General features: G+C 67.7%; 101 protein-coding genes, 2 tRNA genes, 1 other RNA gene and 3 pseudogenes (2 of these 107 running past the window's edge). 61 read left to right on the top strand and 46 right to left on the bottom strand.

Annotated features, from left to right (window positions below):
- The 3 genes in view from ABDW31_RS10370 to ABDW31_RS10360 are tightly spaced (each overlapping or abutting the next) and all read left to right on the top strand, a layout consistent with a single transcriptional unit that may run on beyond the window.
- Positions 1–707: the end of a nitrite/sulfite reductase gene (locus ABDW31_RS10370; protein WP_343698649.1), read on the top strand. Its footprint begins 952 nt before the window's first position; the window shows 707 of its 1,659 coding nt (coding positions 953–1,659); its start codon lies off the left edge, out of view; its stop codon occupies positions 705–707.
- Entirely contained in the window at positions 691–1,197 is a 507-nt protein-coding gene (locus ABDW31_RS10365; RefSeq protein ID WP_343698648.1) for a DUF934 domain-containing protein, read from the top strand. The genes ABDW31_RS10370 and ABDW31_RS10365 overlap by 17 nt, the downstream gene beginning before the upstream one ends.
- Positions 1,197–1,931, top strand: a complete 735-nt coding sequence (locus tag ABDW31_RS10360; RefSeq protein WP_343698647.1) for a phosphoadenylyl-sulfate reductase — start codon at positions 1,197–1,199, stop codon at positions 1,929–1,931. Before ABDW31_RS10365 ends, ABDW31_RS10360 begins: the two co-directional genes overlap by 1 nt.
- Before the next feature lie 126 nt (positions 1,932–2,057).
- Here the strand turns inward: ABDW31_RS10360 and ABDW31_RS10355 are convergent, their stop codons facing one another.
- A complete protein-coding gene (locus ABDW31_RS10355; RefSeq protein ID WP_343698646.1) occupies positions 2,058–4,214 on the bottom strand; it encodes a penicillin acylase family protein in 2,157 nt (718 codons plus the stop codon).
- Positions 4,215–4,324: 110 nt separating this feature from the next.
- A complete protein-coding gene (locus ABDW31_RS10350; RefSeq protein WP_184721276.1) occupies positions 4,325–4,831 on the bottom strand; it encodes a 3D domain-containing protein in 507 nt (168 codons plus the stop codon).
- Between the two features lie 202 nt (positions 4,832–5,033).
- On the opposite strand from ABDW31_RS10350, the gene ABDW31_RS10345 reads away from it, so the two are divergent.
- The 4 genes from ABDW31_RS10345 to ABDW31_RS10330 all read left to right on the top strand — a co-directional run bounded on the left by ABDW31_RS10345 (position 5,034) and on the right by ABDW31_RS10330 (position 7,581).
- The gene (locus tag ABDW31_RS10345) at positions 5,034–5,621 is read left to right on the top strand and encodes a glutathione S-transferase family protein (protein ID WP_343698645.1); all 588 of its coding nucleotides are present in this window, start codon (positions 5,034–5,036) and stop codon (positions 5,619–5,621) included.
- Between the two features lie 17 nt (positions 5,622–5,638).
- Positions 5,639–6,667: a S1/P1 Nuclease gene (locus ABDW31_RS10340; protein ID WP_343698644.1), complete on the top strand. Its 1,029-nt coding sequence runs from the start codon at positions 5,639–5,641 to the stop codon at positions 6,665–6,667.
- A 7-nt stretch (positions 6,668–6,674) separates the two neighbouring features.
- Positions 6,675–7,121, top strand: a complete 447-nt coding sequence (locus ABDW31_RS10335; protein WP_343698643.1) for an NUDIX domain-containing protein — start codon at positions 6,675–6,677, stop codon at positions 7,119–7,121.
- A 148-nt stretch (positions 7,122–7,269) separates the two neighbouring features.
- Positions 7,270–7,581, top strand: coding sequence for a hypothetical protein (locus tag ABDW31_RS10330; protein ID WP_184721271.1), 312 nt, complete (start codon positions 7,270–7,272; stop codon positions 7,579–7,581).
- Here ABDW31_RS10330 and ABDW31_RS10325 read toward each other — a convergent pair.
- From ABDW31_RS10325 to pepN, 4 genes are all read right to left on the bottom strand, one after another.
- Complete coding sequence (locus ABDW31_RS10325) at positions 7,578–9,206, bottom strand: GMC family oxidoreductase (RefSeq protein ID WP_343698642.1); 1,629 nt, start codon at positions 9,204–9,206, stop codon at positions 7,578–7,580. The genes ABDW31_RS10330 and ABDW31_RS10325 overlap by 4 nt on opposite strands.
- 12 nt (positions 9,207–9,218) lie before the next feature.
- Positions 9,219–9,899, bottom strand: coding sequence for a hypothetical protein (locus ABDW31_RS10320; RefSeq protein ID WP_343698641.1), 681 nt, complete (start codon positions 9,897–9,899; stop codon positions 9,219–9,221).
- Between the two features lie 126 nt (positions 9,900–10,025).
- Positions 10,026–12,554 carry an ATP-binding protein gene (locus ABDW31_RS10315; protein ID WP_343698640.1) on the bottom strand — a complete coding sequence of 843 codons (2,529 nt, stop codon included), beginning with the start codon at positions 12,552–12,554 and terminating at the stop codon, positions 10,026–10,028.
- A 168-nt stretch (positions 12,555–12,722) separates the two neighbouring features.
- Positions 12,723–15,314: an aminopeptidase N gene (gene pepN / locus ABDW31_RS10310; protein WP_343698639.1), complete on the bottom strand. Its 2,592-nt coding sequence runs from the start codon at positions 15,312–15,314 to the stop codon at positions 12,723–12,725.
- Positions 15,315–15,418: 104 nt separating this feature from the next.
- On the opposite strand from pepN, the gene ABDW31_RS10305 reads away from it, so the two are divergent.
- A complete protein-coding gene (locus ABDW31_RS10305) occupies positions 15,419–16,306 on the top strand; it encodes a CPBP family intramembrane glutamic endopeptidase (RefSeq protein ID WP_343698638.1) in 888 nt (295 codons plus the stop codon).
- Positions 16,307–16,308: 2 nt separating this feature from the next.
- Here the strand turns inward: ABDW31_RS10305 and ABDW31_RS10300 are convergent, their stop codons facing one another.
- Positions 16,309–16,857 carry a hypothetical protein gene (locus tag ABDW31_RS10300; RefSeq protein ID WP_343698637.1) on the bottom strand — a complete coding sequence of 183 codons (549 nt, stop codon included), beginning with the start codon at positions 16,855–16,857 and terminating at the stop codon, positions 16,309–16,311.
- Positions 16,858–17,087: 230 nt separating this feature from the next.
- Between ABDW31_RS10300 and ABDW31_RS10295 the strand changes: the two genes are divergently transcribed.
- From ABDW31_RS10295 to ABDW31_RS10270, 6 genes are all read left to right on the top strand, one after another.
- A complete protein-coding gene (locus tag ABDW31_RS10295; RefSeq protein WP_343698636.1) occupies positions 17,088–18,203 on the top strand; it encodes an acyl-CoA dehydrogenase family protein in 1,116 nt (371 codons plus the stop codon).
- A 15-nt stretch (positions 18,204–18,218) separates the two neighbouring features.
- On the top strand, positions 18,219–19,442 hold the full coding sequence (locus tag ABDW31_RS10290) for an acyl-CoA dehydrogenase family protein (protein WP_343698635.1): 1,224 nt from the start codon (positions 18,219–18,221) through the stop codon (positions 19,440–19,442).
- Positions 19,443–19,717: 275 nt separating this feature from the next.
- Positions 19,718–21,220 (top strand): tetratricopeptide repeat protein, encoded by a 1,503-nt coding sequence (locus ABDW31_RS10285; RefSeq protein ID WP_343698634.1) that lies wholly within the window; start codon positions 19,718–19,720, stop codon positions 21,218–21,220.
- Positions 21,220–22,677: a hypothetical protein gene (locus ABDW31_RS10280; RefSeq protein WP_343698633.1), complete on the top strand. Its 1,458-nt coding sequence runs from the start codon at positions 21,220–21,222 to the stop codon at positions 22,675–22,677. The genes ABDW31_RS10285 and ABDW31_RS10280 overlap by 1 nt, the downstream gene beginning before the upstream one ends.
- Positions 22,674–23,255: a hypothetical protein gene (locus ABDW31_RS10275; protein ID WP_343698632.1), complete on the top strand. Its 582-nt coding sequence runs from the start codon at positions 22,674–22,676 to the stop codon at positions 23,253–23,255. Before ABDW31_RS10280 ends, ABDW31_RS10275 begins: the two co-directional genes overlap by 4 nt.
- A complete protein-coding gene (locus ABDW31_RS10270; RefSeq protein WP_343698631.1) occupies positions 23,249–23,425 on the top strand; it encodes a hypothetical protein in 177 nt (58 codons plus the stop codon). The genes ABDW31_RS10275 and ABDW31_RS10270 overlap by 7 nt, the downstream gene beginning before the upstream one ends.
- A gap of 14 nt (positions 23,426–23,439) precedes the next feature.
- On the opposite strand, the pseudogene ABDW31_RS10265 reads toward ABDW31_RS10270, so the two are convergent.
- The 7 genes and pseudogenes from ABDW31_RS10265 to ABDW31_RS10235 all read right to left on the bottom strand — a co-directional run.
- Positions 23,440–23,523, bottom strand: a pseudogene (locus ABDW31_RS10265) (hypothetical protein); the annotation flags it as partial.
- 50 nt (positions 23,524–23,573) lie between these two features.
- A complete protein-coding gene (locus ABDW31_RS10260; protein WP_343698630.1) occupies positions 23,574–25,067 on the bottom strand; it encodes an amidase in 1,494 nt (497 codons plus the stop codon).
- 62 nt (positions 25,068–25,129) lie between these two features.
- A complete protein-coding gene (locus ABDW31_RS10255; RefSeq protein ID WP_343698629.1) occupies positions 25,130–25,918 on the bottom strand; it encodes a thioesterase family protein in 789 nt (262 codons plus the stop codon).
- A 51-nt stretch (positions 25,919–25,969) separates the two neighbouring features.
- Positions 25,970–27,994 (bottom strand): S9 family peptidase, encoded by a 2,025-nt coding sequence (locus ABDW31_RS10250; RefSeq protein WP_343698628.1) that lies wholly within the window; start codon positions 27,992–27,994, stop codon positions 25,970–25,972.
- 102 nt (positions 27,995–28,096) lie between these two features.
- The gene (locus ABDW31_RS10245; protein WP_343698627.1) at positions 28,097–30,310 is read right to left on the bottom strand and encodes a S9 family peptidase; all 2,214 of its coding nucleotides are present in this window, start codon (positions 30,308–30,310) and stop codon (positions 28,097–28,099) included.
- Between the two features lie 53 nt (positions 30,311–30,363).
- A complete protein-coding gene (locus ABDW31_RS10240) occupies positions 30,364–30,636 on the bottom strand; it encodes a type II toxin-antitoxin system RelE/ParE family toxin (RefSeq protein WP_343698626.1) in 273 nt (90 codons plus the stop codon).
- Positions 30,637–30,688: 52 nt separating this feature from the next.
- The gene (locus ABDW31_RS10235; RefSeq protein WP_184721238.1) at positions 30,689–30,847 is read right to left on the bottom strand and encodes a hypothetical protein; all 159 of its coding nucleotides are present in this window, start codon (positions 30,845–30,847) and stop codon (positions 30,689–30,691) included.
- A gap of 359 nt (positions 30,848–31,206) precedes the next feature.
- On the opposite strand from ABDW31_RS10235, the gene ABDW31_RS10230 reads away from it, so the two are divergent.
- The 3 genes from ABDW31_RS10230 (at position 31,207) to ABDW31_RS10220 (ending at position 32,674) form a co-directional block, all read left to right on the top strand.
- Positions 31,207–32,463, top strand: coding sequence for a hypothetical protein (locus tag ABDW31_RS10230; protein WP_343698625.1), 1,257 nt, complete (start codon positions 31,207–31,209; stop codon positions 32,461–32,463).
- A 33-nt stretch (positions 32,464–32,496) separates the two neighbouring features.
- Positions 32,497–32,568: transfer RNA gene (locus tag ABDW31_RS10225), tRNA-Thr, on the top strand.
- Positions 32,569–32,601: 33 nt separating this feature from the next.
- Positions 32,602–32,674, top strand: a tRNA-Gln gene (locus ABDW31_RS10220).
- 32 nt (positions 32,675–32,706) lie between these two features.
- Here ABDW31_RS10220 and ABDW31_RS10215 read toward each other — a convergent pair.
- Both ABDW31_RS10215 and ABDW31_RS10210 read right to left on the bottom strand, forming a co-directional pair.
- The gene (locus ABDW31_RS10215) at positions 32,707–34,671 is read right to left on the bottom strand and encodes an EAL domain-containing protein (protein WP_343698624.1); all 1,965 of its coding nucleotides are present in this window, start codon (positions 34,669–34,671) and stop codon (positions 32,707–32,709) included.
- Between the two features lie 224 nt (positions 34,672–34,895).
- Positions 34,896–37,199: a TonB-dependent receptor gene (locus ABDW31_RS10210; protein WP_343698623.1), complete on the bottom strand. Its 2,304-nt coding sequence runs from the start codon at positions 37,197–37,199 to the stop codon at positions 34,896–34,898.
- A 237-nt stretch (positions 37,200–37,436) separates the two neighbouring features.
- Between ABDW31_RS10210 and ettA the strand changes: the two genes are divergently transcribed.
- The gene (ettA, locus tag ABDW31_RS10205) at positions 37,437–39,104 is read left to right on the top strand and encodes an energy-dependent translational throttle protein EttA (RefSeq protein WP_184721230.1); all 1,668 of its coding nucleotides are present in this window, start codon (positions 37,437–37,439) and stop codon (positions 39,102–39,104) included.
- A gap of 181 nt (positions 39,105–39,285) precedes the next feature.
- The gene (locus tag ABDW31_RS10200) at positions 39,286–43,713 is read left to right on the top strand and encodes a hypothetical protein (protein WP_343698622.1); all 4,428 of its coding nucleotides are present in this window, start codon (positions 39,286–39,288) and stop codon (positions 43,711–43,713) included.
- Positions 43,714–43,717: 4 nt separating this feature from the next.
- Here ABDW31_RS10200 and ABDW31_RS10195 read toward each other — a convergent pair whose 3' ends face one another.
- Positions 43,718–44,128: a hypothetical protein gene (locus ABDW31_RS10195; RefSeq protein WP_343698621.1), complete on the bottom strand. Its 411-nt coding sequence runs from the start codon at positions 44,126–44,128 to the stop codon at positions 43,718–43,720.
- Between the two features lie 149 nt (positions 44,129–44,277).
- Here ABDW31_RS10195 and ABDW31_RS10190 point away from each other — a divergent pair, with 149 nt between their 5' ends.
- On the top strand, positions 44,278–44,829 hold the full coding sequence (locus ABDW31_RS10190; RefSeq protein ID WP_343698620.1) for a type 1 glutamine amidotransferase domain-containing protein: 552 nt from the start codon (positions 44,278–44,280) through the stop codon (positions 44,827–44,829).
- 133 nt (positions 44,830–44,962) lie between these two features.
- A complete protein-coding gene (locus tag ABDW31_RS10185; RefSeq protein WP_343698619.1) occupies positions 44,963–45,925 on the top strand; it encodes a 2-hydroxyacid dehydrogenase in 963 nt (320 codons plus the stop codon).
- A gap of 166 nt (positions 45,926–46,091) precedes the next feature.
- Here the strand turns inward: ABDW31_RS10185 and ABDW31_RS10180 are convergent, their stop codons facing one another.
- Together ABDW31_RS10180 and ABDW31_RS10175 are read right to left on the bottom strand one after the other, a co-directional pair.
- Positions 46,092–46,712, bottom strand: a complete 621-nt coding sequence (locus tag ABDW31_RS10180; protein ID WP_343698618.1) for a hypothetical protein — start codon at positions 46,710–46,712, stop codon at positions 46,092–46,094.
- Positions 46,713–47,193: 481 nt separating this feature from the next.
- The gene (locus tag ABDW31_RS10175; RefSeq protein WP_343698617.1) at positions 47,194–47,826 is read right to left on the bottom strand and encodes a TetR/AcrR family transcriptional regulator; all 633 of its coding nucleotides are present in this window, start codon (positions 47,824–47,826) and stop codon (positions 47,194–47,196) included.
- Positions 47,827–47,906: 80 nt separating this feature from the next.
- On the opposite strand from ABDW31_RS10175, the gene ABDW31_RS10170 reads away from it, so the two are divergent.
- From ABDW31_RS10170 to ABDW31_RS10115, 12 genes are all read left to right on the top strand, one after another.
- Positions 47,907–48,647 (top strand): 3-oxoacyl-ACP reductase family protein, encoded by a 741-nt coding sequence (locus ABDW31_RS10170; RefSeq protein WP_343698616.1) that lies wholly within the window; start codon positions 47,907–47,909, stop codon positions 48,645–48,647.
- 66 nt (positions 48,648–48,713) lie between these two features.
- Positions 48,714–49,088, top strand: coding sequence for a VOC family protein (locus ABDW31_RS10165; RefSeq protein WP_343698615.1), 375 nt, complete (start codon positions 48,714–48,716; stop codon positions 49,086–49,088).
- Between the two features lie 43 nt (positions 49,089–49,131).
- Complete coding sequence (locus ABDW31_RS10160) at positions 49,132–50,103, top strand: metalloregulator ArsR/SmtB family transcription factor (RefSeq protein WP_184721207.1); 972 nt, start codon at positions 49,132–49,134, stop codon at positions 50,101–50,103.
- Entirely contained in the window at positions 50,100–51,044 is a 945-nt protein-coding gene (metF, locus tag ABDW31_RS10155) for a methylenetetrahydrofolate reductase [NAD(P)H] (RefSeq protein ID WP_184721206.1), read from the top strand. The genes ABDW31_RS10160 and metF overlap by 4 nt, the downstream gene beginning before the upstream one ends.
- Positions 51,041–51,931 carry a subclass B3 metallo-beta-lactamase gene (gene bla / locus ABDW31_RS10150; protein WP_343698614.1) on the top strand — a complete coding sequence of 297 codons (891 nt, stop codon included), beginning with the start codon at positions 51,041–51,043 and terminating at the stop codon, positions 51,929–51,931. Before metF ends, bla begins: the two co-directional genes overlap by 4 nt.
- Entirely contained in the window at positions 51,928–53,004 is a 1,077-nt protein-coding gene (locus ABDW31_RS10145; protein WP_343698613.1) for a homocysteine S-methyltransferase family protein, read from the top strand. Before bla ends, ABDW31_RS10145 begins: the two co-directional genes overlap by 4 nt.
- Before the next feature lie 12 nt (positions 53,005–53,016).
- Positions 53,017–54,021, top strand: a complete 1,005-nt coding sequence (locus tag ABDW31_RS10140; RefSeq protein WP_343698612.1) for a D-alanine--D-alanine ligase — start codon at positions 53,017–53,019, stop codon at positions 54,019–54,021.
- Positions 54,021–56,690, top strand: a complete 2,670-nt coding sequence (metH, locus tag ABDW31_RS10135; RefSeq protein WP_343698611.1) for a methionine synthase — start codon at positions 54,021–54,023, stop codon at positions 56,688–56,690. Before ABDW31_RS10140 ends, metH begins: the two co-directional genes overlap by 1 nt.
- A gap of 346 nt (positions 56,691–57,036) precedes the next feature.
- The gene (locus ABDW31_RS10130) at positions 57,037–58,122 is read left to right on the top strand and encodes a DUF898 family protein (protein WP_343698610.1); all 1,086 of its coding nucleotides are present in this window, start codon (positions 57,037–57,039) and stop codon (positions 58,120–58,122) included.
- Between the two features lies 1 nt (position 58,123).
- Entirely contained in the window at positions 58,124–59,224 is a 1,101-nt protein-coding gene (locus ABDW31_RS10125) for a M48 family metallopeptidase (protein ID WP_343698609.1), read from the top strand.
- 73 nt (positions 59,225–59,297) lie between these two features.
- The gene (locus ABDW31_RS10120; RefSeq protein ID WP_343698608.1) at positions 59,298–61,457 is read left to right on the top strand and encodes an EAL domain-containing protein; all 2,160 of its coding nucleotides are present in this window, start codon (positions 59,298–59,300) and stop codon (positions 61,455–61,457) included.
- A gap of 78 nt (positions 61,458–61,535) precedes the next feature.
- Positions 61,536–62,981: a GH1 family beta-glucosidase gene (locus ABDW31_RS10115; RefSeq protein ID WP_343698607.1), complete on the top strand. Its 1,446-nt coding sequence runs from the start codon at positions 61,536–61,538 to the stop codon at positions 62,979–62,981.
- A gap of 131 nt (positions 62,982–63,112) precedes the next feature.
- On the opposite strand, the gene ABDW31_RS10110 is transcribed toward ABDW31_RS10115, so the two are convergent.
- Entirely contained in the window at positions 63,113–63,919 is an 807-nt protein-coding gene (locus ABDW31_RS10110; RefSeq protein WP_343698606.1) for a hypothetical protein, read from the bottom strand.
- 283 nt (positions 63,920–64,202) lie between these two features.
- On the opposite strand from ABDW31_RS10110, the gene ABDW31_RS10105 reads away from it, so the two are divergent.
- The 6 genes from ABDW31_RS10105 to ABDW31_RS10080 all read left to right on the top strand — a co-directional run bounded on the left by ABDW31_RS10105 (position 64,203) and on the right by ABDW31_RS10080 (position 68,433).
- The gene (locus tag ABDW31_RS10105; RefSeq protein WP_184721196.1) at positions 64,203–64,898 is read left to right on the top strand and encodes a DnaJ family molecular chaperone; all 696 of its coding nucleotides are present in this window, start codon (positions 64,203–64,205) and stop codon (positions 64,896–64,898) included.
- Positions 64,899–65,001: 103 nt separating this feature from the next.
- Positions 65,002–65,316: a hypothetical protein gene (locus ABDW31_RS10100; protein ID WP_184721194.1), complete on the top strand. Its 315-nt coding sequence runs from the start codon at positions 65,002–65,004 to the stop codon at positions 65,314–65,316.
- Between the two features lie 269 nt (positions 65,317–65,585).
- A complete protein-coding gene (locus tag ABDW31_RS10095; RefSeq protein WP_343698605.1) occupies positions 65,586–65,876 on the top strand; it encodes a putative quinol monooxygenase in 291 nt (96 codons plus the stop codon).
- Between the two features lie 6 nt (positions 65,877–65,882).
- On the top strand, positions 65,883–67,094 hold the full coding sequence (locus ABDW31_RS10090) for an acyl-CoA dehydrogenase family protein (protein ID WP_343698604.1): 1,212 nt from the start codon (positions 65,883–65,885) through the stop codon (positions 67,092–67,094).
- An 81-nt stretch (positions 67,095–67,175) separates the two neighbouring features.
- Positions 67,176–68,267, top strand: a complete 1,092-nt coding sequence (locus tag ABDW31_RS10085) for an NADH:flavin oxidoreductase (RefSeq protein WP_184721188.1) — start codon at positions 67,176–67,178, stop codon at positions 68,265–68,267.
- Positions 68,268–68,295: 28 nt separating this feature from the next.
- Complete coding sequence (locus ABDW31_RS10080) at positions 68,296–68,433, top strand: hypothetical protein (RefSeq protein ID WP_343698603.1); 138 nt, start codon at positions 68,296–68,298, stop codon at positions 68,431–68,433.
- A 7-nt stretch (positions 68,434–68,440) separates the two neighbouring features.
- Here ABDW31_RS10080 and ABDW31_RS10075 read toward each other — a convergent pair whose 3' ends face one another.
- Complete coding sequence (locus ABDW31_RS10075) at positions 68,441–69,220, bottom strand: SDR family oxidoreductase (RefSeq protein ID WP_184721184.1); 780 nt, start codon at positions 69,218–69,220, stop codon at positions 68,441–68,443.
- A 98-nt stretch (positions 69,221–69,318) separates the two neighbouring features.
- Entirely contained in the window at positions 69,319–70,230 is a 912-nt protein-coding gene (locus ABDW31_RS10070; protein WP_343698602.1) for an SMP-30/gluconolactonase/LRE family protein, read from the bottom strand.
- 344 nt (positions 70,231–70,574) lie between these two features.
- Here ABDW31_RS10070 and ABDW31_RS10065 point away from each other — a divergent pair, with 344 nt between their 5' ends.
- Together ABDW31_RS10065 and ABDW31_RS10060 are read left to right on the top strand one after the other, a co-directional pair.
- Positions 70,575–71,594: a hypothetical protein gene (locus ABDW31_RS10065; protein WP_343698601.1), complete on the top strand. Its 1,020-nt coding sequence runs from the start codon at positions 70,575–70,577 to the stop codon at positions 71,592–71,594.
- Positions 71,595–71,658: 64 nt separating this feature from the next.
- The gene (locus tag ABDW31_RS10060; protein WP_343698600.1) at positions 71,659–72,078 is read left to right on the top strand and encodes a hypothetical protein; all 420 of its coding nucleotides are present in this window, start codon (positions 71,659–71,661) and stop codon (positions 72,076–72,078) included.
- Here the strand turns inward: ABDW31_RS10060 and ABDW31_RS10055 are convergent.
- The 5 genes and pseudogenes from ABDW31_RS10055 to ABDW31_RS10035 form a co-directional block, all read right to left on the bottom strand.
- Positions 72,075–72,464, bottom strand: a pseudogene (locus tag ABDW31_RS10055) (dihydrofolate reductase); the annotation flags it as partial. The gene ABDW31_RS10060 and the pseudogene ABDW31_RS10055 sit on opposite strands and share 4 nt — an antisense overlap.
- Before the next feature lie 65 nt (positions 72,465–72,529).
- Positions 72,530–73,054, bottom strand: a complete 525-nt coding sequence (locus ABDW31_RS10050) for a dihydrofolate reductase (protein WP_343698599.1) — start codon at positions 73,052–73,054, stop codon at positions 72,530–72,532.
- Positions 73,055–73,309: 255 nt separating this feature from the next.
- The gene (locus ABDW31_RS10045; protein WP_343698598.1) at positions 73,310–74,149 is read right to left on the bottom strand and encodes a thymidylate synthase; all 840 of its coding nucleotides are present in this window, start codon (positions 74,147–74,149) and stop codon (positions 73,310–73,312) included.
- Positions 74,150–74,248: 99 nt separating this feature from the next.
- Positions 74,249–75,199, bottom strand: coding sequence for an SH3 domain-containing protein (locus ABDW31_RS10040; RefSeq protein ID WP_184721170.1), 951 nt, complete (start codon positions 75,197–75,199; stop codon positions 74,249–74,251).
- A 93-nt stretch (positions 75,200–75,292) separates the two neighbouring features.
- Positions 75,293–75,853, bottom strand: coding sequence for a DUF924 family protein (locus ABDW31_RS10035; protein WP_184721168.1), 561 nt, complete (start codon positions 75,851–75,853; stop codon positions 75,293–75,295).
- Between the two features lie 112 nt (positions 75,854–75,965).
- On the opposite strand from ABDW31_RS10035, the gene ABDW31_RS10030 reads away from it, so the two are divergent.
- The 3 genes from ABDW31_RS10030 to ABDW31_RS10020 all read left to right on the top strand — a co-directional run bounded on the left by ABDW31_RS10030 (position 75,966) and on the right by ABDW31_RS10020 (position 78,765).
- Complete coding sequence (locus ABDW31_RS10030) at positions 75,966–76,793, top strand: RcnB family protein (protein WP_343698597.1); 828 nt, start codon at positions 75,966–75,968, stop codon at positions 76,791–76,793.
- 200 nt (positions 76,794–76,993) lie between these two features.
- The gene (gene ilvC / locus ABDW31_RS10025; protein ID WP_343698596.1) at positions 76,994–78,055 is read left to right on the top strand and encodes a ketol-acid reductoisomerase; all 1,062 of its coding nucleotides are present in this window, start codon (positions 76,994–76,996) and stop codon (positions 78,053–78,055) included.
- A gap of 131 nt (positions 78,056–78,186) precedes the next feature.
- On the top strand, positions 78,187–78,765 hold the full coding sequence (locus tag ABDW31_RS10020; protein ID WP_343698595.1) for a YceI family protein: 579 nt from the start codon (positions 78,187–78,189) through the stop codon (positions 78,763–78,765).
- Positions 78,766–78,772: 7 nt separating this feature from the next.
- On the opposite strand, the gene ABDW31_RS10015 is transcribed toward ABDW31_RS10020, so the two are convergent.
- Positions 78,773–79,570, bottom strand: a complete 798-nt coding sequence (locus ABDW31_RS10015; RefSeq protein WP_343698594.1) for a CAP domain-containing protein — start codon at positions 79,568–79,570, stop codon at positions 78,773–78,775.
- Between the two features lie 54 nt (positions 79,571–79,624).
- On the opposite strand from ABDW31_RS10015, the gene ABDW31_RS10010 reads away from it, so the two are divergent.
- Positions 79,625–80,185, top strand: coding sequence for a nucleoside 2-deoxyribosyltransferase (locus ABDW31_RS10010; protein WP_184721158.1), 561 nt, complete (start codon positions 79,625–79,627; stop codon positions 80,183–80,185).
- Between the two features lie 306 nt (positions 80,186–80,491).
- A complete protein-coding gene (locus ABDW31_RS10005) occupies positions 80,492–83,284 on the top strand; it encodes a TonB-dependent receptor (RefSeq protein ID WP_343698593.1) in 2,793 nt (930 codons plus the stop codon).
- Positions 83,285–83,451: 167 nt separating this feature from the next.
- Here the strand turns inward: ABDW31_RS10005 and ABDW31_RS10000 are convergent, their stop codons facing one another.
- Entirely contained in the window at positions 83,452–83,763 is a 312-nt protein-coding gene (locus ABDW31_RS10000) for a hypothetical protein (RefSeq protein ID WP_184721154.1), read from the bottom strand.
- 240 nt (positions 83,764–84,003) lie between these two features.
- The gene (locus tag ABDW31_RS09995; protein ID WP_343698592.1) at positions 84,004–84,747 is read right to left on the bottom strand and encodes a methyltransferase; all 744 of its coding nucleotides are present in this window, start codon (positions 84,745–84,747) and stop codon (positions 84,004–84,006) included.
- 99 nt (positions 84,748–84,846) lie between these two features.
- Here ABDW31_RS09995 and ABDW31_RS09990 point away from each other — a divergent pair, with 99 nt between their 5' ends.
- The 3 genes from ABDW31_RS09990 to ABDW31_RS09980 are packed head-to-tail and all read left to right on the top strand — an operon-like array spanning position 84,847 to position 86,848.
- Positions 84,847–85,857: a polyprenyl synthetase family protein gene (locus ABDW31_RS09990; RefSeq protein ID WP_184724072.1), complete on the top strand. Its 1,011-nt coding sequence runs from the start codon at positions 84,847–84,849 to the stop codon at positions 85,855–85,857.
- Entirely contained in the window at positions 85,857–86,447 is a 591-nt protein-coding gene (locus tag ABDW31_RS09985) for a hypothetical protein (protein ID WP_343698591.1), read from the top strand. Before ABDW31_RS09990 ends, ABDW31_RS09985 begins: the two co-directional genes overlap by 1 nt.
- A gap of 14 nt (positions 86,448–86,461) precedes the next feature.
- Positions 86,462–86,848: a YccF domain-containing protein gene (locus ABDW31_RS09980; protein ID WP_184721148.1), complete on the top strand. Its 387-nt coding sequence runs from the start codon at positions 86,462–86,464 to the stop codon at positions 86,846–86,848.
- 66 nt (positions 86,849–86,914) lie between these two features.
- Here the strand turns inward: ABDW31_RS09980 and fumC are convergent, their stop codons facing one another.
- A complete protein-coding gene (gene fumC, locus ABDW31_RS09975) occupies positions 86,915–88,306 on the bottom strand; it encodes a class II fumarate hydratase (RefSeq protein WP_184721146.1) in 1,392 nt (463 codons plus the stop codon).
- An 87-nt stretch (positions 88,307–88,393) separates the two neighbouring features.
- Here fumC and ABDW31_RS09970 point away from each other — a divergent pair, with 87 nt between their 5' ends.
- The 3 genes from ABDW31_RS09970 to ABDW31_RS09960 are packed head-to-tail and all read left to right on the top strand — an operon-like array spanning position 88,394 to position 90,454.
- Positions 88,394–88,933 (top strand): DUF1697 domain-containing protein, encoded by a 540-nt coding sequence (locus ABDW31_RS09970; RefSeq protein ID WP_343698590.1) that lies wholly within the window; start codon positions 88,394–88,396, stop codon positions 88,931–88,933.
- Between the two features lie 14 nt (positions 88,934–88,947).
- Positions 88,948–90,060, top strand: a complete 1,113-nt coding sequence (locus ABDW31_RS09965; RefSeq protein ID WP_343698589.1) for a heparan-alpha-glucosaminide N-acetyltransferase domain-containing protein — start codon at positions 88,948–88,950, stop codon at positions 90,058–90,060.
- A gap of 7 nt (positions 90,061–90,067) precedes the next feature.
- On the top strand, positions 90,068–90,454 hold the full coding sequence (locus tag ABDW31_RS09960) for a RusA family crossover junction endodeoxyribonuclease (protein WP_343698814.1): 387 nt from the start codon (positions 90,068–90,070) through the stop codon (positions 90,452–90,454).
- On the opposite strand, the gene ABDW31_RS09955 is transcribed toward ABDW31_RS09960, so the two are convergent.
- From ABDW31_RS09955 to ABDW31_RS09925, 7 genes are all read right to left on the bottom strand, one after another.
- A complete protein-coding gene (locus ABDW31_RS09955; RefSeq protein ID WP_343698588.1) occupies positions 90,422–90,811 on the bottom strand; it encodes a hypothetical protein in 390 nt (129 codons plus the stop codon). The genes ABDW31_RS09960 and ABDW31_RS09955 overlap by 33 nt on opposite strands.
- A gap of 77 nt (positions 90,812–90,888) precedes the next feature.
- On the bottom strand, positions 90,889–93,024 hold the full coding sequence (locus ABDW31_RS09950) for a serine hydrolase domain-containing protein (protein WP_343698587.1): 2,136 nt from the start codon (positions 93,022–93,024) through the stop codon (positions 90,889–90,891).
- A gap of 91 nt (positions 93,025–93,115) precedes the next feature.
- Positions 93,116–93,886 carry a C13 family peptidase gene (locus tag ABDW31_RS09945; RefSeq protein ID WP_343698586.1) on the bottom strand — a complete coding sequence of 257 codons (771 nt, stop codon included), beginning with the start codon at positions 93,884–93,886 and terminating at the stop codon, positions 93,116–93,118.
- Positions 93,887–93,890: 4 nt separating this feature from the next.
- On the bottom strand, positions 93,891–94,364 hold the full coding sequence (locus tag ABDW31_RS09940) for a PaaI family thioesterase (RefSeq protein WP_343698585.1): 474 nt from the start codon (positions 94,362–94,364) through the stop codon (positions 93,891–93,893).
- Positions 94,361–94,840 (bottom strand): ClpXP protease specificity-enhancing factor SspB, encoded by a 480-nt coding sequence (locus tag ABDW31_RS09935; RefSeq protein WP_343698584.1) that lies wholly within the window; start codon positions 94,838–94,840, stop codon positions 94,361–94,363. The genes ABDW31_RS09940 and ABDW31_RS09935 overlap by 4 nt, the downstream gene beginning before the upstream one ends.
- Positions 94,841–95,088: 248 nt before the next feature.
- Positions 95,089–95,453: a transfer-messenger RNA gene (ssrA, locus tag ABDW31_RS09930) on the bottom strand.
- 5 nt (positions 95,454–95,458) lie between these two features.
- Entirely contained in the window at positions 95,459–95,698 is a 240-nt protein-coding gene (locus tag ABDW31_RS09925; protein ID WP_343698583.1) for an Atu4866 domain-containing protein, read from the bottom strand.
- A 260-nt stretch (positions 95,699–95,958) separates the two neighbouring features.
- Between ABDW31_RS09925 and ABDW31_RS09920 the strand changes: the two genes are divergently transcribed.
- On the top strand, positions 95,959–96,870 hold the full coding sequence (locus ABDW31_RS09920; RefSeq protein WP_184721128.1) for an AraC family transcriptional regulator: 912 nt from the start codon (positions 95,959–95,961) through the stop codon (positions 96,868–96,870).
- Here ABDW31_RS09920 and ABDW31_RS09915 read toward each other — a convergent pair.
- The 4 genes from ABDW31_RS09915 to ABDW31_RS09900 all read right to left on the bottom strand — a co-directional run bounded on the left by ABDW31_RS09915 (position 96,818) and on the right by ABDW31_RS09900 (position 100,252).
- Positions 96,818–97,675 (bottom strand): hypothetical protein, encoded by an 858-nt coding sequence (locus ABDW31_RS09915; protein ID WP_343698582.1) that lies wholly within the window; start codon positions 97,673–97,675, stop codon positions 96,818–96,820. The two genes, ABDW31_RS09920 and ABDW31_RS09915, sit on opposite strands and share 53 nt — an antisense overlap.
- Before the next feature lie 12 nt (positions 97,676–97,687).
- Positions 97,688–98,245 carry an acetolactate synthase small subunit gene (gene ilvN / locus ABDW31_RS09910; protein WP_184721124.1) on the bottom strand — a complete coding sequence of 186 codons (558 nt, stop codon included), beginning with the start codon at positions 98,243–98,245 and terminating at the stop codon, positions 97,688–97,690.
- Between the two features lie 53 nt (positions 98,246–98,298).
- Entirely contained in the window at positions 98,299–100,104 is a 1,806-nt protein-coding gene (locus tag ABDW31_RS09905) for an acetolactate synthase 3 large subunit (protein WP_343698581.1), read from the bottom strand.
- Positions 100,105–100,204: 100 nt separating this feature from the next.
- Positions 100,205–100,252 (bottom strand): hypothetical protein, encoded by a 48-nt coding sequence (locus ABDW31_RS09900; RefSeq protein ID WP_184724067.1) that lies wholly within the window; start codon positions 100,250–100,252, stop codon positions 100,205–100,207.
- 174 nt (positions 100,253–100,426) lie between these two features.
- Between ABDW31_RS09900 and ABDW31_RS09895 the strand changes: the two genes are divergently transcribed.
- On the top strand, positions 100,427–101,494 hold the full coding sequence (locus ABDW31_RS09895) for a serine hydrolase domain-containing protein (protein WP_343698580.1): 1,068 nt from the start codon (positions 100,427–100,429) through the stop codon (positions 101,492–101,494).
- On the opposite strand, the gene ABDW31_RS09890 is transcribed toward ABDW31_RS09895, so the two are convergent.
- Positions 101,491–101,982 (bottom strand): CinA family protein, encoded by a 492-nt coding sequence (locus ABDW31_RS09890; protein ID WP_343698579.1) that lies wholly within the window; start codon positions 101,980–101,982, stop codon positions 101,491–101,493. The genes ABDW31_RS09895 and ABDW31_RS09890 overlap by 4 nt on opposite strands.
- A 121-nt stretch (positions 101,983–102,103) precedes the next feature.
- On the opposite strand from ABDW31_RS09890, the gene ABDW31_RS09885 reads away from it, so the two are divergent.
- On the top strand, positions 102,104–102,619 hold the full coding sequence (locus tag ABDW31_RS09885) for a hypothetical protein (RefSeq protein ID WP_343698578.1): 516 nt from the start codon (positions 102,104–102,106) through the stop codon (positions 102,617–102,619).
- Here the strand turns inward: ABDW31_RS09885 and miaA are convergent.
- Positions 102,606–103,526 (bottom strand): tRNA (adenosine(37)-N6)-dimethylallyltransferase MiaA, encoded by a 921-nt coding sequence (gene miaA / locus ABDW31_RS09880; RefSeq protein WP_343698577.1) that lies wholly within the window; start codon positions 103,524–103,526, stop codon positions 102,606–102,608. The two genes, ABDW31_RS09885 and miaA, sit on opposite strands and share 14 nt — an antisense overlap.
- Here miaA and ABDW31_RS09875 point away from each other — a divergent pair.
- The 3 genes and pseudogenes from ABDW31_RS09875 (at position 103,525) to ABDW31_RS09865 (ending at position 105,554) form a co-directional block, all read left to right on the top strand.
- Positions 103,525–103,995, top strand: a complete 471-nt coding sequence (locus ABDW31_RS09875; protein ID WP_184721106.1) for a hypothetical protein — start codon at positions 103,525–103,527, stop codon at positions 103,993–103,995. The two genes, miaA and ABDW31_RS09875, sit on opposite strands and share 2 nt — an antisense overlap.
- A 210-nt stretch (positions 103,996–104,205) precedes the next feature.
- Positions 104,206–104,892: pseudogene (gene serB, locus ABDW31_RS09870) on the top strand (phosphoserine phosphatase SerB); the annotation flags it as partial.
- The gene (locus tag ABDW31_RS09865; protein ID WP_343698576.1) at positions 104,889–105,554 is read left to right on the top strand and encodes an HAD family phosphatase; all 666 of its coding nucleotides are present in this window, start codon (positions 104,889–104,891) and stop codon (positions 105,552–105,554) included. The pseudogene serB and the gene ABDW31_RS09865, both read left to right, overlap by 4 nt.
- Positions 105,555–105,564: 10 nt before the next feature.
- Here ABDW31_RS09865 and ABDW31_RS09860 read toward each other — a convergent pair whose 3' ends face one another.
- The gene (locus tag ABDW31_RS09860; protein ID WP_343698575.1) at positions 105,565–107,901 is read right to left on the bottom strand and encodes an EAL domain-containing protein; all 2,337 of its coding nucleotides are present in this window, start codon (positions 107,899–107,901) and stop codon (positions 105,565–105,567) included.
- Complete coding sequence (locus tag ABDW31_RS09855; RefSeq protein ID WP_343698574.1) at positions 107,901–108,518, bottom strand: methylamine utilization protein; 618 nt, start codon at positions 108,516–108,518, stop codon at positions 107,901–107,903. Before ABDW31_RS09855 ends, ABDW31_RS09860 begins: the two co-directional genes overlap by 1 nt.
- A gap of 197 nt (positions 108,519–108,715) precedes the next feature.
- Between ABDW31_RS09855 and ABDW31_RS09850 the strand changes: the two genes are divergently transcribed.
- The 3 genes from ABDW31_RS09850 to ABDW31_RS09840 all read left to right on the top strand — a co-directional run.
- Positions 108,716–109,597: a DUF3034 family protein gene (locus ABDW31_RS09850; protein ID WP_343698573.1), complete on the top strand. Its 882-nt coding sequence runs from the start codon at positions 108,716–108,718 to the stop codon at positions 109,595–109,597.
- 12 nt (positions 109,598–109,609) lie between these two features.
- Positions 109,610–110,110, top strand: a complete 501-nt coding sequence (locus ABDW31_RS09845) for a group 1 truncated hemoglobin (RefSeq protein ID WP_221444712.1) — start codon at positions 109,610–109,612, stop codon at positions 110,108–110,110.
- Positions 110,111–110,189: 79 nt separating this feature from the next.
- On the top strand, positions 110,190–110,804 hold the 5' portion of the coding sequence (locus tag ABDW31_RS09840) for an Mrp/NBP35 family ATP-binding protein (protein WP_343698572.1). It continues 486 nt past the right edge of the window; only the first 615 of its 1,101 coding nucleotides appear in the window; the start codon lies at positions 110,190–110,192; its stop codon lies beyond the right edge, outside the window.

Here is a 110,804-nt window from a genome sequence, read left to right as displayed (position 1 = left end):
TCGCCCGTTTCGTGCGCAACAATGTCCGCGCCCACAAGCAGCCGGGCTACGCCATCGTCGAGATCTCGCTGAAGGCCCAGGAGCAGACCCCGGGCGACGCCACCGGCGACCAGCTGGACGTCGTGGCCGATCTGGCCGAGCGTTACAGCTTCAGCGACCTGCGCGTCACCCACGCCCAGAACCTCGTCTTGCCGCACGTGAAGCTGGACGACCTGCCGACCGTGTTCGCGGCCCTGCAGGCCCACGGCCTGGCGACGCCGAACATCGACCTGGTCAGCGACATCATCGCCTGCCCGGGCCTGGACTACTGCGCCCTGGCCAACGCCCGCGCCATTCCGATCGCCCAGGACATCGCCCGCCAGTTCGCGGACCTCGATCGCGCCGAGCGGGTGGGGGAGCTGAAGATCAAGATCAGCGGCTGCATCAATGCCTGCGGCCACCACCACGTGGCCCACATCGGCATCCTGGGCGTCGATAAGAAGGGCGAGGAATTCTACCAGCTGTCGCTGGGCGGGTCGGGCGCGGAAGACGCCTCGATCGGCAAGATCCTGGGCCCGGCGCTGTCGGCCGACCGGGTCGCCGGCGCTGTCGACCAACTGGTTGAGGCCTATCTGAGCGTCCGCGCCGACGGCGAGCGCTTCCTCGACACCTATCGCCGCGTCGGCCTCGAGCCCTTCAAGGAGGCGGTCTATGCCCAAGCTGATTAAGCTGGTCGACGGCCAGGCCGCCTGGGCCGACGACGCCTTCGTTCACGTCGCCGACGAGGACGCCATCCCGGACGCGGGCGACGTGATCCTGTCCTTGGCCCGCTTCGAGGCCGAGGGCGACGCGCTGCTGTCCTCGAACAGCCGCCGCGTCGGCGTGCGCATCGAGTCCGACCAGGAGGTTGAGGTGCTGGCCTACGACCTGCCGCGCATCGACGTGGTGGCCCTGGCCTTCCCGAAGTACCGCGACGGCCGCGCCTATACCTCGGCCCGCCTGCTCCGCGAGCGGTTCAAGTATGAGGGCCAGGTCCGGGCCGTGGGCGACGTTCTGCAGGAGCAGGCCGGGTTCATGGTCCGCTGCGGCTTCGACGCCTTCGAGCCGGCTGACGGCGCGACACCTGACGCCTGGACCAAGGCCGCCAGCCGCTTCCGTCACGTCTATCAGCGCGCCGCCGATGACCGTGAAGTCGCGTTCGAGGAAAGAGGCAACTGATGGCCTTCGACCAGACCACAGCCACCGCGCCGGGCCTCGCCGCTCGGCTGGACGCCGAGCTACGTGACGCCCATCCGGCGACCGTGCTGCGCGCGGCCTATGCCGAGTTCGGCGAGCGCCTGGCCCTGGTCTCGTCGTTCGGCGCGGAGTCGGCGGTGCTGCTGCACCTGACCTCGCAGATCTCGCCGAACATTCCGGTGCTGTTCCTCGACACCGGCATGCTGTTTGGCCAGACCCTGGACTACCGCAAGAACCTGGCCGCGCAGTTTGGCCTGACCGACGTGCGCGACCTGCGCCCGGCCTTCGCGGACCTGGCCACCCAGGACCCCAAGTCGGACCTGTGGCGCACCAGCGTCGATGGCTGCTGCAACATCCGCAAGGTGCTGCCGCTGGACCGCGCCATCGGCGGCTTCGACGCCTGGATCACCGGCCGCAAGCGCTTCCACGGCGGCGATCGCCTGAGCCTGCCGGTGGTCGAGGAGGCCGAGGGCAAGATCAAGTTCAACCCGCTGGCCAACTGGGCCAAGGCCGAACTCGAAGCCTATGTCGAAGAGCACCGCCTGCCGGCCCACCCGCTGGTGGCCCAGGGCTATGCCTCGATCGGCTGCTGGCCGTGCACCAAGCCGTCGGAAGATGGCCGTGCAGGGCGCTGGCAGGGGCAGGAGAAGACGGAGTGCGGGATTCATGTCGCACGCGCGCCGGGCGTGGAGCCGAACGTGGGCGGGGATATTTAGCCCTAACCGTCATCCCGCGCTTTATGCGCGGGACCCATCTATCCGCCGCAAGTGAGGTGGGGACTTAAGTTCTCACGTGGAAGCTGACCCATGGGTCCCGCGCATAAAGCGCGGGATGACGGTGGGTTATTGTCCGGGAGCGTACGTCCGCACCGCGTGCGCCTTCACGTCCTCGGGATAGAAGTACACGTCGCGCAGATTGCCGATCACATACCGCCCCGCCTGGTCGTTGAAGTGCGGGGAGGCGGGATCGCCGCTTTCGCCGCCGGCCGAGATGGCGCGGGCGCGGACCTTGTCGCCGAACTCCACGACCGCCACGAAGCTGTTGCCCAGGGTCCCGTAGTACTTCTTGGTCCCCGGATACCGCTTGGCTCCGAACGAGGCCAGCGAGCCCCACTGGGCCGAGGTGAAGGCCACCGGCAGGCTGGGCTTGCTGTCGTCGAACTTTTGGACGATCGCGCCGTCGTTGCGTTGGAAGCGGTTGATCTCGCCCCACGGCGTCTTCCACGAGCCGAAGTCGGTCGTCAGGCGATCCGAGGCCTCGGCCAGGGCCGCCAGCTTCTCGGCCGGCGTCAGCTTGTCGGCCATGTAGTCGTAGGTGTTGAGCCCCTGCGCCTTGGCGGCCGGCGCGGCCTTGGCCCACATCGCCTCGCCCCAGAACACGGCCAGCGAGGTCTCGGTCGAGCGCAGCGACCACGTTTTGTCCCAGGCGGCCAGGGCCGCGACCTGCTCGGCCAGCTTGGGATCGGGGGCTGCGGCATAGGCGGCCTCCAGCGTCGGGACCAGCCGCGCGAAGGCGGTCAGGTACGGGTCGTAGGCCTTCTCGATCAGGCCGCCCAGGGTCAGGTTCTTGACGTCCTTCAGCACCAACTCGGCATGGAGGCCGCGCGGGTTCTCGCCGGCCTGGTCCATATATTTGGGGAAGTCGGCCTTCTTCGGGCTGGTCGGGCCGGCGGCGGTGTAGGGCCAGTTGTTGGTGTTGAAGGCCCAGCCGATCGGCGGGTTGATCGCCTGCGGGGCCTTGGCCAGCGGGGTCAGGCCCTTCCAGTCGGTGGCGGGGTCCGAACCGTCGACCGGCTTGGTATAGTCGAAGCGGTCGTCGCGCACCGGGATGAACTGCGGATGCAGATAGGCGATCTGGCCCTTGCTGTCGGCGAACAGGGTGTTGTTCGACGAATTGGCCTTCAGCTCGGCCACCTTCATGAAGCTCTGCAGGTCGGTGGCCTTGGTGCGCAGGAACGACTGCTGCAGGGCCGCGACCGGCTTGTTCATCAGGGCGATACTGATCCACTTGCCGTCGGCCTCGCGCACGATCGGGCCGTGGTGGGTCTTGAAGACGGTGAACTTGCGCTCGGCCAGCGTCCCGTCGGCGGCGCGGTAGGGGACGGTGATCACCTCGCTCTTCAGCGGCCGCAGTTCGCTGCCGTACTTGTAGAAGCGCTGGCCGTCCTTCTCGACGATGGTTTCGGCGAACTCATCGATCACGTCGACGCCGCTGGAGGTGTGCATCCAGCCCGCCTTGGCGTTGAAGCCCTGATAGATGAAGAACTGGCCCCAGGTCGTCGCGCCATAGGCGTTCAGCCCCTGGTCGGACGAGACCTGCATCTCCGAGCGGAAGAAGAAGCTGGTGTGTGGGTTGATCAGCAGCAGGGCGTGGCCCTCAAGCGTGTTCTTCGGGGCGATCGCGAAGCCGTTCGAGCCCTTGGGTTCCTTGAACAGCAGGCCCTTCTCGTCGGCCGTCATGGCGACCTGACGCTGGCCGTAGAAGGCCTCCAGCTGGGTCAGGGCCACCTTCTCGATGTCGCCGCCAATGCTGCCTTCCGAGAAGCTCAGCGCCATCCACGGCTCGAACTTGCCGATGACCCGCGGCTTCACGTCCGGATGGGTGGCCAGATAGAAGTTCAGGCCGTCGGCCCAGCCGTTCATCAGGGCCTTCAACCACGCCGGGCTCTTGGCGTAGTCGGCCTTCAGCACGGCCGGGTTGATGAACAGCTTTTGGCGCAGGTCGGCCCAGATCGCCTTCTCGCCCTCCGCCTCGGCCGTGCGGCCCAGGGCGGTCATGAAGTTGGCCTCGACGCGGTTGAAGTCGTCCTCGGCCTGGGCGTAGGCCATGCCGAACACCGCGTCGGCGTCGGTCTTGCCGTGGATGTGGGCGATGCCCCAGTCGTCGCGGATGATCTGAACGGCGCCCGCGCGGGTCTTCAGGCGGGAGGCTTCGTCGGCTTGAGCGGGGGCGACGGCGAGGAGGGCGGCCAGGGCCACACCCGAAAACAGAATACGCATATCCACCCCCAATACCGCTCATCCCCGCGAAAGCGGGGATCCAAGCCGAGTTTGGGAATGAATTCCAGTCCGTCCCTACGCCTTTGCGGAGGAGGGCGGAGGATCGCCGCCTATTGCGGCGGGCAGCCCTTGAATTCGCCGACCTTGCTGACCGACAGGTTGGTCAGGTCGATGCCGCGCAGGGTCTTCATGGAGGCCGCGCCGACGCCGCTGAACAGGTCCAGCTTCAGGCCCTTGATCGCGCCGCCGATGTCGGAGGCGTACCAGTAGCCGTCGTGCGTATCGCCGTCGGGCATGGGCAGGCCGACGGTTTCCTTGATGAAGATGATCGTGCGGCGCGGGATCACCTTGGGGTCCACCGCGACGGTCCGCATGGCGGCGACCTTGCAGCCCAGCGAGTCCAGGGCGCGGATGCCCTTGGCGCCGGCGTGATACATGGTGGCCCGCATCTTGTACTCGACCGTGCCGGGCAGACCGCCGCCCAGAGCCGAGCTGATCAGCTCGCCCAACGGGTCGGGACGCGCAGCTTGGGCGGGGGCGGCATCGGCGGCGAGGGCGGGAAAGGCGAACGCGGAGATGACCGCGGTGGCCAAAATTCCGGCGAGTTGGCGTCGCATCGAGGGGGACCTCTTATCGGCGTTGTCTGTCGGGCGGCGGCCTGGATAGTCCGATCACGGAGGCGTGACAACCCTTGCCGCCGCTATGCCGCACCGCACACTCGCGCTTCGAGCGAAAAAGCGGCATGGAGTCAGCGACTTGAAACTTGGCCTTAAAGACTCACTTTTTTTGATTTCGACAGCTTCACAGAGGGAACCCGGCATGACGATGCGGATCTACGGCGACTCGATTTCGGGCAATTGCCTGAAGGTGAAGTGGACCGCCGAGCGCCTCCACCTGCCGTTCGACTGGATCGAGGTCGACATCCTGAAGGGCGAGTCGCGCACGCCCGAGTTCCTGGCCCAGAACCCGGCCGGCCAGGTGCCGATGGTCATTCTCAGCGACGGTCGGGCGCTGTCGCAGTCCAACGCTATCCTGCTGCACCTGGCCGAGGGCTCGCCCCTGATCCCGGCCGATCCGTTCGACCGCGCCAAGATGTGGGAGTGGATGTTCTGGGAGCAGTACAGCCACGAGCCCTATGTCGCCGTGGTCCGCTTCCAGATGGCCTATCTGGGCAAGAGCCGTGACGCGGTCGAGGCGCGGCTGGTCGAACGGGCGGAACAGGCCTTGGCCCGCCTGGAAACACAGCTGCAACAGACCCCGTATCTGGTGGGCGAGCGGCTGACCCTGGCGGACATCGCCTTGGTGGCTTACACCCGCGTGGCGCACGAGGGCGGGTTCGACCTTTCGCAGTATCCGGCCGTGAAGGGCTGGGTGGGGCGGATGGAGACCGCGCTCGGCATTATCTGATCTTCGGAGTGGGTCTCTTGCGTCTCTCGAGCAGCCTCAAAGTCCTCGTCCTGGCCGCGGCCCTGTCCGCGCCGGCGGCTTCCGCCTTCGCCTGGGGCGCGGCGGGCCACCGCACGGTCGGCGTCGTCGGCGCCGCCAGCTTCCCGGCTGACGTGCCGGCCTTCCTGCGCACGCCGCAAGGCATCGCCGCGATCGGCGAGTACGCCCGCGAGCCGGACCGCTGGAAGGGCTCGGGCAAGATCCACGACCACGACCGCGACGCCGCCCACTTCCTGGACGTCGACGACGAAGGCCGCATGTACGGCGGTCCGATGTTCACGGTGGCGACCCTGCCGCCTACCCGCGCCGACTACGAGACGGCCCTGCGCGCCGTCGGCCAGGACAGCTGGAAGGCCGGCTACCTGCCGTATGCGATCATCGACGGCTATCAGCAGCTGGTGAAGGACTTCACCTATTGGCGCGTGCTGACCGCCGCGGTGAAGCTGGAAAAGGACAAGACCAGGCTGGCCTACTACAAGGCCGATCTGGTCCGTCGCGAGGCGCTGCTGCTGCGCGACCTGGGCGTCTGGGCCCACTATGTCGGCGACGCCAGTCAGCCTCTGCACCTGTCGGTGCACTACAATGGCTGGGGCGACTATCCCAACCCCAACGGCTACACCAACTCGCGCGACACCCACTTCAAGTTCGAGGGGCCGCTGACCAAGGCCCTGGGCGACGAGGCCTCGATCAAGGCGCAGATGCCGGCCTACAAGGCCTGCGACTGCTCGATCGAGACCCGGGTGGTGGGCTATCTGACCGACACCTGGAAGCAGACCGAGCCGCTGTACGCGTTGGAAAAGGCCGGCGGCATGGTCGAGACCGATCCGCGCGCCAAGGCCTTCGTGCAGGCGCGTCTGGTGGCCGGGGCCGCGGCCCTGCGCGACCTGGTGACGGACGCCTGGACCGCCAGCGCCACCGGCAAGATCGGCTATCGTCCGGAGATCACCGTGCAGGACGTCGAGACCGGCAAGGCCGATCCGTGGGCCGATCTGTACGGCAAGGACTGAGCCCAGGATGCTGTCGTTCGGCAAGGCTGTCGCGGGTCTGACCTACAAGGACCGCCGCGCGGCCTTCGGCATCGCCGAGAATGACCAGGGCCTGATCGCCCTGGCCGAAGTGACCAAGCCCGGCAAGGCGCCGTATTTCGACCTGCCGGGCGGGGCGGTGGACGGCGAAGAGACCGAAGAAGAGGCGGTGGTCCGCGAGTTCGGCGAGGAGACCGGCCTGGTCGTCGAGGCCGGCGCCCTGGTCGAGCCGGTCTCGCAGCACTTCCTCAAGTCCGACGGCCAGCCGGTGCGCAATCACGGCGGCATCTACGTCGTGAAGGTCACCGGCGAAGACGTCGGCCTGAAGATCGAGGACGACCACAAGCTGGTCTGGCTGGACCCCCAGGACGCGGTCGTCGCCCTGCGCCACGACGCCCACGCCTGGGCCGTGGCGGCCTGGCTGCGGCGCGGGTAGGCGGAAGTTATCCACAGGGACTCCCTCTCCCATAGGGAGAGGGTTTGCGCTCTTACTTTTCGAAATATTGCCTTTACAAATCAGCGCTCTAAACGAAAACGCACGTTTCTTATCCCCGCTGTCCAGACCGGCCTCATGCTCTAACCTCATGAGCCAGACCCAAACCCCCGCCAGCGCCTGGTGCGCGAAGATGCAACGCAAGCTGATGGACGCCCTCGACGCGGCCTGGGCGCTGGTCGAGCGCACCGACGACCCGGCGCTGATCGCCAAGGCCCGGGAGAAGTCCCGCCTGTGCGGCCAGATGGCCGCCGCCGTCCGCAAGGTCGCCACCCTGATCCCGCCGCCCAAGGATAAGCCGGGCCTGCTTCCGACCGTCGAGGTGGCCGCCCCAACCGCCAAAGCCCCCGCCGCCCAGGCTGTCGCCATGCGCGCGGCGCTGGACCGGATGGGCCGGCGCTAAGCCCGCGCCCCAATTATCCGCGACGACGCCAGCGCGTCGGCGACCTTGTCGCTGGTCCGCAGCGCCAGGGCCGCGATGGTCAGGGTGGGGTTGGCCCAGCCCGAGGTCGGGAAGACCGAGCTGCCCAGCACATACAGGTTGTCGACGCCGTGCACGCGGCCGTCGGCGTCGACGACGCCCTGCTTGGGATCGTCCGACATCCGGGTCGTGCCCATGTGGTGATAGCCGCCGATCGGGTGGACGCTGACCAGCGGGTCGGTGCGCCAACCGCCGTTGGGGTCCGAGAGCCAGTCGGCGGCCTCGACCTTGCCCATCTTCAGGCGGCGCAGCTCGCGGTCCAGGGCCGCGACCAGGCGATCGACGCTGCGCACGTCCAGGGCGTTGGTGCGCCAGTCCAGGGCCGCGCGCGGCAGGCCCAGAGCGTCGGTCTGGTCGGTCAGGCGGATGCGGCTGTCGGGATTGGGCGACTGCTCGGCGCGGATAACCAGGGCCAGGTCGCGCAGGCCGGCCTTGTACAGCAGCCAGGGACGCAGGGGATCGACCTTGCGCTGGGCCCAGGTGGCGGCCTTCTTGGTGGCCATCCACATCGTGCGGCCCGCCTTGGTCGGCTCCAGCCCGTGCTTGGCCTTGGAATAGGCGCGCACGACCGCGAAGGCCTTGCCGTCAGCCGGCGGGCGTGCGGCGATGGTCAGGGAGGTATTGAGCACGCCCTCGCGTTCCTGCAAGGCCTCGCTGGGGGCCAGCAGGGCGGCCAGGGACTGGCCATCGACAGCGTGCGATCGGCCGAAGGCCTTCAAGAGCGCCCAGGCCCCGCGACCGACCACGCGGCCGCCGCGAGCGTGCGGGTGCTCCATGAAATAGCGGCCGACCTGGTCGTGGGCGTTGCCCACGCCCATCGGCATCACGCCGCGCGAGGCCAGCAGCAGGCGCGGGTTCTCCATGCCGCCGGCGGCCAGCATGAAGGCCTGAGCGCGCAGGGTCAGGCGGCGGCCGTTCAGGCTGGCGGCGGTGATCTCGCGCACCGTGCCGCCCGACGAGGCCAGGGCGATGTCGGTGGTGGTGGCGTGGGTGATGATGGTGCAGCGCGGATGGGCGACCAGGTCTGCGCAGGCCTTGAAGGTGAAGCGGTCGAACTTGCGGTCGAAGATCCACAGGCGCGTGGCCAGTTCGTCCTCGTCGAAGACCGGGCGGGGCAGGGCGTCCTGGCCGATGGTCTCGAGATCCGGCGCGGCGGCGGGCAGTTCGAACTGCGGGCGGGCCTTGGCATAGTAGTCCGACAGCTCGTCCCAGCCGATCGGCCAGCCGCTGTGGGGCACCCACGAACGGGCCTTCAGGTCGATGGGATCCAGTTCGGCGACGCGGCCGCCCCAGATGGCGGTGGTGCCGCCGAAAAAGCGCAGGCGGGCGTCCTGCAGGTCGTAATAGTCCTCGCCAACGTTCTGGCCGGCGTTCAGCTTGGCAGTCTCGGCTTCGTAGTCCAGGCCGCCGCTTTCCAGCAGGGTGACCTCGTGGCCGGCGGCCAGCAGGTGGCGGGCGGCGATGATCCCGGCCGCGCCCGCGCCGATGATGCAGACCTCCGTGTTGCGCTGAATGTCGGTTTCGGCGGCGTGGAGGTCCAGATGCATACGCTTAACTCGTCAGGTGGGCGCTCCCACCAGCAAGGCGGCGTCGCGCTTCAAGGTTTCAAGGCTTCGCGCTCCCAGGAGCGCGTATCCGAAGGGGCCGCGTTCCCAATAGATGACGTCGGCGCCGTCGGAGCGGGTCAGTTCAGGTCGGGCGGAGGCGCTGGTGCGAGCGCGAACCGCAAACAGGGTGAGGCGCTCGTCCTGGGGCGTATTGATCAGAACGTGCATGCTGGGGCCGTCGTCCGACGGATAGAGCTGCACATCCATGATCCGCCATCCGATCGGAAGCGCGGGAATCTCAAGTTTGGCCTTGGTTCGCATCTCCATGGCGTTGAACGTCGGCGTTTCCTCCTGCGAGGACATGTCGGCGCGAAGCAGTGTCGTTCGGTGCGAGACCACGGCGTCCTCGACAAAGTCGGGAACCAGGAACGGCAGGTCGCGCCGGAAATGCCCGCCCAGCAGCACGGCGCTCGTGACGAGCAGCCCGCAACCTAGAGCGAGTGCGGTCCGGACATAGGTGCGGCGACGCGCCGGGGAAGGGGGCGCGGCGACATTTCCATGACGGTGTAGCTCTCCCATCACACGGGCGGCCAGATCGGGATTGGCGGCCAGATAGCCCTCGATCTGGCGGCGGCCGTCCGGCGGCAGGCGACCCTCGACATAGGCGGCCAACCGGCCGGCGTCGGCCAGCATCGGCGCGTGGGGCATATCGTCGTTGGCGGGTCTACTCATGTCTCTCTCCCCCGAGAGGTCGCACTCTGCGGCTGCCCCAAGCCACGCCCTATGCTCGACCAATCCTGGCGGTGTTCGTCAAGCCTCTTAAGCGGCCACGAAGTCACGGGCCGGCTTGTGCTCGCCCTGGCGCACCGGCAGCGTGAAGCTGACCGTGGTGCCTTCGCCGGGCTGGGAATTCATCTCCAGCACGCCGTCGTGCATGGTGATCAGCGACTTGGTCAGGGCCAGGCCCAGACCCGTGCCCTGCGTGGTCTTGGAGAACTGGCTCTCGACCTGCTCGAACGGCCTGGCCAGGCGGGCCAGGTCTTCCTTCGCGATGCCGATGCCGGTGTCGATCACAGAGACCCGAACCTTGTCGCCGAACGGATCGCGGCGGACCTCGGCCTTGACCGTGACGCTGCCGGCGCGCGGCGTGAACTTGATGGCGTTGGACAGCAGGTTCAGCAGCACCTGCTTGACCGCGCGATAGTCGGCCTCGACCTCGGGCAGGTGCGGGAACTGGACGTTCAGGGTCAGGCCGGCGGCCTCGGCGCGGTTGCGGATCAGGCGGACGGCGTCCTCGGCCACGTCCTCCAGGTGCATCGGCTCGAATTTCAGGTTCATCTTGCCGGCCTCGATCTTCGACATGTCGAGGATGTCGTTGATCAGCGCCAGCAGGTGCTGGCCGGAATTGTGGATGTCGAGGCTGTAGCCCTTGTAGCGCTGGTCGCCGAGGGGGCCGAACATCTCGTTCATCATGATCTCGGAGAAGCCGTTGATGGCGTTCAGCGGCGTGCGCAGCTCGTGAGACATGTTGGCCAGGAACTCGCTCTTGGCCTTGTTGGCGCTCTCGGCCTTGACCTTTTCGGTCTCGTACTTGCGGGCCAGCTCGGCCAGCTGCTCCTGGCTGCGCTCCAGGCCGGCGATGGCGTTCTGCAGCTGCTCCTCGTTGAGGCGGCGAGCTTCTTCCTGGGTCTTGATGGCCGTGATGTCGGCGGCGGTCATCACCAGGCCGCCTTCGGCCGTGCGGCGCTCGCTGATCTGGATCCAGCGGCCGTCCATCAGCTCGGCTTCGCGCACGCCCTTGGCGCCGTCGGGGGCCGGGTGGTCCTGCTTGATGGCCAGGGCGGCGAAGCGGTTGACCTCAGCGCGGGCGGCGCCGGGCTTGAGGATCTTGGGCTCCAGCGAGAAGACGCTGCGATAGTTGCGGTTGCACATCAGCAGCCGGCCCTGGCGGTCCCACAGGACGAAGGCTTCCGACACGCTCTCGATGGCGTCGCGCAGGCGGTTCTCGGCGGCCTGGGCGCGGGCCTGGGCGATGCGCTCCTCGGTGACGTCCAAAGCGACGCCGATGATGCGGACATAGCCGTCGCCGCCGGGCTTGCCGAAGCCCTGGCCGCGGGCGTCGATCCACAGCGAGCGGCCGCCGTGCTCGGTGGCCGGCACGCGGAACGAGACGTCGAAGGCGCCGTACATGGCCGCGTTGGTCAGGGCCTGACGGACCCGTTCGCGGTGGTCCAGCGAGATGCGTTCCAGCAGGTCCTGGCCCGAGACGACGCCGCCGCCGCCCCAGCCGAACATCGCGCCGGTGACGTCGGACAGGAACACCTGGTCGGCGTTCAGGTCCCATTCCCAGATGCCGCAGCGGGCGGCCTCGACGGCGAGGCGGAAGCGCTGCTCGCTGTCGATGAATTCGCGGTGGGCGCGCTCGGCCTTGCGGCTCTGGATCATCAGCAGCAGCGCCAGGGCGATGCCGACGGCCAGCGGAGCCAGCAGGTTGAAGGCGCCTTCCATGACCTTGTGGTCCAGGTTGGCGATCGAGCGGGTCGGGGTGGCGGCCACGGCCAGCAGGGCGCCCTCGGCCAGCGGCCGCACGGCCACGTCCAGGACGCCGCCGTTCAGGCCCTGGCCGTGCAGGGCGGCCGGCTTGCCGCCGATGTCCTCGGTCGACACGGCGAAGGCTTCGCGCAGGGTGGTGGCGGCCTGGAGGTCGCGACCCTTGGCGGTAATCAGCGCGCCGGAGGTCAAGGCCAGGGCGGCGCTGTCGTCCTTGTCGGCGACCTCGACCAGGCGCGAGGCGTCGCCGCTGGCGATCACGAAGGCGCGGGCCCCGTCGATGGAGGCGGCGGTGGCGACATAGAGACGGCCAGTCTCGCCGATGGATCCGGTCCAGGTGGTGCGACCCGACGCGCCAGCGGCCTGGGCCGCGCCCTTCCAGTCGGCGCCCTCGTCGCGGCCGGCGATGGCGATCGGACCGCCGGGACCCACGACCGCGACGGCCGCGGCCTCGCCGCCGGCGGCGCGCAGGGCTGTCTCGGCGGCGTCCATGGTGGCCGCGGGATCACGCTTGAGCAGGTCGGCGGCGGCCGAGAGGCCGGCGCGTTGGGCGGCCAGATTGGCTTCGACGCGGCTGGCGATCAGGCTGGCCTGGGCCGCCAGCGGCGCGCCCCCGGGCTGGGCCGTAGCCTCGGCCTGCAGGCGCTTGACGCCGAACGCGGTGTAGACCGCCAGCAGCAGCAGGGCCGCCAGAATGGTGATGCGGATGAACACCTGCGACGAGCCAGGCGCGGACTTGGCCCGCACGGCCGAAGGCCCGGCCGGCCCGGCTGCAGCCGGCCCTCCGTGTCTCGCCATGCCCCTGTCCAAACCGCCCGGCTCCCGTAGATCCCACGGCGAGTCACTTCGCCAACATGGTAAATCTACTGACCGGCGGCGACGGCGTCACTGTGGAACAAGCCGATTCCGCGCGTGTGAGCCTATTGGTCGCAACGTAAGGGGCGCCCGAGAGCGCCCCTCGGGCCGTCAGTCGAGGGCCTTGGTCGCCAGTTCCAGCACGTTCTTGGACAGGTCGGGATGGTTGGCGATGCGCTGCAATTGCTCGCGCATCAGGGTCCCCAGTTCGGGCTTGTAGCGCCGCCAGGCGCCCAGGGGCTCGATCATCCGCGCCGCCGTCATCGGGTTGAACGCGTCGATCCGCAGAACCTGGTCGGCCAGGAAGCGATAGCCCGCACCGCTGGGATCGTGGAACCGGGCCGGATTGTAGCCGGCGAAGACCGAGATCAGCGAGCGCAGGCGATTGGGATTGGTCGGCTCGAAGTCTGGGTGCTCCAGCAGGGCGATCACATTGCCCAGGGCGTCCGGATTGGGGTCGCGTCCCTGGGCGGCGAACCACTTGTCCAGCACCAGCGGCTCGTTGCGCCAGGCGTAGTGGAAGGTCCCCAGGGCCTTCTGGCGGGCCTCGCCGCCGATCGCCACCAGCGGGGTCAGGCCGCCCATCATGTCGGTCATGTTGCGCGAGGCTTCGTAGTGGCCGGTGATCCGCATCAAGTTCTCGTCGTGCGGATCGGCGGCCAGGGCGTCGGCGCAGGCGTTGCGCAGGGCGCGGCGACCGGCGGCCTCGGCGCTGTCGGAGAACGCGCCGGCCTCCTGCATCTCGCCGTGCAGCAGGCGCAGCAACTCGCCCAGATGGACCGCGATGCGCAGGCGCAGGTGGTCGCGGGCGGCATGCAGGGCGGCCGGATCGGCGGGCTCGGACATCCGCGCCAGGTCCGGCTCGGAGGGCAGGGCCAGCAGCAGCGCCTTGAAGGCCGGCTCCGACACGGTGTCGCCCAGCGCCCGGCCCAGACCCTCGGCGTAGCGCTCTTCACCCACCTCGTCGGGGGCGCCGGCGGCGCGGGCCAGGATCAGGTCGCGGGCCAGGGTCTGGCCGGCTTCCCAGCGGTTGAAGAGATCGGGGTCAGCCCCGAACAGCACATAGCGGTCCGACGGCCGCGCATCGGTGATCAGGTTCACCGGCGCCGAGAAGCCGCGCAGGGCCGACAGCACGGGGCGTTCGGCGACGCCCTCCCAGCGCACGGTCAGGCTTTCCTGGTCCAGCAGCACCACTTCGGTGTCGCGCAAGCTGGCGCCGCTCTCAGACAGCAGGCCGATGGCCACCGGGATCGGCAGCGGCTTCTTGGTTGGCTGGCCCGGCGTCGGAGCGGTTTCCTGGCTCAGCGTCAGGGTCAGAACCTTGGCGGCGGCGTCATAGTCGGTGTCGATGGTCACGGTCGGCGTGCCGGCCTGCTCGTACCAGCCGAAGAAGTCGGTCAGGTCGCGGCCCGAGGCCTCGGCGAAGCAGGCGATGAAGGCCTCGACCGTCGAGGCCTGGCCGTCATGGCGCGTGAAGTAGAGGTCGCAGCCCTTGCGGAAGGCCTGGTCGCCCAGGATGGTCTTCAGCATCCGGATGATCTCCGCGCCCTTCTCGTAGATGGTCGCGGTGTAGAAGTTGTCGATCTTCATGTAGCTGGACGGGCGCACGGGGTGGGCCAGCGGGCCGGCGTCCTCGGCGAACTGGCGCGCGCGCAACTGCCAGACGTCCTTGATCCGGTGGACGGCCCGGCCGCGCATGTCGGCGCTGAAGCTCTGGTCGCGGAAGACCGTGAAGCCCTCCTTCAGGCACAGCTGGAACCAGTCGCGGCAGGTGATGCGATTGCCGGTCCAGTTGTGGAAGTACTCGTGGGCCACCACGGCCTCGATCCGCTCGTAGTCCAGGTCGGTGGCGGTCTGCGGGTCGGCCAGCAGCAGCGAGCTGTTGAAGATGTTCAGCCCCTTGTTCTCCATGGCCCCGAAATTGAAGTCGCGGACGGCCACGATCATGAACAGGTCCAGGTCGTACTCGCGGCCGAAGGCCTCCTCGTCCCATTTCATCGCCCGCTTCAGGCTGTCCAGGGCGTAGGCCGCGCGCGAGGCCTGGCCGGGGTCGACGAAGACCCGCAGCGCCACTTCGCGGCCGCTCATGGTGATGAACTTGTCGGCCAGCACGTCCAGGTCACCGGCCACCAGGGCGAACAGGTAGCAGGGCTTGGGGAAGGGGTCGGTCCACTCCAGGAAGTGGCGCCCGTCGCCGACGCTGCCCGAGGCGCCCGGATTGCCGTTGCTCAGCAGGTGCGGGAACTTGCGGTCGGCCTCGACGCGCACGGTGTAGCGGCTCAGCACGTCCGGGCGGTCGGGGAAGTAGGTGATGGTGCGGAAGCCCTCGGCCTCACACTGGGTGCAATAGCGGCCGCCGGACATGTAGAGGCCCATCAGCGCCTTGTTGGCCGACGGATTGATCTCGACCTCAGTGGTCAGCACGAACTGGTCGGGGACGTCGGGGATCGTCAGGTGCTCGGCGTCGAGCGTGTACTGGTTGGCGCTCAGCGCCTGGCCGTCGATGGCCGCCGACAGCAGCTTCAGCCGCTCGCCGTTCAGCACCAGGGGCTCGCCCTTGTCTCCGATCCGGCGGATCGTCAGCTCGGCCCTGACCTTGGTCTGCGTCGGGTGCAGGTCGAAGACCAGACGGGTCGTCTCGATATCGAACGGGAAGGGGCGGTAATCCGCCAGGCGAACGGCTTGGGGCGTGTCGGTGCGCATCCGTCCAACTTAGTCCCCCGGGGCCGGCTTCGCGAGGGGACCTTGACGTCGCCGGCCGAATTAATGGCGAGCTTCAAGCTCTTTGCGAGCGGGGGATGCAGGCGATGAGCGGGGATCAGGTCGGGCTGGAAGTCGGACGCAAGCGGTTCTTGCACCCGGGGCCGCTGCGCTGGCTGCGGGCCAGCGCCTGGATGGTCGTGCTCTTCGTGTTGGTCAGCCTGGTCTATGCCGCCGTGCAGCTGCGGGGCGATCCGCTGACCCAGAGCGGCGGGGCGCTGGGTGTGCTGACGGTCGCGGCCATCTGCCTGTTCGGCGTCATCCTTTACGCGGCGATCGTGCGCGCGACCGAGGACCGTTGGCCCGAGGAGTTGGCCCTGCGTCCGGCGCTGGCCGAGCTGGCCATCGGCCTGGCGATCGGGACAGCCCTGCTGAGCGCCGCGGTGGGCGGGCTCTATCTGCTGGGCGTCTATGAGATCAGCGGTCCGCGCCCTGCCTCGGCCTGGGGCGCGGTGTCGATGGCGATCCAGTCGGGGGTGATGGAGGAGCTGATGTTCCGCGCCGTCCTCATGCGCCTGCTGATGCGCGCCTTCGGGGTCTGGCCGTCGCTGGTGATCCAGGCGGCGCTGTTCGGCGTCGTCCACCTGGCCAATCCCAACGCGACGCCGGTGGCCGCCGCGGCCATCGCCATCGAGGCGGGGCTGATGCTGGCCGGCTTCTATCTGGTGACCGGGCGCCTGTGGGTGTCGATCGGCGTCCACGCCGCCTGGAACTTCACCCAGGGCTGGATCTGGGGCGCTTCGGTCTCAGGCATTCCGGTGGTCGAAAGCTGGCTGGTCAGCAATCCCAAGCCCGGCGCGCCGGAGTTCCTGAGCGGCGGCGCCTTCGGGCCGGAGGCCTCGCTGCCGGCCATGGTGGTCGGGACCCTGACGGCGGTCGTGACCCTGTGGTGGGCCTGGAAGAAGGGCAACCTCAAGCCGCGGGCGGACGTCTAGACCTAACCCTCGGTCGCCCCAGTCGGCGCTTCCTGCAGGTAGCGCTCGATCACGGTGATCTTCTGGGCCAGGGCGGCCAGCGCGGGCGGGGCGTCCTCGGGATTGTCGGCCACCAGGGTCAGGAGCTCGCGGGCGATGGCGTGCAGGCGCGGGGCGCTGGCGATCAGACGGGCCTGGTACTCCATCTTGTGCGGGTCGCGGTCGTATTCCGCGCCCGGCGTACGCCAGCCGCCCCAATCCTGGGCGTCGGTGACCACGACCGGATAGGTGCCCGGATACGGATGGTGGGTGCAGTCGCCCTCCTGCTGCCACTTGTTACGGGCGCGCAGGATCCGCCAGTGGGCGCCGTCGTCGCCGGCCAGCGTGTCGGTCTTGTCCTCGGCCTTCAGCTCGGCAGCCTGGAACTCGCGGCCCAGGCCCACGTCGTAGGTCACCCGCACAGGCTCGTCGAAGCCCTTGGCCCAGATGGGCACGATCTTGTCGACCGTCGCCCAGCAGCCGACGCTCTCGACCCATACCCTCTGGTTCTTCTGGAAGACGGTCTTGGCCATGCCGGGAGGTAACGTCCGTGGAGAGCTCGCCAGGGTTAGGTGTAAGCGGCTAACCCGCCCGGGCGTGCTCTAAGAGAAAGAATGAGAGCCTGCCAGAGGCAGGCTCTCGGTGAGAAGAGACGCATAAGAAGCGGAAATTCTTGACGCCGGGTCAATCTTTCCCTTCGCGTGAACGTCGTTCAGTGTGCGTCCCGAGACCAGCCGACAGAGTTGCGTCCAGGGAGGTTGCAGTGGATTTCGACTATTCCGACGACCAGAAGTTCCTGAAGGACGAGGCGCGCAAGTTCCTCGCCGCCCATTGCGACGTGGGCGTCGTGCGGGGCGTGCTGGATGACGCCGGGCGCTCGTTCGACGAGGCGCTGTGGAAGGGCGTGGCCGAGCAGGGCTGGCTGGGGGCCTGCATCCCCGAGGAGTACAATGGCTTAGGTTTGGGGCGCGTCGAGCTGTGCGCCATCGCCGAGGAGCTGGGCCGCGCCGTCGCGCCGATCCCGTTCGCCTCCACCGTCTATGTGCTGGCCGAGGCGATCCTGGCCCATGGCAGCGACGCCCAGAAGGCCGCGATCCTGCCGCGCATCGCCGCCGGTGAGCTGATCGGCTGCCTGGCGACCTCGGAAGGTCCCGGCGTCGTCGGTCCGGCGACCCTGACCAGCAAGGTCGAGGGCGGCAAGCTGTCCGGTACCAAGATCCCGGTCACCGACGGCGACGTGGCCGACGTGGCCCTGGTGCTGGCCGGGGAGGGCGGTCGTCCGGGCCTCTACCTCGTCGACCTGAAGGGCGCAGGCGTGACCCGCGAGACGCTCAAGAGCCTGGATCCCACGCGCGGCGTGGCCCGGATCGTCTTCGATGGCGCGGCCGCCGAGCGGGTGGGCGAGGCCGGGGCGGGCTTCGACATCGTCCAGGCGATCCTGGACCGGGCCGCCGTGCTGCTGGCCTTCGAACAGCTGGGCGGCGCCGATCGCTGCCTGGAGATGGCCAAGGAATACGCCATGGGCCGCTACGCCTTTGGCCGCGTGATCGCTGGCTATCAGGCCATCAAGCACAAGCTGGCCGACATGTACGTCAAGAACGAGGTCGCCCGCTCCAACGCCTATTACGGCGCCTGGGCGCTGAACGACGACGCGCCCGAGCTGCCGATCGCGGCCTCGGCGGCGCGGATCGCGGCCTCGGACGCCTTCTGGTTCGCCAGCAAGGAGAACATCCAGGTGCATGGCGGCATGGGCTTCACCTGGGACGTCGACTGCCACCTGTTCTACCGCCGCTCGCGGCAGCTCAGCCTGGTCGCCGGCGCGCCCAAGGTCTGGAAGGAACGGCTGGTCAGCCAGCTCGAACAGAAGAACGCGGCGTAAGGGAGAAGCAGGACCATGGATTTCAACGACTCCCCCGAAGAAGCCGCCTACCGCGAGAAGGCTCGCGCCTGGCTGGCCGACAACGCCGCCGCCCACCGCGCCAAGTTCGGTGAACTGAAGCCCAACACGCCCGAGCACATGGCCGCCGCCAAGGACTGGCAGGCCACCAAGGCCGCCGGCGGCTATGCCTGCATCACCTGGCCCGCGGCCATCGGCGGGGGCGGCGGCACGCCGATCCAGTCGGTGATCTTCGGCCAGGAAGAGGGCAAGGCCGGCCTGGGCTACGGCTACTTCACCATCGGTCTGGGCATGTGCGTGCCCACGGTCATGGCCTTTGCCGACAGCGACACCAAACAACGTTTCGTCTCGCCCGCCGTGAAAGGCGAGGAGATCTGGTGCCAGCTGTTCTCCGAACCGGCCGGCGGCTCGGACGTGGCGGCCCTGCGCACGCGGGCGGTCAAGGACGGCGACGAGTGGGTGATCAACGGCCAGAAGGTCTGGACCACCGGCGCCCACTATTGCGACTACGGCATCCTGCTCACGCGGACGGACCCGGATGTGCCCAAGCACAAGGGCCTGACCATGTTCTGGATCGACATGCGCGACGCCGCCGTCGAGTGCCGGCCGATCCACCAGATGTCGGGCGGCCGCGAGTTCAACGAGGTCTATTTCACCGACCTGCGGGTCAAGGACAGCCAGCGGCTGGGCGAGGTCGGCGACGGCTGGAAGGTGGCCCTGGTCACCCTGATGAACGAGCGCCTGGCGGTTGGCGGTTCCAGCGGTCCCAACTATCGCGAGATCCTGAAACTGGCCCAGGAGCTGACCGGCGTCACTGGCCCGGCCCTGAAGAACGACGCCTTCCGCGAGAAGCTGGCCGACTGGTACGTGCAGTCCGAAGGGCTGAAGTTCACCCGCTTCAGGACCATGACCGCCCTGTCGCGCGGCCAGACGCCGGGGCCGGAAAGCTCGATCGGCAAGATCATCGCCGCCAACCAGATGCAGGAGCTGGCCAACACCGCTGTGGAGATGGAGGACCAGTACGGTATCCTCGTCGATCCCGACACGGCCCCAGCCGAGGCGGCGTTCCAGCAGAGCCTGATGTGGGCGCCGGGTCTGCGCATCGCCGGCGGCACCGACGAGATCCTCAAGAACATCATCGCCGAACGCGTGCTGGGCCTGCCCGGCGACGTGCGCGTCGACAAGGACGTGGCCTTCAAGGACATGCCGACGGGTCGCTGATCTCGTCGAATCTTCACCCCTTGAATTTGGGGGATTGAGCCGGCAGCTAACCAGCTTAGCTGCCGGCTTTTCGACTCTTGGCCAAGAGCTTGGCCGCTTTCCCGATCCTGCCTAAGCGACGAAAAATTCGGGAAATTCGCCCGTCACGCGAACCGTGACAGTCGTGACAAAGACTTCATACCCGGATGGGCTGAGCTGACCTTGACAGTATCAGAGAGCCGGGCGCATGAGAGATCATTGGTTTATGGTTAACGGCAGCGGCTGAAGGGGGAGTCATGCGCGAGGCCGGCGACGCGATTGCGCGCCTGTTACGTCTCCGCGAAGCGGCTGGCCGCGTGATCGGTGATCACGCCGCGCTGCTGCGCCGTGCGCCGGTCGGGGCTCTGGTGGCCGCCGTGGTGATTCCGCTGGTCGGCTGCGACACGGGTCCCAGCTTCTGGTTCCACAAGCGGGCCAGCGCCTGCCCGCGGCCCCAGGCCGCGCAGGGCGTTTCGGGCCAGTTCAACCAGCAGCAGCAAGAGATCCGGGCCCTGCGCCAGGGCGGCTTCCGCGGCGATTTCTTCGCCCAGCTGGAACTGGCCCGCCGCTACGAGGGCCAGCGCGCGTCGGACAAGAACCTGGAAGATCCGGTCGAGGCCGCCGTCTGGTACGGCATGGCCCTGGCCAATTCCGGCGGCTACGCTCCGATCGCGGCCTATGAGCGTCGCGGCAAGGAGCCCCGCGCCGTCTCCCGCTTCGACGACTGCCGCGCCTTCGAGCGCCGCAGCGCCTATGGCGCGCTCGACCGCCTGCTGTCGCGCATGTCGACGGAAGAGCGCGAGAAGGTCCGCAACCGCGTGATCTACGTGCTGTCTTCGCAAGGCGCGGACGGCTTCCGCACCCTGGCGCGCATCCATGATGGCTATTTCGGCCCCTATGGCGAGCCGTCCGACAACCTCCAGGCCATCGAGGCCTACGGCAAGCCCAGCCGCCCCGGCGCGCCGGCAGCCCTGGACCTGTTCCGTCGCAACGACGTCGACGCCTATCTCTACAACTACTTGGCGGTGCAGACGGGCGACGTGTCGGCCTATGTCATGCTCAAGGACTTCGAGCGGTCCTCGCCGCAACGGGCGTCCTACGGCTCGTTCGTCGAGACCAAGGCCAAGCGCTGGATCCCGACCTACGAGTTCTATCCGCCGGAATCGCCCGACTCGGGCGTGCCGCACTCCGACGAGTCGGACCTGTCGGGCGAGGCCCGCGAGGGCGCGCTGTCGCGGATCAACGAACTGCCCTTCGTCCATGTCGGCGAGGCCCTGGCCTATCTGCGCGTCATCCCCAGCCCGGTGCTGGACGAGAAGCTGCTCAGCCTGAACGACGCCCAGTCGGTGCAGGCCATGCTGGGCCGCCCGACCACCGGCCGCCTGTCGCCGATCGAGAAGGTGCGAGCCATCCAGTATGCGGCGGTCAACGGCTCGTCCAAGGCCCAACTGGTGCTGGCGGTGATGTACTCCGAAGGCGTGGGCGTGCCGCGCGACTACGCCCGCGCCTATCACTGGTACGAGGAAGCCGAACGCCAGGGCTCGGCCGAGGCCAAGTACGCCATGTCGACCTTCTTCTCCCTGGGCGTCCAGGGCGTGGCCGACCAGGACCGCGCCAAGGCGGTGGTCTACCAGATCGACAGCGCGCTCTCGGGCTTCAAGCCGTCGGCGCACCGCCTGCAGCAACTGCTGGCCCAGGTCTCGCGTCCGCCCCGGCAGATGGCCGATCGCGGCCGTCCTTACAGCGAAAGGGACTACTGATGCGCCGCCTTGGCCGCCTGATGGCGCTTTGGGCCGTCCTGATCCTGGGCGCGGCGACCACCGTGGCGCCCGAGACCGCCTTTGCCTCACCTGATGCGCGGATCGACCAGCAGATCCGCCCGTGCTTTGGCCTCCTGCTGCAGCCCAACCTGCGCGACGGCTGCAAGGTCCGCTACAGCAAGCCCAAGCCCTGCGCGCGCGGCTACTACCGCTCGCACGGCAAGTGCGTGGCCTATCGCGGCGGCGGCTATGGTCCCGGCTACGGCGGCGGCTACGGCCAGCGCGAGATCAACTGCGACTACGCCTATCCGGGCCAGGTCTCGGACGCCCTGGCGCGGCTCTATGACGGCGACACCCTGACCCTGACCTCGACCCATGGCGGGGCCTGCGTCGAGTCGCTGAACATCACCCAGTCGGTGACCATCGTGGTGCGCAACTACGCCCCGCAGCTGAACCGCCCGATCCTGGTGGCCCCGGCCGACCAGCCCTGCATCAAGATCGCGCCGGGCGTGCAGTACGTGGTGCTGGAAGGTCTGGGCATCGAGGCCCGCCGCGCCGGCTCGGCCTCGTGCATCGTCGGCCGCGCCACCGAGATCGCCCTGAAGGACGTCTCCATCCGCTATGACGGCGACGGCTCGGCCTTCGACGTCGGCGACAGCCGTATCGAGCTGGAAAACGCCGTCTTCATCGGCCGGACCCGCACCGCGGTGGTCAAGGCGACCGGCACGATCATGGCCTCGAACGTCCAGATCGCCGCTACCGCGATCGGCGGGGTGTTCGAGACCTCGGGCGACAGCCGCCTGCGCGACATCCGCATCACCCGACTGGGCGACTGGACCGGCTCGTCGCGCACCCGCAACTCGGCTGGCTTCGTGATCAGCGGCATGAACCGCCAGCAGCTGGTGACGATCGACGGCCTGTATGTCGATGGCTTCTCGCGCGGCGTCTATATCGGCGGCGGCGACGAGACGACCCTGCTGCGTCCGGTGGTCCGCGACAGCGACTGGGCCGTGACGGTCGAGGGCGCCAACCTGCGCATGAGCCAGGGCGAGCTGGAGGCCGTCGACGTCGGCATCTATGTCGCCTCGGGCATTGCCTATGCCAGCAACAACAAGATCGTCGGCGTCATGCGGTCGGGGCTCTATGCCGATCGCGGCGGCCAGATACGCGCCGTCGACAACCGCATCTATGCCCGCCCCGAAGGCTGCAAGGCCCTGGTCAGCGGCTTCTTCGACGGCGAGTTGACCTGCCGTCCGTGGTTCGAGGCGCCGGAGCTGTACCGCACGCCGCGCGACCATGCCCGCCTCAGCTACGACAGCTACTGGCCCGCCAGCACCGTCGGCCCCGCGCCGCTGGCCGCGGGTTCGATCCCGTCCGAGCTGTCCCCCGATCCGCGTGATGACGCCGCCGCCACCGGCCTGGCCGGTGGTCCTCCGCCTGCAGGAGCGCCCCGATGAGCAAGTTCCGCGTCGCCGTCCTCGCCGCCGTCTCGACCCTGATGGCGACCCAGGCCCTGGCCCAGCAGTACGGCCAGCCGCAGTACGCTCAGCCGCAGTATGGGCAGCAGCCCCAGAGCTACGCGCCGGGCTATGGCGCGCCGCCGCAGGCCGCGCCCTATCCGTCCAAGCGCCGCGACGTTTGCGGCTCGCCGATCACCGGCAAGACGCCCGACGTCATGACCTATGACAGCTCGACCGGCACCCAGGTGTTCGTCGGCGGCGGGCGTGACGGCGGCACGGATGTAGCGGCCTACAATGTCCAGACCGGATCGGTCGCGGGCCTGTCGGGCGACCTGTCCCGCCCGGGCCTGGTGTCGTCCTGCTCGGTCGATGGCCTGACCCGCGAATCGTACGGCGTCAGCTCCGACCGTCCGGGCCATGTCGCCCTGACCGGTCGCGACGACCGTGGCGAGCGCTACCAGTTCACCCGCGCCGATGGCCGGGTCGAGAGCTGGGATCCGCGCTACGACAACCAGTGCTTTCGCTCGGGCAGCGGCCTGTTCGGTCCGCCCAGTCCCGGTGATCGCCGATGCTGAGGGCGGCGCTCGCGCTGGGCTTGCTGGCGCTCGCGCTCACGGCCTGCGCGCAATCCTACTATCCGCCGTACTACCCGCCGTCCGGTCCGCCGCCGCCGACCGGCCCGCACCCGGCCAACGTGACGCCACCGCCACCGCCGATCGACGCGGTGCGCCCGCAGATTCCCTGAGCCAAACCTTACCCGTCATCCCGCGCTTTATGCGCGGGACCCATTTGTCCGCCGCAAGTGAAGTGCGGGCTCACGCTCTCACGGATCAGCTGAACCATGGGTCCCGCGCATAAAGCGCGGGATGACGATTAGTGATTGGTATCCAGCGCTAAGGCGCCACCGTCTTCAGGAACCCCGGCGCCTTGCGATGCCGCGTGGCCTGCTCGTAGGCGTAGCCCAGGTTCAGCAGCAGCTTCTCGCTCCAGGCCGGACCGATGAACGACAGACCCACCGGCAGGCCCGTGACGTCGCCCATCGGCACGGTCAGGTGCGGATAGCCGGCCACGGCGGGCAGGGTGGTCGACGAGCCGCCGTAGTTGTCGCCGTTCAGCGGGTCGATGGTCCAGGCCGGGCCGGTGGTCGGGGCAATCATGGCCGCCGCGCCGGTCTCCTTCAGGATCCGATCGATCCCCTCGGGACCGGCCATGCGCTTGGCGTCGGCCAGGGCCTTCAGATAGTCGGGATCGGCCAGGCCCTTGGTCAGTTCGGCCTTCTCGAAGGTCTCCTGGCCGAACCACTCCAGCTCCTTCGGCGTCGCCTTGTTGAACGCGATCAGGTCGGCCAGCGTGCGGGACGGGACCTTCCTGGGATCGGTCGAGCCCAGATAGGCGGCCAGGTCCGCCTTCAGCTCAGTATAGAGCACCACGCCCTCGGCCCTGCCGATCGGGCCCTCGTCGAAGGTCTTCACCTCGACCAGGATCGCGCCCTGGGCCTGCAGGTCCTTCAGCGCCGCCTCGAACACCGCGTCGGTCTTGGGGGAATAGCCGGTGTAGAACCGCGCCACCGCCAGCTTGACCCCCTTCAGGGCGTCCTTGGCGAGGCCGGCGGCGTAGTCGGTCTTGCGGGCGTCGGCGTCTTTCGTGGCCGGGTCGGCGGGGTCGCTGCCGGCGATGACGGTCAGCACCTTGGCCGCGTCCTCGACCGTGGTCGTCATCGGGCCGGCGGTGTCCTGGCTGTGGCTGATCGGCACGATGTGAGTGCGCGACACCAGGCCGACCGTGGGCTTGAGGCCGACCAAGCCGTTGATCGCCGCCGGGCAGGTGATCGAGCCGTCGGTCTCGGTGCCGATCGCCAGCGGCGCCAGCCCGGCCGCCACCGCCGCGCCCGAACCGCTGGACGAGCCGCAGGCGCTGCGATCCAGGACGTAGGGGTTACGCACCGTGCCGCCGATGGCGCTCCAGCCGCTGATCGACTTGCTGGAGCGGATATTGGCCCATTCCGACAGGTTGGCCTTGCCCAGCATGACCAGACCCGCCTCGCGCAGGCGCTTGGCGATGGGGGCGTCGCGGCCGGTGAGGTTGTCCTTCAGCGCCAGCGAGCCGGCGGTGGTGGGCAGCGGATCGGCGCTCTCGATATTGTCCTTCAAGAGGATCGGCACGCCGTGCAGGGCGGAACGGACCTTGCCCGCCTTGCGTTCGGCGTCGAGGGCGCGGGCGTCGGCCAGGGCGTTGGGGTTGGTGGCGATCACCGCGTGCAGGACGGGGTTCTTGTCCTGGATGGCGGCGAGGGCGTCCTTGGTCGCCTGTTCTGCCGTCTGGGCGCCGGCGCTGCCGGCCAGCAGGGCGATGGCGGCCGCGCCGGCCAGGCAGGCGAACTTGGTCATGGCGAGGATCCCCCGAAGATTGAACGGGAGGATGGGCCTAAAAACACGGCTCCGCCAAGCGGTTAGACGAACACCGCCACGTTCTGCCGCGCCAGGATCAGCGGGCGGCCCTTGGCGTCCCACAGGTGCATTTCCTGGGTCGAATAGCCGTCGTCGATCGTCTCCGCCCGCGAGCGCAGCAGGCGCCAGCCGTCGTCGTCTTCAGCCGGCAGGCCCACGACGTCCAGCGACCAGGTCATGGTCGAGATCGGGCCGAACTTGGGGAACAGCGCCATGGCGGGCGGCGGCGGGGTGTCGGCCAGGGCGATCAGGGCCGACAGCGAGGTCGCGGCCGCATCGCGGTGCCGGATCCACAGCAGGTACTCGGGCGCCTCGCCGGTCAGCGGTCGCGTGCCGCCGGCCAGCTTGACCTCGAACTGCTGCGAGAAGTGCGGCGCGCGGTTCGGGTCCGAGGGGAAGAACGGCTCGCAGTCTTCCGGCCGGGCGACAGCCGGGCAGGGGGCATCGCTGTAGGACACGGCCGACGCCCGCGCCGCGCCGAAGGTCAGGACGCCGTGGGTCGCGACCTCGGTCTCGCCCAGCAGGTCGACGGCCACGAACAGGGTCGACTTGCCCTGGCGCAGCACCTTGACCTGGATGGCCAGCTCGCCGGCCGCAGGGCCCACGAACGCGAACTGGGCCGAGCGCAGGGGCGGGGCTTCGGGGAAGGCCCGCTGGGCGGCCTCGACGCACAGCGCCGCGCTGAGGCCGCCATAGGTGGTCCGACCCTGTTTCCAGTCGTCGGTGACGTGGGCGGTGAAGCCATCTTCGCGGGGCGTGATCTGAGCGACAAGGTCGGAATAGGCGGTCATGCCGCCAAGTTCGTTTTCTTTCGCTACGGAAGTCAACGCCCCGCGGAGCCCTTATTTCGCCGCCAGCGCCTCCGGCAGCCCCGGCGTGAACTCCGCGCCGGCCTTGATCTGCGCCGTCGAGGGTTTCAGCGCGCCGCCGATCGGCTCCGAGCGGCCGCCCAGGCAGCCCTTCAGGAACTGTTCGGTCACCGCATTGAAGGCGATGTTGTTGGCCGGGCGGGCGAAGCCGTGACCCTCGTCGGGGAACAGCACGTAGGTGACCGGGATCTTCTTGGCTTCCATGGCGGCCACGATCTGGTCGGACTCGGCCTGGTTGACGCGCGGATCGTTGGCGCCCTGGCCGATCAGCAGCGGCTTGGTGATGGCGCTGGCGCGATAGACCGGCGAGCGATCCTTCAGCAGGGCCAGGCCCTCCGGCGTCGTGGGATCACCCATGCGCTTGTAGAACTGCTGCTTGCCGGCCTCCCAATAGGGCGGGATGGTCTTGAGCAGGGTCTCCAGGTTCGACGGACCGACGATGTCCACCCCGCAGGCGAAGGCGTCGGGGGTGTAGGTCAGGCCCACCAGGGTAGCGTAGCCGCCGTACGAGCCGCCCATGATCGCCGTCTGTTTCTGGGTGGTGACGCCGGCCTTCACGGCCCAGCCGACCGCGTCGATCAGGTCGTCATGCATCTTGCCGGCCCATTCCAGATTGCCGGCGTTGGTGAAGCCCTTCCCGAAGCCGGTCGAGGCCCGGTAGTTGACCGACAGCACCGCATAGCCGCGGTTGGCCAGCCACTGGTGATAGCCGTTGTAGCCATAGGCGTCGCGCGCCCAGGGGCCGCCGTGGACCAGCAGCACCATCGGCACGGGCTTGTCGGCCTTGCCGTCCTTGTTGGCGTCGGCGCCCGGCGGCAGGGTCAGGTAGGAGACCAGGGTCAGGCCGTCGCGGGCCTTGATCTCGACCGGGGTCATCGGCTGCAGCGGCGCGCCGTCTAGCTCGGGGCGGGCGACGAACAGCTTGTCGAGTTTCTTGGCCTTGCGATCGTAGAGATAGGTGGCGGCCGACGAGACCACCGGATCGACGGTGACGGTCCACAGGTCGTCGGCGTCGGTGCGCGAAGTGACGTAGACGTCGCCCTTCAACTGCTGACCCAAGAAGTCCAGGTCGCCCTTCACGGCCGGGTCGATCACGGTCCAGGTGTCGCGCAGATAGTTGGCGGCATAGGCCTGGACCTTGCCGGTCTTCGGGTCGGCCAGGATCTGGCCGATGTCGGCCTTGGGATCCTGGGCGATGATCTTGCTCTCACCCGTCGCCACGTCCTGGGCGACCAGGGCGGCGGTGTCGCGGCCGCGCGAGTCGATCCAGTAGAGGGTCTTGCCGTCGCGGGTGAAGCCCAGGGCCGCGGTGGTCAGCGAGTCGTCCAGGCCGAAGCTCACGACCGGCTTGTCCTCGACCTTGCCGTCGACGATGCGGAAATAGTCCTGGCCGCCGTCGGGGCGCGCCTGGGCGGCGAAGCGCGGGACCAGGTTCTCGTCCGAGACGAAGCCGGCGTACTTCTCGTTCTTGAACAGCAGCTTCAGGTCGCCGGACTTGAGGTCCAGGCTGTAGACGTCATGCCAGCGCGGATCGCGGTTGTTGACGCCCACCAGGATGCGGTCCCGCACGTCGCGGCTGACGCCCAGGATCTGGACGCGGGTCTTCTCGAACGGGGTCAGGGTGCGTTGCGCGCCGGTGGCGATGTCGGCGCTGTAGAGCAGGAAGTTCTCGTCGCCGCCCTTGTCGTTGACGAACAGCAGCGAAGCGGAGTCCGGCGACCAGAAATAGCTGCGGATCGGCCGGGTCTTCTCGTCGGTCAGCGCCTTGGCCTTGGAAAGGTCGCCGCGCGGGGCGACCCACAGGTTCATGACCCCGTCGCGCGGCGCGATCCAGGCCAGGTGCTTGCCGTCGGGGCTGACCAGGCCGCGGGCCCGGCTTGGATTGCCGAACAGCTTGGCGCGCTCGATCAGCGGCGCGGTCGTCGCCGCGGTCTGGGCGTGAGCGGTCGCAGGCAGGATCGCGAGCGCCGCGACGGCGGCGAGCAGGATGGTGCGCATGAAGGGTTCCCCTGTGGAGGCTCAACCTTCGGTGAGCGAACGGGGATGCGCAAGGCCTTGTCACCACCCACCCCCGCTTTCGCGGGGATGGGCGGCAGAGGCTTACTGGCCCTTCAGCTTGCGGTCGAAGAAGTCCAGGTGGGTCTTCATCACGCTGAGGCCTTTGGCCTTGCTGCTGGGGGCGCTGTGGCGCTCGCCGGGATAGAGGGCCATCTCGAACGGGATCGCCTTCTTCTGCAACTCGGCCATCACCCGGGTGCTGTTCTCCAGGATGACGTTGTCGTCGGCCATGCCGTGCAGCAGCAGCAGGGCGCCGGGCTTGAGGCGGTCCAGGCGGGTGTTGAAGTCCGAATAGGCGTAGCCGGCCTTGTTCTCTTCCGGCGTGCCCATGTAGCGCTCGGTATAGGCGGTGTCGTAGAGGCTCCACTCCGTCGGCGGGGCGCCGGCGGCGGCGGCCTTGAACGGGGTGTTCTCGGCCGTGATCAGCATCAGGGCCATGAAGCCGCCGTACGACCAGCCCATCACGCCCAGCTTGTCGGCGTCGACATAAGGCAGGGTCTGGACGAACTTGGCGCCCTGCAGCTGGTCGTCGACCTCCACCGTGCCCAGCTTGCGGTCCAGGCTGCGCTGGAACTTGGCCGAGCGGGCGCCGCTGCCGCGGTTGTCCAGCTTGAAGATCACATAGCCGGCCTCGAGATAGGCGCGCTCATTGGGGCTATGCCAGTTCTTGGCGACGCGCTGGGCGTGCGGGCCGCCATAGACCGAGACGATGGCCGGATACTTCTTGGCCGCGTCGAAGCCTGGCGGCTTGAGGATCTCGTAGTGCAGGGTCTCGCCGTCGACGGCCTTCAGCGTGCCGAACTCGGGCGTCGGCAGGGTGGAGGCGTAGGGCCAATAGGGATGACCCTCGGCCAGCTTGTTCTCCTCGATCCAGCGCACGCGCTTGCCTTCCGGCGTGTAGAGCGCGGTCTGCGGCGGGGTCTTGGGATCGCTGTAGGCGCCGGCGAAGGCGCCGTTGCTGGCGACCTTGGCCATCCACCAGCCGCCGCCTGGGGTGAGGGCCTTCAGCTTGCCGGGCTTGGAATAGCTCACCTCATAGACGCGACGCTCGATCGGGGTGTCGACCGAGGCGACGAAGATCGCCACCTGACGCTTCTGGTCGACGCCTTCCAGCGCATAGACCGGCCAGTCGCCCTTGGTCAGCTGGGCAATCTGCTTGCCGTCGGCGGCGTGGCGATAGAGGTGCTTGTTGCCGTCCTTCTCGGATGTCCACAGGAAGGTGCCGTCGGCGAGCGGAGTAAAGTCGTCCCAGGCCTCGACCCAGTGGGCGTCGGTCTCGGTCAGGATGGTCTTGCCCTTGCCGGTGGCGGGATCGAAGGCGATCAGGTCCAGGGTCTTCTGGTCGCGGGTCAGGCGCTGGACGTAGACGGTCTTGCCGTCGGCCGACCAGTCGACGCGGGCGACATAGATGTCCTTGTTGGCGCCCAGGTCCAGCTGCACGACCTTGCCCGAGGCCAGGTCGCGGACCAGCACCTCGACCACGGCGTTGGGGCGGCCGGCGCGCGGATAGCGCTGCTCGACGATGGTCGCGCCCGAGGGGCCGATGTCGGCGCGGGGCACGATGTCGACGCCGCTCTCGTCGACGCGGGTATAGGCGATGGCCTTCTCGGTCGGGCTCCACCAGTAGCCGGTGAAGCGGTCCAGCTCTTCCTGGGCGATGAACTCGGCTACGCCGAACGACACCGCGTCCTTGCCCTCGGTGGTTAGGGCCGTCTCGGCGCCGCCGGCCACGGCCTTGATGTAGAGGTTCTGGTCGCGGACGTACGAGACATAGGCGCCCTTGGGCGAGACCTTGGCGTCGACCTCGTCGCCCTGGGTCTCGGTCAGGCGCGTGACCTTCCCGTCGGCGACATTGTCCAGATAGAGGTCGCCGTCCAGCGGCACCAGGATGAAGCGACCCTGCTTGTCCCAGCTATATTCGACGATGCCGCGGGCCTGGACGCGGGCGCGTTCGCGGCGGGCCTTCTCGGCTTCCGACAGTTCCTTGGCGCCCGACGACAGGGCCGCCGAGTCGATCAGGCGATAGGGCTCGCCGCCGGCGACGTCGGCCGCCCACAGGTCCTGGACGTTGGCGGCCTCGGGCTTGGCCTTCAGATAGGTGACGCGCTTGCCGTCGGGCGACAGGGCCACGCCCTTGGCCGCGGGGCCCGAGAGGCCCGGATCCGCGAAAACCCGCTCCGGGGTCAGTTTTTCCGCGAGGGCAGGGGTGGTGAGGGCGAGGACGGCCGCGAGGGCGGTAAGCGAGGGCTTGATCATGGCGCGCGACGCTATTCGCGAGCGTCGCCGTTGTCAGCAGCGAAGTTGGACGTCTAGAGGCGAGCGCTGCGCTTGATCCGCAGAATCTCGACCCGTGATGAGGCCACGCGGTAGCGAATGAGGTAGGGCCGTATCACCACGAGTTCCCGCACCGCGCCGTTGACGGCCCGGCCGCGATCAGGGTGTGTGGCGAGGCTTTCGACCGTGTCAATCAGGGCGGCGGCCAGGCGCCCAGCCGCCATGGGGGCGTGCTGAGCGATGTAGGCATGAATGGCTTCAAGGTCGCGGCGAGAGCGGGGTGACCAGGCGATAAGGTACGAGCTCATTCGTGGTCGCCGCGCTTAACTTGGCCCGGGTGAGGCGGGATCGGTTCAATCGCTACTCGGCTTGGTCGGCGTCTTGGCCCCAGGTCAGCAGCCACGCCTTCATGTTTTCGTGCGGTATGCCCTGTCCGACTTCCATCTCCGCGATGGCCTCGGCGTCGGCCGCGATGTCGGCGGCTTCATCTTCGTCAAAGATTGGCTGCGGCTTGCCCATGGCCCTATCCTACCGCACGGCTCGGCGAAACGCTATCGGACGGCGGATGCCGCTCCTGATCCACCGGGATGCCTCCGAGATCCTTAAGGTGCGGCAGGGCGACGCGTCTGTAACAAATGTCTTGCCACCGGTTACCTGATAGCGCTAACACCAATCCGTGAAGCGCGACGCGCTTCTGCCCTTCCTGGGCGTTTCCTCCCTAAAAACTTCTAGCCCGGTCGTTTGGCCGGGCTTTTCTTTTGCGCGTTTGTCAGCAGCGACGTCGCTATCGTACGCTGCGACAGATGACCGACGCTCACCTAATCGCTGAACTGCACGCCACGCTTCGGCGGCGGGAGACGCCGGAGACCGTCGCCAAGTTGGTCCGCCGGGCCTTGCCCACGCCGGGCGCGGCGTTGGCGCATCTCTCCGAGGTCATCGGAGGTTCAATCCAGCGTTTCTTTGGCCTCTCCTCGATGCCGACGACCTTCCATGAGCCGCCTACGGCGGAGAAGCAGGTCGCGAAGGCGCGCGAGCTGGCCCAGCTGTTCCTGGAGGGCGATCTGCCCCAGGCCGACGACCCCGACGCGCTGGACGACTTCATCGACGCGTTCGACGCGCTGATCGGCAAGGCGCGGGGGCAATCGAATTTCAAGGCTGATCGCCTGGACCGCGCAGAACGTGGCGACCTTGGCCTTTCGCGGCGTCGCTACGCCAAGCTGTTTCGCCTCGCGGGCCGGCTGGAGCGCAAAGCCGCCAAGCTGCGCGACGAGCAGGCCAAGCTGGACCTGGTGCTGATCGGCAAGGCGGCCTTGGCGTCGCGCCTGAGCCTGGAGGACCTAGGCGGAGATCCGGCCACGGCCAGTTTCGTCGCCTACTACGCCGCCCGCATGAAGCTGCGCAGCGAATTTACCGTCGACGGTCAGCAGAGGCCATTCGACGCGCTCAGCGCCGACCTGCTGAAAATCTGCGAGGAGAATCCCGATACCCGGTGGTGGGCGATCGCCCACGTCTTTCCCCGCGCGGATGTCCTGGCGCGACTGTCCGAGGCGGAGCGAGGCCGGCTTCTGGGGATCTGGTTCGACATCCTGCAGGTGCTGGCCGATCGGCTGGACACGGTGCGGGCGCGAACGGCGATCGACACGGAGACCATGATCGTCAAGCGCGGCAACGATTCCACGACCTGGAACGTGCTGGCGGGGGCCTGGAACCGGGCCCGGGATCATTGGATCGCGCTGGTGGAGGCGATGGGCGCCGACGGCTTGCTCGACACCGTGATGCCCGGCAAGGTGATGCGGCTAATGGCGGCGGATGTCGCGGCCTGGCATCGATCGATCGGTCAGGACATCCACCCCGACACCATCGTCTGGCGGTCCTTGCCCGCACCGTGGCTGGTTCTGAAAGGCGAGGCCTCGTGCACGCGGGCGGACATCGAACAAGCCTGCGCGCGCGCCGGGATCGATCCGGTCAAGAGCGGCTGGGCGGCGGCGCGGCCGCGCACGGCGGTCGCCGCCTTCCGTCCGACACCGGAACTGGTGCACGGCGTCGCGGTCAGCAATCCCTATCTGGCGTCGTATCTTCGCCGCGTCGGCGCGTTCAGCGGCAAGGCCTACAAGCCGATTGCCGAACTGGATTGACCAAGACCGGTCTTCGCGCCGATCCTGGCGCGTCACTCGGTAGCTCAGGGGTAGAGCGGTCGGCTCGTCTCCGACTGGACGCCGGTTCGAGCCCGGTCCGAGTTGACACCCTTCCGTTCGATCCTAAGCTCCCGGCGCTGCCCGGTAGCTCAGTGGAAGAGCGGTCGGCTCTGGTACCGACTGGACGCTGGTTCGAGCCCAGTTCGGGCAGCACTCTCAAGCCTGAATAGAGCCCGCCTTACGCTACCCCGCCGCGCGCATCGTGTCCGCGAACGCGGTTCCTGTGGCGGTGGCCGTCCGCTCGGCGAGCAGATAGTCGTCGACCGCCTGGGCGTTCATCGGGCGCGCGAACAGGTAGCCTTGCACGACCTCGCAGCCGAGGGGCAGCAGCAGGGCCAGCTCGGCGCCGGTCTCGACGCCTTCCACCACGCAGTCCAGTTCCAGGTTGCGGCACATGTCCAGGATCGTCTTGACGATCGCGCGGCGTTTGCCGGCGTCGGTCAGGCCGCGCATGAAGCTGCCGTCGATCTTCAGCTTGTCGATCGGCAACTGGTCGACGTGGCTGAGGCTGGAATAGCCGACCCCGAAGTCGTCGAGGGCGATGTGCGCGCCCAGGGCTCTCAGCGTGGACAGGGCGCGCTCGGCCTGGGCCAGGTCGTGCATCACGGCGGTCTCGGTGACCTCCAGGTCCAGTCGCTTGGGATTTAGACCGCTGGCCTGGATGATGTCGACGATGCGCTCGATCTGCTGCGGGGAGACCACGTCGCGGGCCGAGAGATTGAACGACAGCCGCACATCGTCGGGCCAGGTCGCCGCCGCCTGGAGGGCCTTGGCCAGCAGGGCCAGGGACAGCGGGGCGATCAGGCCCGAACGCTCGGCGACGGTGACGAAGACGGCCGGCGAGACCGGACCCAGGCTGGGGCTCTTCCAGCGGGCCAGGGCCTCGAAGCCGGCGGTCCTGTGGCGGCGGACATCGACCAGCGGCTGGAAGACCAGCTCGAATTCCTTGTCGAGATCGGCGTGGCGCAGGGCCTGTTCGATCACGCCGGTCTCGCGAATCGCGGTCTCGTGTTCGCATGAGAAAACGACCGGCGCGCCGCGCTGGTTCTGCTTGGCGTGATAGAGGGCGTAGTCGGCGCGCTCGTAGAGCAGTTCCGGCGAGACGCCGGCCTGGGGGTAGACGGCGAAGCCGACCGAGCCCGAGACCTGGGCCGTGACGCCGGGCAGGCAGTAGGGCTCGCCCAAGGCGTCGCACAGCGACACGCCCAGCCGCCGCAGCGCGTCGTGATCGAGGTCCGCATCGACGATCAGGCCGAACTCATCGCCGCCCAGGCGCGCGACGAACAGCGGCGCGCCATGGTCCCGCGTTAGCCGGGCGCTGGCCTCGATCAGGACCTTGTCGCCGACAGAATGACCATAGGCGTCGTTGACCGGCTTGAAGCCGTCCAGGTCGATGACGCCGACGGCGAAGGCGCCTGTCTCGCTGGCCGACTGGATCGCCGCCTCGATGCGTTCGAAGAACTGGCGGCGATTGGCCAGCCCGGTCAGGCCGTCCGTGTTGGCCAGGCGCTGGTAGCCGTTGCTCAGTTGCTGGATTTCGGCCTGGCGCTGTTCCAGGTCGCGGCGGGATTCCACGAGGTTGGCGAAGTCACGATAGGCGATCCGCAGGATAACCAGCATGGTCACCGAGACCAGCACCAGGTTCAGGCCGATGGCGCTCATCACCGGGTTTTGGCGCGAGATCAGGAACACGGCGACCGGGCCGACGATGAACGTGGTCAGCAAGGTCGCGGCCGCGCGCATGTGCATCAGGCAGCAGACCGACCCGATCGAGGTGACGGCCATGTAGAACATCACATGCGCCTGGGAGAACGCATCGCCATACGGGAAGAGGCTGAAGGTCCAGGCGCTGAACGCACAGCCCATCAGGCCGGCGAACACCAGGGTCTGGCGCAGCATCATGCGGGCGTGGGCGTCGTCCACCACCTTGTTGCGGGCGCGCCACCAGATCACCAGCCGCACCACGCTGATCAGCGCCAGCAGGCCGGGGAAGGCCAGGGTCAGGCTGCGCGGCGCGATGTTCCAGTGGGTCCAGGCCAGGGCGGTCGTATTGACCAGCACCAGCGCGTACATCAGCGGCACCTGGCGCGAGAAGGCCTGGACCTGGGCGCGGAGCAGCTCGGCGGTGGGGGGCGGCGACTTGGACAAGGGGCGGGCCTTTGCGCGATCAGGCCCTTATTTTGCTTGGGCAGGCTTAATGCTCTTTCACATTCAGCCTGCGGCCGCTTGTCGCATGACCTGCGACAACATTCTTCCATCGGAGGTGTTCAAGTTTCGCGAAGTAAAAGCGGTCCCGATCACCTACCTTTAGCTGCATCGGTCATTGGATCGGTCAGGGACGCCCGCCGCGGCGAGCGCCCCCTCCGAAGGGGCTAGAACGCCTTCTTGACCGAGATGTAGTACTGGCGCGGCGGGGCCGGCAGCACGGTCATGGCCGTGCCGTTCGGGTCGCTGTTAACGAAGCCGCCCGAACCGATGGTCGAGATGTAGTCCTTGTTGGTCAGGTTGGTGATGTTGGCCTGGATCTCCAGGCCCTTGCCCCAGGTGTCCTCGTCGAAGCGATAGCCCAGCGTCAGGTCGGCGATCGTGGTCGAAGGGGCCAGGCCGCCGATGTTCTCGTAGGTGTAGTAGCGCTCGTCGGTATAGGCGACGCCCAGCTTGGCGAAGAAGCCGGCTTGGTCGAACGCGATCTCGCCCTTGAAGATGTTCTTGGGCGTGTTGACCACGGTCTTGCCCTTGGTGCGGGCCTGGACCGTGCCGTTCGCCGAGACGACGTCGTCCTGGTACTTGGAGTCGTTGTAGGTGTAGGCGCCGTAGAGGCTCCAGCTGTCGGTCAGGCGGAAGGTGCCCGCCAGTTCGATACCCTTGGTCTCGACCGAGCCGACGTTCGACAGCACCGGCGCGTTGCCCTGGATCGACGAGCCCTGCTGGACCGCCAGGATGCGGTTGTCGAAGGTCACGTGATAGACCGCCGCCACGCCCTGGAAGCGCTGGGTGCGATAGCGGCCGCCCAGTTCGAAGGTCTTCGAGGCCTCCGGCTCCAGGTTTTGCGAGACGTAGTTGACGTTGTCCTGGTTCAGCGAGCTGAACGGACCCGAGGTGGCGGCCGAGACATAGGCGCCCATGTTCTCGGTGTAGCCGCCGAACACCTCGAAGTCGGGCGTCAGCTTATAGACGAGGCCGACCTGGGGCAGGAACGTGTCCTTGCTCTCGATCTCGCCCGCCAGCGGGTTGCCGACCACGGTCTTGACCTTGTTGGTCACCTTGATCGCCTTGAAGCCGAAATTGACCTTGAAGGCGTCGGTGATCGTCCATTCGTCCTCGAGGTGGCCGGTCAGGGTTTTGGTGTCGAACGCGTACTGCCACTGGGTGGCGAACGGGTTTTCCTGGAAGTCCAGCGGGTTGCGCGACGGTGCGGCGGCCGTCTCGGCGTAGAAGCGGCGGGCCTGGTTGAAGTGGTTGATCTCGTGCCAGAAGCCGCCGCTGATGCGGTGCGCGCCCAGTTCGATGGCCAGGTCAGCGGTCAGGCCGCCGCGGTCGATGTCGTACTCGGTGGTGCGGATCGACAGCGGGGCGGCGGTCGAGCCGGCCGTGCCGAAGCCCGGGCTGGCCAGGTACGGCGTGTACCACAGGCCCTGGCCCTTGTTCTTGTGCTGGTAGGCCGTGGCGTTCAGCGTGACGTTGTCGGTGACGTCCAGGTCCAGCTTGGCGCCGTAGAGGTCGTCGTCACGCACGCCGGCGCCGGCGAAATAGGCGTCGTCCACCGTGGTGAACGGCGCGGGCAGGGCGCCGCCGGTCTGGTAGGCGCGGGCCGCGGCCACGGCCAGATTCCAGTTGGGCAGGGTGTTGTCCCAGTTGCGGCCCAGGCGCTTGATCATGTCGAACGACAGGTCCTGGTAGTCCTGCTCGCGGCGTTCCGAGCGGTGGTAGAAGCCGGCCAGCTCGCCGCGGTCGCCCAGCGGCATGACCAGCTTGGCGTCGTACTGGCGCTGCTTCTGCTCGCCGTCGCCCTTCCACTTGTCGGACTTCTGGTCGGCGACCGAGACGTAGCCGCGCAGGCCGCCCAGCTGTTCGATCGCGCCGGTCTCGAAGCGGCCGAACACCCGGTGCATGGCCTTGGAGCCGGCCGTGGCGTCCAGCTGGCCGCCCATCGCCTGCGAGGGATCGCGCGAGAAGAACTGCAGCGTGCCGCCCAGGTTCGAGGTCGAGGCCGTGCCCAGGGCGCCGGCGCCTTGGGCCAGCTCGACGCGGCCGATGTTTTCCGAGGCGATGGCGCGGCTGATGTGCAGGCCGTTGTGGTTGCCGTAGGTCATGTCGCCCAGCGGCACGCCGTCCAGGGTGAAGCCCAGCTGGTTCTGGTTGAAGCCGCGGATCGAGATGCGGGCCGACCACTCGTAGGCGCCGAACGCGTCGGCCGACTGGAAGGTGACGCCCGGCAGCTTGTCGATCGCCTTCAGCGGGCTAGTCCCGGAGGCTTCCAGGCCGATGGCGTCGTTCTTCAGCGTCTGGACCTGGCGGCTCTGGCCCTGGCCGATGACGATGACGGCGTCGACTTCCGAGACCTCGGCGGGCGCTGTGGCGACCGGCGCGGCGTCAAGGGTGTCGGCGAAGGCCGCGCCGCCCGAGACCAGCAGAATCGCGCCGGCCGCGGCGCTCAGCATGAGATGGTTTTTCATTGTGCAGTTCCCCTCGCCGACGCGGGGAGGCGTCGGGACAGGGTTCGGCTAACAGTGGCCGACGACGGTGGGGCGAAGGTTTTATGTCGACTGTCCGACGCTTCGGCGACTAAACCATGACGCGAACGCGGGCGGTCGCGGACGGGCCCGCGGGCCGCCGCGATTGCGCGAAGCCGCCTGGACCGCTATTTCAGCGGCCAATCCCCGAAACTCCGTTCCAGCGAGCACGCGCGCCCTATGGCTCAGCAATATATTTTCCAGATGCAGGGCCTGACCAAGGCCTATCCCGGCGGCAAGAAGGTCTTCGAGAACATCTGGCTGTCGTTCTATTCCGACGCCAAGATCGGCGTCGTGGGCGTCAACGGCTCGGGTAAGTCGACCCTGCTGAAGGTCATGGCCGGCCTCGACAAGGAATTCTCCGGCGAGGCCAAGGCCGCCGACGGCATCAAGCGCGGCTACCTCCCGCAGGAGCCGGTGCTGGATCCGACCCTGGACGTCTGGGGCAATGTCATCGCCGACTGCGAGGACAAGCAGACCTTCGACCGCTACAACGCGCTCGCCGCCCAGCTGGGCGAGGAATACACCGACGAACTCATGGAGGAGATGACCAAGCTCCAGGAGATCATCGACGCCAAGGACCTGTGGGACATCGATTCCAAGGTCGAGATGGCCATCAACGCCCTGCGTTGTCCGCCCAACGACGCCAGCATCGCCGACCTGTCGGGCGGTGAGAAGCGCCGCATCGCCCTGGCCCGCCTGCTGCTCAGCAAGCCGGACATGCTGCTGCTCGACGAACCGACCAACCACCTGGACGCCGAGTCGGTGGCCTGGTTGCAGCACCACCTGGAAGAGTTCCCCGGCTGCGTCATCCTGGTGACCCACGATCGCTACTTCCTGGATCAGGTCACCAAGTGGACCTTGGAACTCGACCGCGGCAAGGGCATCCCCTACGAGGGCAACTATTCCGGCTGGCTGGAGCAGAAGCAGAAGCGCGTCGTCCAGGAGCAGTCGGAATCGGAAGCCCGCCAGCGCGCGCTCACCCGCGAACTGGAATGGGTCCGCAGCTCGCCCAAGGCCCGTCAGTCCAAGTCGAAGGCCCGTCTGGCCAGCTACGATGAAATGGTCGCCGCGCAGGAGAACGCCCGCGCCGCCCAGACCCAGGCCCACATCCAGATCCCGCCCGGCCCGCGCCTGGGCAATGTGGTCCTGGAAGTCACCGGCCTGGAAAAGGAATACGGCGACAAGGTGCTGTTCAAGGACCTGTCGTTCCGCCTGCCGCCGAACGGCATCGTCGGCGTCATCGGCCCGAACGGCGCCGGCAAGTCGACCCTGTTCAAGCTGATCACCGGCCGCGAGCAGCCCGACGCCGGCACGGTCAAGGTCGGCGAGACTGTCAAGCTCTCCTACGTTGACCAGTCGCGCGATGCGCTCGACCCGGAAAAGACCATCTGGCAGGAGATCAGCGGCGGCACCGACGTGATGATCGTCGGCAAGCGCGAGATCAACAGCCGCGCTTACGTCGGCTCGTTCAACTTCAAGGGCGGCGACCAGCAGAAGAAGGTCGGTCTCCTCTCGGGTGGTGAGCGCAACCGCGTCCACCTGGCCAAGACCCTGGCCACCGGCGGCAACCTGCTGCTGCTCGACGAACCGACCAACGACCTGGACATCGAAACCCTGCAGGCCCTGGAAGAGGCGCTGGAAGAGTTCGCCGGCTGCGCCGTGGTCATCAGCCACGATCGCTGGTTCCTTGACCGCCTGGCGACCCACATCCTGGCCTTCGAAGGCGACAGCCACGTCGAATGGTTCGAAGGCAACTTCGAGATGTACGAAGAAGACAAGAAGCGCCGCCTTGGCGCCGACAGCCTGATCCCCAAGCGCATCAAGTTCCAGAAGTTCGCGCGGTAGGGGCGGGACTGGACGCTGGAAAAAAGAGGCTGTGGGGCGACCCACAGCCTTTTTTGTTGCGGCTTTCGCGCATGTCATAGCTGCGCCGTTGACGGGGTGCGCCGGGCCCCCTTAGGTTGCGAACAATATCTCAAGGTTGTGTTCGTTTGTGGCGCTGCGCGCCCCAGGGGGAATTTGCGTCTTGTCCACACTTGCAGCGCCCGACGCCATCAAGCCGATCACCAATGGCGTCTTACGGGACGTGACGCTCAGCGCGTCCGGATCCACGGTCTACGTCTCCAACAACGAAGGGTGGGTCACAGCGTTCAGCGCCGCGACGGGCGATGTGATCAATCGCTGGAAGCTTGGGACGAACCTGTCAGGCATGGATGTCTCTCCCGACGGGCGATACTTGATCGCGGCCGAGCAGCAGCCGTCGGGCGGTGTGGCGGTTCTCCACCGGCTGGACCTGACGACAGGCGCAATCCAGGACTACTCCACGGGTGTGGTCGCGTCAGAGGGCGGGTTCTATGACGCGGCCTGGGGCCAGGACGGGGTCATCCTTCTGTCTCAAGGCTCGCCCTACAGCGGGCCGCTGCAACTCTGGACCCTGAATGCGGCGAACGGTCAGTTCACCCGGGTAAGCGGTCAGCCGGCCGGCTCGCTTTCCGTATCCGAAGATCGCGGCAAGATCCTCGTCGGAGGCGAAGGCGCTCCAGGCGGTGCGCTGTATGTCTATGACGTTGCCAGCAAGACGACGACGACGTTCGCCGATCCCACGACCTACTCCAACAATGGGATGCAGGCGATCTCCAGCGCCGGCGGGCTGGTGGCGCAGGCCCTGTACGGAGCCTTGCGGATCTTCAACACCACAAACAACAAGTTCGTTGTGGATGTCACGACCGTTCAGCCGCAGATCAAGTTCAACATGATCGGCGTCGAGTTCAGCGCCGATGGCTCGAAGCTGTTCGTGCTGGACAAGCAGTTCGACCGGATCCTGCAGCTGTCTACGACAGACTGGTCCGTTCAGCGCTCCATCCGCCTCGGAATCGACGTCGGCGACGTCTATCTCGGTGACAGCGCCCACGGCGACCGCATGAACCTTTCGGCGGATGGCCGCTACCTGCTGGTTCTGACCGGCGGCTCGGTGGTCTCCGTCAGCGTCGAGGCGGCTTGGGACGCCGGCACGGACAAAGCCGATATTCTGACCGGCGATGCGGCCGCCAACGTGATCTTCGGCTTCGCTGGAAACGACGTGATCGTCGGCGGCGCGGGCAACGACACGCTTTACGGCGACGCCGGGGACGACATTCTGGTTGGCGGCCTGGGCGACGACATGCTGGATGGCGGCGCAGGGATCGACACCGCCGACTACAGCGCCGCGACCGGAGGCGTGAACCTTCTTCTGAACTACTACAATCAGGACGCCGGTCCGATGGGCCGCGACTCCTTGATCTCGATCGAGAATATCAAGGGATCGGCCTTCGATGACACGCTGACCGCTCAGGACGGGACCAACGTTCTCATGGGCGGCGGCGGTAACGATATCCTCTACGGCAATGCCGGTGACGATGTACTGCGCGGCGAGATCGGCGACGACACGCTGCTCGGCGGCTACGGCGACGACATCACCGATGGCGGCGACGGCTTCGACATCGTGTCCTTCGAGGATGTCTATGCCAGCGTTCAGGTCGATCTTGGCAAGACGGGCGCGCAGAACACGCGCGGCGGCGGCGTCGACACCCTGATCGGCATCGAAGGCGTCAGGGGCGCGGGATATCGCGACATCCTGATCGGCTCGGATGGCGACAACACGTTCGAGGGGCGTGGCGGCGACGACATCATCGACGGCAAGGGCGGGGCCGACACCGCGATCTACAGCGGCGCCTCCACCAGCTACAACTGGTCGCGCAACGCCAATGGAACCTGGACCGTGCGCGACACCCGCGCCAGTGGCGACGGCGTCGACACCCTTCTGAACATCGAGTTTCTGAAGTTCAGCGACAAGACCGTATCGCTCTCGCCGCCGGACACCACCACCACCGTAGGCACGCTCGTTACGCCGGACGTGGTGCGCATGGTCACGGCCCGCAACGGATACCCCGCGACGATCAGCGCGGACGGCAAGACGATCTTCTCGGCCGCCTCGGGCGGCTATGTCGACGCCTTCGACATCGCGACCGGCGACCTCACAGGGCGGTGGAAGATCGGCGAGGTCGTCGGGGCCTTGGACGCGTCGCCGGACGGCCGGTATCTTTTCGTGATCGGCGAGCTCAAGCAGACCAATCCGGAGCCCTTCTTCGAGGGGCAGGCGAAGGTTCACCGACTGGATACGGTGACCGGCATGGTGACCGACTACATCGCCCAGGTCTCCGGCAATGGCAGAGGCTTCCGCGACATCGCGGTCGGCGCGGATGGCAAGGTCGTGCTCACCCAGACCGGGATCGAGGGCAGCCAGAGCGCGCTCTGGACTCTGGACCCGGTCGCCGGTCAGTTCAGCGCCGCGAACGGCTACGGCGCCAACGGTGCGCTGACGATCTCGGCCGACCGATCCAAGATCCTGTTCGTCCCCAGCGATATCTCCAGTTCGCCGATGTACGTCTACGACGTCGCGTCGAAGACGATCACGCAGAAGGCCTTTGGCGGGTTCTTCAACGCGGGCGTCCAGGCGATCTCGGCGACCGCCAAGCTGATGACTATGGTCGGCTGGGATGAGGCGCGTGTCTTCGACCTCGCCGGCAACCAGGTCGCCGACCTCGCCAAGATCCATCCGTTCCTGACCGATGCGATCCAGGGACTGACCTTCAGCGCCGACGGTTCCAAGCTGTTCGTCGTCGATAAGGACAATCAGCGCGTTCTGCAGCTTTCAACTCAGGACTGGTCGATCGAGCGCGCCATTCACATTCCCTATGGCCCCATCGAATGGAACTCGGGCGTCACGGCGCTGGGCGATCGCGTGACGGTCTCCGCGGATGGTCGCTACCTGCTGCTTCTGCCCGGCGCGACGGTGGTAACGATCGACCTACAGGCCAACTGGATCTCGGGCTCCGACAAGGCCGACGTGGTGGTGGGCGATGACAAGGCCAACAAGATCTACGGCTTTATCGGCAACGACGTCATCGATGGCGGCGCGGGCGACGATTATCTCTATGGCGACGATGGCGACGACCGGCTGATCGGCGGGGTAGGCAACGATTATCTCGACGGCGGCGCGGGTGAAGACACCGCGGACTACAGCGGCGCCGCCTCGGCTGTGACCGTCAGCCTCGAAAGCCAATACTGGGAGCAGGACACCAAGGGCGCAGGCCGGGATATCCTGACCAGGATCGAAAACCTGATCGGCTCGGCCTTCGACGACAAGCTCGAGGGCGGATATTACGCCAATCGTCTGGACGGCGGCGCGGGCAACGACGTCATCAACGGCCGTTCTGGCAGCGACACGCTGATCGGCGGGGCCGGCGACGACGTTCTGAACGGCGGCGAGGGCGACGACACCTATGACGGCGGTTCCGGCTACGACACCGTGACCTATGAAGGGGCGACCTCGGGCGTCATCGTCGATCTCGGCAGTACGGGCCTGCAGAACACCCGAGGCGGCGGCGTCGAGACCCTGACCAGCATCGAGGGCCTGAAGGGATCGAGCTACGCCGACACCCTGACCGGCAACGGCGTCGCCAACATCCTCGACGGCGGAGCAGGTGACGACGTCCTCAGTGGGGGCGATGGTGACGACACCCTCATCAGTGGCGCGGGGAACGACACGATCGACGGGGGCGCGGGCACGGATACGGCGCGCTTCTACGGGATGATGAACGACTATTCGGTCGTCCAGAACGCGGACGGTTCGGTCACCGTGACGGACCTGCGTTTTGGTTCGCCGGACGGTGTCGATCGCCTGATCAATGTCGAGAAGATCGTGTTTGGGCCGCCGCCGTCCGCCGAGGCGATCGCGCAGCAGTTCAACTATATTCTGCGCCAGACGACCCTAACGCCGACGCTGACCGCACTTTCACAGACGCTGCTGGAAAAGTGGAGCTCCGGAGCCATGTCCGCGGCCGATGTGACGAAGGCCATCGTCGAGCACGCGGACGCCACGACATCGGTCGCGTCGATGACCTACCAATTCTTCACGGGTAAGGTCCCGACGGCCACGGGATTCGCCTACCTCGTCGCTCCGGGTTGGAATCCCAGCAACCTCAACAGCGAGGTCTACGCCAAGTTTAATACGGTGAACCGCTACATCAACTTCGCCATGAACCTCGGCCGCAATGGCGAGGCCAAGGACAGTTTCGCCGCTGAGTACGGCTCGCTGACCCTGTTTGAGGCCACGCGGAAGGCCTATGGCGTCATCTTCGGCAGCGTGCCGAACGACGCCAAGGTCACGCAGTTGCTGGAAGGGCGCGTGGCGTTCCTGGCCAGCTTCAGCGGCGATCCGGCCGAGGGCATTGGCACCAAGGCGGCGATGGTCGGCTTCCTGCTGGCAGCGGCCGCGACCGAGAACGTCGGGGTCTTCGCGCGGTCGAACGACGCCTGGCTGACGGACCTGGCCGACGGCTCGGCGCCGTATGCGGTGAACCTGATCGATCCGGCCAACGGCTACTACAAGGCCGACTTCGTCTACGGCGGCTAGGCCGTTACTTCGGCTGCATCGGCGGGACCGTCGGCACCGTGCCCGGGGTCATGGGCATGGGATCGGCGGCGCGGGCCGGGTCGGTGTCGGTCGGCGGCGTGGACGGCAGGCTGGGCGGCGCGGCCATCGGCGTCGGGTTCACCGCGGTGTCGCCCGAGCTGGTGCTGGACGGCTGGGTCGACATCGGGGCGGCCGCCGAGGTGTCGGTGGACAGGCCGGTCTCAGCCTGGGTCGAGCCGGCCCACCAGTCCTTGCTGGCCCGCAGTTTCGGCGAGGCCTTGGCGTAGGCGTCCAGTTGCGAATAGGGGATCGGCTGCTTGGGGCCGCCCTGCGGGGCCGCCTTCTGCGCGGCGAGCGCGGGCGCGCCGGCCGCCAGGGTGAGCGCCGCCGTCGCGGCGAGCATCTTCGTGAGCATGGAAGGTCTCCAGGGGAGAACGGCGTCTTTTTGGCGCCATGAGCAAAACCCGCGGGGCGGCCGGGCGGTTCACAGCTTGGCCTTGTGCGGCGGAACCGGCTCGCTCGCGCCGGGTTGTGGAGGCTCCCCTACCGCAAGGAGCGTTCCCCATGACGACCCAGACCCTCCGCGGCCGCAAGGTCGCCGTCCTGGCCACCGACGGCTTCGAACAGTCGGAACTGGAAAAGCCCGTCGAGGCGCTGAAGGCGGCGGGCGCACAGGTCGAGGTGGTCTCGCCCAAGGGCGGCCAGATCCAGGGTTGGGAGCATCATGACAAGGGTCGCGCCGTGCCGGTCGACCGCGAGCTGTCGGCCGCCAAGCCCGAGGACTATGACAGCATCGTCCTGCCGGGCGGGGTGATGAACCCCGACGCCCTGCGGCTGGAGCCCCAGGCCATCGACTTCATCAAGCACTTCGTGGCGACGAAAAAGCCAATCGCCGCGATCTGCCACGGCCCCTGGACCCTGATCAACGCCGGCGCGGTCGACGGCCGGGAAATGACCTCTTGGCCGTCGCTGGAGGCCGACCTGACCAATGCCGGGGCCCGCTGGGTCGACCGCGAGGTGGTGGTCGACGATGGCCTGGTCACCTCGCGCAATCCCGACGACCTGCCGGCCTTCTGCGCCAAGATGGTCGAAGAGTTCGCCGAGAGCCGTCACTAGACCGTGATGCGAGGCGGCGTCTGCGGGCGCCGCTTAGCTTTTGATAAGCGCTTCGAAAGTGGGTTAGCCTGGTTTCGCAAAAGACGTCTGTCCCGCCGGCTGCGATCCAGGCCGGCTCCCAACGGAGACACGCATGCCCCAGAGCCGCCCGGCCGACAAACCTCACGTCCTTCTGTCTCACGAAATGCTGTTGGGGCTGCAGCCGTTGCTGGAGAACGCCTACACCGTCCATCGGCTGTGGGACTATCCGGACCGCATGGCCTTCCTGGAAGGGCCAGGGCAGGAGGTTCGCGCCATCGTCCATGTCGGCGAGACCGCGCTGAGCCGCGACATGCTGGCCGAGATGCCCAAGCTGGGCCTGATCTCATGCGTCAGCGTCGGCTATGACGGCGTCGACGTCCCCTGGTGCAAGGCCCACGGCGTTGCCGTCACCCACTCTACCGGCTTGAACGCCGCCGACGTCGCCGACCACGCGGTGGGCCTGGTGCTGGCGGCCTGGCGCGGCCTGGTCGAGGGCGACCGCCGCCTGCGCGCGGGGCGCTGGAGCCTGGGCGAGCGGATGTCGCCGCGCCAGGGCCTGCGCGGCCGCAAGGCGGGCATCGTGGGCCTAGGCCATATCGGCGAGGCGGTGGCGCGCCGACTGGAAGCCTTTGACATGGAGATCGCCTGGTGGGCGCCGCGCGCCAAGGACAGCAGCTATCCGCGCGCCGAAAGCCTGCTGGCCCTGGCCCGGGACGCCGATGTTCTGGTGGTCTGCGCCCGCGCCGACGCCAGCAACCGCCACAGCGTCAACAAGGCCGTGATCGAAGCGGTCGGGCCGCAGGGCCTGATCGTCAATGTCGCGCGCGGTTCGCTGATCGACGAGGACGCCCTGATCGCGGCGCTGAAGGCCGGGACCCTGGGCATGGCGGCGCTGGACGTCTTCGAGCACGAGCCGACCCCGGCCGAACGCTGGGCCGACGTCCCCAACACCGTCCTGACCCCACACTCGGCCGGCGCGACGGTCGACAGCATCCCGGCCATGGTCGGCCTGACGATCGAGAACCTGCGGCGCTACTTCCACGGCGAACCGCTGGCCACGCCGGTGGCGGCCTAGGCCGGCGCTTCTCAGGTGGCCTGACCTGGATGGCCGCTAGGGTGTAGGTGTTGAAATCGGGTCGCAGCGCAAAGCCAGACGTTGGAGCTTCGCCCGCAAGCGGATATCGCATGGGTAAGGGAAGGGTGGTTTGCGGACACTAGACCCGGCAACTTGGCCAAGATGACTAGCCACTTGGGAAAGCGGGTAGCCAGTCGCGCCAACGAGCCCGAAGCTGATCAACACCCTCAGCGGTAGGTAAGAAGAGATCGGCCCCGCCGTCGTATGGCGCGAAAACCGCTCCGGTGCGGTTCGACATCCAGAGCCAACTGCTCTGCGCCGCATCTAAAGCGATCTCCCTAAGCAGTTGAATGAAGCGCCGGTCACCCCAGCGCACGGGCGCAGCGTGGATCACCCAAGAGCCGTCATCTTCATCATCGTGGAAAGCCATGCCCGTAGGGCGCATGTGGTAACGCTGGAATCGCCTTTTCTGAGTGGCCTCTGACTTCTCGAGCCAGCGCCGAATGTCCGCATCAGGCGGAGGCTCAATGAAGTGATCATCCTCAAAAGAGTATGTCACCAGCCATGCGTCTTCGCGCCCCAGCGTCGCGTAAGCCATTGCGTTGGCGCGTGCGATGACGGTCCGCATTTCCTCTTTCGTGTCCGGATACTGCTTAGATGCGGGCAGTGAGTGGAAGCGTTGCCAGTGCTGAAGCTTGGCGAGGCGCATTACATGCGCGACCGGAACGTGACCGCTGTGGAAGTTATTCCAAGCCGCCTCAAAGGTGGCGAAACCTGAGCTATCCATTCTAGGGTCCATAGCAGTAAAGCTTTGCCTTGGTCAGCTACGGCCGGCCGATCACGTCACTTGGTCCAGCGGGTAGGCCAACGACCGCTCAGGGTCGCCACCGGAGTTAACGCCCCTTTCCGATAGCGGACGCGTTTAGGGGTGTGGGGCACCCGAAAGCGGACGTTCAAATCCCTCTCTCATAGAGAGAGGGAGGGGCCCGCCGCGTAGCGGTGGGAGGGTGAGAGGTTACACCGCTCACCGATTGATCCTCAGCCTGTTCACTTGGGTTGCGCAGAAGGCCCAGCCGGTCCTGACAGTCCCGCGACCTGCGCCCGCCGCCTTGGTCCTGCCCGGTCCGGAGGGATTATAACCTCTCACCCTCCCACGCCTGCGGCGCGGGCCCCTCCCTCTCTCTATGAGAGAGGGGCTTGGTGAAATGTCCGCTATTGGTCGGGTCCCGAAATTCAACCCCGACCCCAGCGGCCGACATTCCGAGGCTCTACGCCTCCGCCGCCACCCGGCTATCCCAACCTGCCATCGTCACCTGGGCCACCGCTTCAAGCTCTGCGCGCGGGGCGCCGTCGCGGGCCAGGATCGACATGCCGTTCTGGACGGTCTGGACGAAGCGGGCGAGGGCGCGGATGTCGAGGCTGGCGGAGATCTCGCCGGCGGCGACGGCGCGGGTCAGGCGGGTCTCCAGGCGCTGCAGGGTGACGCCGCGCGCGGTGCGGACGAGGTCTGCGATCTCGGCGTGGTCGGCGACCGAGGACAGGGTGACCATGCAGCCGTTCGGGGTGCCGGGCAGGGCGCCGGTCAGGGCCGCCGCCGAGTCCATCAGCAGCGCCTCGACGGCCGCCCGGGCGGTGGGGGCGGTGTTGAAGCGGCCCCAGACCGAGGCCTCGTAGCGGGCCTGGTAGTGGCCCAGCGCCTCCATGTAGAGCGCTTCCTTCGAGCCGAACGCCGCATAGAGGCTGGGCGAGCCGATGCCCATGGCGGCGGTCAGGTCCGAGATCGAGGTCGCCTCGTAGCCCTTGCGCCAGAAGAGGTGCGTGGCCTTGGCCAGGGCGTCCTCCCGATCGAAGGCGCGAGGCCTGCCGCGCCCGCGCGCGGCCTGTGGATCAGAATTTTGCATCGATCGATATATAATCCCTTGAACCCGGGCCGCAACGCGCCCAGCTATTTCTGTATCGGTCGATACAGAAAGGTTTTCCGATGAGCGAACTGGTTGGTAAACGCGCCCTGGTGACGGGGGCATCACGGGGCATCGGCGCGGGCATCGCCCTGGCGCTGGCCCGGAAGGGCGCCGACGTGGCGATCACCTACGAGCGCTCGGCGGACCGGGCGGCCGAGGTGGTGCGGGCGATCGAGGGGCAGGGGCGGCGCGCCTTCGCCATCCAGGCCGACAGCGCCGATCCGGCGGCGGTCAAGCGCGCCGTCGATGACGCCGCCGCGCAGCTGGGTGGGCTGGATATCCTGGTCAACAACGCCGGCATCGCCCGCTATGGCGACGTTGACGACATCAGCCTGGACGACATCGACGCCCAGCTGAACGTCAATGTGCGCGGCGTGGTGCTGGCCTCGCAGGCGGCGATTCCGCACCTGCAGTCGGGCGGGCGCATCGTCTCGATCGGCTCGTGCCTGGCCGAGCGCGCGCCGTTCGGCGGCTCGACGGTCTATTCGATGACCAAGTCGGCGCTGCTGGCCTTCAATCGCGGGCTTTCGCGGGAGCTGGGTCCGCGCAACATCACCGTCAATCTGGTGCAGCCGGGCCCGATCGACACCGACATGAACCCCGCCGACGGCGACCATGCCGAGGTCATCCGCAACCTGACCTCGCTGGGCCACTATGGCGAGACGGCCGACATCGCCGAGGCCGTGGCCTTCCTGGCCAGCCCGGCCGCCAAGTTCATCAACGGCTCGGTGCTGACCGTGGACGGCGGCGCCAACGCCTAAGCGCCCTTGATCTTCCCGCCGCCGTCTCTGCTAGGATCAGCGGAGGCGGCGGTATGGGAGCAGGCCATGGCCAAGGTGCTGGGGATCGGCGGGGTGTTCTTCAAGGCGCAGGACCCGGCCGCGGTGCGTGACTGGTATGCGCGGGTGCTGGGCTTCGACATCCACGACTGGGGCGGGGCGATCTTCAAGCAGCCCAAGGGCACGACCAACTGGTCGCCGTTCGCTGCCGACACCCAGTATTTCGCGCCGTCCGACGCGCCGTTCATGATCAATTTCATAGTCGATGATATCGAAGGCGTGCTGGCCAAGGCCGCCGCCGAGGGCGTCGAGGCCCTGGGCCAACAGGACGAGGGCGGCATGGGGCGATTTGCCTGGCTGCTGGATCCCGCCGGGGTCAAGATTGAGCTCTGGGAGCCCGCAAAGCCCAGCTCTGAGGCATAATATTCTCTTGCCAAATCGGACATAAAGATATCTTTATGTCCTCATGAAGCTTACCGCCGAACAGGTCGTCGAGGTGCTGCGCGCCGCCGGCGAGTCGACGCGCCTACGCCTTCTGGCCCTGCTGGCGGCCGAGGAGCTGTCGGTGCTGGAACTGTGCCGCATCCTCGACCAGAGCCAGCCGCGCGTCTCGCGTCACCTGAAATTGCTGGCCGAAGCGGGCCTCGTCGAGCGGTTTCCGGACGGGGCCTGGGTGTTCTACCGCCTGGCCGCCAAGTCGCCGGGCCGGTTCCTGGTCGAGCAGGCCTTGGACCTGATCGACGACACCGATCCCGTCGTCCGCCTGGACGCCGACAAGCTGACCGCCGTGCGGGCCGAGCGCTCGACCGACGCCCAGGCCTATTTCGCCCGCAACGCCGCGCGCTGGAACGAGATCCGCTCGCTTTACGTCGACGAGGCCGAGGTCGAGGCGGCCATCCTGCGCGCGACCGGGGAGGGGCCGTTCGACGAGCTGGTCGACCTGGGCGCGGGCGCCGGTCGGATGCTGACCCTGCTGGGCAAGCGCGCCAGCAACGCCCTGGGTCTGGACCTGTCGCAGCAGATGCTGAACATCGCCCGCGACGAGGTGGCCAAGGCTGGCCTGGCCCAATGCGAGCTGCGCCATGGCGACATCTTCCGCACCGGCCTGCCGGGCGGCTGCGCCGACCTGGTGACCGTCCATCAGGTGCTGCACTATCTGTCGGATCCCGCCAACGCCGTGGCCGAGGCCGCGCGCTTGGTGACGCCCGGGGGCCTGCTGCTGATCGCCGACTTCGCGCCGCACGACCACGAGTTCCTGCGCGAGGTGCACCAGCATCGTCGCCTGGGCTTCGAGGACGCCGAGATCATCCCCTGGATCGAGGCCGCGGGCCTGGCCCTGGAAAGCAATATCGCCCTGCCGCCGGCCTCGGCCGAGGGGCTGACCGTGAAGATCTGGACGGCCCGCCGCCCAGCTGTCGCCGCAAGGAACGCCGCATGACCCTTCCGCCCACCCGCCGCGTGATCGGTCCTGTCGCCCGCGCCGGCGAACGCACAGGACGTCCTCGCGTCTCGTTCGAGTTCTTCCCGCCCAAGACTCCGGCGATGGAAGAGAACCTGTGGCAAGCGATCACCCGTCTGGCCCCGCTGGATCCGGCCTTCGTCTCGGTGACCTATGGCGCCGGCGGCTCGACCCGCGAGCGCACCCACCGCACGGTCAAGCGCATCCTGGACGAGACCAGCCTGAAGCCGGCCGCCCACCTGACCTGCGTCGGCGCCAGTCGTGAGGAGGTGGACGAGGTCATCCGTGAGTACTGGGAGACGGGCGTTCGCCATATCGTCTCGCTGCGCGGCGATCCGCCCCCCAGCGAGGGCGGCATCGGCGGGGTCTATGTCCCGCGCGCCGACGGTTACGCCAACGCCACCGAACTGACCAAGGCCATCCGCGGCATCTCGCCGTTCGAGGTGCTGGTCGGGGTCTATCCCGAGAAGCACCCGGAAAGCCCGTCGATCGAGCATGACATCGACGTGCTGAAGCAGAAGGTCGACGCCGGCGCGACCCTGGGCATCAGCCAGTTCTTCTTCGATCTGGACGTCTTCCTGCGCTATGTCGACAAGGTCCGCGCCGCCGGGATCACCATCCCGATCGTGCCGGGCATCATGCCGGTGACCAACTTCAACGGCCTGAAGAAGATGTCGGCGGCGTGCGGGACCTCGATCCCGGGCTGGCTGGCCAACCTGTTCGAAGGGCTGGACGACGACGCCGAGACCCGCCGCCTGATCGCCTGCTCGGTCGCCACCGAGATGTGCGCCAAGCTGCAGGAGCAGGGGTTCGAGGACTTCCACTTCTACACCCTGAACCGGGCCGACCTGGTCTACGCGATCTGCCGCGTGCTGGGCGTCCGCGAGACCCCGACCGCCGCCACGGAGGCCGCCGCATGAAAGCGCTTATCCTCGCCGCCGCCCTGCTGGCCACGCCGGCCCTGGCGCATCAGCAGCAGCCCGCCAATCCCTATGGCGACGACAACGCCAACTGGGTGCGCCCGATCAAGCCGTACCGCGTGGTCGGCAATATCTACTACGTGGGGTCCGAGGGCCTGCCGGCCTGGCTGATCACCTCGTCGGAAGGCCACATCCTGCTGGACGGCGGACCCTCGACCGACGGCGGCAAGCTGGTCGAGCGCGCCATCCAGCAACTGGGCTTCCAGCTGGCCGACGTGAAGATCCTGATCAACACCCACGCTCACTTCGACCACGCCGGCGGCCTGGCCGTACTGAAGGCCGACACCGGCGCCAAGCTGTGGGCCTCGCGCCTGGACAAGCCGGCGCTGGAGGCGGGCCACCACATCGGCTTCAACAGCAACGGCCCAACGCCGTTCCCGGCGGTCAAGGTCGACAAGAGCTTCGGCGACGGGACGAGGCTGCGCCTGGGCGAGAACCAGCTGGTCGCCCACCTGACGCCTGGCCACTCGATCGGCTGCACCACCTGGACCATGGCGGTGACCGAGAAGGGCCGGCCGCTGAACGTGACCTTCAACTGCTCGATGTCGGTGGCGGGCAACCAGCTGATCGACAACAGGGAGCATCGCAACATCGTCGCCGACTATCGCGCGACCTTCGCCACGATGCGCAGCCTGCCGACCGACGTCATGCTGCCCTCGCATGAGGAGCAGGGCGACCTGGTGGCCAAGCGCGAGCGGATGCTGCGTGGCGACGCCAACGCCTTCATCGATCCGACCGAGCTGGCCCGCCTGACGGACCGCTACGAAGCCAACTTCGAAAAGGAACTGGCGCGGCAGGAAGCCGCCGCCGGCAAGGCCCCGCGATGACCGACCTCTCCATTCGCGCCAACCGCGTCGCCGCTCTCAAGGCCGCCGCTAAGGAACGCATCCTGATCCTCGACGGCTCCTGGGGCGTGATGTTCCAGAAGAAGGGCCTGACCGAGGCCGACTACCGCGCCGAGCGCTTCGCCGACTACGACGGCCAGATGAGGGGCAACAACGACATCCTGTGCCTGACCCGGCCGGATCTCGTGGCCGAGCTGCACGACGCCTATTTCTCGGCCGGCGCGGACATCTCCGAGACCAACACCTTCTCGGGCACCACCATCGCCCAGGCCGACTACCGCCTGGGCCAGCAGGAGGTGTGGGACATCAATTTCGAGGGCGCCAAGATCGGCCGCTCGGTGGCCGACCGCTGGAACGTCGAGAACCCGGCGCGTCCGAAGTTCATCGCCGGCTCGATCGGGCCGCTGAACGTCATGCTGTCGATGTCGTCGGACGTGAACGACCCCGGCGCGCGCAAGGTGACCTTCGACCAGGTCTATCAGGCCTATCGCGAGCAGGTGGACGCGCTCTATCAGGGCGGGGTCGACCTCTTCCTGATCGAGACCATCACCGACACCCTGAACTGCAAGGCGGCGATCAAGGCCATCCTGGACCTGCGCGACGAGGGCCATGAGGAGCTGCCGATCTGGATCAGCGGCACCATCACCGACCGCTCGGGCCGCACCTTGTCTGGCCAGACGGCCGAGGCGTTCTGGAACTCGATCAAGCACGCCAAGCCGTTCGCGGTGGGCTTCAACTGCGCCCTGGGCGCGGATCTGATGCGCCCGCACATCGCCGAGATGGCCCGCATCGCCGACACCTTGGTCGCCGCCTATCCCAACGCCGGCCTGCCCAACGCCATGGGCCAGTACGACGAGGAGCCGCACGAGACCGGCCACGCCCTTCACGAATGGGCCAAGGACGGTCTGGTCAACATCCTGGGCGGCTGCTGCGGCACCACGCCGGACCACATCCGCCACGTGGCCGACGAAGTGCGCGGCGTCACCCCGCGCCAGATCCCCGAGCGTCCGAAGGCTATGCGCCTGGCCGGCCTCGAACCCTTCGAACTCGCCTAAAGCCTGAGCCCGATGACCATGCGCACCACCATCCTCTTCGGCGGCGAGAGCCGCGAGCGCCTCGTGGCCGTGGCCAGCGCCCAGGGTCTGTCGCGGACCCTGCCGGACGCCGACCTGTGGTTCTGGGCGCCGGACGGCAACGTCTATGTCGCCAGCCAGGCCGTGCTGCTGGGCCATGACCGACCGTTCGAACTGGACCTGCCGACCGAGGGCGCGCCGATCGGCGACCTCGAAACCGCCCTGGACTTGGCCGCCCGCGAAGACCGCGCGCTGCTCTTGAGCCTGCATGGCGGCTCGTCCGAGGACGGCCGGTTGCAGAAACTGTGCGAGGCGCGCGGCGTGGCCTTCACCGGTTCGGGCTCGCACGCCAGCTGGCTGGCGTTCAGCAAGACGCGGGCGAAGGACGTGGTCGAAAAGGCCGGCGTCTCGGTCCCCCAGAACATTTCCGCCGAGGATGCCGAGGCGGCGTTCGCCAAGTACGGCCGCCTGATCGCCAAGCCGTCCGAGGACGGCTCCAGCTACGGCCTGATCTTCGTCGACACCCCGGGCGACCTGGATGCGGCGCTGAAGGCGGCGGCCGAGCAGGCCTATGTCATCGAGCCGTTCGTGCGCGGCCTGGAAGCCACCTGCGGCGTGCTGGAACTGGCCAGCGGCGAGGTCATCGCCCTGCCGCCGGTCGAGATCCGGCCGTCGGGCGACAAGTTCGACTACAAGAGCAAGTACCTGGCCAAGGACACGGTCGAGATCTGCCCGGCGTCGTTCGCGCCGGAGGTCAACGCCGAGCTGCAGGCCCAGGCGCTGAAGGCCCACAAGGCGCTGGGCTGCCGGGGCTATTCGCGCTCAGACTTCATCGTCTCCGAGCATGGCCTGGTCTATCTGGAAACCAACACCCTGCCGGGCCTGACCGCCTCGTCGCTGTTCCCCAAGGCGCTGAAGGCCCAGGGGATCGCGTTCGCCGACTTCCTGCGCGGCCAGATCGCGCTGGGCGTGGCTCGCGCCGGAAAGGCTGCCTCGTAATGCGTCCCGTCTTCGTCAATATCGGTGAGCGCACCAACGTCACCGGCTCGGCCAAGTTCAAGAAGCTGATCGTCGAGGGCAACTACCCCGAGGCCCTGTCGGTCGCCCGCCAGCAGGTCGAGGCCGGCGCCCAGGTCATCGACGTCAACATGGACGAGGGCCTGCTGGACAGCCAGCAGGCGATGATCACCTACCTGAACCTGATGGCCGCCGAGCCCGACATCGCCCGCGTGCCGGTGATGATCGACAGCTCCAAGTGGGAGGTGATCGAGGCGGGCCTCAAGTGCGTCCAGGGCAAGGCGATCGTCAATTCGATCTCGATGAAGGAAGGCGAGGCCAAGTTCATCGAGCAGGCCAAGCTGTGCCTGCGCTATGGCGCGGCCGTGGTGGTCATGGCGTTCGACGAGGTCGGCCAGGCCGACACCGCCGCCCGCAAGATCGAGATCTGCGAGAAGGCCTACCGCGTCCTGGTCGACAAGGTCGGCTTCCCGCCCGAGGACATCATCTTCGACCCCAACATCTTCGCCGTGGCGACGGGGATCGAGGAGCACGACAACTACGCCGTCGACTTCATCGAAGGCACGCGCGAGATCAAGAAGCGCTGCCCGCACGCCCGCGTGTCGGGCGGGGTGTCGAACGTCTCGTTCAGCTTCCGTGGCAACGAGCCAGTGCGCCGGGCGATCCACTCGGTGTTCCTGTACCACGCCATCAACGCCGGCATGGACATGGGCATCGTCAACGCCGGCGACCTGCCGGTGTACGACGCGCTGGATCCCGAGCTGCGTGAGGCCGTCGAGGACGTGATCCTCAACCGTCCGCAGCGGACCAACGTCTCCAACACCGAGCGCCTGGTCGACATGGCCCCGCGCTACAAGGGCGAGAAGGGCCAGGTCCAGCAGGCTAACCTGGCCTGGCGCGAGGGCACGGTGAATGAGCGCATCACCCACGCCCTGGTCCACGGCATCACCGAATATATCGACGCCGACACCGAGGAGGCGCGCCTGTCGGTCGCGCGGCCGCTGCACGTCATCGAAGGCCACCTGATGGATGGCATGAACGTCGTCGGCGACCTGTTCGGCTCGGGCAAGATGTTCCTGCCGCAGGTCGTGAAATCGGCCCGCGTCATGAAGCAAGCCGTGGCCTGGCTGGAACCGTTCATGGAGGCCGAGAAGGAAGGCCAGGCCCGCAAGGCGGCCGGCAAGATCCTGATGGCCACGGTGAAGGGCGACGTCCATGACATCGGCAAGAACATCGTCGGCGTCGTGCTGCAGTGTAACAACTACGAGGTCGTCGATCTGGGCGTCATGGTGCCCGCCGACCGCATCTTGGAAGAGGCCAAGAAGCACGAGGTCGACATGATCGGCCTGTCGGGCCTGATCACCCCGTCGCTGGACGAGATGGTGTTCGTGGCCGCCGAGATGGAGCGCCAGGGCTTCGACATTCCGCTGCTGATCGGCGGGGCCACCACCAGCCGCACCCACACCGCGGTGAAGATCGAGCCGGCCTATCGTCGCGGTGCGACCACCTATGTTGTCGACGCCAGCCGGGCGGTGGGCGTGGTCTCCTCGCTGCTGTCGGAGACCGACAAGGACAAGGTCGTGGCCGAAACCCGCGCCGAGTACGTCAAGGTGCGAGAGCAGTATCTGCGCGGCCAGACTGTCAAGGCGCGCGCGTCGATCCAGGAGGCTCGCAAGCGCGCCTTCGCCATCGACTGGGCCGGCTATGCGCCGCCCAAGCCGGCCTTCATCGGCACGCGCGTGTTCGAGCCGACCCTGGCCGAGCTGGAGCCATTCATCGACTGGTCGCCATTCTTCGCCAGCTGGGAACTGATCGGCCGCTATCCGCAGATCCTGGAGGACGACGTCGTCGGCCAGGCCGCCACCGACCTCTATCGCGACGCCCGCGCCATGCTGAGCAAGGTGCTGGAAGAGAACTGGTTCGGGGCCAAGGGCGTGGTCGGCTTCTGGCCTGCCCAGGCCCAGGGCGACGACGTGGTCCTGTACACCGACGAGAGCCGCACGGCGGAGTTCTCGCGCTTCCACACCCTGCGCCAGCAGATGGACAAGGGCGCGGGCAAGTCGAACGTGGCGCTGTCGGACTTCGTCGCGCCGATCGGGCAGGGCGGCGACTATGTCGGCGGTTTCGCCGTCACCGCCGGCCACGGCGAGGACGAGATCGTCGCCAAGTTCAAGGCGGCCGGCGACGACTACAACGCCATCATGGCCTCGGCCCTGGCCGATCGCCTGGCCGAAGCCTTTGCCGAGTGGCTGCACCACAAGGTCCGCACGGAACTGTGGGGCTACGCCGGGGACGAGGACGCCGACGTCGAGCGGATGATTGCCGAGAAGTACCAGGGCATCCGCCCCGCGCCCGGCTATCCGGCCCAGCCCGACCACACCGAGAAGGGCACGCTGTTCAAGCTGCTGGACGCCGAGGCCGCCACGGGCCTGAAGCTGACCGAGAGCTACGCCATGACCCCCGGCGCGGCGGTCTCGGGCCTGTTCTTCAGCCATCCGCAGGCGCACTATTTCGGCGTCGGCAAGATCGACGCCGACCAGGTCGAGGACTATGCCGCCCGCAAGGGTTGGGATGTCGCCACGGCCGAGCGCTGGCTGTCGCCGATCCTCAACTACGACCCGGCGGCAAGGGCGCGCGGGGAGGCGGCTTAAGTTGGAAGCCCTCTCTCATGGAGAGAGGGAGGGCCCGCCGCGAAGCGGTGGGAGGGGGAGAGGGTTTCACCGCTGGCCGGAGAGACCTGAGCCCCTATCCGTTTCCCCGGCGAAAGCCGGGGCCCAGCTCTCGAAGCGCCGAGGCTGACGGGATAGGCGCAGCATCCATAGAACCCGCCCCAGCACTCTTCCATCTGGGCCCCGGCCTTCGCCGGGGAAACGGGTGTTTTGGGCCTCTCCATGAGAGAGAGTTTTAAGAGCCATCTAAGGTTGACCTTGTCGTGAAATCCCAAGAGGCTCGCCCTGTCCGCGCATTCTGCGGGCAGGGTGGCTTTCGAGGAGCTTCATGGACGGTGCGCATACGCCCGTGTCGACGCCGACGACCGGCGAGACACTGACCTTCGGCAACACGATCGCGCCGGGGTCGTTGATCGGCCTTAGCCTCAAGAACGGTCTGCTGAACATCGTCACGCTGACGCTGTACCGCTTCTGGGGCAAGACCGAGGTGCGGCGGCGGGTCTGGTCGCACGTCACCCTGAACGGCGAGCCCTTCGAATATACCGGCCGGGGCAAGGAGCTGTTCCTGGGCTTCCTGATGGCCACCCTGCTGATCGGCGTGCCCTATCTGGCCCTGGTGCTGGCCATCCAGTTCGTCAATCCGCTGTTCGGCTTCCTGATGATCCCGGTCTACATCGTGGCGATCCTGCTGATCGGCATGGCCGTGTTCATGACCTGGCGCTACATGGCCAGCCGCACGGTCTGGCGCGGCGTACGCTTTCAGCTGCGCGGCAAGGCGTCCAAGTACGGCACAACCTATCTGGGCTATGCGCTGCTGAACGGCGTCACCCTGGGCTGGTTCAGCCCGGCCATGACCATGCGCCTGGCCGAGCGGATCTGGGGCGCCATGAGCTATGGCGACCAGCCGGTGACCTGGAAGCGCGCCAACAAGCACAACCTCTACGGCCCGTTCGCCATCGCCTGGGTCGTCGGCCTGATCGGCTATTTCGCCCTGATCGCGGCGATGATCCCGACCTTCATGGAGATGGGCCGCACCGGGACCGAGCCCGGCGCGATGTTCATCGTCAAGCTCTATGGCTACGCCTTCGTCTACGCCCTGGTGATCGTCATCGCCTCGGCCGCCTACCACGCGGCCGTGATGCGCGAGACCGCCGCCTCGATCCGTTTCGGCGACGCCAGCCTGAGCCTGGACATCAAGGCGGGCGAGCTGCTCTCCCTGTCGCTGACCAACGTGCTGCTCCTGGTGCTCAGCCTGGGCTTCCTGCAGCCGGTGGCCATGGCGCGGTCGGCCAAGTTCATGATCGAGCGCCTGACCAGCGCCGGTCTCGCCCCGTTGGACCAGGCTCAGCAGGCGCCGCGGGGGCCCAAGACCGGCGAGGGCCTGGCGGACGCCTTCGACGTCTCGCCGTTCTGACGTGGACGGGCTGCTGTTCGATGGGCGGGTCGCGCGACCCTGGCCGGCCCGCATCGTGGTCGAGGCCGGGCGGGTACGAGCCCAGGCGCTGGACGACGCCGCCATCGGCGTCGACTGGCCGCTGGCGGCGGTGCGCGAAACCTTGCGCAACGACGGCCGCTACGCCCTGACCCATGGCGACGAGGACGCCCGGCTGGTGGTCGAGGCCGAGGCTTGGCGCGCTGCGTCCGGCCGCTCGCACCGCGAGATCGCCAAGCGGGGCCGGGGGCGGGAATGGCCCCTGGTCGGCGGCCTGGCCGCGGCGGGGCTGGCGGTGGCGGCGGCGGTTTTCGTCGGCATACCGATGGCCGCCCGCCCTCTGGCCATGCGCACCCCGCCCGAGCTGGAGGCCCGCTTCGGCGCCAACATGGAAGCCCAGCTGCGGGTGCCGTTCCGCCCGTGCAAGGCCGACACGCGGTCTGCAGAACTGCTCAGCGACCTGGGCCGCCGGCTGGGCGAGGCCGCGGACAGTCCGTTCGAGATCCGGGTGCGGGCGGTGCGCGCGCCGTTCGTCAACGCCTTCGCCCTGCCGGGCGGCACGATCCTGGTGACCGGTCCGCTGATCGAGGCGGCGCGGGGCCCCGACGAGCTGGCCGCCGTGCTGGCCCACGAGATCGCCCACGTCGAGCGCCGCCACGCCATGCAGGCCGCCTGGCGGGCCATGGGCGCGGGCCTGCTGCTGGACGCCGTGGTCGGCGGCGGCAGCGGGGCCGGGCAGCAGCTGATCGTGCTGGCCGGGGGCTTCGCCGATCATCGCTTCAGCCGCGAGCTGGAGGCGGAGGCCGACGACCGCGCCATCGAGATCCTGCAGGCCGAGAACATCTCGACCGAGGGCATGGCCGACTTCTTCGGGCGGCTGGCCCATCGCGGCGACGACCCGCGCCTGCGCCAGGCGGCCGAATGGTTCCAGACCCATCCCGACACCGCCGGCCGCGCCGAAAAGGCCCGCCGCGCCATGCGCCCGGGCCAGCCGTCGATGTCCGACCGAGACTGGATGGTGCTGGACCGGGTGTGCAGCATTGTGGATCCGCCAAAACCCAAATCGCGTAACGGCGTGCGGTAAAATGTCCAACCCAGCTAGGCATTAAGCACTTCGGCAACCGTTCCTGTGGACCATGCAAGCCTCAGGGGGACGCATGGACCGTCGGAACATCGAGCTGAAGATCTTTGGCCTGATCGCCGGTGTGGCGGCGGGCGTGATCCTGCTCGCCGGTTTCGCTCTGATCATCGCGACCCGCCACGCCGACATCCGCGAGCGTGAATACGAGCAGACCCTGGTCGGCAACGGCCTGCGCCAGCGCGCCCGCGAGGTGCAGACGGCGCTGAACCCCTATGTCATCTGGGACGAGGCGGTCATCAAGCTGGACAACCAGTTCGACCGCGAATGGGCCCGCCAGAACATCGGCGCCTCGCTGGGCGGGGCGCTGGGCTATCGGGTCGTGTTCGTCCTCGATCGCGAGGGCGCTCCGATCTACGGTCACGTCAACGGCCATGACGTCGCGCCGGACGCCTATGGCCGCTACGCCGCCCAGACCGCCCGACTGGTGACCGAGGTCCGCCGTATCGAGGCCGATCCCCGTCAGGTCGCCGCCCTGCGCGCCGTGCACAAGAGCCGTGTCGAGCTGATCGGCGGCGAGCCGGTGCTGATCACCGTTTCGCTGATCCGCCCGGACCTGAAGGCCAAGACGCGCGGCGAGCATGCGCCGCTGCTGGTGACCGGCGTGCCGGTGGCCAACACCGTCGTGAAGGCCTTCTCCGACCGCTTCCTGCTGCAGCACGCCCATATCGGCGTCGTCACGGCGGCGCAGTTCAAGACCGACGACGCCCAGGTGCAGCTGAGCCGCATCGCCGACGGCCGCCGCATCGTCCTGCGCTGGACGCCGCGCAAGCCGGGCGAGGAGCTGCTGCGCTCGGCCACGCCGATGCTGGGCACGGCCCTGGTGGCGGCGGTGCTGGGCGCCTGGCTGCTGTTCCGCGTCACCCGCCGCGCCGCCAAGAAGCTGCTGCTGAGCGAGGCCGAGGCCAAACACCTGTCGCTGCACGATCCGCTGACGGGCCTAGCCAACCGCACCCTGTTCACCGACCGCCTGGTCCACGCCCACGCCGTCCTGCGCCGCAAGCCCGGCCATCTGGGCGTGCTGTGCATCGACCTGGACCGGTTCAAGGAAGTCAACGACACCTACGGCCACGACGCCGGCGACCAGCTGATCCGCGAGGTCGCGCGCCGCCTGAAGGCTATCTGCCGCGAGACCGACACCATTTGCCGCCTGGGCGGCGACGAATTCGCGGTCATCCAGCCCGACACCAACCCGGCCGGGGCCGCGACCTTGGCTCAGCGCATCGTCGAGGGGCTGTCGGGCGAGGTCGACCTGACGATCGGCCGCGCTCAGCTGTCGTGCTCGGTGGGCGTCGCGGTGGTTCCGGACGCCGAGCAGGGGCAGGCCGAACTGCTGCGCCAGGCCGACGTGGCCCTGTATCGCGCCAAGGAGGCCGGCCGTGGCCGCTTCGCCTTCTTCGAGCCCGAGATGGACGCCGCCCTGCGCCTGCGAAAGGGCCTGGAGCGCGACCTGCGCACCGCGTTGGAGAACGATGGGCTGAAGGTCGCCTACCAGCCGCTAACGGATGCGAAGGGCGTGATCGTCGGGGTCGAGGCCCTGGCCCGCTGGACACATCCGGAGCGCGGCGACATCGCCCCGGCCATCTTCATTCCGCTGGCCGAGTCCTGTGGCCTGATCGGAGCCGTCGGCTCGGCCGTGTTTCGCCGCGCCTGCTACGACAGCCTGCGCTGGTCGGGGCTGGAGGTTTCGGTCAACGTCTCGGCCATCCAGCTTTCGAACCCGGGCTTCGTCGACGAGATGGTCGCCGTCCTGGCCGAGACCGGGGCGCGCGCCGACGTCTTCATGCTGGAGATCACCGAGACGGCGCTGCTGAAGGACAGTGACGGGGTCCACGAGGCCCTGCGCCGCCTCAAGCGTCTGGGCTTCCGCCTGGCCCTGGACGACTTCGGCACCGGCTATGCCAGCCTGGCCTATCTGCGCCGCCATCCGATCGACAAGCTGAAGATCGACCGCTCGTTCGTCGCCAGCCTGCCGGGCAATGGCGAGAGCCTGGCCGTTGCCAAGGCCATCGTCAGCCTGGCCCGCTCGCTGGGCCTGAAGACCACGGCCGAAGGTGTGGAAACCCAAGCCCAGATGGACTGCCTGGTGAAGCTGGGCTGCGCCGAGTTCCAGGGCTTCCTGCTGGGCCGCCCGATGTCCGCCGACGCCATCGCCGGCGCCCGCGAGCTGGCGCGCTGACCTGCCCTTAGGGGAAGGATTGCGAACGGCGTTCTCCCACAGCATCTTGCCTCCCAACGAACAAGACGGGAGGGGACGATGGAACGGTCAGGCGTCAGCCGCCGGGCGCTTGGTGCGCTGGCATTGAGCGGGGCGGCCATGGGGTTGTCGGGGTGCGAGGGGACGCACGACACGGACCTGAACCCCAAGAGCCGGCAGTTTCCCAAGGACTTCACCTGGGGCGTGGCCAGCGCCGCCTTCCAGACCGAGGGCGCCCAGGACGTCGACGGGCGTGGGCCCAGCGTTTGGGACGTGTTCGAGAAGGTCCCCGGCCACATCAAGGACGGCTCGGACGCCACCGTCGCCACCGACAGCTATCGCCGCTACCAGGACGACGTCGACCTGATCGCCGGGGCGGGGCTGGACGCCTATCGCTTCTCGATCAGCTGGTCGCGGGTGCTGGCCAGCGGGGAGGGGGCGGTGAACGCCGCCGGCCTGGATCACTATTCGCGTCTGGTCGACGCCCTGTTGGCCAAGGGGATCGCGCCCTACGCCACGCTGTTTCATTGGGACCTGCCGCAGGGCCTGCAGGGCAAGGGCGGCTGGAAGAACCGCGACACCGCCCTGCGCTTCGCGGATTACGCCCGGGTGGTGGTCGATCGCCTGGGCGACCGGCTGAAGAACTACATCATCCTCAACGAGGCGGCCGTGCACGCCGTGTTCGGCCACGTGCTGGGCGAGGGCGCGCCGGGGCTGAAGGACGAGGCCCTGCTGGGGCCGGTGATCCACCACATGAACCTGGGCCAGGGCCTGGCGATCCAGGCGTTGCGGGCGGGGCGCAGCGACCTGCAGATCGGCACCACCATGGCCCTGCAGCCGTGCCGTCCGGCCGGTGGGCCGTGGGCGATCTGGAACCGGCTGGCTTCCGACGGCCTGGACGCGCTGTGGAACAAGGCCTGGCTGGATCCCCTGCTGAAGGGGACCTACCCCAAGGACATGGACGACTTCCTGAAGGGTGTCGTGCAGGGCGGCGACCTGGCGATCACCCGCCAGCCGGTCGACTTCCTGGGGGTGAACTACTACGCGCCGGCCTATGTGCGGCTGGACCTGAACGCGCCGGGCAAGATCGCCGTGGCCGCCCCGCCCAAAGGCGCGGAGCTGGACGCCTTCGGACGCCACATCGACCCGTCGGGCCTGTTCGAGGTGCTGGACCGCGTGCGCCGTGAGTACGGCAATCCGCGGGTGCTGGTGACCGAGAACGGCTGCTCGGATCCGTTCGGCAACGGTCCGGCGGTCCTGAACGACCAGTTCCGCATCGCCTATCTGCGCCGCCATCTGCAGGCGGTGCTGGCCGCCCGCGAGGCCGGCTGCGACGTGCGCGGCTATTTTGAATGGACCCTGGTCGACAACTTCGAGTGGGACCTAGGCTACACGTCCAAGTTCGGCCTGGTGGCCATGGACCGCAAGACCGGCGTGCGTACGCCCAAGGCCTCGTACGCGTGGTTCAAGGCGCTGGCGGCGATGGGAGCGCTGCCGGCGCAATAGAAACAGTCGTCATCCCGCGCTTTATGCGCGGGACCCATCTGTCCGCCGCAAGTGAGGAGGATGATCGCGCTCTCCCTTGCAAGCTGAACCATGGGTCCCGCGAACAAGTCGCGGGATGACGGGTTTGGCGATCAATCCGCCTTGCAGATCAGCACGTTCTTGCCACCGCGCTTGGCGGGCAGCAGGCTGCCGGCGCAGGGGGCGGGGTTGGCGGGATCGATGATGACCTCGTTGGCCGCGACGGGCGGAGCAGCCGGCTTGGGCGCAGGCTTTTGGGCGGCAGGCTTCTGGGCCAGCGGCTTGGCGGCCGGAACCGCGCCGATCGGCGCCGAGACCGGCTGAGCGGCGGGTTTGGCGGCGGGTTCGGCGATCGGCTGCAGGACCGGAGTCTCGGCGGCCGGGGGCGGCGGCGCCGGTTCGGTCGGCGTCGGTTCGGCCGGGGCGGCGTTGTAGTTCAGCGCCTTGCCCAGGATCGACGACTTGGTCTCCAGGGCCTTGGCGCGGCGCTCGCAGTCGCCGGGCGGGCTCCAGCTCATCCACATCTGGGCCAGGCGCGCCTTGCCCACCGAGTCCGCGCCCTGCCAGATGGCCGAGCCGCGCTTGATCTGAGCCGCGCCATACTGCGAGATCGGACGTGGGCTGGCCTTTTCGGCCGCGGTGATGGCCGAGGTCATCACCTTCATGTCCTTCTGGGCCTGGGCGCGCAGTTCCGGATAGGTCTTCAGCGCCGCCTGGACGCCGTCGGGGCCCGGGAACGCCTTCTCGATGCGCGTCACTTCCGGCATCACCTTGTCGTACAGCGAGGCGTAGCCGCCCAGGGCGCCATAGCACCAGGCCACGTAGCCGTACTCGTCGGAAGGCGGCGTATTGGGACCTTGAGTGGTCATCCCGCCGTCCTGGGCCAGGAGAGCGATAGCGAGGAGGAGGGCGTTCGCCATGCGGGCGGATGTCCTTTCAGGGTAACGTCGAGTCTGGACTAGAGCATTTCGATCCGGATTGGGACCGTTGCATGGCCTTTTGGGCGCAAGCGGGGCCATAACGGCCGAGCGGGCGAAAAGCTCCACCGTAAAGTGCGCAAGGGCCTCCGCCGCCTAAAATGCCGCATTGCAACGAAGTCATGTGAACGATCATTCTCAATGTGCTAGAAGCGCCTTGAAGCGGTGATCCGAACGCCGCATCGCGCGTTTCCACCCGTCCGCTCCCCCCGGCTCGAGGCGATCTATGAGTTTCTGGCGCAACATCGCGAGCATCGCCGCCCGTCGCCTGGATCTGGCCGACTGCACTGAGTGCCCGGGCGGCCTGCCGGGCGAGGATCCGGCGTTCTCGACGGCGGTCACGGCCCTGGGCGCCAAGCTGGCCAAGGTCGACGGACGCGCCGACGGCGGCGAGTTCCTGGCCTTCACCGAAGTCTTCCAGCCCGACCCGGCGTCCGAGCAGAACATCCACCGCCTGTACGACCTGGCCCGCCAGACCACGCACGGCTTCGAGAGCTACGCCAAGCGTCTGGCCAAGCGCTATTCCAGCTGCCCGCAACTGCTGGAAGACGTGGTCGACGGCCTGTTCCACATCGCCAAGGCCGACGGCGTCGTCACCCATGACGAGCTGGAATATCTGGAGCGCGTGTCGGACCTGTTCGGCATGTCGCCGCTAGCCTTCCGCCGCCTGCGCGCCACGCATCTGGGGGTCGGGGCCGACGATCCCTACGCCATCCTGGAAGTGCCGGCTGACGCCGACGACGCCACGGTGCGCAAGGCCTGGAAGATCGCACTCTCCAACGCTCACCCCGACCGGGCCCGCGCCCGCGGCTTGCCGACAGAGTTCATCGAGTTGGCCGAAGCCAAGGCCTCGACCATCAACGCGGCCTTCTCGACCGTGATGCGCGAGCGCCGGGAACTGGGGCTGGCCGCCGTGGGTTGAGGCGGAGCGAGACGATCGGCCTCGCCTTACGCGCGCGGAAAAGGCTTTTCATCCGCGTCCGGTGGGTGTTCAGTTGACGTTCAGCGCTTGTGAACCACCTTTGGTGATCATTAGCGCTCTAGAGAGGACCACGATGACCAACCCCGCCGCTGCATCGACGCCCTGGCATAACCTGGCCTGGATGTTCGGCGCGCTCGCGACCTCGGTCGCCGTGGTGGTCGGGGCCGTGCTGGCCGTGGTGTTCGCCGCCACCGTAGTCGTGGTCGGCTTCATGGGCAGCGCGCTGTTCGGCATCGCCGCCTTCGCCCTGCGCGGCCGCAAGGGCGGCAAGGGTCCCGAAGGCGAGCCCGGCCTGATCGAAGCCCGCAACGTCGGCGGCCACTCGTGGGTCGCCTACGGGTGGAACGAGCGCCGGTAGTTTTCCCTCTCTCATAGAGAGAGGGAGGGGCCCACGCGAAGCGTGGGAGGGTGAGAGGTTACACTCTGACCAGATAAAGCTCTGATCTTCCTCATTTTCTGTTGAGCGCCCCCGGGGTTTGCCGGCAGGCGGTGAAACCTCTCACCCTCCCACCGCCTGCGGCGACGGGCCCCTCCCTCTCTCTATGAGAGAGGGATTTTCCATGCCCTCTTGCCCCGCGCTTCTGCCTCCCGCATCCTCCCATTCAAACAAACGTTGGGAGGTTAGTCATGATCGGTGTCGTCGCGATCCTGAAGGTTCAGCCGGACAAGTCGGCGGACTTCGAGAAGGTGTTCCTGGACTTGCAGAACAGGGTCAAGGCCAACGAGCCGGGCTGCCTGATGTACCAGCTCACCAAGTCCAAGACCGAGGCCGGGACCTACAAGGTGCTGGAGCTCTACGCCTCCGAGGACGCCCTGAAGGCCCACGGGAGCAGCGACTATTTCAAGGCAGCGGGCGCGGCCATGGGGCCGTTCATGGCCGGCCGGCCGGAGATCGAATATCTCGACGCGGTGGAGTAGGGCCTGATGGACCTTTCCTTCTCGCCCGAGGACCTGGCCTTCCAGCAGGAGGTCCGCGACTGGATCGCCGGGGCCTATGACGACGACCTGCGTCGGCAGATGGCCCGCTCGAAGAACGGCTATCTCGACAAGGCCGGCCAGGTGCGCTGGCAGAAGAAGCTGGCCGAGCGCGGCTGGGCCGCCCCCGACTGGCCGGTCGAACTGGGTGGGGCGGGCTTCACGGCCTCGCAGCGCTACATCTTCAACATGGAGATGAGCCTGGCCGGTGTGCCGACCTCCTCGCCCATGGGGCTGAAGATGGTCGCGCCGGTCATCATGGCGTTCGGCAGCGAGGCGCAGAAAGCCCAGCACCTGCCGCCGATCCTCACCTCCGACATCTGGTGGTGCCAGGGCTATTCCGAGCCGGGCTCGGGTTCGGACCTGGCCAGCCTGCAGATGAAGGCTGAACGGGACGGCGACGACTACGTCCTGAACGGCTCGAAGATCTGGACCACCCACGCCCAGTGGGCCGACTGGATGTTCTGCCTGGTGCGCACCTCGTCGGCGGGCAAGCCGCAGGAGGGCATCTCGTTCCTGCTGCTGCGCATGGACACGCCGGGCATCCAGATCAAGCCGCTGCCCACCCTGGACGGTCCGCCCGACGGCGAGCAGGAGATCAACCAGGTCTTCTTCGACAATGTCCGTGTGCCGGTCGCCAACCGCATCGGCGAGGAGAACAAGGGCTGGACCTACGCCAAGTACCTGCTCGAGTTCGAACGCGGCAACGCTTATGCGCCTGGTCTGATGAACATGCTCAAGAAGGTCAAGCGCATCGCGGCGCTGGAGGTGGCCGACGACGGCGGGCGGCTGATCGACGATGCGGCCTTCCGCGAGAAGATCACCAATCTGGAGATCCAGGTCGCGGCCCTGAACGCCACCGAACTGCGGATCTTCTCCGGTCGCGGCGCGGGCAAGGCCATCGGCCCGGCCTCGTCGATGCTGAAGTGCGTAGGCTCCGAGCACCAGCAGGCGATCACTGAACTGACCCTGGAGGCGGTCGGGACCTATGCCGCGCCGTTCGTTCAGGATCCGTGGTCCAAGAACAATGACCAGAGCGCGGGGCCGGATTATGCGGCCCCGGCCGCGCCGGCCTATTTCAGCTACCGCAAGGCCTCGATCTACGCCGGGTCCAACGAGATCCAGCGCAACATCATGGCCAAGATGGTGCTGGGGCTTTGAGAAAGTAGTTTTTCTGGATGGACGCGCGATCCGAACGGATGTTTGGATCGCGCGCAACACATTCTGGTTCGGGAATTCCCCATGTCGCTCGACGCCCTGTTCAAGCCGTTCGAATTCAAGTCGCTGAAGCTGCCCAACCGGACGGTGATGGCGCCGATGACGCGGTCGTTCTCGCCGGGCGGCGTGGCCACCGACGATGTCGCGGCCTATTACCGTCGCCGCGCTGAGGGCCAGGTCGGCCTGATCATCACCGAGGGCACGGGCGTGGCCCGTCCAGCCTCGCTGAACGACGCCAATGTGCCGCGCTTCCACGGCGAGCAGGAGCTGGCCGCCTGGAAGAAGGTGGTCGAAGAGGTCCACGCCGCCGGTGGCCTGATCGCGCCGCAGCTGTGGCATGTCGGCTCGGCCCAGGGGAAGGACAAGCTGGGCAAGGTCGACAGCCCCTCTGGCATCTCCAAGGCCGGCGGTGAGCCGTTCACGACGCCGATGACCGACACAGAGGTCGCCGATACCATCGCCGCCTTCGCCACGGCCGCCGCCGACGCCAAGCGCCTGGGCTTCGACGCCATCGAGCTGCACGGCGCTCACGGCTATCTGATCGACCAGTTCTTCTGGAACGGCACCAATGTCCGCGACGACCACCTGAACGGTCCGACCATCGCCGAGCGCAGCAAGTTCGCCGCCGAGATCCTCAAGGCGGTTCGCGCCGCCGTGGGCCCCGACTATCCGGTGATCATCCGCCTGTCGCAGTGGAAGCAGCAGGACTTCTCGGTCAAGAACGCCGAGACGCCACAGCTGCTGGAAAGCTGGCTGCAGCCGCTGGCCGACGCCGGCGCGGACATCTTCCACTGCTCGCAACGCCGCTTCTGGGAGCCGGAGTTCGAAGGCAGCGACCTGAATTTCGCCGGCTGGGCCAAGAAGCTGACCGGCGCCCCGACCATCACCGTCGGCTCGGTGGGCCTGTCGGGCGAGTTCATCGCCGCGTTCGCCGGTGAAGGCAGCAAGCCGGCCTCGATCGACAACCTGCTGGAACGCCTGGAGCGTGACGAGTTCGACCTCGTCGGCATCGGCCGCGCCCTGCTGCAGGATCCCGAATGGGTCGTGAAGATCCGCGAGGGCCGCAACGACGAACTGAAGGCCTTCGAGCGCGAGGCGCTGGGCGTCCTCTACTAGGCAAGACCCCCTGTTCCGGGGCTGGGCGATGCGCCCGCCCCGGGCCATCGTCGCCTCCGGTTTAGAGGGGGAGGCGACGATGCACTGGATGCCCTATGTCGCGGGCCTGCTGGCCTTGCTGGCCATGGCGCTGCTGATCGCAGGGGCGTTCCTGCGGGAGGAGTGAGGCGATCTTAAGCGATCGTCGTCACCAGTCCGCCTTCAACCTTCAGCGAGGCGCCATTCGTCGCTGCCGACAGCGGGCTGGCGACGTAGGCGACCAGGCTGGCCACTTCCTGCGGTTCGATCATCCGCTGTAGCAACGAGCTGGACCGGTGCTTGGCGAAGAACTCGGCCTCGTGCTCCTGGGGCGTGCCGTCCGGGTTGGTCGAGACGCTCTTGAGGAAGTCGCCGACGCCTTCCGAGCGGGTCGGGCCGGGCAGGATCGAATTGACGGTGACGCCGGTGCCCTTGGTGGCCTGGGCCATGCCTCGGGCCACGGCGAGCTGGGCGCTCTTGGTCATGCCGTAGTGGACCATCTCGCCCGGCGTCGCGAGACCCGACTCCGACGAGATGAAGATCACCCGGCCCCAGTCGCGCTCCAGCATCCCGGGGAAGTAGCCGCGGGCCAGGCGCACGCCGCTCATGACGTTGACGTCGAACAGCCGCAGCCAGTCCTCGTCGGGGATGTCGGCGAAGGCCTTCATCTCGTAGATGCCGATGTTGTTGACCAGGATATCGACGCTGGGGAGCGCCTTCAGCACCGCCGCTGCGCCTTCTGCCGTGGCTGCGTCGGCCAGCACGCCTTGCGCCTTGCCGCCGATGTCGGCGACGGCGGCGTCCAGCTTGGCCTTGTTGCGGCCTGTGACGAACACCTTGGCGCCTTCGGCGGCCAGGGCGCGGGCGATCTCCAGGCCGATGCCGGCTGTCGCGCCGGTCACCAGCGCGGTCTTGTCGTTCAGTTTGAGGTCCATTGCTGGGCTCCGTCGTTTCTCGGAGCCTCAGATGGGACGGCCACGACGTCAAACTACGCCGTGGCCAGGATCAGCTGTTGTGAATTCAATTCACGTTTCTAGGCGTTGAAGTTCAGCTTCAGCCCCGGACGTGGCCAGCGGGCCTTGTAGAGCTTGCCGGTGCCCGAGGCCGTGATCCAGGCGTCGCGCATGTCGGCCCCGCCGAAGCAGATGTTGGTGACGATCACGTCCGGGAAGGCGAAGTGCTCGGTCGAGCCGTCCGGGTCGAAGGCGGTGATGCCGCCATTGATGATCGTGGCCACGCAGACCTTGCCGCCGGCCTCGACCGCCAGGCTGTCCAGCAACTGATAGCCCGGCAGGTTACAGACCACGTTGCCGGGTTGCAGCGGTGCGGCGTCGGCCAGGACGCCAGGCGAGGTGACCTCGAACGACCACAGGCGGCCCAGCATGGTGTCGGCCATGTAGACGGTCTTCTCGTCGGGCGAGAGGCCCACGCCGTTGGGCGAGACGAAGTGGTCGCGCCAGCGGGTGATCTTCGTGCCGTCGGGCAGGGCGTAGTACAGGGCGCCGTACTTCTTGCCGTCGGGCGTGGAGCAGCCGTGGTCGGTGAACCAGAAGCCACCCTGCTTGTCGAAAACCAGGTCATTGGGACCCACCAGCTTCTTGCCGTCGCACTCGGTGTACAGCACGCGGATCTCGCCGGTCTTCAGGTCCACGCGCTGGATGTAGCCACCTTCGTGGCTGGGCGGGGTGGGGCCAGGGATGTTCAGGCCGCCCGCCTCGAAGAAGGCGAAGCTGGCGCCGTTGTTGGTGACGTATAGCGCCCCATCTGGGCCGATCGCCGCGCCGTTGGGGCCGCCGCCGGTGTCGGCCACGGTCTCCTTGCGGCCGTCGGGCCAGACCCGCGTCAGGCGCTGGCCCTGGATCTCGGTGACGATCACTGAACCGTCGGCCATCGCCACGGGACCTTCGGGGAATTGCAGGCCTTCGGTGACGAGCTGGATGTCCATCGCGCTTTCTCCCTTCGCCTCTGCGGGGCGTTGGGGAAGACTATAAACGCCCGTTTGAAGGTGGCGAGGGTTCCGTTCGGCGAACCGTGTCTTGCCAGTCACAGCAACCGGCGCGCGTGCGTCGGCGCGGTTCGCGGGGGTTGTCGCCGCGCGGCGATCGTGGGATCAGCGCCTCCAACTGAAGCTCTAGGAGCCGATCCGCCGCATGAACCTCGCCGCCGCACAGCCCAAAGCACCGCCGAAGGTGGTCTGGCGCGCGCCGTCGATGTCGTGCGCCGCCCTCGATCGCCCCTCGCGACCCTACCGCTAGCCGCGGCCGCTCTGGCCGCCGCCGGAGCTTCTTCATGACAGTCCTGTCTCTCGCGAGCGCGACCAGCGTCGCCTCGCCCTTGCTGCGCCTGATCGCGCCGCCCTATGCCGAGGTGCTGGCCGCCCTGTGGCCCGCGCCCCATACCGCTTTCGTGACCGCCCCGGCGGCGCGGCGGCACCTGATCTGCCTGATGCTGGCCGCCGAGCCTTCGAACGGCCCGCCGATCGACGTCGCCGGCCTGATGGACCTGCCGCTGCGCAAGGCCATCCCGCTGGTGCTGGAGGCCGCCGCGCCCGAAGGCCTGCGCCGGGCCCTGGAACGCCTGGGCGAGATCGCCTGGACGCCCGAGGACTATCGCCTGCTGGTCCGGATGCTGGCCGATCCGGCTCCGGCCAAGACCCTGCGCCACGCGCAGGCCATCACGCCGGAGCTGGTCCGCGCCCTGGCCGCCCTGCCGGCTGACCTGCGCGAGGCGGGTGGCGTGGCCCTGCGCGTCAGTCCGGCCCAGGCGGCCCTGCTGGCCGAGGCCCACGCCGTGCTGGCTCGGCGGCTGTCGCCGCAGGTGCTGTCCACGCGCGTGGCGGCCTGGAGCCATGCGCCCACGCCCAAGGCGCTGTTCACCCTGGTGGCCGAGGACTTCCGCCGCGAGCTGCCGCCGCCGCCCCATCCGGGCACCGAGCGGCTGCGGCCGCTGGACACCGCCGCGGCCATCCGCGACGCCGCGCGCCGCTATCGCAACTGCCTGGTCAACTATCTGGACTGCGCGGTCGACCAGCGCACGGCCATCTACGAGTGGCTACCGGCGCCGGGCGCGGTGGTCGAGCTGATCCCCGACGGCTTCTTCGGCTGGCGGCTGGACCAGGCGCGCCTGCGCAACAACCAGTCCGTCGACGAAGCCACTCGCGAAGCCATCGTCGGCGAGCTGCGCGGCATGGGCGTCCATGTCGGCCGCAGCGCCTGGCAGATCCGCCGGGCGCTGGAGGAGGCCGCGTCACCGAAGTTCCAGTTGACCCCGGTCGACGACGCCATCGCCGACTATTTCACCGATGATTGAGCCCTTGCGCATGGCGAGGTTCGCGGTGAGCTTGCGGCAAGTTTGGAATGAAGGATTCTCGAGAATGCGGGCGACTGTGACGGCGATCGCGGCGACGGGGCTGATGTTGGCGGGCTGCGCGGTCGCGCCGTCGCTGCCGTGGTCAAAGAGCCGGGCGATGCCGACGCGGCCGGCCTGTCCGGCGATGACCAACGCGCAGTGGAGCCCCGTGATGGAGGCGGCGATCCACAAGACCTTCGACGGCGAGCTGCAGAAGCGCTTTGGCGACACCGGGACCCACGCGCGCATGGCCTGGAGCAAGACCGACAAGGGCGACACGGTGATCACGGCCCAGCGGATCGGTCCGGCCAAGTACGCCATGCCCGAGGTGGGCAAGGGCGGCGAGGTCGAGGTCGTGTTCAAGGCCTGCACCGGCAAGCCGCTGAAGACGCGCAAGCTGGCCAATCTGGAAAAGACGCCTCAGCCGCTGGCGGCCGAGAACTAGCGGCGCTCCAGCACCCGGAACACGAACGCGTGGTCGTCGCCTTCGCCGGCCGCGTGTTCCTCGCGCCGGACTTCGGTCCAGGCGCTCTCGTCGAAGTCGGGGAAGGTGACGTCACCGTCCACCGTGGCGTCGACCTCGGTCAGGTACAGGCGCTTGGCTTTCGGTAGCGCCAATTCGAACAGGGCCCGGCCGCCGATCACGCAGACTTCCTCGACGCCGTCGTCATCGGCTTGTTCACGGGCGATCTGCACCGCCTCCATCCAGGTCTCGCAGGGGATCGCGCCGCCGGGCTCGAAGCTCTGGTCGCGACTCAGCACGATATTGGTGCGGCCGGGCAGGGGCTTGCGCGGCAGGCTGTCCCAAGTCTTGCGGCCCATGATGATGGGGCAGGTTTCAGGAAGAAGAGAAATTCCGGCAAGCCTGTTCGACAGGCAGACGGATATAATTGCCATCACGCTACAAGGCGCTCTTTCACAAGGAAATCAGCACGAGGTTCAAGCTCTGACGTAGGGAGCTTGCGCTCCTCAACTGTTTTCCATTGAGATTCATTGTATTCGGGGAAGTAGGCGTCGCCTTCTACGATCTGACGGATAATCGTCAGGTACATAATATTTGCGCAGTCGAGCGTTGCCTCAAAAATTTGCTCACCACCGATCACCATGATTTCCTCGGCGGGAATGTCGCGAGCAAAATCAAGCGCTTCGATAATACTTGTAAAAACTTGAACGCCTTCCGCCACGAAGAAGGGGTCGCGAGTAACAACAATGTTTGGGCGATCATCGAGTTTTCCGGGAAGAGACTCGAACGTCTTTCTCCCCATAATCACAGGCTTTTTGCGCGTCAAAGCGCGGAAATTCTGAAGGTCGCTCCTGACGTGCCAAGGCAGCTTGTTGTCGCGACCAATCACACGGTTCTCAGCGTGTGCCGCGATTAAGCTAATTTTGGACATAGAATCTTCCCCGTCAGCCTTAGCCATCTGGCTATGCGCCGCGTGCGGCGCATAGCCAGATGGCTGCGCACCGTCAACTTAATAATCTAGTTATTAATAAATCCCGATTCTAGAGGATGTTCCAGAATGTGGATAAGTTTGTGGTGACATGCGGAAACGCAATCGTACGTTTAAGCCATAACATGTCGTGGCTTAGACCAAGCACCAGTAGCGTTTGGTCGATGCCTGGTACGCCCTTATTGTTTGGGGGCTGTTCGGCTTAAAAAGCGCCAAGCAATAGCATCAAACCGAGACCTCAGCCTTGATATGCGGGTGGGCCTGGTAGCCCTCCAGCGTGAAGTCCTCGTACTCGAAGCCGAACAGGTCGCGCTTGTCGGCGATCTGCATGGTCGGGAAGTCGAACGGCTCGCGGGTCAGCTGCTCGCGGGCCTGGTCGAGGTGGTTCAGATAGAGGTGGGCGTCGCCGAAGGTGTGGACGAACTCGCCCGGCTCCAGGCCGACGACCTTGGCGACCATCAGGGTCAGCAGGGCGTAGCTGGCGATGTTGAACGGCACGCCTAAGAACACGTCGGCGCTGCGCTGGTAGAGCTGGCAGCTGAGCTTTCCGTCGGCGACGAAGAACTGGAACAGGCAGTGGCAGGGCGGCAGGGCCATGTCGTCGACATCGGCCGGGTTCCACGCCGTGACGATGTGGCGGCGGCTGCTGGGATTGGTTTTCAGGTTCTCGACCAGGGCCACGATCTGGTCGATCGAGCGGCCGTCCGGGGTGGCCCACGAGCGCCATTGCTTGCCGTAGACGGGGCCCAGGTCGCCGTTCTCGTCGGCCCACTCGTCCCAGATGCGCACGCCGTTGTCCTTGAGATAGGCGATGTTGGTGTCGCCCTTCAGGAACCACAGCAGCTCGATGATGATCGAGCGCAGGTGCAGCTTCTTGGTGGTCAGGACCGGGAAGCCCTTGGCCAGGTCAAAGCGGATCTGACGGCCGAACACGCCCAGGGTGCCGGTGCCCGTGCGGTCGCCGCGCTGCACGCCGTTGGCCAGGATGTCGGCCAGCAGGTTCAGGTACTGCCGCTCGGGATGATCGGCGGCGGCTTTCGGGGCGTCGAGGACGGCGGTGCTCATGGGCCCTAGAGTGCCGCCGAATCGAAACGCCCGCCAGTACGAGCCTGGCGGGCGTCCACAATCGACGGTCATTTCTCCCCGTTTTACGGGAGCTTGACCTTACTTGCTCGGCTCGAGGGTCGAGTTCAGGACCCAGCCGACGTTGTCATTCTCGTCGGCCACTTCCCACCACATGTCCTGCTTCTTGCCGGTCGGGTAGACGATGGCGCCGGCGGGCAGGGCGCGGATCAGCTTGCCAGCCGCGGCCGGGGTCGAGCGCAGGTTGGCGACGCGGGTGGCCGTGAAGGTCTTGGACGGCGCGGCCGCGGCGGCCGGACCACCTTCGGCCAGCAGGCCCAGGTCGCTGATCATCTTCGAATAGGCGTTGATGAACGACAGGGTGACGATGCGGCCGATGTCGGTGTCTTCATAGCCGCCGCCGACGGCGCCGGCGAAGCCCAGGCCGCCGCCCGCGCCCCAGCCGATGTCGTTCTTCACGGCATAGCCTTCCTGCACCGAGGTGGTCTCGGTGGTGCGGACGTTGGTCAGCGACAGGACGGTGTTGGCTTCCAGCTTCTTGGTCTTGATGCCGCCGACCAGCGCGCCGGCGCGACCGCCGATCAGACCACCGATGGCGCCGGCCACCGCGCCGCCGCCGACATTGCTGTTGCTGCCCTGGACTTCGGCGACCAGCACGTAGTCGGCCGCCTTGACCTGACCCTGGCCGACATTGCTGCCGCGCTGCAGGCCCAGATTGCCGCCGATGTTGCGCTCACGCTCGGCCGCGCTGAGACCCGCGCCGCGATCGACGAGGTTGAAGCAGCCCGAGCGCTGGACGATGGCGCGCAGCACCTTCTGCGGCGAGGCCAGGTTGAATTGGGTCCAGCCGTAGGAATCGTCGCCGTCGACGATCGACAGCGTGCCCAGCTTGCGCGAGCAGCGCGGAACCTCGGCCGAGGCCTGGGTCTGCATCTGCTGGCCCTTGCTGGCCTTGGCTTGGGCGAGAGCCGTGACGGGCGTTGCGGCGGTGAGCGCCAGGCCGACGGCCAGCGCGCTGCGGAAAGCTTTCATACGTGGTGTTCCCCGAAATGGTCCCCGGACTTGCGGCGCGCACCCTACAGGCGACCGCTGGTCGCGCCAAGATTGAGGTGCGGTTAACTTGCGTTAACCCGCAAAGCCGCCGTCATCGAGGAACGCCTGCTCGGCCTCGGTCGTCTCGCGGCCCAGGCCCGGATTGCGATGCGGGAAGCGGCCGAAGCGGGCGATGATGTCCCGGTGGATGATGGCGTACTTCATCGATTCCTCGTCGCCGCTGTCGGCCTGGTGGGCGGCGAACAGCTCGACGCTGAACTCCTGGTCGACCAGCGACTCGGAGTGTTCGAAGGGCAGGTAGAAAAACGGCCGCAGGTCGGCGCTGATGGCCGGGTCCTGGTCCTGGCCGGCGGCGATGGCGGCGCGGGCGAACATCCGGGCCAGCGGGTCCGTGGCGAAGGCGTGCGGCGTGTTGCGGTACATGTTGCGCGGCATCTGATCCAGGAGGATCAGCAAGGCCAGCGCGCCCTCCGCGGTCTGCGCCCAGTCGTCATAGCGGCGCATCGAGGCGCGGTAGTGGGTCTGCTCGAACTTCAGGGCGATGGCCTGGTCGAAGCCGCTGTCCTTGGCGAACCACTTGGCGGGGCCCGCCTGGCGCCAGAAGCTGACGACGTCGTTGGGGTGCGCGCGCATCGGGGCTCTCCTCAAACGCTTAAATTTGTTCAAGCCTGGTTCATCGGGCGAGTCCGACACTGCTATCAAGGGACAAGCCCGGGCCGCGCTTCAAGGCCCTTCGGAGCAAGAAATGAAACGTCTTTTGACGACCGCCATGGCGCTGACGCTGCTGGGTGGTGTCGCGGCTCCGCTCGGCGCCCAGGCGCAGGAGCGACGCGAGCGCGGCGGCCAGCAGACCGAGCGCGGCGGTGGCGGCGGCGACCGCGGCGGTTGGCAAGGCGGCCCGCGCGGTGATCGCGGCGGCGACCGAGGTGGCGGCGGCGGTGATCGCGGCGGCCGTCCGGACTGGAACAATCGCCCGCAACAGCCGCCCCAGGCTCAGCAACCCCCGTCGGCGCCGTCCGCGCCCCAGGCTCAGCCTCCCCGTGACAATGGGGGCCGCGACAACGGCGGTCGCGACTGGAACCGTGGCGACGACAACCGGGGCCGCAGCGACCGCAACGACAACCGCGGCGACCGCAACGACAACCGCGGCGGCTGGGACCGGGGCGACAACCGCGGTCGCGGCGACAACAACCGCTGGGACGACCGGCGCGGCGACAACCGCGGCGGCTGGGATCGCAACGACCGTCGTCCGGGCTATGGCGGCCAGTTCCGCGATCGTGACCGGGGCCGTCAGCAGTACGACCGCTATGCCTATCGCCCCAGCTTCCGCGCCTCGCAGCGCTATCGCATCGGCGCCTACCGCTATCCCAGCGGCTGGTACGCCCGCAGCTGGGCGTTCGGCGACTACCTGCCGGGCGGCTGGTACGGCAGCTCGTACTATCTGGACTCGTGGCGCTACGGCCTGCCGATGGCTCCCATCGGCTGCGAGTGGGTCCGGGTCGGCTCGGACGCGCTCCTGGTCGACATCTGGAGTGGCCAGGTCCTGAGCGTCTACTACGGTCTCTTCTGGTAAGGTCAGGCGGGGCGGAGGAGCGATCCTCCGCCCCGTTCTGCAAGCCGGCAAACCCGTCTTCCAGGGCGCCGGCATGGCGATCCAGCGCGCGAGCGACTAAAACGTGGCCGGAAGGCGCTTGGCATTTCGGTGTTCTGCCGGCTCTCGCTTGACGAAACGGCAAAAAAACGCTCAAACGCCCGGCCTTTGTCGCTCCGTCATTGCGTCGGGCGACCTTGATTGACCAGTCCTGGAGAAAAAACATGCGCGTCTACTACGACCGCGACGCCGACATCGCCCGCATCTTGGACAAGAAGATCGCGATCGTAGGCTATGGTTCGCAAGGTCATGCGCACGCTCTCAATCTTCGTGACTCGGGCATCAAGAACGTAGCCGTGGCGCTTCGCGCCGGCTCGCCGACCGCCAAGAAGGCCGAAGGCGAAGGCCTGAAGGTCATGACGGTGGCCGAAGCCGCCGCCTGGGCCGACCTGATCATGATCCTGGCTCCGGACGAGCATCAGGCCGCGATCTACAAGAACGACATCGCCCCCAACATCCGTGACGGCGCGGCTCTGCTGTTCGCCCACGGCCTGAACGTCCACTTCGGCCTGATCGAGCCGAAGGACACCATCGACGTCCTGATGGTCGCGCCGAAGGGCCCGGGTCACACCGTGCGCGGCGAGTACCAGAAGGGCGGCGGCGTGCCCTGCCTGATCGCGGTGCACCACAACGCCACCGGCAACGCCCACGACCTCGGCCTGGCCTACGCCTCGGCCATCGGCGGCGGCCGTTCGGGCATCATCGAGACCAACTTCCGCGAAGAGTGCGAAACCGACCTGTTCGGTGAGCAAGCCGTGCTCTGCGGCGGCACCGTCGAGCTGGTTCGCGCCGGCTTCGAAGTGCTGGTGGAAGCCGGCTACGCGCCGGAAATGGCCTATTTCGAGTGCCTGCACGAACTGAAGCTGATCGTCGACCTCATGTACGAGGGCGGCATCGCGAACATGAACTACTCGATCTCGAACACCGCCGAGTACGGCGAGTACGTGACGGGTCCGCGCATCATCACGCCGGAAACCAAGGCCGAGATGAAGCGCGTGCTGGAAGACATCCAGTCGGGCAAGTTCGTCCGTGACTTCATGCTGGAAAACCAAGTGGGCCAGCCCTCGTTCAAGGCCACGCGCCGTCGTTCGGCCGAGCACCAGATCGAGGAAGTCGGCGGTCGCCTGCGCGACATGATGCCCTGGATCGCCAAGAACAAGCTGGTCGATCAGGCCAAGAACTAGTCTCGCCTTTTAGTACCAGAGTAATCCCGCGAAGCCCTCGGCCCTCCCAGGCCGGGGGCTTTTCGTTTGAGGGTTGCGTGCGGGGAGGGAGCGGCCGAAGCTCGGCGCAGCTCACGACGGAGACGCTCCCCATGAAACGCCTGCTCGCCGCCGCCCTGATCTCCGGCTCCATGATGATGGCCGCCCCGGCCTTCGCCGCCGAGGTCGCCTACAAGCTCGACAGCGCCCACACCGAGACCAGCTTCGTCATCGATCGCTTCGGCTTCAACTCGGTGATCGGCCTGTTCGCCAAGACCGAGGGCACGGTGTGGCTGGACGAGGCCGCGCCGGAGAAGTCCCGCGTCGAGGCGGTGATCGCCGTCGACAGCCTGTTGACCGCCAACACCACGCGCGACGAGCACCTGAAGAGCGACCGCTGGCTGAACGCGGCCAAGAGCCCGATCATCACCTTCAAGTCGACCAAGGTCGAGAAGACCGGCGATGCGACCGCCAAGGTCACCGGCGACCTGACCCTGATGGGCGTGACCCAGCCGGCGGTCCTGGACGTCAAGCTGAACAAGCTCGGGACGGCGCCCAACAACCAGAAGAAACAGGCCGGCTTCACCATTACCGGCCAGATCAGCCGCAAGGCCTTCGGCAGCGCCAACGCCGCCGGCATGATCGGCGACGCCGTGGACATCCGCATCGAAGCCCTGGGCGTGGCGCAGTAGGCGAGGTTTAGCCCAACACGAACACTGGGCCCCAGGCTACCTGGTAGCGGTGCTCGCCCGAGGAGAGGTGGGGGCGCAGCTGCCAGGCGCCGGCGGGGAGGGCCGAGGGCGGGCGGCCTTCGATGTAGGTGGTGGTTAGGACCTCGCCGCCGGGTTCAGAGACCGAGAACTGGCGGATGGCCGGGGCGGCGTTGGACAGGGCGCGGGCGATCTCGTCGCTGGACGCCACGCGCAGCGGGGCCGGGCCGGGCAGACGGGCGGCGACCTCGGCGTAGCAGCCCACGGCGATGACGCGCGGGCCCTGGCGCAGCGCGCCGTAGCCGACATGGGTGAAGCCGGGCGCGAGCAGGTTGGCGCGGTGGCCGGGGCTGTCGCGCCACTGGTTCATGATCTGCTCGGGACGCACCAGGCCGTCGGCGTTACGGCGCATGGCGATGTTCTCGCCCGGCGCGCCGACCAGGTCGCGCGCCAAGAGGCCCACGCGACCCGCAGCGGAGTAGCCCTCGGTGGTTACGTGGTCGAAGACCTCGGTCCGGGCCATGTCGGCGGCGTGGGCGCGGGCCGCCAGGGTCAGGCCGCGATCGAAGGCCAGCGGCGCGAGGCTCTGCCGGCGGCGGATGAGGGTGTTGAGGTCCAGCAGGGTCTCTTCGAAGTCGGGGTCGAAGTCGCCTCCCGGCGGGTCGCTCAGCAGGCCGCGCAGCCGGCGCTCATAGGCGATCCAGGGCTGGGGCGGGGCGGCCAGAACCGGATACGCCGCCAGGGCCAGACCGCCTGTCAGCAGGCTTCTCCGCGCGATCAACTTCATTCCATCTCCAACCAGACATTGACACTTGGGTTCCGCGACCAGACCTAAGGGCCCATGCGTCCCGTCCGTTCCCTATGGCTCGCCGGCCCTGAAGCCTGGCTCCCCGATCACGAAGCCCAGGCCGCCCGCCAGCGGGCCCTGTGCCTGGAGGCGGGGCTCGAGGCCCTGGCTCCCGACCGCATGGCGCCTGGCCAGGCGACCGATGAGATGGAAGCGCGCCAGTTCTACGCCAGTCGCATGGCGCAATTGCGCCAGGCCGACGCGGGGGTGGTGAACCTGACCCCGTTCCGCGGCCCCTCGGCCGACACCGCCGCGGTGTTCGAGGCCGGCGTGCTGGCCGGCCTGGGGCGGCCGATCTTCGCCTATCTGAACATCGCCAGCGAGGTCGAGGCCGAGTATGTCGCGCGAGTCGACACCCTGCTGGGCGCAACCCTGGACGAGGCCCGCGTGTGGCGCGACGCCGATGGGTGCGAGATCGAGGACCACGGCCTACCCGAAACGGTGATGTTGTGGGGCGAGGCGCGGCGGCTATTCGTGATCGTGACCCAAGACCCCCTGCGTGACCTGACCGGCCTGGAGCTGTGCCTGGAAGCCCTGAAGCTCTACGCGGAGTAGGGCTGGCGGTCATGCGTCGTTTTGGCGCGGCGATGCTCGAAATAGAAGGGATACAGCGTTGTCATCGGCGACGCTAAGAACGCGTTCCGTTTGCGAAATCCATATGCGGCAAGGGCTTGCGTCCATCGAACGACGGTTGGCGTCGTCTGTTCCGCACAACGCATCATTGTCGATCTCGCATCGATCCATGCCGCATTGAAATTGGCGTGTGGAACAAAGGCGTGGCTAGCCTCACCCTAAACCGGTCGGACCGTATCGCGGGCGATCGAATAAAAGCCGCCAAATGGCGAGCAAAGGGTGGAAGCGATGCAGTCAACCAAATCCCGTTCGCGCGTCTTCTATGGCGCTTCGGCTCTCGCAGTCGCCGTGGCGATGGCGAGCGCCGCCCATGCCCAGCAGACCAGCGCCCCCGCGCCGGCCCCCGAGACCTCCGAGGTCGAGGAAGTGGTCGTCACCGGCTTCCGCGCCTCGCTGCAGAGCGCCCTGAACATCAAGCGCCGTGAGAACGGCGTGGTCGACGCCATCTCGGCCGAGGACATCGCCGACTTCCCGGACCTGAACCTGGCGGAATCGCTGCAGCGCATCCCCGGCGTGGCCATCACTCGCCGTTCGGGCGAAGGCCGCCAGATCTCGGTTCGCGGCCTGGGCTCGGACTACACTCGCGTGCGGGTCAACGGCATGGAAGCCATCGCCACCTCGTCGGGCACGTCCAACTCGGGCGGCACCAACCGCGGCCGTGGCTTCGACTTCAACATCTTCTCGTCGGACCTGTTTTCGAACCTGATCGTCCGCAAGACGGCCTCGGCCTCGGTCGATGAAGGCTCGCTGGGCGCGACGGTCGACCTGAACGCCTCCAAGCCCTTCGACATCGCCGGCCGTCGCCTCGTTCTGTCGGCCCAGGGCAGCTACAACGACCTGGCCAAGGACATCCAGCCGGGCTTCTCGGTCCTGGCCTCGGACCGCTTCTTCGACGGCAAGCTGGGCGTGCTGGTCTCGGCCTCGTTCGACAAGCGCCACCTGATCGAGGAAGGCGCCAACATCACCCGCTGGACCTTCGGCGGTTCGAACGGCGGCTGGAATGCGGCCTCGACGGTCGCGGGCAAGACGATCGCCCAGATCAACCAGAACGTCACGGGTTACGACAACGCCGAGGCGGGCCTGTATCACCCGCGGATCCCGGCCTATGCCAGCTACGACACCTCGTCCAAGCGCCTGGGCCTGTCCAGCGCCGTGCAGTTCCGTCCGACCGACGCGACGCTGGTCACCATCGAGGGCCTGTATTCGAACTTCGAGGGCGTCCGCAAGGAAGCCCAGCTGCAGGCCTTGGGCCTGAGCCGTCCGGGGACCGGCAAGCCGCAGTCGATCATCCGCTCGGGCGTCGTCGAGGGTAACAACCTCGTCCAGGCCAATATCGACCGCGTCGATCTGCGCAGCCAGTCCAGCTACAACGAGCTGAACACCAAGTTCAAACAGGTCACTGGCTCGATCGAGCATGAGTTCAGCGAGAAGCTGAAGGTCAAGGCCGTCGCCGGCCGTTCGGAGTCGGCCTACAGCGACCCGGTGGCGACCACCGTCACGTTCGAGCGCATCGACTCCAACAACTTCTCCTACGACTTCCGTCCGCGGATGATGGAGATGAGCCTGGGCTTCGACGCCACCGACCCGAACGCCTGGTCGATCGTGCCCGGTTCGTCGGAAACCCGCCTGACGCCCGAGAAGGTCGACAACGCCTTCACGACCTACAAGCTGACGGCCGACTACATCCTCAACGACAACCTGACCCTGAAGGTGGGCGCCGACTACAAGCGCTTCGACTACGAGTCGGCCGCCTGGCAGCGCACCAACACCGCTGACGTGCCCGCCGTCGCCTCGGGCGCGGCCATGGCCGCCCTGGGCAAGGTGTTCAAGTTCGACGAGGGCCTGGGCCTGCCCGGCACCTCGGTGACCAGCTGGCTGGCCCCCGACCTCGACAAGTACATCGCCCAGTACAACATCTACAGCAACACCGGCATCTGGGCGCTGCGCGAGAACACCGGCTCGGCCGCCAAGATCCGTGAAGAGACCAAGGGCGCCTACGCCCAGCTGGACTTCAACTTCACGGCGTTTGGCCTGCCGTGGCGCGGTGACGTCGGCTACCGCTACTTCGAGACCCAGCTGGCCTCGGGCGGCTACGCCAACGCCACCTCGGGCACCCGCTTCGTCACGGTCGACAACAAGTACGACATGTGGCTGCCGGCCGCGAACCTGTCGGTCGAACTGACGCCGAAGCTGATCGCGCGCGTCAGCAGCGCCGAGACCATCGCCCGTCCGGGCATTGGCAGCCTGTCGCCGGGCGGCTCGGTCAACGTCCAGGGCGCCAACCGCAACTACTCCTCGGGCAATCCCTTCCTGGAGCCGACCCGCTCCAAGAACCTGGACTTCTCGCTGGAATGGTACCCGGAAAGCGGCGCGATCCTGGCCTTCGGCGCCTTCTACAAGGACATCGACACCTTCGTTCAGACCCTGCGTCGCGAAGCGCCGTACAACACCCTGGGCCTGCCCAACTCGTTGCTGGACGGCACCGTGGCCACGCCGGACATGGTCTTCGCGGTCACCCAGCCAGTCAACTCGCCGGGCGGCAAGCTGAAGGGCATCGAGGTCAATCTGCAGCAGCCGTTCACCTTCCTGCCCGGCTTCTGGTCGAAGTTCGGCTTCCTGGCCAACTACACCTACGTCAATTCCGAGATCGACTATCTGACCTCGACGACGCCGGGTGCGGCCATGGTCAACGCCACGCTGACCGGCCTGTCGAAGAACGCCTGGAACGCCACGCTGTACTACGAGGACGACAAGTTCTCGGCCCGCGTGTCTGCCGCCTATCGCGACAGGTACCTGACCGGCGTCCCGGGCAGCGACTTCAACGACGTCCAGGGCACCAATGCGACGACCAATATCGACGCCCAGGTCGCCTACAACATCACCGACAAGATCCGGCTCAGCATCGAGGGCCTGAACCTGACGGACGAGTACAACGATCTCTATGTCGACACCGACAACCGCCTGAACGCCTACACCCACACCGGACGCCAGTTCGTCGTGGGCCTGCGCTACACCTTCTAGGATCTAGCAAACCTCCCCAGATCCCTCCTCCGCGCCGGACCCCCAAGGTCCGGCGCTTTTTCTTTGCGCGGGGAGGGGGGGCGTTCCGGCTGAGCTCAAGACGCGAAAAACCCCCGCCGGCGAACCGACGGGGGCTTTTTGTCTTCGGGGCCTAAGCCTTGAGAGACTTACGCGCCGCCCGGGAAGCGGAAGGGAACCTTCACCGAACCGGTCTTGGCGCCCATCGGCAGCTTTTCAGCGATGCACATGGCGGCCTTGTCGAAGCCCTTGCCGGCGGCGCTGTTGTCGACGACCTTGCAGTTCGAGAGCTTGCCGGCGTCGGCATTGCACTCGAGCATCACTTGAGCGGCGTCGCGGGTGTTGGCGAACTGCTGCAGGCAACGGCCCATCTGGTCTTCGAAACCGCCGGCGGCCGAAGCGGCCTGAGCGACGAAGAAGCTGCCGACGATACCCGTGGCGATCGCGATCGAGAATTTCATTTACCCGCCCATCCCTCTGTGTTGGCGAACCAATCTGATGACGGAGTTTTCTCACGCGGTGCCTAATTAACCGCGAAGCTTCACGGTTAATCATATCCAAACGTGGGGGAAGGGCGTGGTCGGGCCGCCGAGCACTGTGTCGGCGGCGGAACCTGCCTGGGTATCTGCGTCTATTCTGACGCCGTTGCCAAGCCCGTTCTTCCCGTAAGGGCAAGCTGCGCCTCGGAGGACGCAGGGCCCTTACCAGCCCAGCGCCGCGTCTCCTCGCAGGATGGCTTCGGCCTGGGCGCTGTGCTTTCCCCCCTCGCGGTCATGCAGCACCAGCGGGGGCAGCAGGACCAGGGGAGCCTTGCCGGTCTTGATCGCGCGGACGATCACCCGCTTTGCCGGGGCGTCGGCGAAGGGGGCGATCGGCCGTATGCGGAACGACCCGGCCTTGGGCGCCAGCAGCTCCAGAATGTCGGCCAGGCGATCGGCGCGATGGATCATGGTGATCGTCCCGCCCTCGCGCACCGCCTTCAGGCAGAAACCGGTCCAGGCCGCCAGGCCGCCATCGGCCATCCAGGCGCCGCTCTTGGCGGGGGCAGGGGCGCGCAGGGCGCCCGGATCGTCGAAGAACGGCGGATTGGTCATCACCGCGTCGAAGACGGGCATCTCCAAGGCCCGGAAGCCGGCCTCGACATCGCCCTCGCGCACCGAGACCCGATCGGCCAGATGGTTGAGCGCAGCGTTCTCGCCGGCCAGCGTCGCGGCGACGGAATCGCGCTCGATCCCCTGGAAGATCGCGCCCGGACGCCGAATCGCCGCCGCCAGCAGCGCGCCGCCGACCCCGCAGCCCGGTTCCAGCACCCGCTGACCGGGCGGGGCGTCGCACACTGCCGCTAGAAGCGCAGCGTCCATGCCGGCTCTGTAGCCGTCGGCCTTCTGGCGCAGCGTTACGCGGCCGCCCAGAACCCGATCCTCGGTCATCTGCCGATCGTCCAATGCTTTCTAGGCCTTGTGCTCGCCTTGACCGTGACCTATCCCGCCACCATTGTCCCTCGCAACGGTTCATCCTGAGGGAGGCCGAAGGAGATCATGGTTTTGGACGCAGCCGCAGCGACCCTCACCCGTAAGCCGGGTTCGGTGGATCGTCTCGTGAGTCTGGCCGAGGCCGACATGGCGGGGGTCAACCGCCTGATCACCGACCGCATGCAAAGCGACGTGCCGATCATCCCGGCTCTGGCCGAGCACCTGATCGCGGCCGGCGGCAAGCGCCTGCGTCCGCTGCTGACCGTCGCCGCTGCGCGCCTGGCCGGTTCGGACAATGAGAACTGCCTGAAGCTGGCCGCCGCCGTCGAGTTCATCCACACCGCCACCCTGCTGCACGACGACGTCGTGGACGGCAGCCAGCTGCGTCGCGGCAAGGTCGCCGCGCACCTGATCTGGGGCGGCGCGCAGAGCGTGCTGGTCGGCGACTTCCTGTTCGCCCGCGCCTTCGAGCTGATGGTCGAGACCAACTCCATGAAGGCGCTGGAGATCCTGGCCCGCGCCAGCCGCGTCATCGCCGAGGGCGAAGTGCTGCAGCTGATGCGCAGCCACGACTTGAATCTGTCGCAGGCCGTCTATCTGGAGATCATCCAGGCCAAGACCGCCGAGCTGTTCGCCGCGGCCTCGGAGGCCGGCGCGGTCTCGGCCGGCGTCGACGCGACCAAGACCGACGCCCTCAAGGCCTATGGCCTGAACCTGGGCCTGGCGTTCCAGCTGGTCGACGACGCCCTAGACTACGGCGGCACGACCGAGGCCCTGGGTAAGAACGCCGGCGACGACTTCCGCGAAGGCAAGGCGACCTTGCCGCTGCTGCTGGCGATCTCGCGCTCGGGTCCGCGCGAGGCCGAGTTCTGGGAGCGCGCCATTGGCCGCCGCGAGCAGACCGAGGCCGACTTCCGCCGCGCCCGCGAACTGATCGTGGGCACCGGCGCCCTGGACGCCACCCTGGATCTGGCCGCCGACTATGCCGACAAGGCCAAGGCGGCGCTGGCGGTGTTCCCCGCCAACGACTGGCGCGAGGCGCTGGAAAGCCTGGCCGACTTCGCGGTCAGCCGCCGGGCCTGATGGGCAAGCGGAAGGCTCCCTACGGCGGTCTTCCCAACGCCAAGGCGGGCCAGCGCCTGCCGCGTCTGCAGACCGTCATCGCCACCTCGCCGGAGAACCCCGCCGGCGATCCCAACGTCCGTCCACACGAAGCGGGTCAAGCGGCCGGCAAGGTGATCGGCGGCGGCCTGGGCGTGCTGCTGGGCGCGGTGCTGGTCATCCTGATGCTGGGCCCCGTGCTGTGGGCGCCGCTGTGGGCCGCTCTGCGGGCCGCGCGCTTCGTGCCCGGCCCCTGGTGGCCCTGGCTGGCGGGTTTCGTCGCCGGCGCCCTGACGGCCTTCGTCCAGATGGTGCTGCTGGTCCAGCGCAGCCCGATCCTTCGCTATCCGATCGTGACCCTGTTCGCCCTGGCCTGGGTCGGGGGGCTGTGGCTGGAGTTCACGTCCGAGGGCCATGACTGGATCACCACGGCCCCGACGCTGCACATGCCCGGTCCCTGGTCCTGGGCGCTGATCGGCATTGGTACGGTCCTTTACGCCGGCATCTACCTGCTGGCCCTGAACCCAGTCGTGAAGGCCCGCTGGGCCCGTCGCTGGCAACTGATCAAGTAGGAAGGCGAGGGGTCATGATCCGCTTCATCCTGAACGTGCTGTGGTTCCTCTGGGGCGGCGTCTTCCTGGGGTTGGGCTGGCTGCTGGCCGGCGTGATCCTGGCCATCACCATCGTGGGCCTGCCCTATGCCGGCGCGGCCTTCCGCATCGCGGGCTTCTCGTTCTGGCCGTTTGGCAAGGAGATCGTCCGTCGCGAGACCGGCGTGGCGTCTGGCCCGCTGGGCGCGGTGCTGAACGTGATCTGGTTCATCCTGGCCGGCTGGTGGCTGGCCCTGGGCCACCTGCTGGTGGCCGTGTCCGAAGCGATCACCATCATCGGCATCCCGTTCGCCATCAAGGACCTGCAACTGGCCCAGATCGCCCTGGCCCCGATCGGGCGCGACGTCGTCCGCCGCGATTAAAAAACGGCGGCGAGGAAAGCCTCGCCGCCGTCTGTTCGCTCATCGATCCGGTCGGTTCGCCAGGCGTCAGCCCGGCGAGACCATCTTTTCCGGGCGGACGTACTGGTCGAACTCTTCGTTGGTCAGGTAGCCGCCGCCGACGGTTTCCTCGCGCAGCGTGGTGCCGTTCTTGTGGGCCGTCTTGGCGATCTTGGCGCAGATGTCGTAGCCCAGGCGGCCGTTCAGGGCCGTGACCAGCATCAGGCTGTTCTCGACGCCCTTCTGGATGTTCTCGATGCGCGGCTCGATGCCGACCACGCAGTTGTCGGTGAAGCTGATCGCCGCATCGGCCAGCAGGCGGACCGACTGCAGGAAGTTGTAGGCCATCACCGGGTTGAACACGTTCAGCTCGAAGTGACCTTGCGAGCCGGCGAAGGTCAGAGCGGCGTGGTTGCCGAACACCTGCACGCAGACCTGGGTCAGGGCTTCACACTGGGTCGGGTTGACCTTGCCCGGCATGATCGACGAGCCGGGCTCGTTTTCAGGCAAGCTGAGCTCGCCCAGACCCGCGCGCGGGCCCGAGCCCAGGAAGCGGATGTCGTTAGCGATCTTGAACAGGCTGGCGGCGACCGTGTTGATCGCGCCGTGGCTGAAGACCATGGCGTCGTGGGCGGCCAGGGCCTCGAACTTGTTCGGGGCGGTGGTGAATTCCAGGCCGGTGATCGCGGCGATGGCTTCAGCCACGCCTTCAGCAAAGCCGATCGGGGCGTTCAGGCCGGTGCCGACGGCGGTGCCGCCCTGGGCCAGCTGCATCAGCTTGGGCAGGGTGCTCTCGATACGCTCGATGCCGTTGGCGACCTGCTGAGTGTAGCCGCCGAACTCCTGGCCCAGGGTCAGGGGCGTGGCGTCCTGGGTGTGGGTGCGGCCGATCTTGATGATGTCGGCCCAAGCCTTGGTCTTGGCTTCCAGGGCGGCGTGCAGGTGCTTCAGGGCCGGCAGCAGGTCGTGGACGATCTGTTCCGCGCAGGCCACGTGCATGGCCGTCGGATAGGTGTCGTTCGACGACTGGCTCATATTGACGTGGTCGTTCGGGTGGACGGGCTTCTTCGTGCCCATCTCGCCGCCCAGGATCTCGATCGCGCGGTTCGAGATCACCTCGTTGGCGTTCATGTTCGACTGGGTGCCCGAGCCGGTCTGCCAGACCACCAGCGGGAAGTGGTCGTTCAGCTTGCCGTCGATGACTTCATTGGCGGCCTGGACGATGGCGTCCTTCAGGCCCGCGTCCAGCTTGCCCAGCTTGAAGTTGGTCTCGGCGGCGGCGCGCTTGACGATGCCCAGGGCCCGGACGACGGGGAGGGGCTGCTTCTCCCAGCCGATCTTGAAGTTGCCCAGGCTGCGCTGGGCTTGCGCGCCCCAGTAGCGGTCGGCGGCGACGTCGATGGGGCCGAAGGTATCGGTCTCGGTGCGCGTGGCGGTCATGCAGGCGATCTCCCGGAAAAACGGTCGAGGGCGGTCTAGACCTTGAGCGGCAGGAGGGCAATCTTCGCAGGGCCAAGGAGCCCCAAGATGACCGCTTATGTCGCCCTGCCGCGCGCCATCAACACCGGTAAGCGCAAGGTGCTGAAGGAGGACCTGCTGGGCATCGCCCAGGACCTGGGCTTCCGGGAGGCCAAGACCTACCTGGCCAGCGGCAATCTCGTCTTGTGGGGCAACCAGCCGGGCGGGACGGCGCTGGAAACTCGGCTGGAGGACGCCCTCGAGGCCCGCATCGGCCTGCGGGCCGAGTTCATGGTTCGCGACCCCGCCGACCTGCGGGCGATCATCGACGCCAATCCGTTTCCGGACGAGGCTGCCGACCATCCCAGCCACCTGATCGTCACCTTCATGAAGGCGCCGCTGCCGGACGGCGACGAGCAGATCCTGCGGGCGGCGATCAGCGGGCCCGAGCGGTTCGCGGCGGTGGGGCGCGAACTCTACACCGATTTCCCGATCAGCATGGCCGACTCGGTGCTGGATCGGGACTGGAAGAAGACCAAGCGCACGCCCCTGGGCACGGGGCGAAACTGGAATACGGTGCTGAAGCTGGCGGAGATGATCGGCGCTTAGAAAAAGGGGGGAGGATGTCGAAGCGTCTCGTCGCGCTGGACCTGCTGCGCGGCCTGGCCGTGGCCGGCATGATCCTGGTGGTCAGTCCCGGCTCGTGGTCCATGGTCTATGCGCCGCTGAAGCACGCCGACTGGCATGGCTGGACGCCGGGCGACCTGGTGTTCCCGACCTTTCTGACCTGCGTGGGCATGGCGATCGGCCTGATGGTTCCGCGCCTGACGCCGGCCGATCGGACCGGCCCGGCGCTATGGCTGAAGGTCGCTCGTCGCACGGCGCTGCTGATCCTGCTGGGCCTGGTCCTGAACGCCCTGCCGACCTTGGACCTGGCGACCCTGCGCATCCCCGGCATTCTGCAGCGGATCGCCCTTTGCTACGCCCTGGCCACAACGATCTGCGTGTGGATCGCCGGACGCGGGGAGGGCGGTCGTCTGGACTTCAACCTGCCGGCGGCGGGACTGGCGTCGGCGGCGCTGCTGGCGATCTACTGGGCGCTGATCGCCTTCGTGCCGGTCCCGGGCTTCGGCGTGGGGCGCCTGGACGCCGAGGGCTCGCTGCCGGCCTATGTCGACCGCGTGGTATTCACCGTTCCGCACCTGTGGAACCAGGGCGTCACCTATGACCCTGAAGGGTTGCTCTCGACCCTGCCGGCGAGCGTCAACGTCCTGCTGGGCGCGATCGCCGCGCGGCTGGCGACGGAAGGACGCAAGGGCTGGGTGTTGGCCCTGGGTGTCGGTCTGATCGTCGCCGGCCTGGCGCTGGATCCGGTGATGCCGATCAACAAGCGGATCTGGACGCCCAGCTTCGCCCTGCTGAGCAGCGGCATCGCCACGGTGGTGTTCGTCGGGCTGGAGATGGCCGTGCGGGCACAGCGCGGCGGCTATCTGCTGATCGTGCTGGGCGGCAACGCCATCCTGGCCTTCATCCTGTCGCAGCTTCTGGGCGTGTTCGGCGGCCTGCCGATCCTGCCCGGGACCGAGGCGACGCCGCAGGGCTTTGTCTACGCCCTGATGCTGAAGGCCATCGTCGATCCTTATCTGGCTTCCCTTGCCTGCGCGGTTCTGGTTCTTGGCCTGATCACCGCGATCCTGATCCCGCTGCATCGGCGGGGGATTCACCTGAGGCTCTGAAGACTTGATCGACGACGACTGGACCCACCACGGCAAGGTCCGCGCCCGCGAGGCCGGGGGCGAGCTGACGATCATCGTCGACGGCCTGACGACCCAGGGCAAGTACTACAAGCCGCTGATCTACGAGTTCTTCCGCAAGTCCTGGCGTGGCTCGCGGCCGGCCTGGGGCGAGTTCTGCGTCGAGATCGGCATGGAATATGTCGGCGAGCCGCCGTGGATGGATCTGGACAACCTGGCCAAGGCCCTGCTGGACTCGATCAAGGGCTACGCCTTCCACGACGACGCCCAGGTCGCCCGGCTGCTGGTCGAGCGCCGGCCGGGCGAACGCGAGCGGATCGTCATCCAGGTGCGCAAGCTGAACTCAAGCCTTATGCGGCGCACGCTCGAAGATTGACGCGGCCACGGCGACATAGGCCACCATCAGATAGGCGCCGTAGCGGCCCACGCTGACCGGGTCCGGGCTGCCGGGCATGACCTCGGCATAGCGGGCCACCACCAGGGCGCCGGCCACCAGGCCCGGCGTCGAGAACAGCAGCATCGGAAACAGGCGCTTGCGGCGCGGCGTATGGGTCAGCTTGGCCGTCGCCTGGAAGGCGAAGGTCACGACCGCGGCCGTGGCGAAGGCGTTAATGGCGTAGAACCAGAAGGCGCTCTCCAGCAGCCCTCCGCCGAAAGCGGCGTAGAACAGGGTGGCCGCCGACCAGGCCGCCAGTCCCGTTCCCCCAAACGCCAGACCGTCCAGTTTTGACACGATGCGTCTCCCTCGCTCGTTTCCCCGAACGACGATCTGCAAGCGCGGCGCCGTCAGGGAGAGCGAGAAGGAGACGATCAGCTCCAGGGCAGCAGGTAGCCCCAGGCGCCCAGCAGCACGCTGAGCAGGACGAACAGCAAGGCGCTGTAGGTGAAGGCCACCTTGCGCCAGCCGCTCCAGCTGTCGACGCGACGACCGCCGCGCCAGACCATCGGCAGAGCGCCCATGGTCAGGACTGCCAGCACCGAGGCCACCAGGGCGCAGGCCGAGCCTGTCAGCAGCCAGCCGCTGGGCCAGCCGAAGAACACCGCGCTCTCGTCGGCGGCGCGCAGGGCGAACATGCCGAAGCACCCGGCCGAGACCAGCCACAGCACCGACTGCATGATCTGCATCTGGCTGGCGCGGGCCTGGACCGGGGTCTGGCGCGCCTCGCGGCGGTTGCGGACGAACACGCCCAGGATGGTGGCCAGGCTGGCCAGGCCTGTCAGCACCGCCGCCCAGGCCAGCAGGCCGGCCGAGCGGAAGAAGCCGACCCGCTCGTAGGTGGCGAAGCCGCGGGTGGCGTAGAAGCGCGAGGGCTTGTCGCCGTTCGGGTCAAAGACCAGGGTCTGGGCGCCGTCGACGGCGCGGAACACGCCGGGGCGCTCGGTGCCGTTGAACAGGGTGGTGACGCCGCCCTCGATGACCGACAGGCGGCCGTCCGGCGTGGCGCGGATGATGGCGCGGCGGATGATGCGGTTGGTGAAGCCCTCCAGCCCGCCATAGGCGCGACGGGTGGTCAGGTACTCGCCCTCATAGGCTCGAGCCTGGTCGTAGGTGATGGCGCTGTCGGCGGGCACGGCCGGAGCCGAGGCGTAGAAGTGTTCGACGATCGTCGCGGGCAGGGTGGCGGGCAGGTTGCCGCCGCTCTCGGTGTTGACCGAGATGAAGATGCCCAGGCCCAGGTCCGGCGCGAGGACCATGTTCGAGTGGAAGTACAGCGTGTCGCCGCCGTGGCCGAAGCCGCGACGGGCGCCCGGCAGGGCGATCTCCTGGAAGCCGGCGTTCCAGCCGGCCGCTTCCGGGGCGGGGCGGTACATCGAGGTGCGGAACGCCTGGGCGGTCTTGGGCGAGAAGACGGTCTTGCCGTCCAGCGTGCCGTTGTTCAGCAGCAGCATCATGTAGCGCGCCATGTCGGCCGCCGTGGTCGAGGCCGAGGCGGCCGGAGCGACCTGGCCCATGAACTCGCGGGGCTGGACGCGCCAGCCAGCTGAAGTCCACGAGTAGCCGTCCGACAGGTCGGCAGCCAAGGTCTCGTTCATGGGCGCGGGCAGGCCGTCGCGCCAGGGACGGGCCTCGCGGAAGGTCGTGCGGGTCATGCCCGTGGGCAGGATGATCTGTTCGCTGACCAGCTGCTCGAACGGCTTGCCGACGACGTTGGACACCGCCGCGCCGGCCAGGGCCGCGCCGTAGTTGGAATAGCTGGGCAGCAGGCCCGGCTCGCGCACCCGGCGCGGACGCTCCTGGCGCAGGTAGTCGGCCAGGTTCCGCACCCGGTTGGGATCGCGCTCGAACAGCTGGCCCAGGGCCCGGTCCTCGAAGCCGCCGGTGTGGGTCATCAGGTCGCGCAGGCGGACCTGGGTCTTCTTGCCCTGGTCTTTGATCTGCAGCGGCTCGGGCAGGTACAGGTTGACCGGGCCGTCCAGGCGCATGCGGCCGGCCTCGATCTCGTTCATCAGGGCGATCCAGGTGAACGTCTTGGAGATCGAGGCGACGCGGAACAGGGTCTTGTCCGGATCGACGGCCTTGTGCTGGCCCAGATTGGCGAAGCCGTAGCCCTTCTTCAGCACCACTTGGCCGTTCTGGACCACCGAGATGGTGACGCCGGCGATGTGGTCGCGGCTCATCGCCCGGCGCACGACGCCGTCGACGAAGGCTTCCAGCTGCGGGGCGGGCAGGGGCGCGACGCCGGCGACCGGAGCGGGCGGCGGAACGATCGTGGCCGGGGCCGCTGCGGGCGTGGCGGCGGCGGCCGGCGGCGCGACAGCGGCCGGGCGCGGCGCGGGGCGCACACGGCGCGGACGCAGGCTGGTATAGGGGCGCGGACCGGCGTTCAGGGCCGGATCGCTGGCGGGCGGGGCGGCGTCTTGGGCGCGCGCCTCGGCTCCGGTGATGGACCATAGGGCGAGGAAGGCCGCCGCGAAGGCGGCTGCGGGCGATACACGCGACGTCAACGATGTCCCCTAGATCAGAAGCGGAAACTTCCGACCCTGGTGTAACGTGGTTGACGCCAGGGTCAAACCGGATCGCGTCGCGTTGGGCTGTTCAGGGCGCCCGAGGCCGCGAATGCTGGAAGGCGTAGAGCGGCAGCATGGGGCGCAAGGCGGCGCCGACCCAGACCTGGGGCTCGGAGGCGGGCTCGGCGCCGGTCTCCTTCTCCTTGCGGGCCACGCAGGCCTGGACCCCAGCGCCCAGGGCCGCGAAGTCCTTGGCCTGGGGCGCGGACGACAGGAAACAGTCGTCGAAATAGGGATACTTGTCGCTCTCGCCGCAGCCGAACGAGGCGCGGTCCGGTCGCGCGGCGGTCAGGATCAGCCGGTCATTCTTCTGCAGGGCCGGAATGAACACGCCCGAAAAGCAGGCGGAGATCACCACCACGCTGGGCCGGTTGGGGCAGGCCTCGTCCAGCATGGCGGCCAGGCGATTGGGGCGCAGCATGGCCTTGCCGAGAATCACCCCGTCGGGACTGCCGTGGGTGCTGATGTAGAACAGGCATCCGGCCTTGGAGGTCTGGGCGCCCTTGAGCAGGGCTTCGCGCAAGGTCTTCACATCGGCGCGGCCGGGCGCCTCGTTCGGATAGCGCTGCGGGCGCACCGACAGCTGGCGGATCGCTGTCTTGTCGAAGCCCAGCTGGACAAGGGTCTTGGAGACGTCGCGGCGGGCGTTGTCGAAGGCCTCGGTGGGGCCGCCCTCGTGGGCTTGGTAGTCGCCGGCGACCACCACGGCGGCCCAGTCGGCGAACGCGTTGTCGCGGGCCGTGGCGGGCGGCGAGAACAGCAGGACCACAAGTCCGATGATCGCCGCCGCCGTCCGCATGGGCCTATCTTTTCTTGAAGCTGGCGAAGGGCGTGGGGATCGCCGTACCGCTGGCCTTGGCCAGCAGGTGTCCCTCGGCGTCGTAGAGCTCGCCCTCGGTGAAGCAGACGGTGCGGCCCCACTTCACCACCCGGCCGACGCCGCGCAGGCGGCCCGGCATGGCGGGGCGTAGGAAGCTCGTTTTCATCTCCAGGGTCGGGACCACGTGGGTCATGCCCGAGCTGATCATGCCGGCCACCGACATGGCCTCGTCCAGCATGGCGCAGACATAGCCGCCCTGGATCTGGCCCATCGGGTTGCACAGCAGGTCGGCGCGGGCGGTGAAGCCCACCTCGACCTCGCGGTCGGCCTGGCGTACGGCCAGAAGCTCGAAGCCCAGGGTCTGGGATCCGGTCGGCTGGTTCTTGGAGGCGCGGAAGCGCTCGAGGATCGCCTCGTCCGTCAGGGTCTGCGGAGCGTCCGAGGCGATGTCGGTCATTTCTTGCGGAACTGGTCCAGCGAAACGATCTTGGGGCCTTCGTCGCCGGTGGGCGGCGTGGCTTCGGGTTCGGCTTCCGGCTCGGGCTCTTCCTCGATGATCTCGGGGGCCGAGAACTGCAGGGCGAACTGCACCGACGGATCGTAGAAGCGGGTCAGGGCCGCATAGGGCACCTGAAGGCGCTTGGGCTGGCCGCCAAACTTCAGCGTCACCGAGAAGAACGCGTCGCCCGGCGACAGGTCCCAGTACTGGTGCTGCAGGACGATGGTCATCTCGTCCGGATACTTGCCCAGCAGGTCCTGCGGACCCGAGACGCCCGGCGCCTTGGTCTTGAAGGTGATGTACAGGTGGTGGGGCTCGGGGAGGCCGCCCGGAGCGGCCGCCTTCTTGAGCGCCGCCTTGACCACGCCGCGCAGGGCGTCCTGGGCCATGGCCTCGTACTGCATGAGGTCTTCGGGCGGTTGGTTCTGGGACATGCGCGGCGTCGATACTTCGTACTGGAAACGAGATTCCGAACGTAACGCGTCGAAGGCCTCGCGCAAAGACGTGTGACGGTTGAATCCCGCCCTGATGCGCCCCCTCCGTCTCGCCGCGTATCCGCCGCGATCCACCTCCCCCGCTTCGCAGGGGAGGAAGGACATCCTCCTCACCCGTGAAACGGGGGAGGTGGCGCGAGGCCCAGCCTCGTGACGGAGGGGGCGCTAACGATGTCGAGGAGAAGAAAAGTGGAGGGATTCTGTTGGCAGGCTCCCTCCGGGCCCCGCCTAGGGATCTGAACCCCTAGGACTTAAGAGGCGAATTCACCTGCACCGCATTACGCGGCGACGGCGAACTCTTCAGCGAAGTTATCGTTCGCATTTAGATAAAGGCCCGAAACGGTGGGCCAAGCCGAGAGAAAGCAATACACCTTTACACGTCTGTCGATGCTGATCGGCCCCATGCAGTCCCATGATAACTTGGGAGAGATTGGTGGAGCCGCCGGGAATCGCACCCGGGTCCAGTCCGCTTATTACGTGCGCGTTTATCCCCATAGTCCGGCCGAAACCGGACATTTCCAGTATAGGGGGTTCGGAGCGTCGATGGAAGGGGAGGCTTCAGGCTGTCCCAAGGCTGAGGCGGCCATCGACCAGCGTGCCTTCGATCACCGCGCCGCGGTCCTCGAACAGTTTCAGGGTCTCGCCCTCCAGGACGTAGACGCCGGTGAACACGTCGAGGAAGCCGCCGTGGGTCTCGATGAAGCGGCCGTCGGCGCGCAGTTCCAGGCTGATGCGCCCGTCGGGCGAGGTCCAGACGCCGGCGACGGGGATGTGGGGAACGATGGCGGACATGAACATGGGCGATCCTCCAGTCAGGTGGGGCGGGTACGACGACGGTCCCGGCGACCGGATGGGTCGCTTGCGCGTCGCGTCATGAGCTTGAATTTTGGGGGCGGTTCCGCCGGGGAAGCGGAACGAGGCCACTATGCAGGGCCGGGGCGTCCAGCCGGTAGACCGATGCTCCGGCATGATTGCACGATCCTCCGCAACCGAACGCCGTCGCGTGACGGAGGATCGTGCAAGGCTTACAAATAGTCTCGCACCGACAAGGAAATCCGATGAGCACGCGCGAGGCGCTGGCCGCCCTGATTGAACGATTCACGCCGGGCGAGGGCCCGCACGAGACCTGCTGCGGGCCGCGTGTAGGCCTGTATCGCGTGCACCAGCCCAGCGAACCCAACCACGCCGTGCATGATCCGGCCTTCTGTGTGCTGGCCCAGGGCCGCAAGCGGGTGCTGGTCGGCGACGTGGTCCACCACTACGACTCGCACAACTTCTTCCTGGCCTCGGTCGACGTGCCGGTGGCCGGCCAGGTGATCGAGGCCTCGCCCGAGGCGCCGTACCTGTCGTTCCGCATCACCCTGGACCCGACCCTGGTCAGCGAGATGATCATGGAGGCGGGCCTGGCCGCGCGCCTGGACGCGGCCGTCCCACTGGTCGGTGGCCTGTCGGCGGGCGCCATGACGCCGGCGCTGTTTGACGCCTGTTGCCGCATGGTCGCGCTGATGGACACGCCGGACGACGCCCCGATGCTGGCCCCGCTGATCGAGCGCGAGATCCTGTACCGCCTGCTGACCGGCGAGCACGGTCCGCGTCTGGCCCAGATCGCCCGCCGCGACGGTCGCCTTCGCCAGGTCAATCGCGCCATCGGTTGGATCAAGCGCAACTTCGACCAGCCCTTCAGCATCGACGCCGTCGCCGAAGAGGCGCGGATGAGCGCTTCGGCCCTGCACCAGCATTTCAAGGCCGTGACCTCGCTGTCGCCGCTGCAGTACCAGAAGCAGATCCGGCTGCAGGAGGCCCGCCGCCTGATCCTGGTCCAGCGCCTGGACGCCGCCACCGCCGGCCATTCGGTCGGCTATGACAGCGCCTCGCAGTTCAGCCGCGAATATGCCCGGCTGTTTGGCGCGCCGCCGCTCAGGGACGTGGCGCGCCTGCGGGAGCAGCCGGAACAAATGGCGGGGGCGTAGGCTCCTCGTCCGCGTCGGGACCGACCGGCACGGCGGAGGGCTGGGTGCGATTGCTGTCGCCGGCTCGCAGTCCCCCGCCGCTCTCGACCAGCGAAATATAGGCCGAGGCTTGGCGCGAGAAGTCCGCGCCGCGCGGCAGCACAGCGTCGAAGCGCGGGTCGCGACCGACGGCGGCGCCCAGGGCGGCGGTCAGGATCGGGGCGATCGAGCCGACCTCGGCGTCGTCGCAGGCGCGGCGCAGATGCCTCGCCTGGCCGGGGACGACCAGGGTCACATCCCACGAGACACCGTCGACGCACAGCGCCGTCACCGCGCCGCCGCCATAGTCGACGATCACCGCCCGCGGCTGGCTCCAGGCCGGATCGGCCGGCAGGGCTTTCAGTGGCGCGATCTGCGGCTCGGCCAGTTCGGCGTCGATATCGACCCGGCGGCCGATCTCCGGCGTGCAGCAACCCAGGCCCGCGCGGGCCTGAACGAAGGCGCGGCCGTCGCGGCGCAGGGTGACGCGGACCACGGCCTGGCGCACGCCGCGCGCGGGCCGGGCCCAGACTTCCAGGATCAGTTCGCCGCGCTTGAGCACCTGGCTCTGCAGCGGCTGCAGGCCCCACAGGCGGTAGAGCAGGGGCTCGACGCCGTTGTCGATCGGGATCGGCTGCTCGTTGCGGCCCAGCCGCCGATTGTAGAGCGGCTCGGCCTCGGGCGGCGGCCGGGGGATCTCCGGGGACCACCAGACCGCTGGATCGGGAAGAGGCGGGGCCTGCTGGACAGCGAGGGCCAGCCCCGCGATCAGTCCTGTCAGGCTCATCCGCCCACTCCGCTACATGCCTTCGACGCCCCGCTCGATGGAAAGGACGCCGGTGCGCGAAAGTTCCACCAGGCCCAGGGGGCGCATCAGGTCCAGGAACTTGTCGATCTTGGACGGCGCGCCCGAGATCTCGAACACGAAGCTTTCCAGGGTGGTGTCGACCGGCTTGGCGCGGAAGATCTCGGCGATGCGCAGGGCCTCGACGCGGTCGACGCCCGAGCCACGCACCTTGACCAGGGCCAGCTCGCGCTCGACGCCGTTGGGATCGCGGGTCACGTCGTGCACCCGGCGGACGTTCACGACCTTGTTCAGCTGGGCCTCGATCTGGTCCAGCACCTGGCGGGTGCCGCGGGTCACCACGGTGATGCGGCTGGTGTGGGCCTTGCGGTCGGTCTCGGCGACCGTGAGGCTTTCGATGTTGTAGCCGCGGGCGGCGAACAGGCCGACCACGCGATGCAGCACGCCGGGCTCGTTATCGACCAGCAGGGCGAAGGTCGCCGTCTGCTCGGTCTGTTCCGAGGGGCTAAGGTCATAGGCCGAGGCGGGGGCGGGTTGGACGTTGGCGGTCATGGATCGCTTCTATGCCACAGGGACGAATGAGGGGAGGGGCAAACGCAACAGCGTTACACCAGCCCCGCGCCAGCCTCGCCGATAACGTTCCCGATGTCTTCGACCTCGCCCATGATCATCTCGTTGTGAGCCTTGCCCGAGGGGATCATCGGCAGGCAGTTCTCGTGCTTCTCGACGCGGCAGTCGAAGATCACCGGCTTGTCGCTGTTGATCATCTCCAGGATCTTGCTGTCCAGTTCGGCCGGGTCCGAGCAGCGGATGCCGACCGCGCCATAGGCCTCGGCCAGTTTCACGAAGTCGGGCAGGCTGTCGGAATAGGAGTGGCTGTAGCGCTCGCCGTGCAGCAGTTGCTGCCATTGGCGGACCATGCCCATCCACTCGTTGTTCAGGATGAAGATCTTGACCGGCAGGTCGAATTGGATCGCCGTCGACAGCTCCTGGATGCACATCTGGATCGAGGCTTCGCCGGCGATGTCGACGACCAGGCTCTTGGGATGGGCCAGCTGCACGCCCAGAGCGGCGGGCAGGCCGTAGCCCATCGTGCCCAGGCCGCCCGAGGTCATCCAGCGGTTCGGCTCCTCGAAGCGGAAGAACTGCGCGGCCCACATCTGGTGCTGGCCGACTTCCGTCGTGATGTAGACGTCCTTGTCCTTGGTCAGCTCGTACAGACGCTCGATGGCGTACTGCGGCTTGATGACCGTTTCCGAGCGCTTGTAGGCCAGGCACTGGCGGGCGCGCCAGGCGTCAATCTGGCTCCACCAGTCGGTCAGGGCGGCCTTGTTCGGCTGATGGCCGCCGGCCTTCCAGGCGGCGATCATGTCTTCCAGGACCGAGCCGGCGTCGCCGACGATCGGCAGGTCGACGCGGACGTTCTTGTTGATCGACGAGGCGTCGATATCGATGTGGATCTTCTTGCTGCCCGGCGAGAAGGCGTCCAGGCGGCCGGTGACGCGGTCGTCGAAGCGGGCGCCGACACAGACCATAACGTCGCAATCGTGCATGGCGTTGTTGGCCTCGAACGTGCCGTGCATGCCCAGCATGCCCAGCCACGCCGGATCGGCCGCCGGGAAGGCGCCCAGGCCCATCAGGGTCGAGGTCACCGGCGCGCCGGTCAGGGCCGCCAGCTCGCGCAGGGCTTCGCTGGCCTTGGGGCCGGCGTTGATGACGCCGCCGCCGGTGTAGAAGATCGGACGGCGCGCGCCGGCGATCATCTTGACCGCGTCGGCGATGCGGTTGGCGTCGCCCTTGGTCTTCGGGGAATAGGCGTGGTTCGAGGCGACCTCGGTCGGGCCGAAATACTCACCCTTGGCGAACTGGACGTCCTTGGGGATGTCGATCAGCACCGGGCCCGGGCGGCCGGTGGTGGCGATCTTGAAGGCCTCGTGGATGATCTGCGGCAGGTCGCGGACGTCTTTGACCAGGTAGTTGTGCTTGGTGCACGAGCGGGTCATGCCGACGGTGTCGGCTTCCTGGAAGGCGTCGGTGCCGATCAGATGCGTGGGGACCTGGCCGGTGATGACGACCATCGGGATCGAGTCCATCAGGGCGTCCATGATGCCGGTGATGGCGTTGGTCGCGCCGGGGCCCGAGGTGACCAGGACGACGCCCGGCTTGCCCGACGAGCGCGCATAGCCCTCGGCGGCGTGGGTCGCGCCTTGCTCATGGCGAACCAGGATGTGCTGCAGGCGCGGCTCGTGGAACAGCGCGTCATAGATCGGCAGGACCGCGCCGCCCGGATAGCCGAATAGGACTTCGACGCCCTGGTCCACGAGGCCGCGCACGACGATCTCGGCGCCGGTCATGGCGCGATCGGCAGTCTGGGCGGGAGCTTTGCTCTCGATGGTCTGATGGGCGGTCATGGGGACTGATCCGGTGGGATGCTGGAAATGACAGGCGGAAAAGAAAAAAGGCCCCGAAGGACCTTTGCGCGCGCGACCGAGCTACGTCGTGACTTCGAGGTCACGCCGCGAACGGCCGCTCCATAAGTACGATCATGGTTTTGCGCACGAGTCTTGCTCCAAACTTGTGGAAAGGGTCATGACATGCGCCCGATGGAGCGTCAAGGCGCTGATTGCCGCAAGGTTCTGCCTCTATCGGGCGGTGCGACCTTACCGGAGTTTCACGTGACAGGGGCAGGTTTGACCCGTCACGGTCGCGCTCCCGCAATCGGGGAGCCTCTCAGTGTTCGGACGACGCGAATTTCTGGCTGGAGCGGCCGCCTTCGGGGTGGCGCAAAAGGCGTCGGCAGGGGTGCTGTCGGGTGGGGCCGCGGACCGGGCCGTCGACGCCTTCCTCAAGACCCAGCCGTTCCAGGGCGTGGTGCTGATCGGCAAGGCCGGCAAGCCGATCTATTCGCGCACCGTCGGGTTCGCCGACATTGAGGCCAAGACCCCGACGACGCTGGACACGCCCTATGTCATCGCCTCCATCTCCAAGTGGCTGACGTCGACGGCGGTGCTGAAGCTGGTCGAGGTCGGCAAGCTCGACTTGGACGCGCCGATCTCGACGTATCTGCCCGACTACCGCGCCGATACCGGGGGCAAGGTCAAGCTGCGTCACCTGCTGACCAATGTCAGCGGTATCCCTAACGGCTTTTCGACCTGGACCAAGGCCAATCCGGATCCCGACCTGTTCAAGAAGCGCTTTACGACGGCGGAAGCGGTCAAGCTGTGGTGCTCGGGCGATCTGGCCTTCGAGCCGGGGACCAGGTTCGACTACGCCCTGACCAACTGGGTGATCGTCACGGCGATCCTCGAGGCGGTGACCGGCAAGCCCTATGCCCACGCGATGGCTCAGCTGGTGATCACGCCGCTGGGCCTGACGCGCACCACGCCGGTCGATCCGCCGAACTTGGCCGTCTCGTACCGGACGCTGGAGCCGCTGGTCCGCCAGGCGAACGACCGCTTCCCGTTCTTCGCGGCCAGCGGCGGCTATGCCAGCACGGCGGGCGACCTCCTGAAGGCCGCCCATGCGATCTTCGACAGTCCGTTCCTGCCGCCGGCGCGCAAGAAGGCGCTGCTGACCGTGGGCTGGCCCGACCAGGACTACGCCCTGGGCGGTCGTGTGAACGCGATGTTCGCTGACGGCCTGCCGCGCGTCTTCGCCTGGGAGACGGGCCAGGCGGCCGGCTACCGCTCGGTGCTGGGCCATCGCTTCGACGACCAGACCACCGTCGTGCTGCTGAACAATACCGGCCTGACCCAGCGGGCGATGGACGAGTTCGCCTACGCCCTGTTCGCGGTCGTTTAGGCCTGGGCTTCCAGGGTGTCGGCCAGGAAGGTGAGGGCGGCGGCGGCGAAGGCCTGCATGTTCGAGGCGCGCTGGTCGCTGCCGGTTTCCAGCGTCGTGCTGACCGAGGCTTCCTCGCCGACCACGGCCATGCAGCAGTGGCCGGGCGCGTCGCCGTAGCGGTTGCCGTCCGGGCCAGCCGCGCCGGTCTCCGACAGGCCCCAGGTCGCCTTCAGGTTCTTGCGGGCCACGCGGGCCAGCAGCACGGCGTAAGGTTCGCTGGCCGAGCGCAGCCCGTCCATGGCCTTCTGCGGAATGTCCATCAGGGTCAGGCGGGCCCGGGCCGTATAGACGACCGCGCCGCCGACATAGAACTTCGATGCGCCCGGCACCGCCAGCAAGGCCGCCGAGATCAGACCGCCGGCCGAGGACTCGGCGATGGCGACGGTCTCGCCGCGAGCGGTCAGCAGAGTGGCGACGCGTTCGGCGGCGGCGTTGAGGTCGGACATCGGGTTTCCTTTGATCTGACCCTTCCATAGGCGGGGCGAGGCGGTCTGAAAACCACCGAGCGCTATCGCCAAGATTGCGCCTCCGTGCCAACCATGGTGAAGCTCAACCTTGGAGGTCTTCGTGTTCGTGCAAGACGCTACGCCGCCGGCCGCAACCGCTCCCGCGCCTCAGCCGCCGCAGCTGCAGCGCCTGGCGCCGATCGCCCAGAAGGCTCGGCCGCTGACCCTGACCAAGGGCGGGCGCACCGAGAACGCGGTGGTGCGTCACCAGATCTTCCTGCGCACGATCGTCAAGCCCGGCGCGGTTCCGGTCCTGCCCGACGGCGTGACGGTGTCGGCCATCCCCTGCGCCTGGATCGTTGAATCCTATCTGCAGCGCGAGATCTGCTTCTACTCGATGACCGGGCTTCTGGCCTGTACCGACACCAATACCGAGCCGCTGCGCGCCACCGAGACCGGCCAGGTCGACCAGGCGCCGGACGCGGCGTGCGACGTCATCGCCAAGCCGGTCGAGCTGGCCGAGGCGCGGGTGATCGACGCCCTGGAGCAGATCAAGGCCCAGATGTTCGACGAGGACTACAAGCTGATCGTCAGGCCGCAGCTGGTCGCCAACGGCGCCGTCGTCACGGAACGCTGACCCGCTTCCAGTCCGGCGTCTGGTTTCTGAACCAGGTCAGCTGGCGCTTGGCGTAGCGGCGTGTCTCCTGGCGGGCGGCGTCCAGGGCCTGGTCCAGCGTGGTCTCGCCGCGCAGGTGGGCGGCGAATTCGCGATAGCCTACGGCCTTGAGGGCGGGGAGGGACGGATCCAGGCCGCGGGCCTCCATGGCTCGCACCTCGTCCAGCGCGCCTTGCTCGACCATCACCGCCAGGCGGGCGTCACAGCGGGCATAGAGGTCGGCGCGGGGTGGATCCAGCACGAGGCCCGTCCACGTCCCGGGCTGCAACGCGGGCCTGGTGTCGGTCTGCCACGCGGTCAGCGACTTGCCGGTGGCGATGGCCACGGCGTGGGCGCGGACCAGGCGCTGGCGGTCTCCCACCTCGATGCGGGCCTCGGCCTCGGGATCCAGGGGTTTGAGGATCTCGCGGAAGTCTTCCTCGCCTCGGGCCGCGTACAGCAAGCCGGAGATCTCGCGCTGGGTCTCGGGCACCGGCGGCACGTCGGCCAGGCCATGGGTCAGGGCGCGGAAATAGAGGCCGGTGCCGCCGACCACGATAGCCGGCTTTCCCCGCGCCTCGATCTCGGCCAGCACCTTGGTCGCCGCCTCCAGCCAACGGCCGACCGACCAACCGACGGCTGCGTCGACCACGCCGAACAGGTGGTGCGGGGCCTGGGCGGTCTCCTCGGGCGACGGTCCGGCCGTCAGCACCCGAAGGCCCGCATAGATCTGCATGGAGTCGGCGTTGACGATCTCAGCCCCGGTCGTCTCGGCCAGGCGCAGGGCATAGGCCGACTTGCCGCTTGCCGTCGGCCCCGCGATCAGAAAGATGCGGGAGCTGTCGGCCTGGGGATTATCCAAGGTTGCGTCAGACTCGGGAGAGCTCATGCGTCGGTCTTACCTCATCGCGGCCAGCCTTGTCGCAGCCTTCATGCCTGCGCTGGCCTACGCCGACGTGAACCCTCGGGCCGCCCAAGCGCCCGCGGCCCCGCTGGGGACGCAGCTGCCCGCGCCTGCGCCGCTGTCGGCCGCCGCCAGCGAGAAGGCCGGCTGCGGCGCGGTGCTGCTGATCCTGGGCAAGGTGGCCGACACCAGCCCCGAGATGTTCGCCAAGCAGTCCAATGGCAAGGCCGTGCAGACCCTGTTCAGCGCTCTGGGCCTGAAGGGCAAGGTGATGATGGACGAGGCCTTCGCCGAAGGGGCCAGCCAGGGGCTCAGCGCCACCCAGACCTATGAGGCCGGCGTTGTGGGCCTGCTGGGTTCGATCAAGGCCGACATCGCCGGCGCCAACGTCCGCGACGCGGGGCGCAACGCCGGCGTCGCGCTGATGAAGCGCTGCACCGGCATGGGTGATTAGGCTCAAGCGGGTTGACGGGCGGGGGCGGACGGCTTAGCGCCCCGGCTCATGCTCGCCATCACGCTCGTCGGCCCTGGCGCCGAAACCGTCGCTCGCTCCCTCGGTCTGGGGGAGCCCGTCGTTCTGGGCCCGGACGCCGTCGACCTTCTGGCGTCCGGCGAGATCGCCGACCTGAACGCCAAGGTGGCCGGCGCCATCGGCGACCAGCCGATCGACTTCGTGGTCCAGCCCGCCGAGAGCCGCAAGAAGCGCCTGCTGATCGCCGACATGGACTCGACGATCATCAATGTCGAATGCCTGGACGAGCTGGCCGACTTCGCCGGGGTCAAGGACAAGGTCTCGGAGATCACCGAGCGGGCCATGCGCGGCGAACTGGCCTTCGAGGGCGCCCTGCGCGAGCGAGTCGGCATGCTGAAGGGCCTGGGCGTCGAGGCGCTGCAGACCTGCTACGAGCAGCGGGTGCAGCTGAACCCTGGGGCCGAGACCCTGGTTCGCACCATGGCCCAGCACGGCGCGCGCTGCGCCTTGGTCTCGGGCGGTTTCACCTTCTTCACCAGCCGGGTGGCGCAGGCCGCGGGCTTCCACCTGAACCGCGCCAACACCCTGATCGAGCTGGATGGTGCGCTCACGGGCCAAGTCGGCGATCCGATCTTGGGCAAGGAAGCCAAGCTGGCCGCCCTCAACGAAGAGACCTCGGCGCTGGGCCTGACCCCGGCCGACGCCTTGGCTGTGGGCGATGGGGCCAACGACCTGGCGATGATCGAGGCCGCCGGCCTGGGCGTGGCCTACCGCGCCAAGCCGATCGTGGCGGCCCAGGCCCACGCCAAGGTCGACCACACCGACCTGACGACCTTGCTCTACTTTCAGGGCTACAAGGTCGAGGAGTTCTACAAGTGAGCTTTCCCCGCCGCGTCGACGCGGTCGTCTTCGACATGGACGGCCTGCTGCTGGACACCGAAACCGTCTATCGGGCGGCGATGATCGAGGCGGGGTCGGTCTTCGGGATCGAGTTCACCGGCGCGACCTATGCGGCGCTGGTCGGCAAGACCAACCCGGAATCGGCCCTCCTGCTGGCCGAGCTCTATGGCGAAAACTTCCCGGTCCGGGCCTATTTCGAGCGGGTCTGGTCGGACGTCGAAGACTTGCTGGCCGCCGAGACCCGGCTGAAGGCCGGGGTGGTCGAGATCCTCGACTATCTGGACGATCGGGGCCTGCCGCGCGGCATCGCCACCTCGAACGGCATGCTGTCGGTCGAGAAGTACCTGGGGCGCTTCGATCTGCTGCACCGCTTCAACGCGGTGGTCGCCCACCAGGACGTCACCCGGCACAAGCCCAATCCCGATCCTTACCTGCTGGCGGCCCAGCGCATCGGCGTCGATCCGATCCACTGCCTGGCGCTGGAAGACAGCCACCCCGGCGTGCGCGCCGCCCACGCGGCCGGCATGATGACGGTGATGGTCCCCGACATCCTCGATCCCAACGAGGAGATGCACGACAAGTGCGTGCACATCGCCGACAGCCTGCACCACGTGATGGACTTGCTGAAGGCGTCGGTCTGAAGGGAGCGGCCTAGGCCAGCTTGCGGGCCGGAGCCTCGGCGGGCAGGTCGATGGACCATTCGCCCAGGAAGTCGATCAGCTTGTCCAGGCCCATCGGCTTGGCGACGAAATAGCCCTGGGCCAGGTCGCAGCCCATCAGTTGCAGGGCAGCCAGGGCCTCGCGGGTTTCAACGCCCTCGGCGGTGACCTTCATGCCCAGGCTATGGGCCAGGTCGACCGTCGACTTGACCAGCAGGGCGTCCTTGCCGCCCGATTCCAGGGTCATGACGAAGGCCTTGTCGATCTTCAGTTCGTCGGCGCGGATCTGCTTCAGATAGGCCAGCGACGACAGGCCCGAGCCGTAGTCGTCGATCGACACGGAGATGCCGGCGTCCGCGAAGCGCTCCAGCACGCCCAGGGCGACGTCGGGATTGCCGATCACGGCCGTCTCGGTGATCTCGAAGCAGACGCGGGCGTCGGCGGCCTGGACCTGGGCGATGGCGAAGTCGGCGAAGTCGGCGTCGTCGATCAGGCGGCCCGAGACATTGACCGACATCAGCACGTCGTGGCCGGCGGCGCGCAGCTTGGCCTGGTCCTTGATGGCCTGGGCCAGGACGTAGTCGGTCAGGGCGCGGATGTGGCCGGTCTCCTCGGCCATGTCGACGAACAGGTCCGGACGCACGAAGCCGCGGGTCAGGTGGGTCCAGCGCACCAGGGCCTCGACGCCGCTGATCGCGCCGGTGCGCAGGTCGAGTTTGGGCTGGTGATTCAGATAGAGGGCGCCGCTGCGCACCGCCTCCAGCATCTCGCTCATCAGGGACAGGTTGGCGGACGGGTCGCCATAGGCCTCGGCGTCGAAGGCCATCAGCTTCTTGTGGGCGGCGCGGGCCTGGTCCAGGGCGATCAGGGCGCGCTCGATCAGGCGGGCGGCGTCCAGTTCGCCGGCGCCGGTCGCGGCCAGGCCATGCGTGATGTGGACGTCGACGGGCTCGCCGCCGAGGCAGATCGGCGCTTCCAGCTTGGACAGGACGGCGTCGGCCGCGGTCAGCACCTCGTCCAGGTCGTCGCGATCCGAGACCACGCACAGGATCGAGGTCGTCAGCCGGCCGACCAGCACGCCCGGGGCGATGTCCATGATCCGCTGGCCCAGCTTGGCGACCAGTTCGGTGGCCAGTTCGTAGCCGATGGCGGCGCGCACCTGCGGGAAGCGGTCGAAGCCGATGGCGCTGATCACGACCTGCTGGTTGGCCGAGGCGGCGGCCAAGCGGCCCTCGATCGTGCGCTCCAGGGCGCGACGGTTGGGCAGGCCGGTCTCGCCGTCGTGCAGGGCCTGGCGGGTCATCTCCGCTTCGCGCTCGCGGATCTCTTCGGCCATCAGGTTGAAGCTCTGGGCCAGGCGGCCGATCTCGTCTCGGGTCGTGACCTCGACGGCGACCGCTTCGCCGCGCTGCAGGCGCTGGGCGGCCTCGTCCAGGGCGCTGATCGGCTTGGAGATGCCGCGCGACAGGGCCCAGCTGGCGGCGGCGACCAGAGCCGCGCCGATCAGGCCGACAATGACCACGGCGCCCATCAGCGGGCGATAGGGGGCCATGGCCTGGGCCATGGGGTAGCGCAGGACCAGGGCTGCGCCCGAGGCCTTGTCCAGGGTCGTGATCGGCTTGACCAGCACCAGGCTGTCGGCCCCGCCGCGCAGCATCCGAGGCTCGCTCAGCTTGTCGTGCATGGCCTGGCCGACAAAGGCGGCGAGGGCGGAGTTGACCGGACCGTGGTCGGCCGAGATCCAGGCCCCGCCGCGCTGGTCGAAGACCTGGGCGTCCAGGCCGATGGCCGACAGCTTCTCCAGGGCCCGCATCTCCGGCTCGTCCAGGCGGGCGGCGAAGACGATCCAGCCGGTCAGGGTCGGCGACAGGATCGGGGCCGAGATCAGCTGATAGGGCTGGCCGTCGATGGCGAAGACGCCCTGCGCGCCGTCCTCGGCGTCCAAGGCGCTCCACAGCTTTTCCAGGTCCAGGCGCTGGGGATCCATGCCCGTCACGTCGCCGTCGACCCCGACGGTGAAGGCCAGGTCCAGGCCCAGGCGCTGGCGCAGATTGGTGACGGCCGACTCCACGGTCGGGCGGTCATGGGTGGCGATGGCGGCGCGGAAGCCGAAGTCGCGGGACAGCAGGTCGGCGCCGTCCTGCAGGCGCTGGGTGCGCAGGGCCCAGACGCGGTCGAACACTGTGCCGGACGCGGCCAGCTCCTGGCGCACGGTGCGCTGAGCGTTGCTGGCGATCGCCACATAGACCGTCACCGCCACGAGGCTCAGCGCCAGGGCAAAGAGCCCGGCGTAAAGCACGGTGAGCTTGGTCTGGAGGCGCTGGAACATCAGTGTGCGGCTGGCGCCCTCAACTCGATGGTCACGGCCTCGCGCGCCGCGCCGGCGGGGAGGCTGGTGGTCGTGAGGGTCTTTTCGTTCTTCATGCCGCGCAGATAGGGGTGCCAGACCTTGGCGACGACGGCGCCGGCCGGGACGTTCTGGATGGTGACCACGCCATTGCCGTCGGTCTTGCCGGCATAGGCGGTGTCGACCACGCGGATGAACCCGACCATCTGGTCGTGGATGTTGCAGCCGATGGCCGCGACGCCCGCCGCATTCATCTTGGCGGTGCGGTTCTCTTCGTGGCCGTACAGCTTGATCTCAAACTTGTTGCCGGCCGAGAACGAGTAGACGTGGTGGCGCACCTTATCCAGGTTCGGGAACGACACGTCCGCGCCCACCGGGACGACCAGGACGAACGGGGTGAACTGGATGTTCTGCTGGGCCACGCGATAGGCCCAGGGGAACTTTATCGGGCCCTTGGTCGGCTGGCCGTTCGGATAGACCATGACCACGGCGTCGGCCACGGGCTTGCCGTCGGCGCCCCGCACGGTGGCCGTGAAATCGCCTGCCAGGGCGTGTCCGCCCCAGAATGCAGCCATCAGAAGTAGAGCGATACGTTTCATCAGACTTCTCCTAGCTTGGGCGGAGTGAAATGCGCGTTAACAGGGCTGTTACGGTGTCGCAGCTGCGACATGGGGTGCGACAACCTGTTTTGGGTTTTCGGCTATACTCGAAAACTCTCCGTAAGAACTTTGGCGTCAAGGGTCCTGCGCGTCGGCCTGCGGCAGAGCTCGCGGCCGGCTCGACTTGGAGGGGCCTCATGAAACGACTTTTGCGGACCGCGCTGGCGGCCACGGCCCTGGGCGCTTGCGCTGCGAGTGGCGCGCACGCCGGCGAGATCGAGACCGGCGGCAAGCTGCTGCTGACCCACGGGGTCAGTTCGGTCGAGGGCGGGGCGGGCGGCGGTCTTTCGACCTGGGCCGTGATCGCCGGCAACGAGACCAATCGCGGCGTCGGCGGCGAGGTCCATGGGACCTATGTCGACGTCAAGGACTACAAGCTGCGCGCGTTCGGCGGCGCTCTGGGCTGGCATGACCGCGTCGAGCTGTCGGCCACGCGTCAGGAATTCGACACCGGCGCCACGGGCGCCAAGCTGGGTCTCGGCAAGGGCTTCACCTTCAAGCAGACGGTGCTGGGCGCCAAGATCCGCGTGCTGGGCGACGCCGTCTACGAACAGGACAGCTGGATCCCGCAGGTCGCGGTCGGCGTGCAGTACAAGGACAACAACCAGGACGCCATCGTCCGCGCCGTCGGCGCCAAGAAGGACAGCGGCGTCGACGTCTATGTCGCCGCCACCAAGCTGCTGCTGGACAAGTCGCTGGTGCTGAACGGCACGGTGCGCCTGACCAAGGCCAACCAGATGGGCCTGCTGGGTTTCGGCGGCGACAAGAACGACAGCTACAAGCCGCAGTTCGAAGGCTCGGCGGGCTATCTGCTGAGCAAGCGCCTGGTGGTCGGGGCCGAGTACCGCACCAAGCCCAGCAACCTGGGCTTCGCTAAGGAAGACGACTGGAAGGACCTGTTCGTCGCCTATGCGGTCAACAAGACCCTGTCGGTGACCGCCGCCTATGTGGACCTGGGCGACATCGCCACCTTCAAGAACCAGCGCGGGCTGTACCTGTCGCTGCAGGCCGGCTTCTAAGGGATAGCGACCATGAAGACCTTCATTCTCGCCGGCTTCGCCGCGATCGCCCTGTCGGGTTCGACCCTGGCCCAAGAGATGACCAACGTCCCCGGCGAGGTCCCGATCGAGGCCTACAAGCAGTCGAACGCCAACGCCGACGCGACCCCGATGACCGATCAGAAGACCTTCGAGGCCTTCCACGGCAAGGCGGGCATCGACCGCATCGTGGAGACCATGGTCGAGCGCAATTTCGCCGACCCGCGCATCAAGGACTTCTTCGCCGCCACCGACAAGGTGCGCTTGAAACGGACCCTGAAGGAGCAGTTCTGCTACATCCTGGGCGGCGGCTGCGACTACACGGGCCGCAACATGAAGGACTCGCACAAGGACCAGGGCACGACCAACAAGGACATGAACGCCTTGATCGAGAACCTGCAGTTCGCGATGGACAAGGAGGGCGTGCCCTTCGCCGCGCAGAACAAGCTGCTGGCCAAGCTGGCCCCGCAGCAGCGCGACATCGTCGAGCGGTAGAATCCCTTAGGAGCGGCCCGGTCTTGTAAAACCGAGCCGTCACGCGGATATGAGGCCCCCTGTATTAGGAGGCCCGCCCGTGACCGCTACTCTCGACGACGCCCGCACGGCGCTGGACCTCATCGTCGATCCGGCCAGCGGCAAGGGGCTGGTGACCGCCGGCCTCGTCCAGGGCCTGGTGGTCCGCGAGGGCCGCGCCGGCTTCGTGCTGGAAGTGCCGGCCCGCCAGGTCGGCCGCTACATCCCCATCCGCGATCAGGCCGAAAAGGCCCTGGCCGCCTTGCCCGGCGTCGAGAAGATCTCGGTCGTGCTGACCTCCGAGGCCGCCGAGGGCGCGACCCGGGTGCGCAAGGGCGCATCGATCAAGGAAGACCCCCAGGCGCGGATCGTCCCGCCGCCGGAAGCCGAAAAGCCCGCCCACGTCCGCCACGTCATCGCCGTGGCCTCGGGCAAGGGCGGGGTGGGCAAGTCCACCGTCTCGACCAACCTCGCCGTCGCCTTCGCCAAGATGGGCCTGCGCGTGGGTCTGCTGGACGCCGACATCTATGGCCCTTCTGCCCCCAAGATGATGGGCGTCGACGGCGATCCGCTGTTCGAGGGCGACAAGCTGCAACCGCTGGAAGCCCACGGCATCAAGGTGATGTCGATCGGCTTCATCGTCGACGAGGGCAAGGCGATGATCTGGCGGGGACCT

Source organism: Caulobacter sp., from assembly GCF_039596335.1.
In the GTDB taxonomy this organism is placed as follows: domain Bacteria; phylum Pseudomonadota; class Alphaproteobacteria; order Caulobacterales; family Caulobacteraceae; genus Caulobacter.
This window is presented reverse-complemented; position numbering and strand designations above follow the sequence as displayed.

What these genes read in the sequence shown, in the direction of transcription:
- ABDW31_RS09985 (WP_343698591.1), top strand. Translation starts at nt 85,857, where the DNA reads ATGGGCAAGCGGAAGGCTCCCTACGGCGGTCTTCCCAACGCCAAGGCG.
- ABDW31_RS09935 (WP_343698584.1), bottom strand. Translation starts at nt 94,840, where the DNA reads ATGTCCCAGAACCAACCGCCCGAAGACCTCATGCAGTACGAGGCCATG.
- ABDW31_RS10095 (WP_343698605.1), top strand. Translation starts at nt 65,586, where the DNA reads ATGATCGGTGTCGTCGCGATCCTGAAGGTTCAGCCGGACAAGTCGGCG.
- ABDW31_RS09920 (WP_184721128.1), top strand. Translation starts at nt 95,959, where the DNA reads ATGAGCACGCGCGAGGCGCTGGCCGCCCTGATTGAACGATTCACGCCG.
- ABDW31_RS10355 (WP_343698646.1), bottom strand. Translation starts at nt 4,214, where the DNA reads ATGCGTATTCTGTTTTCGGGTGTGGCCCTGGCCGCCCTCCTCGCCGTC.
- ABDW31_RS09980 (WP_184721148.1), top strand. Translation starts at nt 86,462, where the DNA reads ATGATCCGCTTCATCCTGAACGTGCTGTGGTTCCTCTGGGGCGGCGTC.
- ABDW31_RS10250 (WP_343698628.1), bottom strand. Translation starts at nt 27,994, where the DNA reads ATGCGCACCATCCTGCTCGCCGCCGTCGCGGCGCTCGCGATCCTGCCT.
- ABDW31_RS09875 (WP_184721106.1), top strand. Translation starts at nt 103,525, where the DNA reads ATGCGTCGGTCTTACCTCATCGCGGCCAGCCTTGTCGCAGCCTTCATG.
- ABDW31_RS10075 (WP_184721184.1), bottom strand. Translation starts at nt 69,220, where the DNA reads ATGGACCTCAAACTGAACGACAAGACCGCGCTGGTGACCGGCGCGACA.
- pepN (WP_343698639.1), bottom strand. Translation starts at nt 15,314, where the DNA reads ATGCGCACCGACACGCCCCAAGCCGTTCGCCTGGCGGATTACCGCCCC.
- ABDW31_RS09890 (WP_343698579.1), bottom strand. Translation starts at nt 101,982, where the DNA reads ATGTCCGACCTCAACGCCGCCGCCGAACGCGTCGCCACTCTGCTGACC.
- ABDW31_RS09915 (WP_343698582.1), bottom strand. Translation starts at nt 97,675, where the DNA reads ATGAGCCTGACAGGACTGATCGCGGGGCTGGCCCTCGCTGTCCAGCAG.
- ABDW31_RS09965 (WP_343698589.1), top strand. Translation starts at nt 88,948, where the DNA reads ATGTCGAAGCGTCTCGTCGCGCTGGACCTGCTGCGCGGCCTGGCCGTG.
- ABDW31_RS10345 (WP_343698645.1), top strand. Translation starts at nt 5,034, where the DNA reads ATGACGATGCGGATCTACGGCGACTCGATTTCGGGCAATTGCCTGAAG.
- metH (WP_343698611.1), top strand. Translation starts at nt 54,021, where the DNA reads ATGCGTCCCGTCTTCGTCAATATCGGTGAGCGCACCAACGTCACCGGC.
- ABDW31_RS10045 (WP_343698598.1), bottom strand. Translation starts at nt 74,149, where the DNA reads ATGAGCACCGCCGTCCTCGACGCCCCGAAAGCCGCCGCCGATCATCCC.
- ABDW31_RS10285 (WP_343698634.1), top strand. Translation starts at nt 19,718, where the DNA reads ATGCGCGAGGCCGGCGACGCGATTGCGCGCCTGTTACGTCTCCGCGAA.
- ABDW31_RS10065 (WP_343698601.1), top strand. Translation starts at nt 70,575, where the DNA reads ATGACAGTCCTGTCTCTCGCGAGCGCGACCAGCGTCGCCTCGCCCTTG.
- ABDW31_RS10300 (WP_343698637.1), bottom strand. Translation starts at nt 16,857, where the DNA reads ATGGCCAAGACCGTCTTCCAGAAGAACCAGAGGGTATGGGTCGAGAGC.
- ABDW31_RS10170 (WP_343698616.1), top strand. Translation starts at nt 47,907, where the DNA reads ATGAGCGAACTGGTTGGTAAACGCGCCCTGGTGACGGGGGCATCACGG.
- ABDW31_RS10240 (WP_343698626.1), bottom strand. Translation starts at nt 30,636, where the DNA reads ATGAGCTCGTACCTTATCGCCTGGTCACCCCGCTCTCGCCGCGACCTT.
- ABDW31_RS10160 (WP_184721207.1), top strand. Translation starts at nt 49,132, where the DNA reads ATGAAGCTTACCGCCGAACAGGTCGTCGAGGTGCTGCGCGCCGCCGGC.
- ABDW31_RS10280 (WP_343698633.1), top strand. Translation starts at nt 21,220, where the DNA reads ATGCGCCGCCTTGGCCGCCTGATGGCGCTTTGGGCCGTCCTGATCCTG.
- ABDW31_RS10325 (WP_343698642.1), bottom strand. Translation starts at nt 9,206, where the DNA reads ATGCATCTGGACCTCCACGCCGCCGAAACCGACATTCAGCGCAACACG.
- ABDW31_RS10140 (WP_343698612.1), top strand. Translation starts at nt 53,017, where the DNA reads ATGACCATGCGCACCACCATCCTCTTCGGCGGCGAGAGCCGCGAGCGC.
- ABDW31_RS10305 (WP_343698638.1), top strand. Translation starts at nt 15,419, where the DNA reads ATGAGCGGGGATCAGGTCGGGCTGGAAGTCGGACGCAAGCGGTTCTTG.
- ABDW31_RS10035 (WP_184721168.1), bottom strand. Translation starts at nt 75,853, where the DNA reads ATGCGCGCGCACCCCAACGACGTCGTCAGCTTCTGGCGCCAGGCGGGC.
- ABDW31_RS10245 (WP_343698627.1), bottom strand. Translation starts at nt 30,310, where the DNA reads ATGATCAAGCCCTCGCTTACCGCCCTCGCGGCCGTCCTCGCCCTCACC.
- ABDW31_RS10110 (WP_343698606.1), bottom strand. Translation starts at nt 63,919, where the DNA reads ATGGCGAACGCCCTCCTCCTCGCTATCGCTCTCCTGGCCCAGGACGGC.
- miaA (WP_343698577.1), bottom strand. Translation starts at nt 103,526, where the DNA reads ATGAGCTCTCCCGAGTCTGACGCAACCTTGGATAATCCCCAGGCCGAC.
- ABDW31_RS10260 (WP_343698630.1), bottom strand. Translation starts at nt 25,067, where the DNA reads ATGACCAAGTTCGCCTGCCTGGCCGGCGCGGCCGCCATCGCCCTGCTG.
- ABDW31_RS10235 (WP_184721238.1), bottom strand. Translation starts at nt 30,847, where the DNA reads ATGGGCAAGCCGCAGCCAATCTTTGACGAAGATGAAGCCGCCGACATC.
- ABDW31_RS10070 (WP_343698602.1), bottom strand. Translation starts at nt 70,230, where the DNA reads ATGGACATCCAGCTCGTCACCGAAGGCCTGCAATTCCCCGAAGGTCCC.
- ABDW31_RS10185 (WP_343698619.1), top strand. Translation starts at nt 44,963, where the DNA reads ATGCCCCAGAGCCGCCCGGCCGACAAACCTCACGTCCTTCTGTCTCAC.
- bla (WP_343698614.1), top strand. Translation starts at nt 51,041, where the DNA reads ATGAAAGCGCTTATCCTCGCCGCCGCCCTGCTGGCCACGCCGGCCCTG.
- ABDW31_RS09970 (WP_343698590.1), top strand. Translation starts at nt 88,394, where the DNA reads ATGACCGCTTATGTCGCCCTGCCGCGCGCCATCAACACCGGTAAGCGC.
- ABDW31_RS10005 (WP_343698593.1), top strand. Translation starts at nt 80,492, where the DNA reads ATGCAGTCAACCAAATCCCGTTCGCGCGTCTTCTATGGCGCTTCGGCT.
- ABDW31_RS10105 (WP_184721196.1), top strand. Translation starts at nt 64,203, where the DNA reads ATGAGTTTCTGGCGCAACATCGCGAGCATCGCCGCCCGTCGCCTGGAT.
- ABDW31_RS09905 (WP_343698581.1), bottom strand. Translation starts at nt 100,104, where the DNA reads ATGACCGCCCATCAGACCATCGAGAGCAAAGCTCCCGCCCAGACTGCC.
- ABDW31_RS10085 (WP_184721188.1), top strand. Translation starts at nt 67,176, where the DNA reads ATGTCGCTCGACGCCCTGTTCAAGCCGTTCGAATTCAAGTCGCTGAAG.
- ABDW31_RS10165 (WP_343698615.1), top strand. Translation starts at nt 48,714, where the DNA reads ATGGCCAAGGTGCTGGGGATCGGCGGGGTGTTCTTCAAGGCGCAGGAC.
- ABDW31_RS09940 (WP_343698585.1), bottom strand. Translation starts at nt 94,364, where the DNA reads ATGACCGACATCGCCTCGGACGCTCCGCAGACCCTGACGGACGAGGCG.
- ABDW31_RS10315 (WP_343698640.1), bottom strand. Translation starts at nt 12,554, where the DNA reads ATGGCGAGACACGGAGGGCCGGCTGCAGCCGGGCCGGCCGGGCCTTCG.
- ABDW31_RS10210 (WP_343698623.1), bottom strand. Translation starts at nt 37,199, where the DNA reads ATGAAAAACCATCTCATGCTGAGCGCCGCGGCCGGCGCGATTCTGCTG.
- ABDW31_RS10190 (WP_343698620.1), top strand. Translation starts at nt 44,278, where the DNA reads ATGACGACCCAGACCCTCCGCGGCCGCAAGGTCGCCGTCCTGGCCACC.
- ABDW31_RS10020 (WP_343698595.1), top strand. Translation starts at nt 78,187, where the DNA reads ATGAAACGCCTGCTCGCCGCCGCCCTGATCTCCGGCTCCATGATGATG.
- ABDW31_RS10330 (WP_184721271.1), top strand. Translation starts at nt 7,270, where the DNA reads ATGAGCCAGACCCAAACCCCCGCCAGCGCCTGGTGCGCGAAGATGCAA.
- ABDW31_RS09860 (WP_343698575.1), bottom strand. Translation starts at nt 107,901, where the DNA reads ATGTTCCAGCGCCTCCAGACCAAGCTCACCGTGCTTTACGCCGGGCTC.
- ilvN (WP_184721124.1), bottom strand. Translation starts at nt 98,245, where the DNA reads ATGACCGCCAACGTCCAACCCGCCCCCGCCTCGGCCTATGACCTTAGC.
- ABDW31_RS10335 (WP_343698643.1), top strand. Translation starts at nt 6,675, where the DNA reads ATGCTGTCGTTCGGCAAGGCTGTCGCGGGTCTGACCTACAAGGACCGC.
- ABDW31_RS09945 (WP_343698586.1), bottom strand. Translation starts at nt 93,886, where the DNA reads ATGCGGACGGCGGCGGCGATCATCGGACTTGTGGTCCTGCTGTTCTCG.
- ABDW31_RS10120 (WP_343698608.1), top strand. Translation starts at nt 59,298, where the DNA reads ATGGACCGTCGGAACATCGAGCTGAAGATCTTTGGCCTGATCGCCGGT.
- ABDW31_RS10080 (WP_343698603.1), top strand. Translation starts at nt 68,296, where the DNA reads ATGCGCCCGCCCCGGGCCATCGTCGCCTCCGGTTTAGAGGGGGAGGCG.
- ABDW31_RS10365 (WP_343698648.1), top strand. Translation starts at nt 691, where the DNA reads ATGCCCAAGCTGATTAAGCTGGTCGACGGCCAGGCCGCCTGGGCCGAC.
- ABDW31_RS10115 (WP_343698607.1), top strand. Translation starts at nt 61,536, where the DNA reads ATGGAACGGTCAGGCGTCAGCCGCCGGGCGCTTGGTGCGCTGGCATTG.
- ABDW31_RS10290 (WP_343698635.1), top strand. Translation starts at nt 18,219, where the DNA reads ATGGATTTCAACGACTCCCCCGAAGAAGCCGCCTACCGCGAGAAGGCT.
- ABDW31_RS10015 (WP_343698594.1), bottom strand. Translation starts at nt 79,570, where the DNA reads ATGAAGTTGATCGCGCGGAGAAGCCTGCTGACAGGCGGTCTGGCCCTG.
- ABDW31_RS10320 (WP_343698641.1), bottom strand. Translation starts at nt 9,899, where the DNA reads ATGCTGGCCGACGCCGGCCGGTTGGCCGCCTATGTCGAGGGTCGCCTG.
- ABDW31_RS10050 (WP_343698599.1), bottom strand. Translation starts at nt 73,054, where the DNA reads ATGGCTAAGGCTGACGGGGAAGATTCTATGTCCAAAATTAGCTTAATC.
- ABDW31_RS09850 (WP_343698573.1), top strand. Translation starts at nt 108,716, where the DNA reads ATGAAACGACTTTTGCGGACCGCGCTGGCGGCCACGGCCCTGGGCGCT.
- ABDW31_RS10270 (WP_343698631.1), top strand. Translation starts at nt 23,249, where the DNA reads ATGCTGAGGGCGGCGCTCGCGCTGGGCTTGCTGGCGCTCGCGCTCACG.
- ABDW31_RS09855 (WP_343698574.1), bottom strand. Translation starts at nt 108,518, where the DNA reads ATGAAACGTATCGCTCTACTTCTGATGGCTGCATTCTGGGGCGGACAC.
- ABDW31_RS10255 (WP_343698629.1), bottom strand. Translation starts at nt 25,918, where the DNA reads ATGACCGCCTATTCCGACCTTGTCGCTCAGATCACGCCCCGCGAAGAT.
- ABDW31_RS10175 (WP_343698617.1), bottom strand. Translation starts at nt 47,826, where the DNA reads ATGCAAAATTCTGATCCACAGGCCGCGCGCGGGCGCGGCAGGCCTCGC.
- ABDW31_RS10350 (WP_184721276.1), bottom strand. Translation starts at nt 4,831, where the DNA reads ATGCGACGCCAACTCGCCGGAATTTTGGCCACCGCGGTCATCTCCGCG.
- ABDW31_RS10030 (WP_343698597.1), top strand. Translation starts at nt 75,966, where the DNA reads ATGAAACGTCTTTTGACGACCGCCATGGCGCTGACGCTGCTGGGTGGT.
- ABDW31_RS09845 (WP_221444712.1), top strand. Translation starts at nt 109,610, where the DNA reads ATGAAGACCTTCATTCTCGCCGGCTTCGCCGCGATCGCCCTGTCGGGT.
- metF (WP_184721206.1), top strand. Translation starts at nt 50,100, where the DNA reads ATGACCCTTCCGCCCACCCGCCGCGTGATCGGTCCTGTCGCCCGCGCC.
- ettA (WP_184721230.1), top strand. Translation starts at nt 37,437, where the DNA reads ATGGCTCAGCAATATATTTTCCAGATGCAGGGCCTGACCAAGGCCTAT.
- ABDW31_RS10040 (WP_184721170.1), bottom strand. Translation starts at nt 75,199, where the DNA reads ATGAAAGCTTTCCGCAGCGCGCTGGCCGTCGGCCTGGCGCTCACCGCC.
- ABDW31_RS10090 (WP_343698604.1), top strand. Translation starts at nt 65,883, where the DNA reads ATGGACCTTTCCTTCTCGCCCGAGGACCTGGCCTTCCAGCAGGAGGTC.
- ABDW31_RS10010 (WP_184721158.1), top strand. Translation starts at nt 79,625, where the DNA reads ATGCGTCCCGTCCGTTCCCTATGGCTCGCCGGCCCTGAAGCCTGGCTC.
- ABDW31_RS10130 (WP_343698610.1), top strand. Translation starts at nt 57,037, where the DNA reads ATGGACGGTGCGCATACGCCCGTGTCGACGCCGACGACCGGCGAGACA.
- ABDW31_RS10360 (WP_343698647.1), top strand. Translation starts at nt 1,197, where the DNA reads ATGGCCTTCGACCAGACCACAGCCACCGCGCCGGGCCTCGCCGCTCGG.
- ABDW31_RS10195 (WP_343698621.1), bottom strand. Translation starts at nt 44,128, where the DNA reads ATGCTCACGAAGATGCTCGCCGCGACGGCGGCGCTCACCCTGGCGGCC.
- ABDW31_RS10000 (WP_184721154.1), bottom strand. Translation starts at nt 83,763, where the DNA reads ATGAAATTCTCGATCGCGATCGCCACGGGTATCGTCGGCAGCTTCTTC.
- fumC (WP_184721146.1), bottom strand. Translation starts at nt 88,306, where the DNA reads ATGACCGCCACGCGCACCGAGACCGATACCTTCGGCCCCATCGACGTC.
- ABDW31_RS10145 (WP_343698613.1), top strand. Translation starts at nt 51,928, where the DNA reads ATGACCGACCTCTCCATTCGCGCCAACCGCGTCGCCGCTCTCAAGGCC.
- ABDW31_RS10275 (WP_343698632.1), top strand. Translation starts at nt 22,674, where the DNA reads ATGAGCAAGTTCCGCGTCGCCGTCCTCGCCGCCGTCTCGACCCTGATG.
- ABDW31_RS09925 (WP_343698583.1), bottom strand. Translation starts at nt 95,698, where the DNA reads ATGTTCATGTCCGCCATCGTTCCCCACATCCCCGTCGCCGGCGTCTGG.
- ABDW31_RS10180 (WP_343698618.1), bottom strand. Translation starts at nt 46,712, where the DNA reads ATGGATAGCTCAGGTTTCGCCACCTTTGAGGCGGCTTGGAATAACTTC.
- ABDW31_RS10060 (WP_343698600.1), top strand. Translation starts at nt 71,659, where the DNA reads ATGCGGGCGACTGTGACGGCGATCGCGGCGACGGGGCTGATGTTGGCG.